This is a genomic window from Pseudomonas salomonii, from assembly GCF_900107155.1.
Taxonomy (GTDB): domain Bacteria; phylum Pseudomonadota; class Gammaproteobacteria; order Pseudomonadales; family Pseudomonadaceae; genus Aquipseudomonas; species Aquipseudomonas salomonii.
In genome coordinates this window covers 320,415-435,757 of the sequence record NZ_FNOX01000006.1, presented here as the reverse complement: position 1 = coordinate 435,757, position 115,343 = coordinate 320,415, and the positions used below count along the sequence as shown (strand labels likewise).

Annotated in this window: 98 protein-coding genes and 2 pseudogenes (1 of these 100 only partly in view); 43 read left to right on the top strand and 57 right to left on the bottom strand. The window is 61.7% G+C overall.

Going from position 1 to position 115,343, the window contains the following annotated elements; all coding sequences use genetic code 11:
• The coding region annotated (locus BLV67_RS16480; RefSeq protein WP_244160723.1) for a non-ribosomal peptide synthetase crosses the window boundary (this coding region is incomplete at its 3' end): on the bottom strand, positions 1–4,689 show 4,689 of its 9,269 nt. The annotated region extends 4,580 nt beyond the left edge of the window.
• 209 nt (positions 4,690–4,898) lie between these two features.
• Here BLV67_RS16480 and BLV67_RS16475 point away from each other — a divergent pair.
• Positions 4,899–5,150 (top strand): type II toxin-antitoxin system HicA family toxin, encoded by a 252-nt coding sequence (locus BLV67_RS16475; protein WP_069787199.1) that lies wholly within the window; start codon positions 4,899–4,901, stop codon positions 5,148–5,150.
• Positions 5,147–5,512, top strand: coding sequence for a type II toxin-antitoxin system HicB family antitoxin (locus BLV67_RS16470; protein ID WP_069787200.1), 366 nt, complete (start codon positions 5,147–5,149; stop codon positions 5,510–5,512). The genes BLV67_RS16475 and BLV67_RS16470 overlap by 4 nt, the downstream gene beginning before the upstream one ends.
• On the opposite strand, the gene BLV67_RS16465 is transcribed toward BLV67_RS16470, so the two are convergent.
• Entirely contained in the window at positions 5,479–6,684 is a 1,206-nt protein-coding gene (locus tag BLV67_RS16465) for an MFS transporter (protein WP_069787201.1), read from the bottom strand. The genes BLV67_RS16470 and BLV67_RS16465 overlap by 34 nt on opposite strands.
• A 141-nt stretch (positions 6,685–6,825) precedes the next feature.
• Here BLV67_RS16465 and BLV67_RS16460 point away from each other — a divergent pair, with 141 nt between their 5' ends.
• Positions 6,826–7,419: a TetR/AcrR family transcriptional regulator gene (locus BLV67_RS16460; protein WP_069787202.1), complete on the top strand. Its 594-nt coding sequence runs from the start codon at positions 6,826–6,828 to the stop codon at positions 7,417–7,419.
• On the opposite strand, the gene BLV67_RS16455 is transcribed toward BLV67_RS16460, so the two are convergent.
• From BLV67_RS16455 to BLV67_RS16445, 3 genes are all read right to left on the bottom strand, one after another.
• Positions 7,403–8,758: an MATE family efflux transporter gene (locus tag BLV67_RS16455; RefSeq protein WP_017139597.1), complete on the bottom strand. Its 1,356-nt coding sequence runs from the start codon at positions 8,756–8,758 to the stop codon at positions 7,403–7,405. The genes BLV67_RS16460 and BLV67_RS16455 overlap by 17 nt on opposite strands.
• 25 nt (positions 8,759–8,783) lie before the next feature.
• Complete coding sequence (locus BLV67_RS16450) at positions 8,784–9,356, bottom strand: DUF2239 family protein (protein WP_069787203.1); 573 nt, start codon at positions 9,354–9,356, stop codon at positions 8,784–8,786.
• 160 nt (positions 9,357–9,516) lie between these two features.
• Complete coding sequence (locus tag BLV67_RS16445; RefSeq protein ID WP_065932092.1) at positions 9,517–10,347, bottom strand: IclR family transcriptional regulator; 831 nt, start codon at positions 10,345–10,347, stop codon at positions 9,517–9,519.
• A 242-nt stretch (positions 10,348–10,589) separates the two neighbouring features.
• Here BLV67_RS16445 and BLV67_RS16440 point away from each other — a divergent pair, with 242 nt between their 5' ends.
• Genes BLV67_RS16440 through BLV67_RS16410 form a run of 7 tightly spaced genes read left to right on the top strand, consistent with a single transcriptional unit; the run spans position 10,590 to position 17,029 of the window.
• Positions 10,590–11,618, top strand: a complete 1,029-nt coding sequence (locus BLV67_RS16440) for an ABC transporter ATP-binding protein (protein WP_069787204.1) — start codon at positions 10,590–10,592, stop codon at positions 11,616–11,618.
• Entirely contained in the window at positions 11,615–12,460 is an 846-nt protein-coding gene (locus BLV67_RS16435; protein ID WP_069787205.1) for an ABC transporter permease, read from the top strand. Before BLV67_RS16440 ends, BLV67_RS16435 begins: the two co-directional genes overlap by 4 nt.
• A gap of 4 nt (positions 12,461–12,464) precedes the next feature.
• The gene (locus tag BLV67_RS16430; protein WP_065932095.1) at positions 12,465–13,259 is read left to right on the top strand and encodes an ABC transporter permease; all 795 of its coding nucleotides are present in this window, start codon (positions 12,465–12,467) and stop codon (positions 13,257–13,259) included.
• A complete protein-coding gene (locus BLV67_RS16425) occupies positions 13,259–13,549 on the top strand; it encodes a (2Fe-2S)-binding protein (RefSeq protein ID WP_065932096.1) in 291 nt (96 codons plus the stop codon). Before BLV67_RS16430 ends, BLV67_RS16425 begins: the two co-directional genes overlap by 1 nt.
• The gene (locus tag BLV67_RS16420; protein WP_065932097.1) at positions 13,546–14,889 is read left to right on the top strand and encodes an FAD/NAD(P)-dependent oxidoreductase; all 1,344 of its coding nucleotides are present in this window, start codon (positions 13,546–13,548) and stop codon (positions 14,887–14,889) included. The genes BLV67_RS16425 and BLV67_RS16420 overlap by 4 nt, the downstream gene beginning before the upstream one ends.
• Positions 14,886–15,983, top strand: a complete 1,098-nt coding sequence (locus tag BLV67_RS16415) for an NAD(P)/FAD-dependent oxidoreductase (protein WP_069787206.1) — start codon at positions 14,886–14,888, stop codon at positions 15,981–15,983. The genes BLV67_RS16420 and BLV67_RS16415 overlap by 4 nt, the downstream gene beginning before the upstream one ends.
• A gap of 14 nt (positions 15,984–15,997) precedes the next feature.
• Entirely contained in the window at positions 15,998–17,029 is a 1,032-nt protein-coding gene (locus tag BLV67_RS16410; protein ID WP_069787207.1) for an ABC transporter substrate-binding protein, read from the top strand.
• Between the two features lie 39 nt (positions 17,030–17,068).
• Here BLV67_RS16410 and BLV67_RS16405 read toward each other — a convergent pair whose 3' ends face one another.
• From BLV67_RS16405 to BLV67_RS16390, 4 genes are all read right to left on the bottom strand, one after another.
• Positions 17,069–17,425 (bottom strand): hypothetical protein, encoded by a 357-nt coding sequence (locus tag BLV67_RS16405; protein WP_069787208.1) that lies wholly within the window; start codon positions 17,423–17,425, stop codon positions 17,069–17,071.
• A gap of 227 nt (positions 17,426–17,652) precedes the next feature.
• Positions 17,653–18,300 carry a nicotinamidase gene (locus tag BLV67_RS16400; RefSeq protein ID WP_065932100.1) on the bottom strand — a complete coding sequence of 216 codons (648 nt, stop codon included), beginning with the start codon at positions 18,298–18,300 and terminating at the stop codon, positions 17,653–17,655.
• Positions 18,301–18,535: 235 nt separating this feature from the next.
• Complete coding sequence (locus BLV67_RS16395) at positions 18,536–19,309, bottom strand: L-iditol 2-dehydrogenase (protein ID WP_069787209.1); 774 nt, start codon at positions 19,307–19,309, stop codon at positions 18,536–18,538.
• Positions 19,310–19,322: 13 nt separating this feature from the next.
• Entirely contained in the window at positions 19,323–20,582 is a 1,260-nt protein-coding gene (locus BLV67_RS16390; RefSeq protein ID WP_425272308.1) for an ABC transporter substrate-binding protein, read from the bottom strand.
• Between the two features lie 259 nt (positions 20,583–20,841).
• On the opposite strand from BLV67_RS16390, the gene BLV67_RS16385 reads away from it, so the two are divergent.
• From BLV67_RS16385 to BLV67_RS16375, 3 genes are all read left to right on the top strand, one after another.
• Complete coding sequence (locus tag BLV67_RS16385; RefSeq protein WP_065932103.1) at positions 20,842–21,780, top strand: AraC family transcriptional regulator; 939 nt, start codon at positions 20,842–20,844, stop codon at positions 21,778–21,780.
• Positions 21,781–21,935: 155 nt separating this feature from the next.
• Positions 21,936–22,898: a nucleoside-specific channel-forming protein Tsx gene (locus BLV67_RS16380; RefSeq protein ID WP_056859385.1), complete on the top strand. Its 963-nt coding sequence runs from the start codon at positions 21,936–21,938 to the stop codon at positions 22,896–22,898.
• Positions 22,899–22,912: 14 nt separating this feature from the next.
• The gene (locus BLV67_RS16375) at positions 22,913–23,941 is read left to right on the top strand and encodes a purine-nucleoside phosphorylase (protein WP_056859386.1); all 1,029 of its coding nucleotides are present in this window, start codon (positions 22,913–22,915) and stop codon (positions 23,939–23,941) included.
• Between the two features lie 140 nt (positions 23,942–24,081).
• Here the strand turns inward: BLV67_RS16375 and BLV67_RS16370 are convergent, their stop codons facing one another.
• The 9 genes and pseudogenes from BLV67_RS16370 to BLV67_RS16335 all read right to left on the bottom strand — a co-directional run bounded on the left by BLV67_RS16370 (position 24,082) and on the right by BLV67_RS16335 (position 29,046).
• Positions 24,082–24,417, bottom strand: a complete 336-nt coding sequence (locus tag BLV67_RS16370) for a DUF6124 family protein (protein ID WP_069787211.1) — start codon at positions 24,415–24,417, stop codon at positions 24,082–24,084.
• A 341-nt stretch (positions 24,418–24,758) separates the two neighbouring features.
• Positions 24,759–24,854 (bottom strand): annotated as a pseudogene (locus BLV67_RS33685) (DUF6124 family protein); the annotation flags it as partial.
• Between the two features lie 130 nt (positions 24,855–24,984).
• Complete coding sequence (locus BLV67_RS16365) at positions 24,985–25,320, bottom strand: DUF6124 family protein (protein ID WP_065932104.1); 336 nt, start codon at positions 25,318–25,320, stop codon at positions 24,985–24,987.
• Between the two features lie 433 nt (positions 25,321–25,753).
• Positions 25,754–26,713, bottom strand: coding sequence for a quinone oxidoreductase family protein (locus BLV67_RS16360; RefSeq protein WP_069787212.1), 960 nt, complete (start codon positions 26,711–26,713; stop codon positions 25,754–25,756).
• 29 nt (positions 26,714–26,742) lie between these two features.
• Positions 26,743–26,916 carry a DUF1427 family protein gene (locus tag BLV67_RS16355; RefSeq protein ID WP_074854484.1) on the bottom strand — a complete coding sequence of 58 codons (174 nt, stop codon included), beginning with the start codon at positions 26,914–26,916 and terminating at the stop codon, positions 26,743–26,745.
• Between the two features lie 89 nt (positions 26,917–27,005).
• On the bottom strand, positions 27,006–27,770 hold the full coding sequence (locus BLV67_RS16350) for an AraC family transcriptional regulator (RefSeq protein WP_069787213.1): 765 nt from the start codon (positions 27,768–27,770) through the stop codon (positions 27,006–27,008).
• 67 nt (positions 27,771–27,837) lie between these two features.
• Positions 27,838–28,008, bottom strand: a complete 171-nt coding sequence (locus BLV67_RS16345; protein ID WP_065932107.1) for a metallothionein — start codon at positions 28,006–28,008, stop codon at positions 27,838–27,840.
• Between the two features lie 89 nt (positions 28,009–28,097).
• Positions 28,098–28,553, bottom strand: coding sequence for a DMT family transporter (locus BLV67_RS16340; RefSeq protein WP_069787214.1), 456 nt, complete (start codon positions 28,551–28,553; stop codon positions 28,098–28,100).
• 4 nt (positions 28,554–28,557) lie between these two features.
• Positions 28,558–29,046 carry a DMT family transporter gene (locus BLV67_RS16335; RefSeq protein ID WP_069787215.1) on the bottom strand — a complete coding sequence of 163 codons (489 nt, stop codon included), beginning with the start codon at positions 29,044–29,046 and terminating at the stop codon, positions 28,558–28,560.
• A 117-nt stretch (positions 29,047–29,163) separates the two neighbouring features.
• Here BLV67_RS16335 and BLV67_RS16330 point away from each other — a divergent pair, with 117 nt between their 5' ends.
• Positions 29,164–30,096 carry a LysR family transcriptional regulator gene (locus BLV67_RS16330; RefSeq protein WP_056859392.1) on the top strand — a complete coding sequence of 311 codons (933 nt, stop codon included), beginning with the start codon at positions 29,164–29,166 and terminating at the stop codon, positions 30,094–30,096.
• A gap of 408 nt (positions 30,097–30,504) precedes the next feature.
• Here BLV67_RS16330 and BLV67_RS16320 read toward each other — a convergent pair whose 3' ends face one another.
• The 3 genes from BLV67_RS16320 to BLV67_RS16310 form a co-directional block, all read right to left on the bottom strand.
• Positions 30,505–31,824 carry an Nramp family divalent metal transporter gene (locus BLV67_RS16320; RefSeq protein WP_017139624.1) on the bottom strand — a complete coding sequence of 440 codons (1,320 nt, stop codon included), beginning with the start codon at positions 31,822–31,824 and terminating at the stop codon, positions 30,505–30,507.
• A gap of 41 nt (positions 31,825–31,865) precedes the next feature.
• A complete protein-coding gene (locus tag BLV67_RS16315; protein ID WP_069787217.1) occupies positions 31,866–33,419 on the bottom strand; it encodes a DUF726 domain-containing protein in 1,554 nt (517 codons plus the stop codon).
• A gap of 87 nt (positions 33,420–33,506) precedes the next feature.
• Entirely contained in the window at positions 33,507–34,289 is a 783-nt protein-coding gene (locus BLV67_RS16310; RefSeq protein ID WP_065932112.1) for an AraC family transcriptional regulator, read from the bottom strand.
• A gap of 99 nt (positions 34,290–34,388) precedes the next feature.
• Between BLV67_RS16310 and BLV67_RS16305 the strand changes: the two genes are divergently transcribed.
• Together BLV67_RS16305 and BLV67_RS16300 are read left to right on the top strand one after the other, a co-directional pair.
• Complete coding sequence (locus tag BLV67_RS16305; protein WP_069787218.1) at positions 34,389–35,261, top strand: EamA family transporter; 873 nt, start codon at positions 34,389–34,391, stop codon at positions 35,259–35,261.
• A gap of 81 nt (positions 35,262–35,342) precedes the next feature.
• On the top strand, positions 35,343–35,744 hold the full coding sequence (locus BLV67_RS16300) for a RidA family protein (RefSeq protein ID WP_069787219.1): 402 nt from the start codon (positions 35,343–35,345) through the stop codon (positions 35,742–35,744).
• On the opposite strand, the gene BLV67_RS16295 is transcribed toward BLV67_RS16300, so the two are convergent.
• The 4 genes from BLV67_RS16295 to BLV67_RS16280 form a co-directional block, all read right to left on the bottom strand.
• Positions 35,734–36,630 carry a LysR family transcriptional regulator gene (locus tag BLV67_RS16295; protein ID WP_069787220.1) on the bottom strand — a complete coding sequence of 299 codons (897 nt, stop codon included), beginning with the start codon at positions 36,628–36,630 and terminating at the stop codon, positions 35,734–35,736. The genes BLV67_RS16300 and BLV67_RS16295 overlap by 11 nt on opposite strands.
• A gap of 19 nt (positions 36,631–36,649) precedes the next feature.
• Positions 36,650–36,955 (bottom strand): XRE family transcriptional regulator, encoded by a 306-nt coding sequence (locus BLV67_RS16290; RefSeq protein ID WP_065932116.1) that lies wholly within the window; start codon positions 36,953–36,955, stop codon positions 36,650–36,652.
• On the bottom strand, positions 36,948–37,262 hold the full coding sequence (locus tag BLV67_RS16285; protein ID WP_244160722.1) for a type II toxin-antitoxin system RelE/ParE family toxin: 315 nt from the start codon (positions 37,260–37,262) through the stop codon (positions 36,948–36,950). Before BLV67_RS16285 ends, BLV67_RS16290 begins: the two co-directional genes overlap by 8 nt.
• A gap of 268 nt (positions 37,263–37,530) precedes the next feature.
• Complete coding sequence (locus BLV67_RS16280; RefSeq protein ID WP_069787255.1) at positions 37,531–48,651, bottom strand: autotransporter-associated beta strand repeat-containing protein; 11,121 nt, start codon at positions 48,649–48,651, stop codon at positions 37,531–37,533.
• Between the two features lie 302 nt (positions 48,652–48,953).
• Between BLV67_RS16280 and BLV67_RS16275 the strand changes: the two genes are divergently transcribed.
• Both BLV67_RS16275 and BLV67_RS16270 read left to right on the top strand, forming a co-directional pair.
• Positions 48,954–50,762 (top strand): monovalent cation:proton antiporter-2 (CPA2) family protein, encoded by a 1,809-nt coding sequence (locus BLV67_RS16275; RefSeq protein WP_069787221.1) that lies wholly within the window; start codon positions 48,954–48,956, stop codon positions 50,760–50,762.
• A 72-nt stretch (positions 50,763–50,834) separates the two neighbouring features.
• A complete protein-coding gene (locus BLV67_RS16270) occupies positions 50,835–51,392 on the top strand; it encodes a DcrB/PsbP domain-containing protein (RefSeq protein WP_056859400.1) in 558 nt (185 codons plus the stop codon).
• Positions 51,393–51,561: 169 nt separating this feature from the next.
• On the opposite strand, the gene BLV67_RS16265 is transcribed toward BLV67_RS16270, so the two are convergent.
• The 6 genes from BLV67_RS16265 to BLV67_RS16240 all read right to left on the bottom strand — a co-directional run bounded on the left by BLV67_RS16265 (position 51,562) and on the right by BLV67_RS16240 (position 57,838).
• A complete protein-coding gene (locus BLV67_RS16265; RefSeq protein WP_069787222.1) occupies positions 51,562–52,281 on the bottom strand; it encodes an alpha/beta hydrolase in 720 nt (239 codons plus the stop codon).
• An 11-nt stretch (positions 52,282–52,292) separates the two neighbouring features.
• Positions 52,293–53,048 carry a precorrin-6A synthase (deacetylating) gene (gene cobF, locus BLV67_RS16260; RefSeq protein ID WP_069787223.1) on the bottom strand — a complete coding sequence of 252 codons (756 nt, stop codon included), beginning with the start codon at positions 53,046–53,048 and terminating at the stop codon, positions 52,293–52,295.
• A gap of 12 nt (positions 53,049–53,060) precedes the next feature.
• Complete coding sequence (locus BLV67_RS16255) at positions 53,061–53,648, bottom strand: histidine phosphatase family protein (protein ID WP_069787224.1); 588 nt, start codon at positions 53,646–53,648, stop codon at positions 53,061–53,063.
• Between the two features lie 111 nt (positions 53,649–53,759).
• Entirely contained in the window at positions 53,760–55,082 is a 1,323-nt protein-coding gene (locus tag BLV67_RS16250) for an MFS transporter (protein WP_065932122.1), read from the bottom strand.
• A 38-nt stretch (positions 55,083–55,120) separates the two neighbouring features.
• Positions 55,121–56,656, bottom strand: a complete 1,536-nt coding sequence (locus tag BLV67_RS16245) for a class I adenylate-forming enzyme family protein (RefSeq protein ID WP_069787225.1) — start codon at positions 56,654–56,656, stop codon at positions 55,121–55,123.
• A 3-nt stretch (positions 56,657–56,659) separates the two neighbouring features.
• The gene (locus BLV67_RS16240; RefSeq protein WP_069787226.1) at positions 56,660–57,838 is read right to left on the bottom strand and encodes an acetyl-CoA acetyltransferase; all 1,179 of its coding nucleotides are present in this window, start codon (positions 57,836–57,838) and stop codon (positions 56,660–56,662) included.
• Positions 57,839–57,968: 130 nt separating this feature from the next.
• On the opposite strand from BLV67_RS16240, the gene BLV67_RS16235 reads away from it, so the two are divergent.
• From BLV67_RS16235 to BLV67_RS16220, 4 genes are all read left to right on the top strand, one after another.
• Entirely contained in the window at positions 57,969–58,541 is a 573-nt protein-coding gene (locus BLV67_RS16235) for a LuxR C-terminal-related transcriptional regulator (protein ID WP_056859407.1), read from the top strand.
• Between the two features lie 146 nt (positions 58,542–58,687).
• Positions 58,688–59,581 (top strand): VOC family protein, encoded by an 894-nt coding sequence (locus tag BLV67_RS16230; protein WP_069787227.1) that lies wholly within the window; start codon positions 58,688–58,690, stop codon positions 59,579–59,581.
• Positions 59,578–60,969: an alginate export family protein gene (locus BLV67_RS16225; protein ID WP_069787228.1), complete on the top strand. Its 1,392-nt coding sequence runs from the start codon at positions 59,578–59,580 to the stop codon at positions 60,967–60,969. The genes BLV67_RS16230 and BLV67_RS16225 overlap by 4 nt, the downstream gene beginning before the upstream one ends.
• Positions 60,970–61,056: 87 nt before the next feature.
• A complete protein-coding gene (locus tag BLV67_RS16220; RefSeq protein ID WP_069787229.1) occupies positions 61,057–61,875 on the top strand; it encodes an alpha/beta fold hydrolase in 819 nt (272 codons plus the stop codon).
• Between the two features lie 61 nt (positions 61,876–61,936).
• On the opposite strand, the gene BLV67_RS16215 is transcribed toward BLV67_RS16220, so the two are convergent.
• Complete coding sequence (locus BLV67_RS16215; RefSeq protein WP_065932127.1) at positions 61,937–62,317, bottom strand: DoxX family protein; 381 nt, start codon at positions 62,315–62,317, stop codon at positions 61,937–61,939.
• 186 nt (positions 62,318–62,503) lie between these two features.
• Here BLV67_RS16215 and BLV67_RS16210 point away from each other — a divergent pair, with 186 nt between their 5' ends.
• Positions 62,504–63,502: an NAD(P)H-quinone oxidoreductase gene (locus BLV67_RS16210; RefSeq protein ID WP_069787230.1), complete on the top strand. Its 999-nt coding sequence runs from the start codon at positions 62,504–62,506 to the stop codon at positions 63,500–63,502.
• Here BLV67_RS16210 and BLV67_RS16205 read toward each other — a convergent pair whose 3' ends face one another.
• From BLV67_RS16205 to BLV67_RS16195, 3 genes are all read right to left on the bottom strand, one after another.
• A complete protein-coding gene (locus tag BLV67_RS16205; protein WP_069787231.1) occupies positions 63,503–64,627 on the bottom strand; it encodes an alkene reductase in 1,125 nt (374 codons plus the stop codon). It abuts the gene before it with no gap.
• 79 nt (positions 64,628–64,706) lie between these two features.
• Positions 64,707–65,384, bottom strand: a complete 678-nt coding sequence (locus tag BLV67_RS16200; protein ID WP_069787232.1) for a type 1 glutamine amidotransferase domain-containing protein — start codon at positions 65,382–65,384, stop codon at positions 64,707–64,709.
• Positions 65,381–65,989, bottom strand: a complete 609-nt coding sequence (locus BLV67_RS16195) for a TetR/AcrR family transcriptional regulator (protein WP_069787233.1) — start codon at positions 65,987–65,989, stop codon at positions 65,381–65,383. The genes BLV67_RS16200 and BLV67_RS16195 overlap by 4 nt, the downstream gene beginning before the upstream one ends.
• 187 nt (positions 65,990–66,176) lie before the next feature.
• On the opposite strand from BLV67_RS16195, the gene BLV67_RS16190 reads away from it, so the two are divergent.
• The gene (locus BLV67_RS16190) at positions 66,177–67,121 is read left to right on the top strand and encodes a GlxA family transcriptional regulator (RefSeq protein WP_069787234.1); all 945 of its coding nucleotides are present in this window, start codon (positions 66,177–66,179) and stop codon (positions 67,119–67,121) included.
• On the opposite strand, the gene BLV67_RS16185 is transcribed toward BLV67_RS16190, so the two are convergent.
• On the bottom strand, positions 67,099–67,605 hold the full coding sequence (locus tag BLV67_RS16185) for a GNAT family N-acetyltransferase (RefSeq protein WP_065932197.1): 507 nt from the start codon (positions 67,603–67,605) through the stop codon (positions 67,099–67,101). The genes BLV67_RS16190 and BLV67_RS16185 overlap by 23 nt on opposite strands.
• 179 nt (positions 67,606–67,784) lie before the next feature.
• Between BLV67_RS16185 and BLV67_RS16180 the strand changes: the two genes are divergently transcribed.
• Positions 67,785–68,657: an undecaprenyl-diphosphate phosphatase gene (locus BLV67_RS16180; protein ID WP_065932133.1), complete on the top strand. Its 873-nt coding sequence runs from the start codon at positions 67,785–67,787 to the stop codon at positions 68,655–68,657.
• On the opposite strand, the gene BLV67_RS16175 is transcribed toward BLV67_RS16180, so the two are convergent.
• Genes BLV67_RS16175 through BLV67_RS16155 form a run of 5 tightly spaced genes read right to left on the bottom strand, consistent with a single transcriptional unit; the run spans position 68,654 to position 73,134 of the window.
• On the bottom strand, positions 68,654–69,616 hold the full coding sequence (locus tag BLV67_RS16175; RefSeq protein ID WP_069787235.1) for a Dyp-type peroxidase: 963 nt from the start codon (positions 69,614–69,616) through the stop codon (positions 68,654–68,656). The two genes, BLV67_RS16180 and BLV67_RS16175, sit on opposite strands and share 4 nt — an antisense overlap.
• Positions 69,617–69,669: 53 nt before the next feature.
• Positions 69,670–70,485, bottom strand: a complete 816-nt coding sequence (locus tag BLV67_RS16170; RefSeq protein WP_069787236.1) for a sugar phosphate isomerase/epimerase family protein — start codon at positions 70,483–70,485, stop codon at positions 69,670–69,672.
• Position 70,486: 1 nt separating this feature from the next.
• Positions 70,487–71,686: an NAD(P)/FAD-dependent oxidoreductase gene (locus BLV67_RS16165; protein ID WP_069787237.1), complete on the bottom strand. Its 1,200-nt coding sequence runs from the start codon at positions 71,684–71,686 to the stop codon at positions 70,487–70,489.
• A 2-nt stretch (positions 71,687–71,688) separates the two neighbouring features.
• Positions 71,689–72,009, bottom strand: a complete 321-nt coding sequence (locus BLV67_RS16160; protein WP_069787238.1) for a MocE family 2Fe-2S type ferredoxin — start codon at positions 72,007–72,009, stop codon at positions 71,689–71,691.
• A gap of 30 nt (positions 72,010–72,039) precedes the next feature.
• Positions 72,040–73,134, bottom strand: a complete 1,095-nt coding sequence (locus tag BLV67_RS16155; protein ID WP_069787239.1) for a fatty acid desaturase family protein — start codon at positions 73,132–73,134, stop codon at positions 72,040–72,042.
• 161 nt (positions 73,135–73,295) lie between these two features.
• On the opposite strand from BLV67_RS16155, the gene BLV67_RS16150 reads away from it, so the two are divergent.
• A complete protein-coding gene (locus tag BLV67_RS16150) occupies positions 73,296–74,345 on the top strand; it encodes a LacI family DNA-binding transcriptional regulator (protein WP_069787240.1) in 1,050 nt (349 codons plus the stop codon).
• Positions 74,346–74,465: 120 nt separating this feature from the next.
• On the opposite strand, the gene yghU is transcribed toward BLV67_RS16150, so the two are convergent.
• The 4 genes from yghU to BLV67_RS16130 are packed head-to-tail and all read right to left on the bottom strand — an operon-like array spanning position 74,466 to position 81,093.
• Complete coding sequence (gene yghU, locus BLV67_RS16145; RefSeq protein WP_065932139.1) at positions 74,466–75,302, bottom strand: glutathione-dependent disulfide-bond oxidoreductase; 837 nt, start codon at positions 75,300–75,302, stop codon at positions 74,466–74,468.
• A gap of 2 nt (positions 75,303–75,304) precedes the next feature.
• Positions 75,305–76,750, bottom strand: coding sequence for an efflux transporter outer membrane subunit (locus BLV67_RS16140; protein ID WP_069787241.1), 1,446 nt, complete (start codon positions 76,748–76,750; stop codon positions 75,305–75,307).
• Positions 76,743–77,912 carry an efflux RND transporter periplasmic adaptor subunit gene (locus BLV67_RS16135; RefSeq protein ID WP_065932141.1) on the bottom strand — a complete coding sequence of 390 codons (1,170 nt, stop codon included), beginning with the start codon at positions 77,910–77,912 and terminating at the stop codon, positions 76,743–76,745. Before BLV67_RS16135 ends, BLV67_RS16140 begins: the two co-directional genes overlap by 8 nt.
• A gap of 1 nt (position 77,913) precedes the next feature.
• Positions 77,914–81,093 carry an efflux RND transporter permease subunit gene (locus tag BLV67_RS16130; RefSeq protein WP_069787242.1) on the bottom strand — a complete coding sequence of 1,060 codons (3,180 nt, stop codon included), beginning with the start codon at positions 81,091–81,093 and terminating at the stop codon, positions 77,914–77,916.
• 275 nt (positions 81,094–81,368) lie between these two features.
• Here BLV67_RS16130 and BLV67_RS16125 point away from each other — a divergent pair, with 275 nt between their 5' ends.
• The 3 genes from BLV67_RS16125 (at position 81,369) to BLV67_RS16115 (ending at position 83,102) form a co-directional block, all read left to right on the top strand.
• Positions 81,369–81,839: a MarR family winged helix-turn-helix transcriptional regulator gene (locus tag BLV67_RS16125; RefSeq protein WP_239694334.1), complete on the top strand. Its 471-nt coding sequence runs from the start codon at positions 81,369–81,371 to the stop codon at positions 81,837–81,839.
• A gap of 83 nt (positions 81,840–81,922) precedes the next feature.
• The gene (gene mug / locus BLV67_RS16120; RefSeq protein ID WP_069787243.1) at positions 81,923–82,456 is read left to right on the top strand and encodes a G/U mismatch-specific DNA glycosylase; all 534 of its coding nucleotides are present in this window, start codon (positions 81,923–81,925) and stop codon (positions 82,454–82,456) included.
• Positions 82,457–82,499: 43 nt separating this feature from the next.
• Positions 82,500–83,102 carry a glutathione S-transferase family protein gene (locus BLV67_RS16115; protein ID WP_069787244.1) on the top strand — a complete coding sequence of 201 codons (603 nt, stop codon included), beginning with the start codon at positions 82,500–82,502 and terminating at the stop codon, positions 83,100–83,102.
• Between the two features lie 5 nt (positions 83,103–83,107).
• Here the strand turns inward: BLV67_RS16115 and BLV67_RS16110 are convergent, their stop codons facing one another.
• Complete coding sequence (locus tag BLV67_RS16110) at positions 83,108–83,875, bottom strand: SDR family NAD(P)-dependent oxidoreductase (RefSeq protein WP_069787245.1); 768 nt, start codon at positions 83,873–83,875, stop codon at positions 83,108–83,110.
• 138 nt (positions 83,876–84,013) lie between these two features.
• On the opposite strand from BLV67_RS16110, the gene BLV67_RS16105 reads away from it, so the two are divergent.
• Positions 84,014–85,162, top strand: a complete 1,149-nt coding sequence (locus BLV67_RS16105; protein WP_065932146.1) for an aldose epimerase family protein — start codon at positions 84,014–84,016, stop codon at positions 85,160–85,162.
• Positions 85,163–85,716: 554 nt separating this feature from the next.
• Here BLV67_RS16105 and BLV67_RS16095 read toward each other — a convergent pair.
• Genes BLV67_RS16095 through BLV67_RS16075 form a run of 5 tightly spaced genes read right to left on the bottom strand, consistent with a single transcriptional unit; the run spans position 85,717 to position 91,555 of the window.
• Entirely contained in the window at positions 85,717–86,721 is a 1,005-nt protein-coding gene (locus BLV67_RS16095) for a substrate-binding domain-containing protein (protein WP_017136516.1), read from the bottom strand.
• A gap of 37 nt (positions 86,722–86,758) precedes the next feature.
• Positions 86,759–87,622, bottom strand: a complete 864-nt coding sequence (locus BLV67_RS16090; protein WP_069787246.1) for an SMP-30/gluconolactonase/LRE family protein — start codon at positions 87,620–87,622, stop codon at positions 86,759–86,761.
• Positions 87,623–87,636: 14 nt separating this feature from the next.
• A complete protein-coding gene (locus BLV67_RS16085) occupies positions 87,637–89,217 on the bottom strand; it encodes an aldehyde dehydrogenase (NADP(+)) (RefSeq protein WP_069787247.1) in 1,581 nt (526 codons plus the stop codon).
• Positions 89,218–89,227: 10 nt separating this feature from the next.
• Entirely contained in the window at positions 89,228–90,217 is a 990-nt protein-coding gene (gene araD1 / locus BLV67_RS16080; RefSeq protein ID WP_065932149.1) for an AraD1 family protein, read from the bottom strand.
• A gap of 15 nt (positions 90,218–90,232) precedes the next feature.
• On the bottom strand, positions 90,233–91,555 hold the full coding sequence (locus BLV67_RS16075) for an MFS transporter (protein ID WP_065932150.1): 1,323 nt from the start codon (positions 91,553–91,555) through the stop codon (positions 90,233–90,235).
• Positions 91,556–91,747: 192 nt separating this feature from the next.
• Between BLV67_RS16075 and BLV67_RS16070 the strand changes: the two genes are divergently transcribed.
• Together BLV67_RS16070 and BLV67_RS16065 are read left to right on the top strand one after the other, a co-directional pair.
• Positions 91,748–93,484, top strand: coding sequence for an IlvD/Edd family dehydratase (locus BLV67_RS16070; protein ID WP_065932151.1), 1,737 nt, complete (start codon positions 91,748–91,750; stop codon positions 93,482–93,484).
• Between the two features lie 48 nt (positions 93,485–93,532).
• Entirely contained in the window at positions 93,533–94,255 is a 723-nt protein-coding gene (locus tag BLV67_RS16065; protein WP_065932152.1) for a FadR/GntR family transcriptional regulator, read from the top strand.
• A gap of 53 nt (positions 94,256–94,308) precedes the next feature.
• On the opposite strand, the gene BLV67_RS16060 is transcribed toward BLV67_RS16065, so the two are convergent.
• Both BLV67_RS16060 and BLV67_RS16055 read right to left on the bottom strand, forming a co-directional pair.
• Entirely contained in the window at positions 94,309–95,349 is a 1,041-nt protein-coding gene (locus BLV67_RS16060; RefSeq protein ID WP_065932153.1) for a GGDEF domain-containing protein, read from the bottom strand.
• A complete protein-coding gene (locus BLV67_RS16055; protein ID WP_065932154.1) occupies positions 95,339–96,229 on the bottom strand; it encodes a hypothetical protein in 891 nt (296 codons plus the stop codon). Before BLV67_RS16055 ends, BLV67_RS16060 begins: the two co-directional genes overlap by 11 nt.
• 323 nt (positions 96,230–96,552) lie before the next feature.
• Between BLV67_RS16055 and BLV67_RS16050 the strand changes: the two genes are divergently transcribed.
• From BLV67_RS16050 to BLV67_RS16035, 4 genes are all read left to right on the top strand, one after another.
• On the top strand, positions 96,553–97,428 hold the full coding sequence (locus BLV67_RS16050; protein ID WP_017136525.1) for a bestrophin family protein: 876 nt from the start codon (positions 96,553–96,555) through the stop codon (positions 97,426–97,428).
• A gap of 101 nt (positions 97,429–97,529) precedes the next feature.
• A complete protein-coding gene (locus tag BLV67_RS16045; RefSeq protein WP_069787248.1) occupies positions 97,530–98,420 on the top strand; it encodes a proline iminopeptidase-family hydrolase in 891 nt (296 codons plus the stop codon).
• Positions 98,421–98,714: 294 nt separating this feature from the next.
• Entirely contained in the window at positions 98,715–101,123 is a 2,409-nt protein-coding gene (locus tag BLV67_RS16040) for a glucose/quinate/shikimate family membrane-bound PQQ-dependent dehydrogenase (protein ID WP_069787249.1), read from the top strand.
• 69 nt (positions 101,124–101,192) lie between these two features.
• Positions 101,193–102,458, top strand: a complete 1,266-nt coding sequence (locus tag BLV67_RS16035; RefSeq protein ID WP_069787250.1) for a carbohydrate porin — start codon at positions 101,193–101,195, stop codon at positions 102,456–102,458.
• Positions 102,459–102,611: 153 nt separating this feature from the next.
• Here the strand turns inward: BLV67_RS16035 and BLV67_RS16030 are convergent, their stop codons facing one another.
• A complete protein-coding gene (locus BLV67_RS16030) occupies positions 102,612–103,793 on the bottom strand; it encodes a XylR family transcriptional regulator (protein WP_069787251.1) in 1,182 nt (393 codons plus the stop codon).
• Between the two features lie 139 nt (positions 103,794–103,932).
• On the opposite strand from BLV67_RS16030, the gene xylA reads away from it, so the two are divergent.
• The 4 genes from xylA (at position 103,933) to BLV67_RS16010 (ending at position 109,163) form a co-directional block, all read left to right on the top strand.
• A complete protein-coding gene (gene xylA / locus BLV67_RS16025; protein WP_069787252.1) occupies positions 103,933–105,249 on the top strand; it encodes a xylose isomerase in 1,317 nt (438 codons plus the stop codon).
• A gap of 225 nt (positions 105,250–105,474) precedes the next feature.
• The gene (gene xylF, locus BLV67_RS16020) at positions 105,475–106,476 is read left to right on the top strand and encodes a D-xylose ABC transporter substrate-binding protein (protein WP_056861846.1); all 1,002 of its coding nucleotides are present in this window, start codon (positions 105,475–105,477) and stop codon (positions 106,474–106,476) included.
• Between the two features lie 5 nt (positions 106,477–106,481).
• Entirely contained in the window at positions 106,482–108,026 is a 1,545-nt protein-coding gene (gene xylG / locus BLV67_RS16015; protein ID WP_069787256.1) for a D-xylose ABC transporter ATP-binding protein, read from the top strand.
• A complete protein-coding gene (locus BLV67_RS16010) occupies positions 108,027–109,163 on the top strand; it encodes a sugar ABC transporter permease (protein ID WP_056861844.1) in 1,137 nt (378 codons plus the stop codon).
• Between the two features lie 53 nt (positions 109,164–109,216).
• Here the strand turns inward: BLV67_RS16010 and BLV67_RS16005 are convergent, their stop codons facing one another.
• The 3 genes from BLV67_RS16005 to BLV67_RS15995 form a co-directional block, all read right to left on the bottom strand.
• Positions 109,217–110,464, bottom strand: a complete 1,248-nt coding sequence (locus BLV67_RS16005) for a glycoside hydrolase family 68 protein (RefSeq protein WP_069787253.1) — start codon at positions 110,462–110,464, stop codon at positions 109,217–109,219.
• A 251-nt stretch (positions 110,465–110,715) separates the two neighbouring features.
• Positions 110,716–111,654 (bottom strand): pectate lyase family protein, encoded by a 939-nt coding sequence (locus BLV67_RS16000; RefSeq protein WP_065932163.1) that lies wholly within the window; start codon positions 111,652–111,654, stop codon positions 110,716–110,718.
• A gap of 307 nt (positions 111,655–111,961) precedes the next feature.
• On the bottom strand, positions 111,962–113,461 hold the full coding sequence (locus BLV67_RS15995) for a CoA-acylating methylmalonate-semialdehyde dehydrogenase (protein ID WP_056861841.1): 1,500 nt from the start codon (positions 113,459–113,461) through the stop codon (positions 111,962–111,964).
• Positions 113,462–113,570: 109 nt separating this feature from the next.
• On the opposite strand from BLV67_RS15995, the gene BLV67_RS15990 reads away from it, so the two are divergent.
• The 3 genes and pseudogenes from BLV67_RS15990 to BLV67_RS33680 form a co-directional block, all read left to right on the top strand.
• Positions 113,571–114,509, top strand: coding sequence for a LysR family transcriptional regulator (locus BLV67_RS15990; RefSeq protein WP_056861840.1), 939 nt, complete (start codon positions 113,571–113,573; stop codon positions 114,507–114,509).
• Positions 114,510–114,661: 152 nt separating this feature from the next.
• Complete coding sequence (locus tag BLV67_RS15985) at positions 114,662–114,928, top strand: acyl-CoA-binding protein (RefSeq protein ID WP_074854482.1); 267 nt, start codon at positions 114,662–114,664, stop codon at positions 114,926–114,928.
• Positions 114,929–114,931: 3 nt separating this feature from the next.
• Positions 114,932–115,075 (top strand): annotated as a pseudogene (locus tag BLV67_RS33680) (DUF6124 family protein); the annotation flags it as partial.
• Positions 115,076–115,343: the final 268 nt, after the last annotated feature.

The following is a 115,343-nucleotide window of genomic DNA, read 5'->3' as shown; positions in this document are numbered from 1 at the left end:
GTAGAGGCTGTGAAACAACATGCCTTGCTGCATCGGCGACAGCGGGTACAGGTCCTGCACGTCCCTTGCCGGCAGTGCCAGTTCGTCAAGCTGGGTTTGGGTCAAGTGCGCCAGGGTCACGTCGGCCGGTGTCAGGCCGCCCTGTTTCGGATCGACGCAATGGGCAATCAGTGCCAGCAGTTCCTGCTGGAAATCATCCGCCAGCCGCTGGACAGTCGCGACCTCGAACATCTCGCGGCTGAACCCCCACTGCAGGGCCAATTCACCGCCGTACACCTGGCCCTCCACCGTCAGCCAGTTGGCCAGCGGCGCCTGCGGGTCCTGAGCCTGCCCACTGCCCTGGGCGGCAGGCACAAACAACGCCGACTCGTTGAACTGGCGGTCGAACTGCCCCAGGTAGTTGAACGTGATGCGTGGCGCGGTCAGGTTCGAGAGGGCTTCACGGGCGTCAGGCGTACCGAGGTAACGCAGCAGGCCGTAGCCAATGCCTTTGTGCGGCACGGCGCGCAGTTGCTCCTTGACCGACTTGATGGCGGCCGACAGCTCGCCATCGGCTTGCAGGCGCACCGGGAACAGGCTGGTGAACCAGCCGACGGTGCGGCTAAGGTCGAGCGTGTCGAACAGGTCTTCACGGCCATGCCCTTCCAGTTGGATCAGTGCGGCAGGCTGCTCGCTCCAGCGGCTGACGACGCGCGCCAGCGCGGTGAGCAGCAGGTCATTGACCTGGGTGCGGTAGGCCGCCGGGGCGTCTTGCAGCAGTTGACGGGTGTGTTCGGCGCTCAAGCGGATTTCGAGCTTGCTGCCCAGGCGATTCTGCAGGCCGCCCTGGGGGTTGTCGCAGGGCAGGTCGGCGCTCGCGGTCTGGGCCTGCCAGTACGGCAGTTGGTTGCCCAGCGTCAGCGCATGGGCCTGCAACTGCTGCGCCCAGTCTTGGTAGGCACTGGTCTTGGCCGGCAACGCCGTGCTGCGGTAAGCCTGTTGCAGGTCTTCGAGCAGAATGCGCCACGACACGCCATCGACCACCAGGTGATGCACCACCAGCAGCAGGCGCTGGGCGCCGTCTGCCATCCAAACCAGTACCGCGCGCAGCAGCGGACCCTGTTCAAGGTCGAGGCTGCGGTGTGCCTCGTCGCAAAGTGCGGCCAGCTCAGCCTCGTCAGCGACCTGCGCCTGCCACACTGAAGCGCTTGCCACCGGCTCGGCGTGGGCCTGTTGCCAACCGTCTGCCTGTTGCACAAAACGCAGGCGCAGGGCGTCATGGTGGTTGATCAAGCGGGTCAAGGCCGCGTCCAGGCGCGCGGGCTCCAGGGCTTCACGCGGGGCCAACAACAGCGACTGGTTCCAATGCTGGCGCGCCGGGATCATCTGCTCGAAAAAGCTGTGTTGCACGGGCGTGAGGATCACCTCGCCGCTGACCGGGCCTTGATCGATCACCGTCGCCTGTTCAAAGCTCGCCACCAGCGCCAGGCTGCGCACGCTCTGGTACTGGAACAGGTCACGCGGGCTGAGGCGAATCCCCGCCTGGCGGGCGCGGCTGACCACTTGGATAGAGATAATCGAATCGCCACCCAGCTCAAAGAAGTTGTCGTCCAGACCGACCTGCGGAGCGCCGAGCACATCGCTCCAGATCGCTGCCAGGGCCTTTTGCAGTTCGCTTTCGGGCGCGACAAAGGCTTGTTGCGGTGCAGCATCCGGCAACGGCAGCGCCTTGCGGTCGAGCTTGCCGTTGGCGGTGACCGGCAGTTTGGCCAGGGTGACGAAATGCGTGGGCACCATGTATTCCGGCAGGCTGCTGAGCAGCCAGGCCTTGAGGTCGGTCGGCTCTTCACCTTCGTTAACCAGATAGGCAACCAGCTGTTTGCCGCCCTGCACCAGTACCACGGCTTCGCGCACCTGCGGGTGTTGCATCAGCCGGGTTTCGATTTCGCCCAGCTCGATACGCAAACCGCGCAGCTTGACCTGATGGTCGAGGCGGCCGAGGTACTCGATCACGCCATTGGTACGCTGGCGCACGCGGTCGCCGGTGCGGTAGAGGCGCTCGCCGCCAATAAACGGGCTGGGCACAAAGCGCTCGGCGGTCAAGCCGGGACGGCGGTGATAACTGCGCGCAAGGCCGACACCGCCCAGGTACAACTCGCCAGAGACACCGGCGGGCACCGGGTTGAGCTGGGCGTCGAGCACATAGGTGGCCAGGTTGGCAATTGGGCGACCGATGGGCACGCTGTCGGCGCCTTCGTCCACGCATGTCCAGTGGGTAACGTCGATGGCGGCTTCGGTGGGGCCGTAGAGGTTGAACAAACCCGCCGCTGGCAGTTTGGCGAACACCTGCAACTGCGCATCCAATGGCAAGGCTTCGCCGCTGCACACAATGCGTTTTAGGTTCGTGCAGGCACCCACGCCCGGCTCATGGATAAACGCCTGGAGCATCGACGGCACGAAGTGCAAGGTGGTGATGGCGTGGAGGCCGATGGTCTCGATCAGCCGCGCCGGCTCGCGATGTTCGCCAGGGGCGGCGACCACCAGCCGAGCGCCGGTCATCAATGGCCAGAAAAACTCCCACACCGACACGTCGAAGCTGAACGGGGTTTTCTGCAAGACCGCATCGCTGGCGTCCAGGCCGTAAGCCTGCTGCATCCAGCACAAGCGGTTGACCAACGCCCGATGGCTGTTGCCGGCGCCCTTGGGTTTGCCGGTGGAACCGGAGGTGTAGATCACATAAGCCAGGTTGAGCGCCTGGATGGCCACGGCCGGTGATTCGCTGCTATAGCCATCCAGCCAAACCGGCGCCTGGTCGAGAACGATCACTTGCACGCCATGAATCGGCAGCAAAGCCTGCAGGCTTTGCTGGCTGAGCAACAGCTTGATGCCGCTGTCTTCGATCATGTAGGCGAGGCGTTCCTGGGGGTATTCCGGGTCCAACGGCACGTAGGCGCCGCCGGCCTTGAGGATCGCCAGCAAACCCACCACCATTTCCACCGAGCGCTCCACACAGATACCCACCAGCACGTCGGGGCCAACGCCCTGCTCGCGCAAGGCATGGGCCAACTGGTTGGCGCGGGCGTCTAGCTGGGCATAGCTCAAGGTGGTCGCACCAAACACCAGCGCCGGAGCATCCGGGGTGCGCCGCACGTGCTCCTCAATGAGCCGATGCACACCTTGCTCGGTCGGGTACGCCTGGGCCGTCTGGTTCCATGCCTGGACCAGCACCTGCTGCTCATCGGCGGCCAGCATCGGCAACTCACCGATGCGGTGTTCGTCGCCGGCCACCATCGCGTGCAACAGGCTGACCCAGTGCTGGGCCATGCGCGTTATAGAGGGCGCGTCAAACAGGTCGTTGGCGTAGGTCAACGCGGCATGCAAGGTGCCGGACTTTTCATAGGTGTCCAGGGTCAGGTCGAACTGGGTGGTACGGCCTTGCCATTCCACCAGCGCCAATTCCAGGCCGGAAGCGGTGCTCACCGAGGCAATGTCCGCCACCACCGGCTGGTGGTTGTACATCACCTGAAACAGCGGTGTATGGCTCACGCTGCGCTCGACCTTGAGGGCTTCCACCAGGCGTTCGAACGGCAGTTCCTGATGGGCCTGGGCGCCCAACGCATGCTCCTTGATGCCTTGCAGCAACTCGGCGACACGGGTTTGCCCGGTCAACTCGGTGCGTAGCACCTGGGTGTTGACGAAGAAACCAATCAACCCTTCGACTTCGCCGCGATTGCGATTGGCGATCGGCACACCGACGCGGATATCGCCCTGCCCCGTGTAGCGATGCAACAACACGTTGAAAGCGCCCAGCAGCAACATGAACAGGGTGACGTTGTGCTTTTGCGCACAACTGCGCAGTTGCGTGGCGAGGCCTGAATCGATGGCGAAATTATGCCGGGTGCCCTGGTAGCTGGGCATGGCCGGACGCGGGCGATCGGTGGGCAACTCCAACACCGGATGCTCATCACCCAGACGTGCCTGCCAGTATTCAAGCTGGCGTGCCTGCTCCCCCGCTTCCAGCCAACGCCGCTGCCACAGGGCGTAGTCGCTGTACTGGATCGGCAGCGCCGGCAATTGCGGCGTTTCGTGGCGTTCGTGGGCGTCGTAGCAGCGGATGAACTCGTCGATCAGCACATTCATCGACCAGCCATCGGAAACGATGTGGTGCAGGGTCAGCAGCAGCACATGCTCCTGCACGTCCAGCTTGAGCAATTGCACGCGCAGCAGCGGGCCGCTTTCCAGATCGAATGGCAGCAATGATTGCCGGGTCGCCGCTTGGTTGACGGCCTGCTCGCGTGCGTCAAAGGCCAACGCACTGAAGTCCAGATGCTCGACGACAACCGAAGGCTCGATGGCAACTTGCAGCAAGCGATCGTCGGCCTGGCGCTGGAAGACCGTGCGCAGTGTTTCATGACGTGCCACCAGGCTTGCGAATGCCTGCTCCAGTGCGCGCAGGCTGAGGGCGCCTTTTAACCTAACGGCGCCGGGCAAGTTGTAGGCGCCACTGGCCGGGTCCAGTTGCCACAGAAACCACATGCGTTGCTGTGCGTAGGACAGCGCCTGGCGATCCTCCACGTCCACGCCTGCCGGAATCGGAAACCGGGAAAAATCCACGCCTTCTTTCTGCAGGGCTTGCAGGAAAACCTGGCGTTTTTCCAGGGGCAACCCGATAAACCGGCGAGCAAGTTTCAAGGAGTCTTCAGCATTCATTTCTTGGAGTCCGGAACAATAGGCAGGAAGCACAAAGGCACGTCGTCCCTATAAAACGAACCGGACAAGGAAAAATTAGCGGGGCGTAAGCGGCGTGAAGCGCGGTGTCATCAAGGGTTACATCAATCTCAGCCAAGCCTCGCCAACTCGGGCTAGCATTGACGAACACCACTTTTTGCAACTACATTTAGTTACACGCAGGGAACGCCGTGTCCAAAAATGAAAAGCTGCTCGCCAAACTGCTCAATGAGCACATGGCTTTTACCTGGCCTGAGCTGGTAACGCTGCTGCACCAGTTTGGCTACAGACAGATTGAAGGGGCTGGAAGCCGCGTAAAATTCGATATCGGCAACCCCAGTGCAATGATCACCTTGCACAGGCCTCACCCCGGCAACGAACTGAAACACTACATTCGGCGCCAGATCATCGAACAATTGAAATCAGGAGAACTGATTCAGTGAACAACCAACTGAAACACCAGGGCTACATCGGCTCTATCGAAGCCAGCCTCGAAGACAACTGCCTGTTCGGCAAGGTGCTGTTCATCAAGGCACTGGTGAGCTACGAAGGCAAAACCGTCGCCGAGCTGGACGCGGCGTTCCGCGAGGCGGTGGATGACTACCTCGTGACCTGCCAGGCACTGGGGCAAACCCCGGAGAAACCTTGCAAGGGTTCATTCAACGTACGCGTCGGCCACGACCTGCATTTGGCGGCGGCCCTGGCGGCGACGCGCAAGAAAGTCACGCTCAATGACCTGACGCGGCAGGCGTTGAATGAGTTTTTGCAGCATCACTGCGCAGAACCTGTACCAACGCTCGGCTGAGCGCCCAAGCGCCGATACCCAAACACCGCCGAGCCCAACACCACCGCGCCCGCCACCAATGCCACCCAGAACCCGCTGGCAGCACCGAAGTGGTCGATCATCCAACCGGAGCTGGCCGCGCCAATGGCCACACCGATACTCAGGCCGGTGATCAGCCAGGTCATGCCTTCGGTCAGGCGGCTGGGCGGCACCACCTGCTCCACCAGGGCCATGGATACGATCAGGGTTGGGGCAAAGAACAGCCCGGAGATAAAGATCGCCGCCGCCAGACCAGGGATATTGGTCACCAGCAGTAGCGGTAATGTGGTCAGCGCCGTGGCCACGCCGCAGAACAGAAATTGCCGAGGCAACGGCGCCTTGAGCTTGAGCATGCCAAAGGCCAAACCCGCCAGGCACGACCCGATGGCATACACCGACAGCACGATACTGGCCGCCGCCGGTTGGCCCTGGTGTTGGGCGAAGGCCACGCTGACCACATCCACCACACCCACGATCACGCCCATGGCAAGCAGCAGGATCATCAGGATCAATACCGACGGTGAAGCGATCAACCAGCGGCCGTGGTGGTCTTGCTGCGCATGCACCGGCGGCTCTGTCGCACGCTGCAGCACAAAGGTGGTGACGCCAACCGCCAACAGCACCGCCGCCACCAAAGGCCCCGCTTCCGGGAACAGCACCACGCTCAGGCCTACCGAGATCGGCGGGCCGATAATGAAACACACCTCATCAAGCACCGACTCCAAAGCGAATGCGGTTTGCAGCCTGGGCTGGCCACGGTACAGCTCAGTCCAGCGCGCCCGCACCATGGCCGACATGTTCGGCATGCAACCGGCCAGTGCGGCGCACACAAACAGTGTCCAGGCTGGCGCCTGCAAACGAGTGCACAGCAACAACAGCACCAACGCTCCGCCGCCGATCAGCGCCGCAATCGGCAGCACCCGGCCTTGGCCATAGCGGTCCACCAGGCGGGACACCTGCGGCGCGCAGAATGCCGTCGCCAGGGCAAACACCGCCGCCACCGAGCCTGCCAGGCCATAACCGCCATGCACTTGCGAGAGCATGGTGATCAGGCCGATACCGGTCATCGAAATCGGCATGCGCGCAAGCATGCCCGCCAGTACGAACGCCCGGCTGCCTGGGGCCTGGAATAACTCTGCGTAGGGATTTGCCATCCTGCTTAACCTCTTCCTCAACCCTTGAAACTTGCGATTTGCAGGTATCAAGGCAAAATACATACGGTGCGTATGTGACAAATCATGCGTAACATACGCAGCGTATGTCAATCACTCACTGAGCTAATGCGAGCCTTACCCATGAGCCGAGCCCGTACCGAAATGATCGATGCCACCCGCGCCCGGCTGATCGCCAGCGCTCGCCAAGCCTTCGCCACACAGGGCTACGCCAACACCTCGATGGATGATTTTACCGCCCGCGCCGGCCTCACCCGCGGTGCGTTGTACCACCACTTCGGCGACAAGAAAGGTTTACTGGCGGCGGTGGTCGCCGAGCTCGACGCGGAGATGGACGCCCACCTGCAAGGCATCAGCGACCAGGCGCAGGAGCCCTGGAGCGGCTTTTGTGAACGCTGCCGCGCCTATTTGCGCATGGCCCAGGATGGCGAGATCCAACGCATCGTATTGCAGGATGCGCCTGCCGTACTCGGTGATACGGACTCTGAGCAACAGTGCGTGGAATCCCTGCGCCAGCTGCTGGAGGCGATGATGCAGGCCGGTGTCATCCAGCAAGCCCCCAGCGTCGCGCTGGCCCAGTTGATCAATGGCAGCCTGGTCAACGCGGCCCTGTGGATCGCCCGTGACGAGCAACCAAACCTGCGCCTGCAAGAAGGTTTGCAGGCGCTGGAACTGTTACTGCAAGGCTTGAAGCAACCCGTCATACCAGCCGTTTGATCTGCTTGTGGCGCCACACCAACCGGTAATAGGCGGTCTGCAGCACCAGCATCGCCAGGTAGGTCACCGGAAACGCCATCCACACGCCTTCCAGGCCGAAGTGCGCGTTGAACAGGTACGCCATCGGCAGCTCAACGCACAGCACACAGAAGATCGAAATCGCCACCGGCATCAACACCACGCCGCTGGCGCGCATGATCCCGCCGATCACCGCCTGGAACCCGAACACCAGGATGCTCCACAGCATGATATGCAGCAGGTGCTCGGCATTGAGCCGTGCCGCGTCGTCGGTGATAAACAAGCCCAGCAACCAGTGGGACAACAGGTAACCCAACAGGATCAAGCCACCGGTCAGGCACAGGTTGATCACAAGCCCGGTGCGCAGGATCGGCCCGATACGCTCCAGGCGCCCGGCCCCGATCGCCTGGGCACCGAGGATCGAGGCCGTGATCGCAATCGACAGCGCCGGGAACTGCACGTAATTGACGATCTGCGTCACCGCGCCATAGGCCGCCGTAGCTTGTGAGCCATGCCCGTTGACCAGCGCCAGAATCACCAACTCCGACAGCGACAACACCACCATCTGCAAACCGGTTGGCAAGCCGATACGCAGGACCTTGCCGAGGATCGCCCGGTCCAGGCGCAAGGCCGCGAGCAGTTCACGGTCCGGCGCCATCACATGGTTTTTATGGCGCAGGCGCAAAATCAGAAACAGCATGGCCGCCGCGTTGCCCACCAAGCCCGCATACACCGCACTCTGAATGCCCATGGGCGGCAAGCCGATCCAGCCACGAATCAGCGCCGGGGTCAGCAGCAGGCCGACCAGCGTCGAGACCATCAACGCCAGCAACGGCGAAACCGTATCGCTGACGCCTCGCAATAGTTGGGTGTAGAGGATGAACACCAACAGCAGCGGCATGATCAGCATCATCATTTGGGCATAACCCACCGCGTCGTCGAGTACATCGATTGGGGTACCCAACGCCTGCAACGCCGGGCGCGCGAACAGGCTGCCCAGCACTGCCGCGATCAAGCCCACCAGCGCGCCAAGCGTCAGGGTCGCGCCGGTAATCACCTTGACCATCGCGGTTTCCTGCGCGCCCCAGGCTTGCCCGATCAACACCGAAGCGCCCGCCCCCAGGCCGATCACCAACGCAATAAAGAAAAACACGATGGGGAACATCCCCGACACCGCCGCCAGCGCCTGGGTGCCGAGCATCTGCCCGACATAGATGCCGTTAAGGGTGCCGGAAAAGCTTTGCAGGAAGTTGGACAGCACCATGGGTGCCAGAAACATCAGGTAGATCTGCCACAACGGCCGCTTTGGGGTGACGTCCATACTGGTTTGAATCTCTGGATTATTGTTATGCGGTGAAGGCATTGCGTGACAGCCAGGCCAGGTACGTCTGTACGTCCACCGGCCAATGCGCGATTTTTAGGGAAAAGTCGGCAGCGTCCTGGGCAAACAGCGCCCGTGACGCGTCTTCAAACCCTGGCAGGTCGCCGCCGAGGGCGCTCATGAAACGATAGCTGGCTTCTTTGGCCTGGCGCATTTGATCACGGGCAGCATGAACATTGCGCGCTTCATCCACCAACCGACGTAATGCCGCCGACGCGCCGCCACGTTGTTGGGCCAGCCATTCCCAGTGGCGCGGCAGCAGGGTGACTTCCCGCGCAACCACGCCCAGCTTGGGGCGCCCGACCGCAGGCGCTGCGGGTGGATCTTCATCGAGCTTGATCGGCACCGGTTGATCCGGCGCGTAGCCGGCAGGCCAAGGGTAGTCGACCTGGGTGCCGGTGACATCGTCGAAGACCAGGAAGCTGCCGGTGGGCAGGTCAAGGCTCGCCAGCGCTTCGGCCACCTGGGAATAGGAGCCGGCTGCCACGCGCTGGTGACGGACAAAGGCAGTGCAAACTGCTGTATTTTGAATACGCATCGGTTATTACCCGGATGTTATTTATTTTACCCGGATCATATTAATTGTATTTTGATAATCCGCAAGCCGATGCGGCAAAAACCGTCGGCGCGGCCACGCACCTGTCGCGTTAGCTGCAACCTGACCTGTGGGAGCTGGCTTGCATCGTGGCTGAGACCGGCTAACCACCAAAAGTCTGCGACGGCCGACGCAACGTCGGATCAAACGGATTGATCCGAGGCCCGATCGCTGCCGCTTCGCGCTTGAGCAACTCCACCACCATCGGCAACCGGCTTGGCCCCAAGCGGTCACTGATGGTCGCCACACTCAACGCCGCCACCGCATGCCCATCCCGATTCAGAATCGGCACCGCCAACCCGGCCATGCCTTCGAGCACACCGGTATTGCGCGCCGCATAACCCAGGCGCCGCACATTCTCGACCTCGGAACGCAGCAGCACTTCGTCATACAGGTGAAAATCCTTGAGGCGTGGCAGGTTGTAGCGGATTACCGTCTCACGCTCTTCCTCCGGCAAAAACGCCAGGATGGCCAGACTGCCCTGCCCCACGCCGAGCGCCACACGCCCGCCAATATCGCCAGTGAAGGTGCGAATCGGATACGGCCCTTCGCTGCGGTCCAGGCAGATCGCATCAAAGCCGCTGCGCGCCAGCAGAAACAGCGAATCGCCCAATGACGCACTCAGGCGCAACATGCTCGGGCGCACCAGGTCGCGCAGGTTGCCGGTCTTGCCGGCGTTGGCCGCCAGGGCGAAGAACTCCAGGCTCAGGCGGTAGCGCTTGCTGCGCCCATCCTGCTCAACCATGCCTTCGTCCATCAGGCTGCGCAGCAGGCGGTGCGTAGTGGGCTGCGACAGGCCGACCTGCTGCGCGAGCTGGGTCACGCGCTCGCCGCCTTCGGGTACTTCGCCCAAGGTGCGCAGCAACGCGAACAATCGAGACACGCTCCCCGCACCGACTTCCTTAGCGCCTTCATTCCGCTCAGTGGAATCCATAACACGTAATCTCGATATAAATTCTGGTGAGTGAATAAAACTGAAAATAATAGTCCGTTCAGTGAAATTCCATCTTCCGCCCATCCTAGTCTTCGTCCTAATCTGCGTCCACAGGGGCGAAATGAACAACAACCGGCAGCCGACTTGAGATCGAGCGCCAACGCACCCGCAACACTCTTTTCGCATCTGCCCAAAACAAAAAAGCGCGTTTCGACGCGACTCAAAAAAGGTGGAACGCAGACATGGCTTTTCTCCAACTCAACGCCTTGAGCAAACGCTACGGCGCCGTCGACGCAGTGGTCGCCACCGACCTTGCGGTGGAAAAGGGCGAGTTCGTTTCCCTGCTCGGCCCTTCGGGCTGCGGCAAGACCACCACCCTGCAAATGATCGCAGGCTTTGTCGACGTGAGCGGCGGGCAGATCCTGCTCGACGGCCGCGACATCACCCACGCCAAACCCGCCAGCCGTGGCTTGGGCGTGGTGTTCCAGAGTTACGCGCTGTTCCCGCACATGAGCGTGCGCGACAACGTGGCCTTCGGCCTGAAGATGCGCAAAGTGCCGGCCGCCGAGATCGCCAGCAAAGTCAAAACCGTGTTGGAACTGGTGCGCCTGGCCTCACACGCCGAACGCTATCCGCGTGAATTGTCCGGCGGCCAGCGCCAGCGTGTGGCCCTGGCGCGTGCGCTGGTGATCGAGCCGCCGGTGCTGCTGCTGGATGAGCCGCTGTCCAACCTCGATGCCAACCTGCGCGAAGAAATGCAGTTTGAAATCCGCCGTATTCAGTGCGCCGTGGGCATCACCACCTTGATGGTCACCCACGATCAGGCCGAAGCCCTGTCGATCAGCGACCGCGTCGTGGTGATGCAGGCCGGGCGCGTGACCCAGATCGACGCGCCCTACAAGCTCTACGAACACCCACGTACGCGGTTTATCTCGGACTTTGTCGGCAAGGCCAACTTGCTGGCCGGTGACTACGACGAATTCGGCACCCCCCAAGTGCGTCATACCGGCGGCGACGGCCCACTGGTACTGAGCCTGCGCCCGGAAAAAATCCAGCTGGTGGATGCAGGTGCAGGCCGCCTGCAAGGCAAGGTCCTCGACCGTTATTTCTTCGGCAGCCAATGGCTCTACCGCGTCCAAACGGCTCTGGGCGAAATCACCGTGGTACGCAGCAACGACGGCAGCGCACCGCTCGGTTGCGGCGCGGCGGTGGGCCTGGACTGGCACGCCGAGTTACTGCGCGTGCTGACGGCGGATGAGGTGCACCCATGAGCCGTGGTTATCTGTTGTCGCTGCCGGCGCTGCTGCTGTTTAGCGGCCTGCTGATCCTGCCGCTGTTCATGACCCTGGTGCTGTCGTTCAACGTGTTCGACTACCAGGTGGGCGTGAAGGCCGATGAGTGGACCTTTGCCCATTACCTGTCGCTGTTCAGCGATGCGTACTTCTACGAAATCTTCTGGCGCACCTTCTGGATCAGCGCGCTGGTGACTCTGCTGTGTGTAGTGATCGGCGTACCGGAAGCCTACATCCTCAGCCGCATGGGCACCCCGTGGCGCTCGATCTTTTTGATTTTGATCCTCACGCCGCTGCTGATTTCGGTGGTGGTGCGCGCCTTCGGCTGGAGCTTGTTGCTGGGTGCCGACGGGCTGGTCAACCAGGTGATTCAGTTCCTCGGCGGGCGCCCGGTGAAACTGTTGTACACGCCGTTCGCGGTGGTGATCGCACTGGTGCACGTGATGCTGCCGTTCATGATCATCCCGGTGTGGACCTCGCTGCAAAAGCTCGACCCGTCGGCGGAACAGGCGGCGCTGTCACTGGGCGCCAGCCAGGCCACGGTGATGCGCAAGATCGTGTTGCCGCAAGTGATGCCCGGCGTGCTGTCCGGCACCTTGATCGTGTTCGGCCTGGCCGCCAGTTCGTTTGCGATACCCGGCCTGCTCGGCGGGCGCCGCCTGAAAATGGTCGCCACCGTGGTCTACGACCAGTACCTCTCGGAACTCAACTGGCCCATGGGCGCGACCATTGCGGTGGTGCTGCTGTTGGTCAATTTGCTGATCATGCTGAGCTGGAACCGCATGGTCGAAGGCCGCTACAAAAAGTCCCTGGGGGTTTAAGCGCATGTCCAGAAACGGTCCTTTGGCCCTCGGTTTCCATGGTTTGGTGGTGCTGTTCATGATGGCGCCGCTGGTGGTGGTGTGCCTGGTGGCCTTCACGCCGGAAAACACGCTGAGCCTGCCCACCTCGGGCTTCTCGCTGCGCTGGTTTCGTGCAGTGTTCGAGCGTGCCGACTTTATCCAGGCGTTCTACAACAGCCTGATCCTGGCGTTTACCGCCGCCACCCTGGCGACCCTGATTGCAGTGCCCGCCGCCCTGGCGATCAGCCGCTATCAGTTCCCGGGGCGCAACTTTTTCAGCGCGTTGTTCCTGTCGCCCATCATCATTCCGCACCTGGTGCTGGGCGTCGCGATGCTGCGTCTGTTTGCGCTGATGGGCGTCAATGGCAGCTTCACCTGGCTGATGCTGGCGCACGTGGTGATCATCACACCGTATGTGCTGCGCCTGGTGTTGGCGGCGGCCATTGGTATTGATCGCAGTGCCGAGCAAGCCGCCGAATCCCTCGGTGCCGGGCGCTTCACGCTGTTCCGTCAAATCACCTTACCGATGATTTTGCCGGGTGTGGCCGGCGGCTGGTTGCTGGCGTTCATCAACAGTTTCGATGAAGTGACACTGTCTATTTTTGTCAGCTCGCCAGCCACGCAAACCCTGCCGGTGCGCATGTATGTGTACGCCACCGAGTCCATCGACCCGATGATGGCGGCGGTGTCGGCGCTGGTCATTGCACTCACCGCAGCCACCATGATCCTGCTCGACCGGGTGTATGGCCTGGACCGCGTACTGGTGGGGAAACATTGATGGCCTTGTTCAAACGTTTGGCCGAAACCCGCCGCCCTGCCCTGGCCTTTACCCTTGATGGTCAACCGGCCAGCGGCTTGCTGGGCGACACGTTGCTCACCGCCATATTGACCTGCGCCGAACACCTGCGCGGCAGCGATTTCAGCGCCGAACGCCGTGCCGGTTTCTGCCTGATGGGCGCGTGCCAGGACTGCTGGGTGCGGCTGGAAGATGGCCGCCGTGTGCGGGCTTGCTCAACGCTGTTGGAAGAGGGCCAGGCGATCAGCCGCGATCCGGGGCGTCAGGCATGAAACCGATCGTGATTGTCGGCGCAGGCCCGGCGGGCATCAGCGCGGCGCGCACCTTGCTCGACCATGGCATCAAGCCTTGCCTGGTGGATGAAAGCCTGCGCGGCGGCGGGCAGATCTATCGGCGTCAACCGGCCAATTTTCAGCGCTCGCCCAGGCAGCTGTATGGCTTTGAGGCGGGCAAGGCGACGGCCGTGCACCGCACACTGGATGAGTTGGCGCCGCTGATCGACTACCGGCCCGAAACCCTGGTGTGGAATGCCGAGGACGGTCGCCTGGACATGTTGAATAACGGCCACGCCGAAAGCGTGGAGTACGCCCGGATTATCGTCGCCACCGGCGCCACCGACCGCATTCTGCCGGTGCCGGGCTGGACCTTGCCCGGCGTCTACAGCCTTGGCGCTGCACAAATCGCGTTGAAATATCAGGGCTGTGCCATCGGTGAGCGCGTGGCGTTGTGTGGCAGTGGGCCGTTGCTGTATCTGGTCGCCTACCAATATGCCAAGGCCGGGGCCAAGGTGGTGGCGGTGCTCGACAGCGCGCCATTGAGTGCCCAGTGCCGTGCTTTGCCGGCGCTGCTGGGGCAACCGGCGACCCTGGCCAAAGGCATTTATTACCGTGCCTGGCTCACCGCCCATGGGGTTCCCGTGCACCAGGGTGCGACGCTCCAGCAGATCGACGGCGAGCAACGGGTGCGTGGCATTCGCTGGGGCAAGCGGGTGCTGGAATGCGATGCCGTGGCGTTCGCCCATGCGCTGCGCAGCGAGACCCAACTGGCGGATTTGCTCGGCTGTGAGTTTGCCTGGAACCCTTTGAACCGCGCATGGCTGCCACAACGCGACAGTGCCGGGCGCAGCAGCGTCAGCGGCGTGTACCTGGCGGGCGACGGGGCCGGGATCATGGGCGCCGATGCCGCGCAAATGGCCGGTGAACGGGCGGCGTTAGCGGTCCTGGAAGATTCAGGCGTCGCCATCGATCCGCTTCGCCCAGCGCTGCTTGAGCAACAACTGGCGGGTATCCAGCGCTTTCGCCATGGCCTGGAAACCGCGTTCCCTTTCCCTGAGCAATGGGCCGCACAGGCGCCGGATGCGTTAATCCTGTGCCGCTGCGAAGAAGTCAGCGTCGGCGATGTACGCGCCGTCGTCGATGAGGGCCACTGGGAAATCAACCGGGTCAAAGCCCATTGCCGGGTCGGCATGGGCCGCTGCCAGGGCCGCATGTGTGGGCTGGCGGCAGCAGAGGTTGTGGCCGAGCGCAGCGGTCGCGCCATACACGAGGTTGGCCGTTTGCGTGGCCAGGCGCCGATCAAGCCGCTGCCGTTTGGTGTAGAGGTGCAGCCATGATCGACGTGATCGTGTTGGGCGGCGGTATCGTCGGCGCGTCGGCGGCCTTGATGCTCGCGCACCAAGGCCAGCGTGTGGCCCTGGTGGAGCGGGACTTTTGTGGCTCGCACTCCAGCGGCGTGAATTACGGCGGCGTGCGCCGCCAAGGCCGCCCCTTGCACCAACTGCCACTCTCACAACGGGCTCATGAACTGTGGGCCGACTTGCCGGGGTTGATCGGCATCGACGGCGAGTACGTGCGCTCCGGGCATTTGAAACTGGCGCGCAGCCATGGGGATTTCGCCGCGCTGCAAGCCTATGCCGAACAGACCCGTGGGTTTGGCCTGGGCTTGCAATTGCTGGACTACACCGAGCTGCGCGCACGCTTCCCGTGGGTGGGCGACATCGCGGTGGGCGCCTCGCTGTGCCCCGAAGACGGGCATGCCAACCCGCGTTTGGTGTCGCCTGCTTTCGCCCGTGCGGCGCAGCGTCTTGGCGCGGCGGTGCACGAGCAGGCCGAAGTGACTCAGATCGAACATGACGGCCAGTGCTTCCGGGTGCGCTGCGCCAATGGCCTGCACCTGCAAGCGCCGTGGTTGCTGAACTGCGCGGGGGCCTGGGCCGGGACGCTCGCCGCGCAATTTGGCGAGCCGGTGCCGATCACTTCGGCGCACCCGGCGATGCTGGTCACCGAGCCGCTGCCGGTGGTGATGAACGTGAGCACCGGCGTTGAAGGCGGCGGGATTTATGCGCGCCAAGTCGCCCGTGGCAATTGCATCCTCGGCGGCGGCCGTGGTTTTGCCCTTGGCCCGCTGACGGCGCGCCCTGGGCAAGCGGCGGTATTGGAGATTCTGCGCAATGCCGGTGAGCTGTACCCGTTTCTCAAGGGTGCCCAGGCGATTCGTACCTGGAGCGGCACCGAAGGTTACTTACCCGATCATGAACCGGTGATCGGCCCCAGCAGCACCCAACCTGGCCTGCTCCACGGTTTCGGCTTTGCCGGCGCCGGGTTCCAGCTCGGCCCCGCCGTCGGTGAAGCCCTGGCAGAGATCGTCTGCACAGGCGCCAGCCGCCAACCCATCGAAGCGTTTTCCATTCGTCGTTTCCAAGCCTGAGAGGAAAAACCCCCATGAACCTACGTATCGCGCTGTCCTGCTTGCCCCTCGCCTTGCTCACCGCCACCGCCCATGCCGCCCCGACGCTGTACCTGGGCATGAACGGCGGCACTATGGAACGGGTGTACGCCGACAAGGTGCTGCCCGCGTTCGAGAAGGCCAATAACGTCAAGGTGGTGATCGTGCCCGGCACCTCGTCGGACATCCTCGCCAAGGTCCAGGCCAACAAAGACAACCCGCAGATGCACGTGATGTTCCTCGACGACGGCATTATGTACCGCGCCATTTCCATGGGCCTGTGCGACAAGCTCACCCCCAACCCGACCCTGGACCAGATCCCGGCCAAGGCTAAAATCAAGGAAGAAGCGGTCGCCGTGACCCTGGGCGTCACGGGCCTGGGCTACAACGCCAAGATGTTCAAGGAAAAAGGCTGGGCAGCGCCCACCTCGTGGATGGACCTCGCCGATCCTCGATTCAAAGACAAGGTGGTGTTCCAGTCCCTGGCCTCCTCCACCTTCGGCCTGCACGGCTTCTTGATGTTCAACCGCATCCAGGGCGGCTCCGAGACCAACGTGGAGCCGGGCTTCAAGGCCTGGCCAAAAACCATCGGCCCCAACGTGCTGGAATACATCGCCAGTTCCGCGAAAATTTCCGAGATGGTGCAGACCGACGAAGCCGCGATCTTCCCCCTCACACCCACCCAGGTCACCACCCAGCAATTGCTCGGCATCCCGATGGAATACGCCCAGCCCAAGGAAGGCGCAGTGGTGCTCAACGTGGCCGAGTGTGTCATTGCGCGGAATGACCAGCCGGAGCTGGCGCAGAAACTCGCGGCCTTCTTGCTGACGGCAGAGGCCCAGGCGCCGGCGCTGGAAGAAGGTGACCAGATCCCGTCAAACCCGACCACGCCGACCACCGACAAAACCCGCGCACGGGTGGAGGCCATGCAAGGCTATTTGCAGACAGCGATTTCGATTGATTGGGACCAGGTCAACCAGGCGCGGCCGGAGTGGAATGCGCGGTGGAGCCGCTCGATCGAGCGGTAGCGGGCAGGCGTGGCGTGCTCCCGCGCGACTGCGCGGGAGCTACGGGCAGCGAATGTTTGCCAGTTTCAGTCGCATGTCGTGATAGCGGTAAGTGTTTAGCAGAAGTATTCCCAGCAGTGGAAACGCAACCCCCAACAGGTAAGCCAGCGCGTGCGGCCGGTATTGAATGGTCGGGGTCACCACTATCAAGCAAAGGACAAAATAGCCCGTCTGCCATCCAGTGGAAGCAACGCGCCCGCGTGCCAGCATCCAATGGCCAAGGCCGGACAAAATCATCAAGCCCAACCAGAGCGCAACGCCACATCCGGTTTGCATCGCCGGGCCAAGGCGGCGCAAATAGGTGGTGCTCGCCAGGAAACCAGCGGCGCCGCCTGAAAGCAGGCTTACAACGACCATAAGCAGAAATTCAGGCAGGCACCGGGCAAGACGGTTTGCAGTTGACTCCCTCACGCTACAGCGCTCCCCGGCCAGTCAAGGCCGCTCGTGCAAAAGCGTGAGGGTAATCAGTAACCCCCAATGAGTGATGTAGGACGCTTCTCGTTTTTTTGCGCGCAACGTTACCGGTCTAGCCGCACATCATCGGCTCCCACAGGCAAGCAGATATGGGGTGATAGCTATGCGCCTTAACGCGACGCCATCGCGGCGAGTTCTTCGCGGCTACGGCTGATCGCTGCACCGGCATTACGCAAGTCCGTTACCGCCGCCGCACCGCCCGCCTCGCTGATGCCTCGGCACGCCGGCAGGTGCAGCACCACTTCCAGGCCGGCCCTGAGCAATTGCATGGCCGTGGTCTTGACGCAAAAGTCCAGGGCCAGGCCCCCCACGATCACGCGGCGCACGCCCTGGGCCTTGAGGTACTCGATAACCCCGGTGGACAGCTTGTCGTGCAGGTCGTGGTAACAGGCGCCATAAGGATGCAGGTCGGGCTCGACGCCCTTCCAGATGAAGTAGTCGTAGTCATACGGCGTGGGCAATTCGTCGAGCAACGTGAAGCCTTCAGTGCCCGGCACACAATGACTGAGCCAGGTGAGGTCGGCATGCTCAAGACCGGTGGGTTTCAACATGTCGCCGGGCTGCGTGACCACCCACGGGGCGTGCGGGGTATGGGCGTCTTTGCTGCCGACACGATAACCGGCAAGACCGGCCATGAAGTTGAGTTCGGCACCGATCTGATCGCCGCCGGCCACCGGCAGTTCATTGGGGCACAACGGCGTGAAACTCTTTTGGGGGTCGACGTCGAATGAGGCAATGGCGGTTTTCAAAAGGGTCATGGCGGCACTCCTGTGAGGTGCAGGTAAAAGTAGACATGAGGTACGGCTACCTCCACAAACACTTTGTTTACTTTTTTGAACACGGCGTTGCCAACTGACCTCACATTCAAGCCTTATGGAGATCCAATGTGGGAGCGGGCTTGCTCGCGAATGCGGTGTGTCAGTTGCTGAATGCATTGACTGACACGCCGCTTTCGCGAGCAAGCCCGCTCCCACATTTTGCTCAGTGCCTGGCTCAATTCATCCAGTTGCCGCCGTCGACGTTGTAGGTCTGGGCCACCACGTAATCGGCATCCTTAGAGGCCAGGAAGATCGCCATGCCGGTCAGATCCTCAGCCGTGCCCATGCGCCCGAACGGCACCTCGGCGCCAACCCGCTGCTTCTTCTCGCCAGGCACCAGCCCTTCATGCCTGGCAAACAGCGCATCCACGCCATCCCAATGCTCGCCGTCGACCACGCCCGGCGCGATTGCGTTAACGTTGATGCCCTGCTTGATCAGGTTCAAACCCGCCGACTGCGTGAGGCTGATCACCGCCGCCTTGGTCGCGCAATACACCGCCACCAATGGCTCGCCCCGCCGCCCGGCCTGGCTGGCCATGTTGATGATCTTGCCACCGTGGCCCTGGCTGATCATCTGGCGGGCCGCGGCCTGCAAGGTAAACAACGTGCCGGCGACGTTGATCGAGAACAGCCGCTCAAAGCTGTCGCGGGTGATGTCGACGATGGGTGCCAAGTCGAACAGTGCAGCGTTGTTGATCAGGATATCGAGCTTGCCGGCATGGGCCACCACGGCCGTAATCGCGGCGTCGATAGAGGCTTGATCCGTGACATCCATCGCAACTGCGTAAGCCTGTGGCCCCAGTTCGGCGGCGGTGGCCTGGGCGCGTTGCAGGTTGATATCGGCAATGGCGACCGTTGCGCCTTCAGCGATATAGGCCTGGGCAAAGGCGCGGCCGATACCGCGCGCCGATCCGGTGATCAGCGCGCTTTTACCTTCGAGTCGGTTCATAAAGAAGTCCTGTTTACTTAGGGTAACCGGCACGTTTCATTTCGCGCTCGGTGGTGGACTGAGCCGCAAGCAGCGCCTGGTCGACCGTCATGCCGCCGGTAAGCGCCGCCGAGAACAGCTTGCCCACCGAGGTGCCGATGGCCTGGAATTCCGGGATGGTCACGTACTGGATGCCCACGTACGGCACCGGCTGGGCCGACGGGTGCGCAGGGTCGGCGTGCTTCATCATCTCCAGTGTCACCTGGGCAAACGGCGCGGCCTTCAGGTATGCCTCGCTGTAGGTGGACTGGCGAGTGCCCGGCGGTACGTTGGTGATGCCTTCTTTGTCGGCGACCAGTTGGATGTAGTCTTTGGAGGTAGCCCAGGCAATAAAGGCCTTGGCGGCGTCTTTGTGCTTGGACGTCGCCGGGATCGCCAGGGACCAGGCGTACAGCCAGGAGGAGCCTTTGTCGGTGACTTCGGTCGGTGCAGCGGCAAACCCTACACTGTCGGCCACTTTGCTCTGGGTTTTGTCGGTGGTGAACGAGCCGGCGACGCTGGCATCTACCCAGATTGCGCACTTGCCGGTGTTGAACAGCGCCAGGGTTTCGTTGAAGCCATTGCTGGACACACCCGGCGGGCCGTAGTTTTTCAGGGTGTTGACGTAATAGTTGGCGGCGGCTGTCCACTCGGGGCTGGTCAACTGCGGTTTCCACTGTGGGTCGAACCAGCGTGCGCCAAACGCGTTGGCCATGGTGCTCAGCAAGGCGATGTTCTCGCCCCAACCGGCTTTGCCACGCAGGCACATGCCATATTGATCTTTGTCTTTTACCGTGAGCTTGGCTGCGAACTCGCCGAGCTGAGTCCAGGTCGGGTGGGCGGGCATGCTCAGGCCGGCTTGCTTGAACAGGTCGGTGCGGTAGTAGGTGACAGTACTTTCACCATAAAACGGCAGCGCATACAGGGTGTTGTTAACTGACAAACCCTGGCGCACGGAGGGGAAAATATCCTCGGCGTCATAGTCGGCCGGCAATTGGGTCAGCGGCTCCAGCCAGTGTTTGGCGCCCCACAATGGGGTTTCGTAGGTGCCGATGGTCAGCACGTCGAACTGCCCGCCCTGGGTGGCGATATCCGTAGTAAGGCGTTGGCGCAGCACGTTTTCTTCGAGCACCACCCAATTGAGCTTGATGTCCGGGCGCTGCTGCTCGAACACCTTGGACAGGCGTTGCATGCGGATCATGTCACTGTTGTTGACCGTGGCGATGGTCACGGTGTCGGCGGCGTAGCCGGGCATGGCCAGCGCCAGGCCAGTCAGCAGGAACAGCGCGTGTGGGAGCTTGAGCATGGCGGTATCCACCTGTTGTTTTTGTTGTTGAGCAGCGATTACAGCAGCTTGGTCAAGGCCTCACAAACGAATGACGAATGCACGGCTGGTACTTTTTTAACCCATGCATGAAAGTCAAAAAAGTATCAGTGCCAGGCGAAACCGGGGGTAGCGCACTGATTGCCGGTGCGCGTATTTTGGCGTTATCCAACGCATAAGAGGCATCACCATGCCCGTCAGCCGCGCCCAATTGTTCGAACACCGCCCCGCCGAACTCGAAGTGATCCTGCCCGAGCCGGACCACTGCTTTCGCTGGTTCGAACATGACTACCCCTATGATCTGGCGCGCTGGAACCACCATCCGGAATTTGAGATTCACCTGATCCGCCAAGGCAGCGGCAAGTTGGTGGCGGGCGACTATATCGGTGCGTTCAGCGCCGGGCATGTGGCGCTGATCGGACCGGACCTGCCCCACGACTGGATCGGCGACCTCGCCCCCGGCGAATATTTGAACGGCCGCGATGTGGTACTGCAATTCGATGGCGCCGCCCTGCTCGCCCTGCGCAAAACCCTGCCGGAACTCGGCGACTTGCAGCCGCTGTTCGAACAGGCCCGACGCGGCCTGGAATTTACCGGCGAGACCGCCGCGCAGGCAGCCGGGTTGATGCAAGCCATCGGCAACGCCCGTGGCCTGCAGCGGTTGATCCTGTTTCTGCAACTGCTCGACACGCTTAACAATGCACCGCAAGCCCAGGTAAAGGCGCTGGCCAGCCCCTGCTATGCGCCCACCCTGGATGCGCGCAGCGCCGAACGCATCAACAAAGCCTTCGATTACCTGATGCGCGAGCTGACCGGCGACTTGCGCCTGTCGGTCATCGCCCAGCAACTGCAGATGAGCGAGCCAGGCTTCTCACGCTTCTTCAAGCGCAACACCGGCCACGGTTTTATCGACCTGATGCGCAAGTTCCGCGTGCAACGCGCCTGCCGCTTGTTGCTGCAAAGCGACATGTCGGTGGCAGACATTTGCTTTGAAGTGGGCTACGCCAACCTGTCCAACTTCAATCGGCACTTTCGCATCGAAATGCACCAGACGCCGAGCGAGTATCGCCGCGAAACCGCGATGCATTTATTCAACCGCAGCGAGAAATTGACACCCAGCCAATTTTGACCAAAAGGTCGATTAATCCCTGTTTTTTCCATACCGCTCAACCCTTTGAGCAAAGTTGGTACGCCACGTGCAAACGTTTGCGGAACGAACTTGGCCACCAGGTTCATCACGACCCGCAGAAACGGGTTCCAACCGCGTAAGAATAGGGATTTTCAATGCACCTCACCTCAAGGCGTCCCGCTTGTTTTGGTGTTTCCTTGCTACTGGCCGCCGTTACGGGAGTACTCAGCGCGCCCATTTTGGCGCAGCAAAAACCCGCGGATGACTCAGCACAGGGCGAAACCCTCAGCCCTGAAACCAAAAGCCCCGAAGCCAGCCCGACCAAAAAAGGCGTGTACATGTCGGACTGGTTCAACCAGGACCTGACCCTGATCGGCAGCAAAGACATCAGCTTCGGCCCCAAGCCGCAGGACGATGTGTACCTGGAGTACGAGTACTTCGGCCGCAAAGGCCCGTTCGAGCTGTATGGCTACATAGACGTGCCGAAAATCCTCGGCATCGGTAACAGTAATGACAAAGGCGCGTGGGACCATGGCTCGCCGGTATTTATGGAGCATGAGCCGCGTATCTCCATCGACTACCTGGCCGGCCGCAGTTTGGCCATCGGCCCGTTCAAGGAATGGTATGTCGCCTTTGACTGGATCTACGACCACGGCAGCAACAAGTCCAACCGTGCCAACACGCTGTACAGCGGCCTGGGCACCGACATCGACACCCATTCGCGGGTCAACCTGTCGGCCAACTTCTATGGGCGCTACCAGTGGGAAAACTACGGCGCGAGCAATGAGTATTCGTGGGACGGCTACCGTGCACAAATGAAGTACATCGTGCCCATCAGCAGTTTCGATAACGGCGCATCGCTGACCTATATCGGCTTTACCAACTACGATTTCGGCTCGGATTTGCACAAGGACAACCCCGCGCGCACCGCCAACTCATTAGTGGCGACCAACGTGTTGCTGTACTCGTTTACCCACTTGCGCTTCACCCTGGTCGGCCGTTACTTCCACAACGGCGGCAACTGGGAGGATGGCAGCGAGCTGAATTTTGGCGAGGGTAACTTCCGCGCCCGCTCGGATGGCTGGGGCTACTACGCCGGTGTCGGTTACCAATTCTGATCAAGGAGCTTTAGATGAACATGCTTACCCGTCTCTCGATGGCCATCGGCCTGGCCTTTTTGCCCCAGGTGGTGCTGGCGGATGCTCCGGCGCCGATCAAACCCAAAGTGATGCTGATCACCATGTTCGCCCCCGAGGCGCAAACCTGGATCGACCGCCTGGAACTCAAGCAGGAAGTGCGCGTGCCAGGCCTGTCGGCCGAATACCCGGTGATCCGCTGCAACACGCAGGACGTGTGCCTGTTGGTAACCGGCATGGGCCAGACCAACGCCGCCGCGTCCACACTGGCCCTGGCGTTGTCGCCCAAGTTTGACCTGCGCCAAAGCTACTTCCTGATTGCCGGGATCGCCGGCATCAGCCCTAAACACGGGACCATCGGCACCGCAGCCTGGGCGCATTACCTGGTGGAGTTCGGCACCCAGTGGGAGCTGGATTCGCGCGATGCGCCTAAAGACTGGCCAACCGGTTACATCGGCATCAACACCAAAGGCCCCAACGAAAAACCACCGTTGGACTACAAGACCGAAGTATTCGAGCTGAACCCCAAGTTGCAGGCCAAGGCGTTTGCCCTGTCGCAAAAGGTTGAGCTGAGCGAAAGCAAGGAATCCAGCGCCTGGCGCAAACACTACCCGGCCGCGCCGGCCAACCAGCCGCCGCAAGTCACCCGTTGCGACACACTGGCGGGCAACACCTGGTTCTCCGGCACACGCCTGAGCGAACGCGCCGAAGTCTGGACCAAATTGCTCACCGATAACAAAGGCGAGTACTGCACCACCCAGCAGGAAGACAACTCCACTTATGAAGCCTTGCTGCGCGCCAGCCGTGAAGGGTTGGTGGACATTCAGCGCTTGGCGGTGGTGCGGGCCGGGTCCGATTTCGACCGTCCGTATCCGGGTTACAGCGAGGTGGACAACTTGCTGAAGTATGCGGACCAGGGCGGGTTTGTACCGGCGCTGGAGAACCTGTACCGCACGGGTAATCCGCTGGTACAGGCAATTCTGAAGAACTGGTCGGCCTGGGAAAAAGGCGTCCCTGAAGCCTAGTGCAGATAGATCGTTCCCACGCTCCGCGTGGGAATGCCGCCCCGGACGCTCCGCGTCCCGCCTTAGAGGATGCAAGGTGACGCGGAGCGTCAAAGGATGCATTCCCACGCAGAGCGTGGGAACGATCTTAGCTCCTACATTCAGGCTACGGGGTGGGCTACATTCAGCGCCTTGTCGACCAGCAGCTGCACCCCTTCCAGCATTCGGCAGATACCCAGCGCGACATTGCGTTGCGAACCCTCGATTTCAAATGCCAGGTGGTTGGCAATGTCGCTGATCGACGCCAGATACTGGGAAGCATTGACCAGCAAGGTTTCCGTACCCAAGTCTGCGCGCACGGTGAAGATGCCTTCGCCGGGGTCAGGAATGGGTTTGCCGGGGTTGAGACAGTGGTTGATCGCGCGGTAGGCGACTTCGTGCAGGGTGCTGGTGTCGTAGTTTTGATGGATTGGGGGGTCGGGGGTGTCTTTGATCATGGTGGAACTCCGTCGACAAGTGAAGCTGCCAACGCTCGCGGTCAAGCGAGGATAAGGTGGCAGCTGTACGCGGGTTGACCGACCGGTTGTCAACGAACCCGGCATACCCAAAGGTATCCCGCGCACAACTGCCGCGACACAATACCTCAGGCATAAAAAAAACGCCTGAAGTTGGTACAGGGCGTAGCGATTCGTTAACAAGTCGGACGGTCAAATCCGGCCGCTGAATTGGCAGCGACGGCAGTGAGGTTAGTCAGCCGACTTCCGAGCGACAACCTGAAACCTTTGTGGGAAACGTCCGATCGAAAACAGCCCTCAAACCTAGTGAAGCTCCCACACTTTTAAGTCACGGGGTGGGCTACATTCAGCGCCTTGTCGACCAGCAGTTGCAAACCTTCCAGCATCCGACAGATACCCAGCGCGACCTTGTGTTGAGATCATTCCCACGCTCCGCGTGGGAATGCCGCCCCGGACGCTCCGCGTCCCGCCTTAGAGGATGCAAGGTGACGCGGAGCGTCAAAGGATGCATTCCCACGCAGAGCGTGGGAACGATCTTAGCTCCTACATTCAGGCTACGGGGTGGGCTACATTCAGCGCCTTGTCGACCAGCAGCTGCACCCCTTCCAGCATTCGGCAGATACCCAGCGCGACATTGCGTTGCGAACCCTCGATTTCAAATGCCAGGTGGTTGGCAATGTCGCTGATCGACGCCAGATCCTGGGAAGCATTGACCAGCAAGGTTTCCGTACCCAAGTCTGCGCGCACGGTGAAGATGCCTTCGCTGGGTTCAGGAATGGGTTTGCCGGGGTTGAGACAGTGGTTGATCGCGCGGTAGGCGACTTCGTGCAGAGTGCTGGTGTCGTAGTCTTGGTGGACTGGGGGGTTGGGGGTGTCTTTGATCATGGTGGAACTGCGTCGACAAGTGAAGCTGCCAACGCTCGCGGTCAAGCAAGGATAAGGTGGCAGCTGTACGCGGGTTGACCGACCGGTCCCAAAGTAGCCCGGCATACCCGAAGGTATCCCGCGTACAGCTGCCGCGACACGATACAGCAGACGTAAAAAAAACGCCTGATTCGATGCGGCACATACATTTGGGGGCGGACGGTCAAATCCGATCGCTGAATTGGCAGCGACGGCAGTGAGGTTAGTCAGCCGACTTCCGAGCGACAGCCTGAAACCTTTGTGGGAAACGTCCGATCAACCGAGAAGCCTGAAACCTTGTGGAGATCCAAATGTGGGAGCGGGCTTGCTCGCGAAAGCAGTGGATCAGCCAATACATCTGGCGACTGACACACCGCATTCGCGAGCAAGCCCGCTCCCACAGTTTTTAACCGAGTTAAGGCAGGAAGATGATCTTGTCCGCACTGCCCTTGTTCACTTCCTCGTAACACTGCACCCCATCCGCCAACGCAACCTCACGCAAGCCTGTCGGCAACGGCAGCGAACCCTCATCAAAAAACCGCCCAAACTGCTCCAGCATCACCGCGCACTGCTCGCAGTTGTAGAGCAATGAATTGATGCCCACCACCGAACCGCCCTTGCGGTACAACGCCAGGGCCGGCAGTTGCACATGCCCATCGGCCGGCGCGGCGATGATCGCGATGCGGCCGAACGGGGCCAACCCTGCGACAGCCGCCGGCAGCCAGAAACCGGTGGTGTCGAAGATCACATCGGCGCCGCCCTTGAACACCGCATTCACCTGCCCGCCCAAAGCGTCCGGCTGGTCCAGGGCAATCGCGTCGAAGCCCTGCCCCTGCAACGCCTCGACCTGATCCGCCTTGCGCACCGCCGCCAACACCTGCGCACCGCGAATTTTCGCCAGCGCCAACGCCGCACTGCCTACCGCACCATTGGCGCCAATCACCAGCAGCCGCGTGCCTTTGCCGACACCGCTACGCTCCAGCGCATCCCAGGCGGTGGTGTATGGCACGCCGAGGCTGGCGGCCTGGGCAAAGCTCAAGTGCGTCGGTTTATGGGCCACGCCCTTCGCCGACACCGTGAGGTATTGCGCATGTGAACCGTCGGCAAAAAAGCCCAAGTCACGGCCAGTGCCCCACACTTCTTGGCCAACCCATTCCTGCGGGCCTTGCACCACCACACCGGCAAAGTCCCGGCCGGGAATACGCGGCAACGTTGTGTAGGGAAACCGCCCAAGTACGTTTTTAACGTCGCTGGGGTTCAAACCCGCTGCTTTAACCTGGACCAACACTTCACCGGCAGCCGGCAGCGGTTTGGCGACGTCGACAACACTCAGGGCGGCAAGGTCGCCGGTGGCGGAAAATTGCAGTGCTTTCATAACCAACATCCCTTCAACTAAAAGAAAAATCAGGACAACCAACCGCTGACCAGCTCACGCCCCATGGGCCAGAGCTTTTCACCGAGCAACATGCCCATCAGCCCCACGAGGGCAATGGCAGGCGGCGCGGGCGAGCGAAAGTCCAGGGCGCCGTAGATCACGCCGACAAACAGGCCGATGGCGAGGGAAATGAGGTAGTTCATGGGGTTTACGCCGGTTGGGTTGATGCGCCCAGTTTAGTGAGCCCAATCCCGAAGCATCGGCCAAGTGCTTCAGGATTTCGGCCAAAGCCTCAACCGACGTATTGCGACGGCGCCACACCGAGTTCACGGCGGAACATGTCGCTGAAGCTGCTGGGCGAATAACCCAACGAGCGGGCAATGCCACTCACCGACTGGCCCTGGATCAGCTCCGCCACCGCCGTGGCGAGCTGCACCTGACGGCGCCACTCGGCAAAGCCCATGCCGAGGTGGTTCTGGAACAACCGCGCCAGGGTGCGCACGCTGGCACCGGCCGCTTCGGCGTGTTGCTCAAAAGGGATTTGCAGCGAAGGCGCCGCCATCACCGCCTGGCAGGCATTAATCAACCGACGATCGGCCTCCAGCGGCATGGCAATGCGGATCTGCGAGCGGCTCGCGCGTTGCAGCTCCAACAACGCCAGGCCGACCACGGCGTCGTAATAGGCTGTATCACCGTTATCGCCCTGATCAACCAGGGCGACGATGAGCTCACGCAGCAGCCCACCCACTTCAATCACTTGCACCTGGCTGTCCAGCGTCGCCGCCAACGCCGGGCGCAGGTAGATATTGCGCATCTGCAGGTCCGAGACCACACGAATGCCGTGTTCCACACCTGGTGGCAGCCACACGGCGCGTTGCGGCGGCACCACTAACGCTTCGCGCGGTGTTTCAACCCACATCACCCCGCTCATGGCGTAGAGCAACTGGCCCCAGTCGTGGCTATGGGGCTCCACATACAACCCACGCGGGTAGGTGCGCGCCAGCGGTTGCACGGGGACGGCATGATCAGTGAGGTCGGGAGGCGCGGCCAGGGCCATGAAGAGCACATCAATCAAGGGTGAGCGGCCATGGTAATGACCGCCACCCGATAAGCCGAGGGGATTTTTAGCCTTTTGCGGACTTGGCGCACTCGCAACCGGTCGGCGAGGCACACGGCTCGCCATGCGCATGGTGCTCAGCGCAGCCCTGGCAGCAATAACCCTTGCCGTCTTTCATCACCGCATTAGTGCCCAGTACGCAGTTGCAGTGTGGGCAGGCACAGTTTTCATCAGCCATGTTCAGACTCCTTTTGCATGGTCGTCCAAGTGCTGCGGGCGCAACACCTTAAGCAGTGACTCCAGGCACGGTTTGAAGGTTCACCGCCGTTAATCGGCCAGGCGGCTGTTGCTGCGGTACATGAACACCAGCGCCAGCGCCAACAGCAGCATCGCCAGGATACGGCTGCCCGACAGCTCGATGGCCGGGTTGCCCAACCAGCCAAAGTTGTCGATCAGCATGCCCATGCCCAACTGCCCAACGATCACCGCCACCGTGGCCACCGCCGTACCCACCACGGGCACCGCGCCGACCATGACCATCATGTACACCACGCCGAACAGGGCGCCGGTCAACTGCCATTTCGGCACGTCCAGCAAGCTCACGGCCTGTGCGGGCTCGAAGAAGAAAATCAACAGTGCCGTGGTGATTGCGCCCACCGCAAAGGTCAGCAAACTGCTGCGCAACACGCCTACCGTCTGGCCCAGGCGGCCGTTGATCGCGGCTTGCACACTCAGCACCGCACCGGCGGCAATTACCAGTACCAATAACAGAATCAGATTCATCGCTTTAACCTCGTGCAATCAGAACAAGTGCCGCCACGATCAACGCCAGGGCAATCCAGCGTTCGCCATTGACCCGTTTACGCGCGGTGCCGAACCAGCCGAAATGGTCGATCAGCACGCTCTTGCCGACCTGGCCCGACAAAATCGCGATCATGGTCATGGCGATGCCGATATGCGGCGTGGCCAGGGTCAGCACCACCACATACATCGGCCCCAAAAAGCCGCCGATCAACTGCCAGCGCGGCAGGTCGGTGAGTGCCGGGCCTTTTTGCGGGCCGCTGAACAGCAGCAGCAAAAACAGGATTGCCGTGCCTACGCCAAAGATGCTCAAGGTCGCCCACAAATGCCCGACTTGCGCGCCCAATGGCCCGAGCAAGCCGGCCTCAACCGACAGGCCCATGCCCGCCAGAATCACCAGTGGCAGCAAGAGCAAGCGCAAAATATTTTTTTTCGGCCTGGCCTGCGCCACGCCCTCAATGGAACTTGCCTGCATACATCACCTGCGTATCAAAAAAGGAAACATGGCGCGCATTATCCGGTGGCCGTCTTGTGCGATAAATGGGAGCATGCACACAACACCTTTGCGCATTTCGCACAGCACGAGGCCACGATGCAGGGTTTAAATGAACTGAGTTTCAAGGCATTGCGCCTGTTTGTAGCCGTGCTGGATCACGGCAGCTTTTCTGAAGTGGCACGCCGTGAAGGGCTGGCGCCCTCCTCCATCTCACGGCAAATCCAATTGATGGAACAGGCGCTCGGCCAGCAGTTGCTCTACCGCCACACGCGTGCGGTCAGCCCCACCGAAGCCGGGCGCCTGCTCGGGCGCCACGCACGCTTGATGCTGGAACAGTTGGAAGCCGCCGGCCAGGCCTTGCAGGAGCAGGAAAGCGAACCCAGCGGGCTGGTGCGTATCAACGCGCCGATGGTGTTTGGCCAGCGTCACCTGTCACCGTGGCTGGGCGAGTTGTGCCGCCGCTACCCCAAGTTGCAGTTGGATATCCAGCAAACCGACACCTACGTCGACCCGTTGCAAGACGGCACAGACCTGCTGTTTCGCATCGGCGTGCTTAACGACTCCAGCATGCAGGCCCGCATCTTCGCGCCCCAGCGTTTTCGCCTCGCCGCCAGCCCGGCGTACCTGGCCCGATATGGCACGCCGCGTCATCCCGATGAGCTGGCCAACCATCAATGCCTGGCCTACAAAGGCATCACCGGCCAGCAACGCTGGTTCTTCCGTCGCGGCCAGGGCGACTGGACGCCGTACAGCGTCAAAGGCCCCATCACCGGCAACCACGCCGACACCCTCACCCACGCGGCGGAGCAAGGCCTGGGGCTGGTGGTGTTTCCCTCCTGGCTGATCGGCGAAGGCTTGCGCGCCGGCACTTTGCAGGCGGTACTTACGGAGTACGACGTGGCCACCACGCTGGAGCCACAGCAGATTGCCGCGCTATGGCCGGGCAGCCGGCGGCTGTCGCTGAAGGTACGCACGGTGATTGATTATTTTGTGGAGTGTTTTGGGGCGGTGCCGTATTGGGATCGGTGAGGCCCGTCCCTCTCACTGGAAAAGCCTTGGAAGGTAAAAATTCCTGGTAGGAAAAGTAGGCTCGTTCTGAATTTTCGGGCCACTATTTCCAGCCACCGTATGCCAGGCCAGACTCAGGCTACTTCCCCACAGGAGAGACGCCATGCATGCACAGCGACACGTCATAACGGATCCATTAGACCCAACGAAAGCTCACGTCTCCAAGCGGGCTCATCAGGCCAGTACCGGCCAAATAACCATTATCACCAAGAACGGATGTGCGCTTGCCCAGCCCGGGACGGCTGGGCAACACCGGGGGCAAAGAATTGGCGTAATGAAAGGAAAACTGACTGTCCCGGAGGACTTTGATGCGCCATTGCCTGACGAGGTGCTCGATACGTTTCAGAAGGCTTTGATCTAAAACTCCGATCAAAACAACCACTGCCCAATCAACCACGCATTCGCCCCACTGATCAGCGCAAACAGAAACCACGCCAGTAGCCGCGTGGGCAGGCGGTTAACGAAGGGCCCCATCAGTTGCTTGTCGTCAGTCATGCGGATCAGCGGGTACAACGCGAAAGGCAGCTGCAGGCTGAGCACCACCTGGCTCAGAATCAGCAGTTTGCCGATGGCGTCGTCGCCCATCAGCCACACCCCCAGGAACGCCGGGATCAGCGCCAGCCCGCGCGTGATCAGGCGCCGCTGCCAGCACGGGATGCGCAGGTTGAGGTAACCCTCCATGATCACTTGCCCGGCGATGGTGCCGGTAAAGGTCGAACTCTGCCCCGAGGCCAACAAGGCGATGCCGAACAGGATGCTGGCGAAGGCGCCACCCACCAAGGGGTCGAGCAGGTGATAGGCGTCCTGGATTTCAACCACCTCGGTGTGGCCGGTCTTGTAGAACGCGGCGGCGGCCAGCACCAGGATCGCGGCGTTGACCAGCAACGCCAGCGCCAGGGAACCGATGGTGTCGATACGCGCCAGCTTGACCGCGTCCTGTTTGCTGGCGAGGTCTTTGCCAATCAGGCGGGTCTGCACAATGGAGGTGTGCAGGTAGAGGTTATGCGGCATCACCGTGGCGCCAAGGATGCCGATGGCCAGGTACAACGGCGCTGCATCACTGATGGCCGCCAGCGACGGCGTAAAACCACTGAGTACGTCCGGCCAGTAAGGTTTGATCAGCACCAGTTCGATAAAGAAACACACGCCAATGGTTGCCACCAGCGCCAGCATGATCGCTTCCAGGCGGCGGAAACCGCGGTTTTGCAGGGCCAGGATCAATAGTGTGTCGAAGGCGGTAATGACGATGCCGGTAGTCAGCGACACACCTAGAAGCAAGTGAAAGGCCAGAGCGCAGCCCAGTACCTCAGCAAGGTCGGTAGCGATAATGGAGATTTCCGCCAACACCCATTGCGTGCGCGCGGAGCGTTTGCTGTAGCGCTCACGGCACAGTTGCGCGAGGTCTTTGCCGGTGGCGATGCCCAGGCGCGAACACAGGCACTGCACCGCCATCCCGGCCAGGCTGGCCAGCAGCACCACGAATAACAGGCTGTAGCCGTAACGTGAACCGGCCTCGATGGCCGTGGCCCAATTGCCGGGGTCCATGTAGCCGATGGAGATCAGCAGGCCGGGGCCGGCGAACATCAGCGCCCGTTTGAAAAACGAGGCCTTGGGGTCGACGATAACGGAGCCGGCCACTTCCGGCGGGCAGAATGGGGCAGTGGCGATTTTCGGCAGGCTGAATTTCACGCGGTATCCCAGGCAAACACACAAGTCAGAGCCGCAGCTTATCAGTCCGACGCGACCGTGCGCATCACCGTTTCCCGGGGCAAGTCGAACGCTTCGACGACTTGCACCACCAGGTCCATCTCCTGGTTCAGTGCCTCGCGCTCCATGCGCTGGCGAATCACGCCAATCACCAACACCGCCAAGGTGGTGATCGAATAGGCCGGGCCGGAAAACGCACGCACGCCTGTTACCAGCAACATCGCCGCCGCCAGCGCCTGGCCCACCACCGGAATCGCCGTGGCCGCGCCGCGCCGCAGCATAAACCCGGTAAGCCCCGCCAACGCCGTGCCGCTCAGGGCAGTGGTGGCCGAACGGCCGATATCGATGCGATTGAACAGGCCCTGCTCTTTTTGCGCGGCCGCCTTCAGCTCAGCGTCGAAGGCCTGGCGGTCGGCGCGACTGAGTTTGTCCTTGTACTGCTCAATGAGTTTTTCCGCGACCTGTGCCTCGATGTCCGCCAGCACCACGGTTTCAAGCGGCCCATCGAACTTGATGCCCAGCCGCTGTGCGACATCTTCGGCGATCTGGCGATAACTCACGCCATGGCCACGGGCGAGGTTCATGAAGCTGTCACCGCCCATGCGTTGCAGTTCGATGGCCAGTTTCAGCGGTTCACGCACGTCGGCGTCGATCGAGGCACTGCGTTTTTGTGCCATCAACTCAGCCAGAAACTTAAGCTCCTCCGGGCGTGCCTGCACCAAGGCCGGAAACAGTTCTACGTCCTCCTCGGCAAAACACACTTCGCTGCTACGCAGGTCGGCACGAATCAGGCCACGCCGTTCCTGCAGCAGGTCGGTGTACTGCACCACCGTTTTCAGCTGCGGCCAGTAGGCGGCGTGGTCGAAGGTGGCCAGGTGCACGTTGGTGACCTTGGCCTTGAGCGCGGGGGTGACGTCGATCGCATACCGGCCGATACAGCGCTCGGTGTCCGGCTTGATCGCAAGCGCCCAGTCCTTGCCGGAGTAGCAGTTGATCACGCGACCCTTGAGCGGTGCCGTCACTTGATCCCAGGGGCTGGACGTACTGATGGCGCCACCCATCAGCAACACATTATTGAGCGGCAATTGGCGGGCGACCTCGGGGCTGGCCAGCAGGCTCTTGACCAGGATACGCGCGCCGAGGGAGTGCCCGATCAGGTTGATGCGCCGCACGGGCAACGCTTCGCCGTGCAGGTAATGGGCAAGCTCAGGCAATAACGTCTTGGCCACTTCATCAACACGCGCCTCGACACTTTTGTAATGGTCGAGAAAGTAGGCAATCGCACGGCCCACACCCACGGTTGCCGCGCCCAGGCCGCCACCGCCCAGCAGCGCGGTGATCACATCCTTGACCGGAGCAAACAGGTTTTCCAGAAAATGCCCCGCCGGCCAGAACAGCATCAGGTTGGTCGAGCCTTCGATGCTTGCCAGTTGTTGCGTGAAGTTGCCCAGTTGCTGGCGGTTGAAGAAGGCCGAGTAACCGTGAACATAGAGATTGAGCACATCCCCTTGAGGCTCGCCGCACAACAGGAACGTGGGCTTGCGGGTGCGGTGCATTTCATCCCACTGGTGCTGCATGGGCCGGTGACTCCTGGTGACGGTGGGCGGCGATAGTAACAAAGCAGGGCCGCCTGCAAGGTGAATCCTGACCAGCGTGTGAGTTTTTCAGAACAACGACACGGCCCTGGACTTGGCCAGGTAGCGCCCCGGGGAATCGCCCAGGTGCCGGCGAAACACCGCGGTGAAGGCGCTGGGGCTGCTGAAGCCCAATGCGAACGCGACCTCGGTGATCGAGGCGCCATGGCTGAGCTGCGCAGTCGCCTCCAGCAGGCAGACTTGCTGGCGCCAGGCCACGAAGGTCATACCGGTGCTGTCCTGGAAATGCCGGGTAAAGGTCCGCCGACTCATGCTCGACCAATCCGCCATTTGATCCAGAGACACGGTTTGCGCAGGCGCGTCCAGAAAGCGCTGGCAAGCCCGTGCCAGGCGCGGTTCGGAGGGCAACGGCGCACTGAGGGGCAAGGCCGGCAGCGTACCGATTTCGTCGATCAACAACGTCAATACGCAGTGCCGCCGCACCTCGGACGTTGCCGATGCCCCGCACGTCAACGCCGCTTCCAAAAGATGCCTGAGCAACGGCGATACCTCGAACACCTGGCAGTGCCCCTGCAACCCTGCGCGCTCGGCCGCTTGCGCATCGAGGTAGGTATTGAGCATCACCACATCGCCGCGCATGTGCATCTCATGGGCAATGCCACCGGGCACCCAGACGGCCCGCTGCGGCGGCACCACCCAATTGCCCAGGTCGGTGAACATTCTTAACGCGCCAGTGGAAGCATAGGCAAACTGGCCGCGCGGGTGCGTATGCCGGGCAAACACGCTGCCGGACGGGTATTCACGCAAGGTCACAAGCGCTTCGGGGTCGTTGTCGTCAAAGGTCGGAATCATGGCCCGATCTTGTCAAAGTATGACCTGACATAGCAAGCGGGCCATCAGCCCGCACTCTAGCATCCACCCCTTTGAAGCATCCGGTTCGAAGGAACGTCCATGCACAAGAAACACCTGGCACTCGCCCTGTTGGTCACGCTGGCCTGGGGGCTGAATTTTCCCATCACCAAACTGGGCATGCGGGCCATCGACCCGTTTGTACTCACCGGCCTGCGCTTTGCCCTCGCCGCCTTGCCGTGGGTGTTCTTCATCAAGCGCCCGGCCGTGCCATTCGGTTATGTGGCGGCCTATGGCGTGATCTTCGGCTTGGGCATGTGGGGTGTGATCAACTATGGCATCCAGCTTGGGGTGAGCCCGGGGATTGCCTCCTTGCTCATCCAGCTCAGCGTGTTTTTCACCCTGGGTTGGGGCTGTGTGTTGTTCAAGGAGAACATTCGCAGCGCGCAGTGGGCCGGGGCTTTTCTGGCCTTGATTGGATTAGCCGGGATCATCGCCAACCAGCAAGGCGAACACGCCGTGCTCGGCGTGCTGATGATTGTGTTCAGCGCACTGGCGTGGAGCATCGGCAATGTCATCATCAAGACGTCCGGGGTTAAGGAAATCTTTTCTTTCATGGTGTGGGCCAGCCTGTTCCCACCAATCCCGCTGTTGCTGATGGCCTGGTGGGTGCACGGCAATGCGGCGTTCGTAAACCTCCCCACCCAGCTCGACCGCACGGCCTTGGGGTCGCTGCTGTTTCAGGTTTACCTGGCCACGCACTTCGCCTACTGGGGCTGGAATTCATTGCTCAAGGCATACCCGGTGTCCACCGTCGCGCCGCTGTCGCTGCTGATTCCGGTGTTCGGCCTTGCCAGTTCGATGTTGATACTGGGCGAGCGCGTTAGCACCGCGAATCTGGTCTTTATCGCAGTGATTATCAGCGGCCTGGCAGTCGGGCTCTATCGCAAACCGATTGTGCATACCGGTAGATAGTCATGGCAAGAACTCGGGGTTTTGTTCGTGTATTCGCTCTATTAGCCTCCGTCGGGTCCTGTACTCAACCGAGGAAATACCATGAGCACGCCCGAATTTTTTGTCACCCCAGGCTATGGCGATACCCTGCGCGAACACCTGCACTACTCCCAAGCAGTGAAAATCGGTAAACGCGTAGAAACGTCAGGCCAGGGCGGCTGGGACGATGAGTTGCACATCCCCGCCGACCTCAGCGCAGAAATCGCCCAGGCCTTTCACAACCTGGAACGCACCCTGGCCACCGCCGGCGCGGGTTGGGAGCATGTGATTCACGTCAACTCCTACCATGTGGGCGGGTTTGCACCTGAGGTCAACGCAGCAATGGTCGAGCAATACCGGCGCTACATGCCCAACCATGCACCGATCTGGACCCAAGTCGGCGTCGAGTCCCTGGGACTGCCAACCATGCGTGTGGAGATACGCGTGACCGCGATTATTCCCTGACCCCAAACGTGCGGATCACCCACTCGGTAAACACCTTGAGCCGCGCACTCTGATGGCGGTTGGGTGGGTAGAGAATATGCAAGGGCGTGGCCGGGCGTGACCAGCCCGGCAGCACCTCAACCAACTGGCCGGTGTCGAGGTAGTACTGCACGATCGACTTGAAGTGCTGCCCCACACCAAGGCCCGCGACTAGCATTTCCTTGAGGCCGTTGCCTTCGTTAGTCGAAAAGGCGCAGTCGTTGACCTCGATACGTTGCTGGCCCTGCTCAAAAATCAGCGGCTCCGGCTTGCCCGACCCGGCAAAAAAATAGCCGGCCTTGAGGTGGTTGTTTGCGAGGTCTTCGGGCGAGTCCGGCAAACCCCGGCGCGCCACGTAACTGGGTGCAGCACAGGTCAGGTATTCAAGGTCGGCTACCTTGCGCCCGATCATCCCCATGTCTTCCAGCTTGCCAGCACGAATCACGCAATCGGCGCCCTCCCCAACGATATTCACCGCACGGTCGCTGATGCCCAAGGCGATGGTGATATCGGGGTACTCGCGATGAAAGTCCACAAGCGCCGGAATCAGCAGGCAGTTGGCAAACGAGGCCGGTGCATCCACGCGCAGGTGCCCGCCGGGCCTTAGGATCTGCCCGCGTGCGGCGCTGTCCACTTCATCCAGCTCAGCCACCAGCCGTCGCGCATGGCGGTAATACTCCAGCCCTTCAAGCGTGGGCGCCAGGGCGCGGGTGGTTCGGTGCATCAGTTGGGTGCCCAGGTGTCTTTCCAGGTCAGTGATGAGTTTGCTGGCGGTGGAGCGTGGCAGCGCCAACTGGTCGGATGCGCGGCTGAATGAACCGGTATCGACAACACGGACAAAGGCGCGCATGGCCAGGAGCTGATTCATCGGGGTGGTCCACTGTGACTTAGTGAGCGAAGTTGTCGATCTTGACCTGGCCATCCGGGAACGTCGCGATGATTTCCAGCTCGCCGCCCATCGCCCGGATGTAGTCACGCAGCGTGCTGATGTACATGTCGGTGCGCCGCTCCATCTTGGAAACCGCCGCCTGATTGATATTCAACGCCTTGGCCAGGCTTTCCTGGCTCAACTGTTGGGCTTTACGCAGCTCATGCAAAGGCATTTCCTGGAGGTGCTGGCGGAACAGTTGCTCGGCCTCCGCACGCGACTCAGGGGTCATGCGCGCTTGAAGTTCAGCGAATTTTTTAGCCATGTTTACGGGCCTCTTTACGCAATGTTTGCAAATGGATGTCGTACACATTTTCCGCCAAGGGCACATGCACCTCGTACCACCTGGAGTCGGAGGCTTTATCGCCGCCGATCAACAGGACAGCGCAGCGCCTGGGATCGAATGCATACAGCACTCGATAGGGCCGGCCGGCATGCCGAACCCGCAGTTCCCGCAGGTTGCCATGCCGAGAGCCCTTGATATCACTGGTGTGGGGGAAGCCCAGGCCCGGCCCGAAAAGCCCCAGCAGATCGACGCTGGCAGATACAGAGACTTGCTCCTTTGCGCCCAGCTAATCCCACCACTCTGCGAATTCATCCGTGTATTCAATGTCCCAGTCCATGCGAATATGCCACCTAAGGAATATAAACTCAAGGGCATACTTTAGATTCAGAAAAGGCTGTATTGCCAGCCGGGTTCCAGTCGAAATTGTTTGTACATCCTTCTGACCAGACGCCGGGCAACAACCCCGCCACCTGCGCAAAAAATCGAATAGGGTTAAGAAATTTTTCCCAAAAAAAAAACCGCCCTTTCGGGCGGTTAAAAGTACTCGGCTTTGATCAGAAACCGAGGGAGAAGCTGATCGTCATCGCATGGTCCTTATCGTTGCGCGACAGTTGGCCGGAATAGCCCAGGCCCAACTTGCCGTTCTGACTGATCTGGTAATCCAGGCCTGCTTCCACCACCGCGCTGTCCTTGGCAATCGGCACACCTTGGGTGCTGAACGATGCTCCACCGTTGACAAAGCTCAGGTCGGCATCCGGCTGAGTGTCGCCAAAGGCATGACGCCAGCCGATGCTCCCCCGTGGGGTGATTTTCGAGCCGTTGCCCAGGGTGATGGTCTGGCCGATGCGCACGCCCAGGGTCGAGAAGGTCACGTCCTGATCGGCATCGCCGCGCAGGGCCGCCGAGCCACCTTTTTCCTTGAGGGTGTCGCTGTCGTAGTTGACGTAAGCCAGGCCGGCGAACGGTTCTACCACCACTTTGCCGGTTTCAATGGTGTAACCCACTTCACCGAACACTTGTGCGCTGCGCGCCTTGTAGTCGGCTTTGAGGCGTTGCCCCACGCCGCCTACGGCCACATCGCGTTTGCTTTCGATGTCGTGCCAGCTGTATGCCACGCCCAGGCGAGCGGCGAAGGCTTCCTGCTGGTACGCGGTGTAGGCCATCAAGTGGTAGCTGTCGACGTCGGCGCTGGAGCTGCGGCGCTTGGCGTCCAGGTCGCTGCGGGTGTAGCCGGCGGCCACACCGACGCGCCAGGCGTCATCCACTTGCTTGTCGGTGCCGAGCAGGAAGCCGCCGAGGTTGCGGTCCAGCTTGGCGGTGTTGCTGTCGCCGCCCATGTGGCCCCAGGTGCCCAACACACGCATCCAGCCGACCATTTCGCCGTGGCAACCGGCGCTGCTCAGGCGGTTTTCGCTTGGCGCGAGGCTGTTGCGTGGGTCGTCTTCGCGGTAGCAGCCGGGCTGACGCAGGCGCTCGTTGACCGCGTCACGCACGTGACGCGAATCTTCGAGCATGGCGCTGGCGGTGCTGGCGTGAATCTCCCCGGACAAGCTGTCGAAGGCGGCACGCGCCCCGGCGGCATCGGCGTTGAGCAGCGCGTTCTGCACCGTTGCGCCACCCACCGCAGCACCGCTGTCCAGCGCGGCGGCCACGCCACGTTGGTTACCAGTGGCTGCCACGCTGGCGTAGCTGACGTTGTTGCGGCTGACCGCCAGCGCCACCTGAGTAGGGCTGTAGTTCAACGCGGTATTGAGGAATGCCAGGTTCTCCAGGTTGGTGGTGCCGAAGGTGCCGTTCACTGCACCCGCCGTGAGCAGCGTGTAGGTGGCCGGGCCGGCGTACGGCGCCAGGTTGACCACATTCAACGTGCCGCCCAGGTTCGCCGTCCCCCCAACGGCCAGGGAGCCGGTCGACGATGGGGTGATGAGCAGGTTCAACGCGCCGGTGTTGCCATTAGTGAAGTTACCAGCCACCGTCAGCTTGCCGTTATCCGGTGTGACGCTGCCGTTGTTGACCAACGCACCGACGCTGCCGTTGCCGGTCAAGCCTGCACCGTGGGCGACGCTCACCTGCCCACCGAACACCGCGCCTGGGTTGGCCGCGTTGCCGACTTGCAGCACGCCTTCGTCCACGGCCACGGTGCCGCTGAACGGCTGGTTGCCCGTGAGCAACAACGCCCCTGCGCCTTGTTTGGTAATGTTGCCGGTTCCGCTCAACACGCCATTAAAGGTGCCGCTAGTGCGTTGGACAAACAGCAGCCGCGCGTTGTTGAAGATGCGGCCTTGCAAGCTCAGCGCGTTACCGGCCAGCGTACCGCCACTGACGGTGGTGCCGCCGGTGTAGGTGTTGGCGCCGGTCAACAGCAAGGTGCCGGCGTCAAATTTGTTGATCGCCCCGGCACCCACGATTGGCGCGGCCACTTCGGTAGTGACGCCCGAATTGACACGCACCACTGCGGTACCGGTTGGCGACAAGGTCCCACCCGCACCTGCCGTCAACGTGTAGCCGGGGTCAAGGAATTGCAGGCCAGTGAAGCCCTGATTGCCGACCACCGTGACAGTACCGCCCTGCCCGCCGAACACGGCAAACTGGTTGTTCGACACCTGGCCCTGGGTGCCGGTTGGATCGGTCCAGTTGGTGCCTGGGCCCCAGGTGCCGCTACCGCCGGTGATGGTGCCATCCGGGTTGGTGGTGCCGCCGTTCCAGAACTGGATTTGCCCCGGCGTGGTCTGCACCAGCAGGTTCAGTTGGTTGGCCAGCGACGTTTGCAGGCTCAGGTTGCCAAGGCCGACCGGCAGCGAGCCAAGGGTCAGGCCGTTGTCGGTCAAGGCGCCGCCGTAGCGGAACAGTTGATAAACGCCAAGGCCAAAGCCACCGGCATCGGTGACGTTAAGGGTGCCGTCGAGGGTAAGATTGCCCGCCACATTCACCGCGGTGGTGGATGCGCCAGGCGCGCCGAGGGTGAAGTCCAGGGCGGTACCCGACGATAACGCCAGCGAACCCACCGACAGTGGCGTCGCCGCGCCGGCCTTGAGGGTCGAGCCATCAGCCATTGTCACAGCACCGCCCAGGCTACCGCTGCCGCCAAGGGTCGCGCCGCTGGCCACCTGCACCGCTGCGCTGTTCAAGCTGCCGTTGACCAGCAAGCTGCCGGCGTTGACGTTGGTGTTGCCGGTGAAGGTGTTGTCGCCGGTCAACAGCAACGCGCCGCTGCCGGTTTTATTCAGCACGCCTGCGCCGGTGAGGTTACCGGTGTAGGTGCCATCGGTACCCTGCTCGAAGGTCAGGGCCGCGTTGTTGGCAATCGCGCCTTGCAAGCTGTTGGTGTTGCCGGTGGTGGTGCCGCCATTAAGGGTGGTGCCGCCGCTGTAGGTGTTGGCGCCTTTGAGGGTCAGGGTTGCCGCGCCTTTTTTCAGCAGGCTGCCATTGCCGCTGAGACTACCGTTAAGCGTCAGCGCATTGCTGCCGCCGATGGCCAGTGAGCCATTAAGTACCGCAGCGTTGCCGAGTGTGACGGCCGCGTTGCTGTCCAGGGTGGTGCCGTCGGCCGCCGTCAGCGCTGCGCTGCCCAGTGCGCTGTTATTGCCGACCACCAGCGTACCGCCATTGAGCGCGGTGCCGCCGGTGTAGGTGTTGGTGCCGTTAAGCACCAAGGTGCCCGTGTCGAGTTTGGCCAGGGTGCCGGCGCCACCGAGGGTGACGTCCAAGGTTGCGGTGGCGTTCGGGTCGACACGGATCGCCGTGTTGCCGGTGCCGCCATTCACCAGGTTGAGCACGCCCGCCGCACCGGAGGCCAGGTTGTAGCCATCGGTGACGAACTGCAGGCCGGTGAGGTTTTGCGTGCCCTCCACGGTCACGTTACCCGCCGGGCCCTGGAACACTGCGAAGCTGTTGTTCCAGTTCTGGTTGAGGGTGCCATCAAGGTTGGTCCAGTTGGTGGTGCCAGCGCCCCAGGTGCCGTTGCCGCCGTCGATGGCGCCGTTGCCGATCAGGTTGGCGCCGTCCCAGAACTGCACGGTGGTGTTGGGCGCGGTGACCAGCAGGTTGACCTTGTTGCTGATGGCCGTCTGCACTTGCACATCGCCCGGAATCACACTGCCCGGCAAGGTGCCGAGGGCCAGGCCGTTATTGGTGAGTGCGCCACCATAGTTGATGATGTTGTAGACGCCGCTGCCAAAGCCGCCGATATCAGTGACATTGAGGTTACCGCCCAAGGTCAGATCGCCGCCGACATTCAGCAGCCCGCTGCCACCGCCCACCACCGGCACACCCAGGCCGACGTCCAGATTGGCGTCATTGCCCAGCACCAACGAGCCCACCGACAGCGTGCTGCCGGAGGTCAGGCCGATATGCCCGCCATCGGCCACGGTTACCGCGCCCGCCAGCGAGCCGGGGCCGGTCAGCGTCGCGCCGGTATTGACCGCCACCGTGCCGCTGGCCAGTGAGCCGCTGACATTCAAGGTGCCGCCATTCACGTTGGCCGCGCCGCTGATGCCATTGGTGCCGCTCAGGTTGAGCACACCGCTGCCGTTTTTATCCAGGTTACCGGCACCGCTGAGCGTGCCTGCGAAGGTGTTGTCGAGATTACTGCCACCCACCGCCAGCGTGCTGCCGCCCGCCACCTGAATCGCGCCGGTACCGGCCAAGGTAGTGAGGCTGGCGTTGCCGCCCAGATTGAGGCTGGCACCGCCGCCGACATTGACGCCGGAGGTGTTGCCCAAGGCCGCGTTACCTGCGGTGGTCACACTGCCGCCAAGTACATTGAGAGGGCCGCTGAAGGTGTTATTGCCGCTGAGCAGCAGGTCCGCCGCGCCATTTTTGATCAGTGCCGCATTGCCCGCCAGCACGCCGGCCAGGGTCAAGTTGTTGTTACCCGCCACATTGAGGTCGGCATTCAGGTTGATGGCGTTGGCCAGTACCAGCGGCACGCTGTTATCCAACGTGCTTGCGCCAGTGACGGTCAAGGCGCCCGAACCCAAGCCTGTGGCATTGCCGACAGTCAGCGTACCGGCCGCAAGCGTGGTGCCGCCGCTGTAGGTATTGGCGCCGTTGAGGGTCAGGTTGGCGTTGCCGTTCTTGATCAGCGTTGCGCTGCCATCGACCACACCGCCAAGCGCCAGGTCGTTGCTGCCAACCACGGTCAGCGCAGCATTGAGCGTGGTGTTATTGGCCAGCGCCACTGCGGCACTGGTATCCAGCGTCGCTGCGCCATTGACGGCCAGGCCGCCGCTGCCCAGTGCCGAACCATTGCCCAGTACCAAGCCACCCGCGTTCAACTGCGTACCACCGAGGTAGGCATTGTTGCCGTTGAGCGTCAGGGCGCCCGCCCCGCTTTTAGTCAGGTCACCGACGCCGCTGACCAGCCCATTGAGGGTCAGGTCAGCGCTGCCGAGAATGCCCAGGTTGCCCGCCAGGTTCACGGCATTGGCCAGGCTGACTGCACTGCTGGTATCCAGCGTGGTGCCGGCCGCCGCATTCAACGCACCGGTGCCCAGCGCCGTGTTGGAAGCCAGGATCAGCCCACCCACGTTCAGTGCAGTCGGCCCTGCATAGGTGTTGTTGCCACTCAAGGTCAGGCTGGCGATGCCGTTCTTGATCAGGCTGCCGGTACCGGCCACGGTGCCGGCCAAAGTCAGTGCGTTGCTGCCGCCGACGGTCAGCGTGCCGTTGACGTTCACATCATTGGCCAGGCTGACAGCGGCATTGCTGTCCAATGTGGTGCCATTGGCGGTGGTCAATACACCGCTGCCCAACGCGCTGTTATTGCCGACCACCAACGTACCGCCATTGAGCGCGGTGCCGCCGGTGTAGGTGTTGGCGCCATTGAGTACCAGGGTACCGGCGTCCAGCTTGGCCAGGGTGCCGCCGCCGTTGAGGGTGACGCCCAGGGTGGCGGTGGCATTCGGGTCAACGCGCACGGCGGTGTTGCCGCCGGTGCCGTTGAACAAGGTCAAGGCCCCCGCCGTGCCGCCGACCACGTTGTAGCCGTCGTTGACGAATTGCAGGCCGGTAATCGCTTGGGCGCCGTCCACGGTGACGGTACCCGCCGCGCCCTGGAAGACCGCAAAGCTGTTTGGCGCCCAGGCGGTGTTGAACGAACCGTTGACGCCTGTCCAGTTGGTGGCGGCGGTTGTCCAGGTACCGCTGCCGCCCTCGATGCTGCCGTTACCGGTAGTCTGGCTACCGTCCCAGAACTGCACAGTGGTATTGCCGTTGACCAGCAGGTTGATCTGGTTGCCGATCACTGTTTGCAGGTCCAGGTCGCTGGCCGGGATATTCACCGGCAGGCTGCCCAGTTGCAGGCCGTTATTGGTCAGGCCGCCGGTGTAGTCGATCAACCGGTAAATGCCGGGGCCGAAGCCACCGATATCGCTGACATTCAGCGTGCCGTCCAGGGTCAGGTTACCGCCCACATGAATCAGCGCCGTGCCGCCGGTAGACGGGGCGCCGAGCCCGGCATCGAGGTTGGAGTTGGTATTGAGTACCAGCGAGCCGAGCGTCAGGGTGTTGCCCGAGTTGACCGCCAGGTGGCCGCCATCGGCAATGTTGACTGCGCCCACCAGGGTGCCGGTGCCGCCGAGGGTGGCGCCATTAGCCACATTCACATTGGTACTGGCCAGCGCGCCGTTGACCAGCAGGCTGCCAGCGCTGACCTGGGTGTCACCGGTCAACACGCTGAGGCCGCCGAGGGTCAAGGCACCGCTGCCGATTTTGTTGAGACCGCCCAACCCGGCGAGTACGCCACCGAACGTGCTGTCGAGGTTATTGCTGCCGACACTCAAGGTGCTGCCGGTGCCGACAACGGCCACGCCGTTGCCGGTGAGTTCACCCAGGCTGGCCGAGCCACCCATGTTCAATTGTGTACTGCTGCCCAGGTTGACCCCGGCGCCTGCGCCCAGCGCGTCGTTACCGAGCGTGCTAAGGCTGCCCGATTGCACGTCGAACAGGCCGGAGAAGGTGTTGTTGCCAGTCAGGGCCAGGTCGCCAGTGCCGGTTTTGATCAGATTGGCGCTCCCCCCCACCCCACCCGCCAGCGTCAGGTTGTTATTCAGGCTGCCCACCGTCAGGTTGGCGTTGACGTTGACCGCATTGGCCAGCACCAGTGGCGTGCCATTGTTTAGGTTGGCCGCGCCGCCCACCGTCAAGGCACCCGTCCCGAGGGCTGTCGCAGTGCCCAGGGTCAAGGTACCCGCATTGAGCGTCGTGCCGCCGCTGTAGGCATTGAGGCCATTGAGGGTCAGGTTGGCCGTGCCATCCTTGACCAGCGCGCCGGTGCCCGTGAGCAGGCCGCCCAGGGTCAGGTCATTGTTGCCAGCCACCGTCAAGCCAGCGTTCAGTACAGCACTATTGCCGATGCTCAGCGCGCCGCTGTTATCGAGCGTCGATGCGCCACCGACCGTCAGGTTGCCCAGGCCCAGCGCGAGGTTGTTGCCCAGGGTCAAGGTGCCCGCGTTCAGCGTCATGCCGCCGAGGTAGGTATTGGCGCCATTGAGGATCAGGTTGGCTGCGCCATTTTTGCTCAGGCTGCCGGCACCATTGATTGCACCGCCCAAGGTCAGGTCAGCCGTGCCGCCGATACCCAGGTTGCCTGCCAGGTTGATCGCGTTATTGGCAGTGACCGCCGCACTGGCATCCAGTGTCGTGCCGCCCGCCGCATTCAACGCGCCAGCGCCCAAGGCATTGTTGGCGGCCAGGATCAGCCCACCCGCGTTCAAGGCCACAGGCCCGAGGAAAGTGTTACTTGCGCCCAGGGTCAAAGTGGCCGCGCCGTTTTTGATCAGGCCACCAACGCCGCTGATCCCGCCATTAAGAGTCAGCGCGTTGCTGCCCGCGACGTTGGTGTCGCCGTTCAAGAGCAGCGTGTTGCCCAGGGTGATAGCCGCATTGCTGTCCAGTGTCGTCCCGGCCGCCGTGGTCAACAGGCCGCCGCCCAGTGCGGTGTTGCTGCCGACGATAAGCCTGCCGCCATTGAGCAAGGTGCCACCGGTATAGGTGTTGGCGCCGTTGAGCACCAGGGTGCCGGTGTCGAGTTTGTTCAGGGTGCCGGCGCCATCGATATTGACCCCGACGGTCGCGGTTGCGCCCGGATCTACACGCATCGAGACATTGCCACTGCCGCCATTGATGGCCGTCAATTGCCCGCCTGCACCGCTGACCAGGTTGTAGCCGTCGCTGACAAACTGCAGGCCGGTAAAGGCTTGCGGTCCTTGCACGGCGACCGTACCGGCAGCCCCGGTGAACACCGCGAAGCCACTGGCCCAAGGTGAGTTGGTCAGGCCATCGGCGGACGTCCAGTTAGTGCCGCCGGCGGTCCAGGTGCCAGTGCCGCCATCCACCACGCCGTTGGCGACAGCTTGGCTGCCGTCCCAGAAGCGGATATTGGGCGCCGCCACCACCAGGTTGACCTGGTTGCCGACCGAGGTTTGTACCAGCAGATCGCCGAGGCCATAACCCACGGGAACACCGGCTACCGTCAGGCCGCCGGTCAGGCCGCCGGTGTAGTTGATCAGGCGATATGTGCCCGCACCAAAACCACCGGCATCGGTGACTTTCAGGTTGCCGGCGAGCGCCACGTTACCGCCGACATTGAGCAAGGAAGTGAGGGATGGCGCACCGAGGGCAACATCCAGGTTGCCACCCGCGACCATGTTCAGTGCACCGGCCGACAAGGTATTGCCGCTGCTCAACGCCAGATGGCCGCCGTTGTTGACATTCAACGCGCCCAGCAGCGAGCCGGTACCGCTCAGCGTACCGCCGTTGTTGACGTTGACCTGGGCACTGGCCAGGGAACCACTGAGGTTCAAGGTGCCTGCATTGATCGCCGTGTTGCCAGTGACGCCATTGATGCCGGTAAGGTTGAGGGTGCCGGTGCCGACCTTGATCAGCCCGCCAGTACCACTCACATCACCATCAAAGGTGCTGGTGGTGTTGACCCCACCGACGGTCAAGGTGTTGGCGCCGCTCAGTTGCACGCCGCCGCTGCCGCTCAAGCCGGCCAGGCTGACGTCGGTGGCCAGGTTGACCCCGGCGCCCGCACTCACGTTCACCCCGGCAGTGCTGCCCAAGGCATTGGCATTGACCAGCGTCAGGCTACCGGAGAGCACATCCACGGCACCGGTGAAAGTGTTGTTGCCGGCCAGGGTCAGGTCGGACAAGCCATTTTTGATCAGGTTGCCAGCGCCGCTGACCACGCCGTTCAGGCTCAGGTCGTTGTTGCCGGCGACTGTGAGGTCGGCGTTCAGCGCAATCGCGTTGCCGATACCAAAGGACGCGCTGTTGTCCAGGGTCGCCGCGCCGCCGACGGTCAAGGCACCGTTGCCCAGGCCATTGGCGTTGCCCAGGGTCAAGGTCCCGGCATTGAGGGTGGTGCCGCCGCTGAAGGTGTTGTTGCCGTTGAGGGTCAGGTTGGCCAGGCCATTTTTGGTCAGTGGCCCTGCCCCACTGAGCACACCCGCCAGGGTCAGGTTATTGGTACCGCCTAGGGTCAACCCGGCGTTGAGCACAACGTTGTTGCCCAGGCTGAATGCCCCGTTGCTGTCGAGCGTCGACGCGCCGCCAACGGTCAAGTTACCCAGGCCCAGGGCCGCATTGGAGCCCAACGTCAGGGTGCCTGCATTGAGCGTGGTGCCGCCCAGGAAGTTGTTGGGGCCGTTGAGCAGCAGATTGGCGGCGCCGCTTTTAGTCAGGCTGCCGGCGCCATTGATGGTACCGGCCAGCGTCAGGTCGGCGGTGCCGCCGATGCCCAGGTTGCCGGCCAGGTTGACCGCGTTGGCGAGGTTGACTGCGGTGGTTGCATCCAACGACGTCCCCGCCGCCGTATTCAGCGCGCCCGTCCCCAGGGCGGTGTTGGAACTGAGCAACAAGCCGCCGGCATCGAGCGACGTAATGCCGGTGCGGGTGTTGTTACCGGCCAGGGTCAGCAGGCCCGCGCCGGTTTTGGTCAAGCCACCAACGCCGGACATTACACCGCTCAGGGTCAGCGGGTTGGCGTTGACCAGGCTGAGATCGCCGGTCAAGACGACGTTGTTGTTCAGTAATGAGGCGCCGCTGGTGTTCAGGTTGGCAGTGCCCGTCACATTCAGGTTGCCGCTGCCCAGGGCATTGTTATTACCCAGCACCAAAGTGCCTGCGCCCAGGCTGGTGGCGCCGCTGTAGCCGGTGTTGACGCCATTGAGCGTCAGGCTGCCCGCGCCGCTCTGAGTGAGGCCACTGGTGCCGGTAATAGCGCCGTCCAGGCTCAACGAACCTGCTGCATCGGTAATCAGGTTGCCGTTAAGGGTGAGCGCGTTGGCAAGGCTGATCGTACCGGGCGCCTGCAAGGTTGTTGCGGCCGTGACGGTCACAGCGCCGCTGCTCAGCGCCAGGTCATTGCCCAACTGAACCGAACCGCCGGACAGCGTGGTGGCGCCGGTGTAAGTGTTGGCGGTATTGAGGATCAGTTGACCGGTGCCCGCCTTGGTCAAACCGCCGGTGCCCGAGAGCACGCCACCCAGGGTCAGCCCGGTATTGGCGCCCTGGACGGTCAACCCGCCGGTGCCCAGCGTGAGCAAGTTAGCCAGCGTCAGGTTATTGGCCGTTGCTTCGATAATCCCGCCATTGGCGGTGATTGCCCCAGTACCGAACGTCGCACTGTTATCGAACTGCGAAATGCCGCCATTGAGCGTGGTGCTGCCGCTGACCAATGGCCCCAGCAGCGTCCAGGTGCCACCATTGATGGTCAGGTTGTTGAAGTTGATATAAGTGGCGCTGGACGCCGTACCGGTGCCGCTGCTACCCACGCCGCCGGGGTTTTTCAGGATCAAGGTGTTACTGCCATTTGCGCCGCCATCCACCTGGCCGGTGGGGGCAAACGTCAGGTTCACGCCCACCAGGCCGCCGAGGCTCAGGCCGATACCGCCGCCCGAGGACACGCTCGACCCGGTCACCGCCGTAAAGGTGTTGGCGCTGCTTGCCCCCATCGACACGCCGCCGGAAATGATCCCGCTGTTGACGAAGGTGTTACCCAAAGTGGACGCCTCGAAGGCAACCCGGCCGGTGAGCGTGCCACTGTTGGTCATATTGACCTGGCCGCCACCTTGCACGGCGACCACTGGCGTGTCAGAGGCAAACAACGAAAGCCCCAGCAAGGGGTTGGAGCCGAGGGCGCCGGCGTTGGTGAGGGTGGTGGTGCCACCGACGCCATTGGTGACGTTCAGCGCCGCGCCCGCCAATGAAGTCAGGTTGAGCCCCAGCAATGCGCCGGTACCGCGGATTATCCCGGTGGCCGTGTTGGTGATATTCACCGCACTGGCCGCGGTATTGCCCACCACCACACCACCGCTGAGCACGGATACAAGCCCGAGCACCGCCGGGTCGATGGTGCCGGAGTTGTTCAGTGTGGTGTTGTTACCGGTCAGGTTCAACGCAATGCCGCCCAACGTCGCATTGAGCTGCGCGCCCGGGTTGACGTTGACCGTCAGGTTATTCACCGCACTCGAAAAGGTGTTCAGTAACAGCGGTAACGACGGCACCCCCGTGCACGTCACCGTGGCACCTGTCGTGGGGCTTGCGGGCGAGCAGGCCGCCATCGCTGCGGGGCTTGCAAGCCCCATCACCAGCCCCGCTACGCCGAGGCGAATCGCAAGAGAAAGCGCAGAAATACGAGGTGCAACAGCAGTAGCAAGTCTTCTATCCACGCTCAACTCCTTGTGGTTCAAGCCTTTCATCCATGAGTGCGTAGAAGCTCAACGTTATTGGCCCACACGCATCGAATTCGAAATACCTGACCGTGGCGACAACTGATCCAATTTGTCGAAACGGTAGTAGACCTACAGAAAAGTCATTGAATTAAATGGTATTAATACTTTCGTAAGCGCCCCGTAAGAACAGGATTACAGCCAGCATCCATTGACGGTTGCGACATAAATACAAGTTTCTAAATGTAAAAAACGCTCTAATAGCGCCCTGTAGATTCGCTTAAAAGATCTGGGAGATCTCAATGCCCCATGAAGGCAACCTGTTACAAGCAGCCGTGGTGTTCCTGCTCGCCGCTGTGTTGACCGTGCCTTTGGCCAAGCGCCTGCAACTGGGCGCCGTGCTGGGCTATTTGTTTGCCGGCGTGATCATCGGCCCGTCGGTGCTGGGCCTGATAGGCAACCCGCAAAGCGTGGCGCAGTTTTCTGAATTGGGCGTGGTGTTGCTGCTGTTTATCATTGGCCTGGAGCTGTCGCCCAAACGTTTATGGGTGATGCGCAAGGCGGTGTTCGGCGTCGGCCTGGCCCAGGTGGTGCTCACCGGCGTGGTGATGGGCGTGGTGGCGTTGTGGCTGTTTGGCCAACCCTGGAACAGCGCAATCGTGCTGGGCCTGGGCCTGGCGCTGTCCTCCACTGCGTTTGGCCTGCAAAGCCTGGCCGAACGCAAGGAGCTCAACCAACCCCACGGGCGCCTGGCCTTTGCCATCCTGCTGTTCCAGGACATCGCGGCGATCCCGCTGATCGCCATGGTGCCGCTGCTGGCCGGCAGTGATCACCCGACGACCGAAGCCCAGGGCGTGCAACATGTGCTGCAGATTCTGGGCAGCATCGCCGTGGTGATCATCGGCGGGCGTTACCTGTTGCGCCCGGTGTTTCGTATCGTCGCCAAGACCGGCCTGCGCGAAGTGTCCACCGCCACCGCGCTGCTGGTGGTGATCGGCACCGCCTGGTTGATGGAATTGGTGGGCGTGTCCATGGCCCTCGGTGCGTTCCTCGCCGGGCTGTTGCTGGCCGATTCGGAGTACCGCCACGAACTGGAATCCCAGATCGAGCCGTTCAAGGGCCTGCTGCTGGGCCTGTTTTTTATCAGCGTGGGCATGGGCGCCAACCTCAGCCTGCTGCTCAGCACGCCGCTGATAGTGATCGGCCTGACCCTGCTGCTGATTGGCCTGAAACTGCCGCTGCTGTACGCCGTGGGCCGGTGGGTGGGTGACCTCAACCGCGAAAGCGCTTTGCGCCTCGGTGTGGTACTGGCCGCAGGCGGTGAGTTCGCCTTTGTGGTGTTCAAGATCGGCCGCGACCAGGGCCTGTTCGAGCCGCACCTTTACGATGTGCTGGTGCTGACCATCACCCTGTCCATGGCCGTGACGCCGCTGCTGTTGTTGGTGTGCCCCAAGCTGTTCAAGCCCAAGGCCAAGTCGGTGGAAGTGCCGGAGGAATACCGCACCATCGAAAGTGACGCGCCCCGCGTGGTGATCGCCGGTATGGGCCGTATGGGCCAGATCGTCGCGCGGATTCTGCGCGCGCAGAACATTTCGTTTATTGCTCTCGACACCTCGGTGGAAACCATCGAGCTGACCCGCAGTTTCGGTGGCATGCCGGTGTTCTACGGCGACCCGCAGCGCCCGGAAATCCTGCATGCGGCCAAGGTCGACCAGGCCGAGTTTTTCGTGATCGCCATGGATGACCCGGAGATCAACATCAAGACCGCCGCCCTGGTGCGCAGCCTCTACCCACACATGAAAATCATCGCCCGCGCGCGCAACCGCCAGCACGTTCATCGCCTGGTCGACCTGGACGCCTCGCCGGTACGCGAGACCTTCTACTCCAGCCTGGAAATGAGCCGGCGCACCCTGGTCGGCCTGGGCTTGAGCCAGGCCCAGGCTGACGCGCGCATCGATCGATTCAAAAACCACGACCATCAGCTACTCGCCGCTCAGCACGCGGTGTATGACGACGCGGCCAAAGTACTGCAATCGGCCCAGGAAGCCCGCACGGAACTGGCGCGCCTGTTTGAGATGGACCGGCTTGAGGAGGAGTCCGATAAGGTGTGAGCTTACGGATGAACGACATTGCGAAATTTCTGACAGAATACGCCGCAATTTCGTTCATCCTTGGAGCGCTTCATGGCCACTTTCACCAAGACCGCCGTCCTGCTGGCCCTTGCGCTTACCGCCGGTAGCGTGTTCGCCGCCAGCAAGTCCCCTGCCACCCAGACCATCTCGACCTTGGGCGGCAAATTCACCTTCAACTTGCCCAAGGCGTTCGTCGCTGACACGCTGCCAACCGGCAAGGTCGAGGATGGCACCGCCGACACTCAAGGCACGCTGTACGCCAACGCGACCACGAAAAGTGTAGTGATCGTCGCCGAAACCGTGCGTAACGACGGGGCAAGTATCAAGGACAATGACCCGCAGTTCCTTGATGGCGCCGTGGCGGACTTCGTCAAGGATCAGAGCGCTGCCCTGCCCGACTTCAAGAAGCAAAACGAGAAGAAGCTGACGTTCAAAGGCCTGGGCCTGCGCCAGGTGGACAGCACGGCGACCCAGGGCGGTGGCAAGACGTTGAACTCCACGTTCCTCGGCGGTTCGGGCAACCATCTGCTGGTGATCCAGGCGATTTCGCGGGCCGATGATGTGAAAGGGCATGCCGAGTTGGTGAAGCAGATTACCGGCGGCAAGTAGTACAACGATCGTTCCCACGCTCTGCGTGGGAATGCCTCCTGTGACGCTTCGCGTCATGACCTTCAAAAGCAGACGCGGAGCGTCCAGGGCTGCATTCCCACGCAGAGCGTGGGAACGATCATATCTAATGTGGGAGCGAGCAAGCCCGCTCCCACATTTTGATCTTCATTTACTTCAAACTATTTTCCAGCCAAGCCTTGAGGTCCTGTATTTCAGCCTCGCTCACGGTATGCGGCATGCCCACATACCCATGAAACTCAGGCTTCAACCCCAGCCCCAGCAACACCTCATTGGCGCGGGTGGCCGACGCATACGGCAGCGCCTGATCCAAGGTGCCATGGCCGATAAAAATCGCCAGCCTATTCAATGACTCATCAGGCTTGAGCTCAGCCTTGAGCACCGGCAACACGCTGCCACTCAACGCCGCAATCCCGCGTACCCTGGCAGGCTGTCGCAAGCCCACTTCATAGGCCATGATCGCGCCCTGGCTGAACCCCACCAGGAACACCCGATCACTGTGGGTGTGGTACTTGGCCGTGGCCTTGCTGACAAAATCCTCAATCAGCTTGGCGCTGCGTTGCAAATCCGCAGTCTCGCCGTCGTAGTCGCCTTCACCGGATTTCCTGGCAAACCAGCGATAACCGCTGGGGTCCACCGGCATCGGCGCGCGGGCCGACACATAGGTCCAGGTGGACGGCAACGCGTCCTTGATGCCAAACAAGTCTTGCTCGTTACTGCCAAACCCGTGCAGAAAGATCACCAGCGGCTGGTTGCGCGCATCACTCTGCGTCTGCTCCAGGTACGCCAAGGGCAAGTCGGTGTGCAAGGAATCATCGGCGTGGGCGGCACCGGCGACCAACGCCAGCGCCAGGGCGAACTGTTTGAACATGGGCATCAACCTCAGGGTTTGCGCAACAGATACGTGTCCATGATCCAGCCATTTTCCAGGCGCGCGGCCTTGCGCACCCGTTGGATTTCGTCGGTCACTTCGCTGACTTTGCCGCTGATCAGTATTTCATCCGGCGTGCCCAGGTAGGCGCCCCAATAAATATCCATATCCTGATCGGCCACAGTGCGGTAGGAGTCCTCGGCATCGAGCATCACCACCAAGGTATCGGCATCACTCGCCTGCCCCGCCGCCAGCCGGCGCCCGGTGGTGATCTCGATGGAGCGGCCGATGCGGTTGAGCGCCACCTTATGCTGGGCCGCCAGGGCCTGCACACTGGTGATGCCGGGGATTACTTCGAACTCGAACGCACAACGGCCGCTGGCCAGAATCGCCTGCAGGATGCGGATGGTGCTGTCGTACAGCGCCGGGTCGCCCCAGGCCAGGAAAGCGCCCACTTCACCGTCGGCCATGTGCTCGTTGATCATGCGCTCGAACGTGTGCTGTTTGTCGCGGTTCAGGTCCTGCACGGCGGTGGTGTAGTCGATATCACCGCGCACGCGCTCGGGGCAATCGGCCTCGACGAAACGGTAACCGGGCTCGGTGATGTAGGTCTCGCAGATCTCGCGGCGCAGGTCGATCAACTTGTCTTTGCTCTGGCCCTTGTCCATCAGGAAAAACACGTCGGTGCGGTTCAGCGCCTTTACGGCCTGCATCGTGATGTAGTCAGGGTTGCCGGCGCCAATGCCGATGATCAGGATGCGTTTCATGGGGTGCTCTCATTACGGGGCGTGGATTTTGCCACGTTCATGGCACTCGGCGTGAGTTTCCAGGCGCAGGCGCCACACCGAGTTGAAACGCAGCTCGGTGGCGGACAGCGGCTCGACGTCGATCAAGTAGAACTTCGAGAGGGGAAACTGCATGACGTACAGCAGGGCGGCGCGGATCACAAAGGGGTGCGTGACGGCCACGACATGGCCGGGGTGGCTTTCGAGGGATTTGAGCCAGTGCCCAACCCGCGTGCAGAGCTGCTCTACCGATTCACCGCCATGGGGTGCGGCGGTGCTGTCGGTCATCGAGGCCGCCAACGCGTCGGGGGCCAACTGATCAATGGCCTGGCCTTTCCAGGCGCCGAAATCAGCGTCACGCAAAGCATTTTCGATCTGCGCCTCGGCACCGAACAGGCCCGCGGTCTGACGGGTTCTGGCCTCGGGCGCGCTGACTAACCGCAGGGTTTTCTTGAAACGCCCGGCCAGGGATAGCGCCGCACCTTGCCAATCCATCGCCACAGACTCGTCATCGGGAAAACGCCCGTACTTTTGCAGCGGCGTGACGGCATGGCAAATCAAGGTCAAGCGGGTGGCCTGCATCACAATTCACTCTGTTTCGTGGCGCAGTCAGCGGAGACTGGCGGGGTTGTCTCAATATATTACAACACACACGAAACAGGACGTCGGTCAAACCCCAACGCCCCTGAGCGATCAGGCCAGTGCCGCAGCCGCAGGCGGCGCGACCACCGGGCCAGCGCTGGCAACAAAGTCCTCTTTGCGCAACACCACCAGGGCAATCAGCGACACCACACCGGTGGCCACGTAGAAGTACCACGGTGAAGTGATGTCGCCCGTCACCTTGATCAGCCAGGTGGAGATCAACGGCGCGCTGCCACCAAACACCGCGACTGGCACGTTATAGGCCACGGCAATCCCGGTGGAGCGGATGCGCGTCGGCAGCAGTTCACTCATCAGCGCGTAGGTGGATGAGGCGTACAGCCCGAACAGGATCGCCACGGCCATCAACGGCGCGAAGAACGACGCGGGCGTGGCGGTGGGTGCCGATTTGAACAGCCAGAACATCGCCAGCGTGGCCAAAGTGCCGATCACCATCAGAAACGGCTTGCGCCCGTATTTGTCGGTGAAGGCGCCACCAAACGGCATCACGAATGCCGCCGAGAAGCTGGCGACAAACACATAGAGCAAGGTGGTGCCGCTGTCGAACTTGAGGATCTTGGCCATGTAGGTCGAGGCGAAGGTCAGTACCAGGTAAAAGATCGAGCTGTGCAAGGTGATGATGAAGAACACCAGGGCGATGGCGCGTTTCCACTGCCAGACCTCGCGCAGCGGCGCGCGGGAGGTTTGCCCGGCGCGTTGCAGGGCCAGAAACTCCGGGCTGTCTTCGAGCTTGAGGCGGATATACATGGAGATAAACCCCAGCGGCGCCGCGATCAGGAACGGCACGCGCCAGGCCCATTCCTGCATCGTGTCGGCGCCCAGAATCCAGGTCATGCCGTTCGCCACGGCGCCACCCAGCAGCAGGCCGAGCACGGCGGTGACCATCAACCAGCACGTGGCAAAACCACGGCGGCCGGGGCCGGCGTATTCGGAGATAAAACTGGTGACGGTGCCGATTTCGCCGCCCGCCGAAAAGCCCTGCACGCAGCGCACCAGAATCAGCAGGATCGGCGCGGCGATGCCCAGGGTCGCGTAAGTGGGCAACAGGCCCAGCATTACGGTGGAGCCGGTCATCATCACCAGCGCCATGATCAGGGTTTTGCGCCGGCCGATCTTGTCCGCCAGCGGGCCGAAGAACAGCCCGCCCAGCGGCCGGATAAAGAAGCTCAGGGCGAACGCCGCGAAACTGGCGAGCAGGCTGGTGGTGGGGTCATCGGAGACGAAAAACGCCTGGCCGATGTACACGGCGAGAAAGCCGTAGACGCCATAGTCATACCACTCGATCAGGTGGCCCGAGGTGGCACCGAGAAATGCACGGCGGCGCTTGCGCTGCGTGTCTTGCGCTGTATTGCCCATCGAAGGGACTCCTTGTCGGTTGTTCTGTCCATGAAAAGCTAGGAAAGCGCGGCGATACTCGCTGCTTTCAACCACTGCCGCAAGTCGGTCTTGAGGGTTTTGCCGTAGCTGTTCTTCGGCAAATCGGCTCTGAACACATACTTTTTGGGTTTCTTGAATGACGCCATGCGCTCCAGAAACCACGCGGTGAGTTCGGCCTCATCCAATGCCTGCCCGCTGCGTGTGACCACAAAGGCCACCACTGACTCGCCCCATTGCGCGTCCGGCTCGCCCACCACACACACCTCGGACACCTCGGGATGCTGCACCAGCACTTCCTCGACTTCACGCGGGTACACATTGCTGCCGCCGCTGATGATCACGTCTTTGGAACGATCGGTGAGGGTCAGGTAGCCGGCCGGGTCGAGAAAGCCGATGTCGCCGGTGAGCAGCCAGCCATCGACCAGGGTTTGCGCGGAGGCCTGCGGGTTGCGCCAATAACCTTGCATCACCGTGGCGCCGCGCACGGCAATCTCACCGCGCTCGCCGGTCGGCAGCGGCTGGTGCCGGGCATCCAGAATACGGATTTCCACACAGGCTTGCGCATGGCCAACGGAGGCCGCCAGGGTTGACCAGCCTGGGCGCTGGCGGTCCGCGATCAGGGTGCGGGGCAATACGCTGATGGTCATCGGGCTTTCACCCTGGCCGTAGATCTGCACCAAGCGCGGGCCGAAGGTGTCGAGCGCCTCGCACAGGTCGGCCAGGTACATCGGCCCGCCCCCGTAGACGATGGTCTTGATGCCGTCGCCGCCATAACCCTGGCGCCGCGCCTGTTCGACCATGCGCTTGACCATGGTCGGCGCGGCAAACAGCGATACATTGCCCAGCTCCGTAGCCAGGCCAAACAGTTCGCCGGCATCAAAACCGCCGGAAGCCGGCACCACATGCCGTGCACCGCAGCGCACATGGATAAAGTTATACAGCCCCGCCCCGTGGGACATCGGCGCGGCATACACGGCTGCGTCGTCGGCACGCACCGGGTCGACATCCGTGGGGTAACACAGCGACATGGCGACCAGGTTGCCGTGGGACAGCATCACGCCCTTGGAGCGCCCGGTGGTGCCGGAGGTGTAGAACAGCCAGGCCAGGTCCTGATCCTGGCGCGGCACCGGCTGCTCCAGGGTCGGCCAGCCACGGGTCGGCGGCAGCGTGTGAGCGTCCAGTTCCTTGCAGCGCGCAGGCAAGTCGCGGGATGACGCGAAGACCCGGCCGCCGTCGGTAAAAATCAAGCGAGCCTCGGCATGGGTGGCAATCCACGCGGCTTCTGCCGGGTGCAGTTTGGCGTTGATCGGCACCACCACGCCGCCCAGCCACCAGACGGCGTAGAGCACTTCCAGGTAGTCGCAGCTGTTTTTCATCAACAGCGCCACCGCATCGCCCGGCACCAGGCCATATTGATCGACCAGTTGCGCGGCGCGTTGGCGGACATGGGCGGCGAAGGTTGCGTAGTCGGCGACGTGCCGCGTGCCTTCAAACAACGCCGGGCGTTGCGGGTCGCGGCGCTGGGTGTCGTGCAGCCAGTTGGCAATGTTCATGGCTCAGCTCCGACGCGCGTGCAGCACCGAGGCATAGTTGGCCACGGCCATCCCGCCCATGTTGAACACCAAACCGAACTCGGGGTTAGGCACTGCCAGGCCGATCGGCTCGCCGGTCAATTGGCGAAACGCCAGGGCATGCATCGACACGCCGGTGGCGCCCACCGGATGCCCCTTGGCCTTGAGCCCGCCGGACAGGTTCACCGGCAACCGCCCGCCCGCGCGCACCACGCCGCTGTCAAGCACACGGTGCCCCTCGCCTTTGGGCGCCAGGCCCATGGCTTCGTAGATCAGCAGCTCGGCGATGGTGAAGCAATCATGTACCTCGGCAAAACTCAGGTCGGCCAGGGTGATGTTCGCCCCGCGCAACGCCGTATGGATCGCGCGTTGCGGGCCTTCAAAGGCGAGGATGTCGCGCTGGGCAATCGGCAGGCAATCGTTGACCTGGGTCAGTGTGCGAATCTGTACATCACGGCGAAACGCGCGCGCACGTTTCGGCGAAGCCAGGATGATCGCGGCGGCGCCGTCGCTGATCAGCGAGCAATCGGTCAGGCGCAGCGAATCGGCCACAAACGGGTTGCTCTGGGACACGTTGTTGCAGTGTTCGAAATCCATCACCCGGTGCATCTGCGCCAGCGGGTTGGCCATGGCGTTGGAATGGTTCTTGGTGGCGATGGCCGCCATCGAGCCCAACGGGCAGTGGTAGCGCTCGGCATACTGACGCGCCGCACGGCCGAACAACTGCGGGAAACTCAAGCCTGCTTCGGCCGGGTCGTTCTGATAGCCGGCACCGGCCAGGGCCTGGGTCACCTCGGCGGTGGTGGTGTGGGTCATCTTTTCGGCGCCCACCACCAGTACCAGCTCGGCGCTGCCGGACAGGATCGCCTGAACCCCGGCCAGGATCGCCGCCGACCCGGACGCGCAGGCGTTTTCACAGCGGGTCGCCGGTTTGAAGCGCAGCCCAGGGTCGGCCTGCAGCAGCAGCGAGGCCGGGAACCCATCGGGCACCAACCCCGAATTGAAGTGGCCAAGTAATAACGCGTCGATCTCGCTCGCGTCAATTGCCGCGTCCTTCAGGGCTTCGCGGGTGACCTGTACGATCAGATCCTCCAGGCGGGTGCCTTCAAGGCGACCGAAACGTGAATGACCGGCAGCAACAATGGAGACGCAATCAGCTGGCATAATCAATTTCTTCTATTTTTGGTGCGGACATTTACCTACAATGACCCACCGTTGGCCGCGCGCCAATTCGTGCAACTACTTACATGGCTAAGTAGCCCCAGTTGAGAAAAGCGACGAGGCAGGATGCCCAATGAACGCGTTTGCACAGCAGTTCCATGACATAGAACGCCTGGCGTTCCAACTCTCCCCCGCGCCGCAACTGGTCACCCGCAACCGCGTAATGGTCGACTGTAATGAAGCCTTCCTGCAATTGTTCGGCTATTCGCGCGACGCATTGGTCAACCAACTGACGCTGCTGATCTACCCTTCCCAGGCGGACTACCACGCCATTGGCAAGCGCAGCCATGAATGGCTGCTGGAAAGCGAAAACGGTTTCTACTCCGACGAGCGTTTCATGCAGCACCACAACGGCGAAGTGTTCTGGGCCAAGTCCCACGGTTACACCCTCACGCCCAAAGACCCATTCAAACTGATGATCTGGCACTTCGAGCGCCTGGACCGCACGCACCAGGGCACCGGCGATCTCACGCCACGGGAGCGGGAAATCGCCATGCACATCGTCAATGGCCTCAAGTCCAAGGAAATCGCCTTGCGCCTGGCGATCTCCCACCGCACGGTGGAGGTGCACCGCGCGCGCTTGATGAGAAAGTTGCAGGCCAAGACGGTGGTGGAGTTGGTGTCGAAGATTATTAAGGTGGCGTGATAATAAAGAGGGTGCGCGCTGAAAAACCCAGCGGTCATGCCCTGTGACTTTCCTGCCTCAAGTGCGCCATCAAGCACGCCCATACAATTCGCATCCAGGCAGGCCGCCTAAGCTTCTGACTTTCCAAAATCGGCTGGAGAGCAGGCATGGGTAGAAAAGCGAATCGGGTAAGCCTGGCATTGACGCTGTTGGCCGGGGCCATGATGAACAGCGCGTTTGCGGCAACGCCGAGCGTGGCAGTGGCGCCGCAGTACGACACCAGCCACGTCTACGTGGCACCGGCTGATGTGGACCGCTTTGCCACAAGCTTCCTGGCGACCTTCGGTGGCAAAAGTACCCCACAGGTGGTGGTGAACGTACTGCCAGTGCCAAGCAGTACCACCTCGCAACTGCTGCAGACGCCGGTCGGTACGGTGTCACTGTTTGGCTTCAGCACCCCCATACCGCATCCGTTTGGCCAGGAGCGCAACGGTTACCTGGTCAAGGACATGGACGTGGCCCTCAAGGCCGCGCGGGAAAATGGTGCAGCCGTGATTGTCAGTGACTTTCCCGACCCCATCGGCCGCGATGCCGTGGTGCAGTGGCCAGGCGGTGTGAACATGCAGCTCTACTGGCACACCCAGGCCCCGAACTACGCAGGGTTCCAGACGGTGCCGGAAAACCGCGTCTACCTGCCTGCCGAACGGGCCGATGCGTTTATCAAAGCGTTCCTCGGCTTTTCCCATGGCAAAGTCCTGACTGACGACAAACACGCGCCGGGTATCGATATCGGCCAGGGCGGCCTCTACCGGCGTGTCGACCTGCAATCGCCGTTCGGACGCATGGCCGTACTGGTGACCAATGGCCAACTGCCCTACCCGTTCGGCCATGAGACCACCGGTTACCAGGTCGACGACCTGACGGCCACCCTGGCCAAAGCCACAGGCTCTGGGGCCACTGTGCTGGTACCGGCGTTCGCAAGCAAAGGGCGGCGCAGCGCAATGGTCGAATTTCCCGGTGGATACGTCGCGGAAATTCACCAGCTCAGCGCGGCAAAATGAATCGTCGTACCCCCTGGGGCCTGGCCGTGCTGTGGCCGCTGCTCACCGCCGGCGCCCACGCCGAGGAGCAAGCCACCCGTCCGGTGCTCAAAACCAATCGCTGGCAGGAAAACTGGTCGGTGCTGCAAGACCCGTTGCTGCGCACAGAACCGTTGGACAATTTGAAGTACATCCCGCTATCAAGCGCCAACCCGATGACGTACCTGTCGTTGGGCGCGAGCTTGCGCGAACGTTTCGAGATGAACGATGCCAGCGGGTTCGGCGTGCGCGATGTGCAGCGTGATCGCTACCTGATCCAGCGCTTTGAGGTCCACGCGGATCTGCACCTGGACGAACACTGGCGGGTGTTCACCCAACTCGAAGATGCTCGGGCGTACGACAAAACCACAGTGGGTGGTGCCGATCAGAACCGTGTCGACTTGCGGCTGGCGTTTGCAGAGTACGTAAACACCTTCAGCAGCGGGACGTTCAAAAGCCGTATCGGCCGCCAGGACTTCGCCTTCGACTTGCAGCGGTTTATCTCGTCGCGGGATGGGCCGAATGTGCGCCAGTCGTTCGATGCACTCTGGGCCGACTGGGAAACCACCCATTGGCGTTTTATCGCGATCGCCAGCCAACCGGTGCAGTATCAGGACCAGAGACATTTCGACGACCGCTCCAACAGCGACGCACGCTTCCACCTGCTGCGGGTCGAGCGATTGGTGGGCGGCAGCAATGAGTTGTCGGCCTACTACGGCGTATATGAACGCAGCGCTGCGCATTACCTGGACGCCGACGGCGAGGAAACCCGCCAGTTTGTCGACGCCCGCCTGGGCGGCGCGGCCCAGGGCTTCGACTGGGACATCGAGGCGATGCTGCAAAGGGGGTCGGTGGGGAGCAAGTCGATCCGGGCGTGGGCCGCCGGCAGCCGTACGGGCTATACGCTTGAGAGCCTGGCGTGGCAACCACGGCTCGGCGTGCAACTGGATATCGCCTCCGGCGACCGCAAAGCGGGTGACGCTACCGTCGGCACGTTCAACCCGCTGTTTCCCAACGGCTACTATTTTTCACTGGCCGGCTATACGGGCTACAGCAACCTGATCCACGTCAAACCGTCGATCACCGTCAAACCCCTTCCCAAACTAAGCGTACAGTCTGCCATTGGTCTGCTCTGGCGACAGACCACCGACGATGCGGTCTATACCCAACCGAACTTGCCCGTTGCCGGCACTGCAGGCCAAGGCGAACGCTGGACCGGCGCCTACGCTCAGTTGCGCACCGACTACGCCTTCACGCCGAACCTTGCCGGCGCGGTCGAAGCCGTGCATTACGCGGTGGGCCGCACCCTGCGCGAGGCCGGTGGCGACGACAGCAATTACCTGGGAGTCGAACTCAAATTCAGTTGGTAAACCCAAGCAAGCACACGCGTACAAGCCCTTCGACGGGTACAGGGCAATAGTAACGCGCAGTCATCCCCCTCAATCAAGGAGTTATGCATGAGCACATTCGTTGCCAAAGACGGTACCCAGATCTACTTCAAGGACTGGGGCAGCGGTAAACCGGTATTGTTCAGCCACGGCTGGCCGCTGGATGCGGATATGTGGGAATACCAGATGGAATACCTGAGCAGCCGCGGCTTTCGCACCATCGCTTTCGACCGCCGTGGTTTTGGCCGGTCCGACCAACCCTGGACCGGCAATGACTACGACACCTTCGCCGACGATATTGCCCAGTTGATTGAACACCTGGACCTCACCGACGTGACCCTGGTGGGCTTCTCCATGGGCGGCGGCGACGTTGCTCGCTACATCGCCCGCCATGGCAACGCACGCGTAGCCGGCCTGGTATTGCTGGGTGCCGTGACGCCGATCTTTGGTCAGAAAGCGGACTACCCGCAAGGTGTGCCCACCGATGTATTCGACGGTATCAAAGCCGGGCTGCTGAAGGACCGCGCGCAATTTATCAGCGATTTCAATACCCCGTTCTTTGGCATCAACCAGGGGCAGAAGGTCTCGCCGGGCGTGCTCACCCAGACCTTGCAGATTGCCTTGCTGGCATCGCTCAAATCGACGGTTGATTGCGTCACGGCATTCTCCGAAACCGACTTTCGCCCGGACATGGCCAAGGTCGATGTGCCGACCCTGGTGATCCACGGTGACGGCGACCAGATCGTGCCGTTCGAGACCACCGGGAAGGTGGCGGCGCAGATGATCAAAGGCGCGCAATTGAAGGTGTACAAGGATGCGCCCCTTGGTTTTGCCGCCACTCACACCCAGCAGTTAAACGAAGACCTGTTGGCCTTCCTCAACCGCTGAAGCAACGGCGTCACCCTCTCCTTTCTTTGGCCGGGCTTGCCCGGTCTTTTTTCGTTCAGACTCAACCGCGATCAAGTGCCAGGCGGCCGGGCCCTGCGATCAGAATGCTGGAAAACAGGATCAACAGCAGCCATCCAAACTGCCCTTCAAACAGCGACCACTCCGGGTGCACTACCAGCAACGCCACCAGCAGCACAGCGAGGATCGGCAAACAGGCCAGGCGCACCCAGAACCCGGCGATAATCAACAACGGGCAGACGACTTCAGCGCCAATCGCCAGGCACAACGTGACATGGGCGCCCAGGTGGAACGGGTCTTCGATCAGCGTCAATTGCTGGCTGTAGTGGAGCAGTTTGGGCAACCCATGCACCCACAGCAAGAACAGCGATGCGCTCACTCGCAGAAACAGCAGCCCAAGCGCCTGGTTTTTAGATTCATTCATCTGCAACGTCCATAAAAGAAACCGACGTCGATTGTGTTCCCAGAACCGAGCCCGAGCTTGCAAGCCTGTGCTGACCTTATGGCAACGAGCCGGCTATGCTGGGCGCCACACAGACCACCCCGGTTGAATCAACCACCACCGGCTGCGGTCCTACTTCATACGCTCATCGCTACAGGTATCCAGAACATGACTCTGCCCCACGACATGACCCAGATTGAAATCACCACCTTCGGCGGCCCTGAGGTGCTTCAGCCCCGTCAGGTTGCAGTGCCCTCACCGGCCTCCGGCGAGATTCTGATTCAAGTGCACGCCGCCGGGGTCAATCGTCCCGATGCCCTGCAACGCGCTGGCAAGTACCCAATGAAACCCGGCATGAGCCCGATACCGGGCCTGGAAGTGGCCGGCGAAGTGGTGGCGCTGGGCGACGGCGTCAGTGAATACAGCCTGGGCGACAGGGTCTGTGCCCTGACCAATGGCGGCGGCTATGCACAGTTCTGCGCCGTACCCGCCAGCCAGGCACTGCCGGTGCCTGAAGGCATGGATTGGATTCAAGCCGCTGCCGTGCCGGAAACCTTTTTTACTGTCTGGGCCAACTTGTTCGGCCTGGGTGGCGCGCACAAAGGCCAACGCGCCTTGATCCACGGCGGCACCAGTGGCATCGGCACCACCGCGCTGATGCTCTGCCAGGAATTCGGCATCCAGGCGTTCGCCACCGCCGGCAGTGCCGACAAATGCGCGGCGATTGCCAAACTGGGCGCCGAGCCGATCAATTACCGCGAGCAGGACTTTGCCGAGGTCATCGCCAAGAAGACCGGCGACAAAGGCGTCGATGTGATCCTCGACATCATGGGAGCCTCCTACCTGAACAACAACCTCAAGGCCCTGGCCATGGACGGGCACTTGGTGATGCTGGGCTTCCTCGGCGGCGGCAAAGCCAATGACGTCGACCTGCTGACTATCCTCGGTAAACGCGCAGTCATCACCGGCTCCTTGTTGCGCGCTCGCACCAAGGACGAGAAAGCCGCAATCGCTGAGCAGCTGCACGAATACATATGGCCGGTGCTGTCCGCCGGGCGCTGCCTGCCGATCATCGACAAAGTGTACGCATACACCGACGCCGCCCAGGCCCATGCGCGAATGGAAGGTGGCGACCATATCGGCAAGATTGTGCTGCGGGTGGCGTGATTACTCAGCGTACACCGGGTAGTCGGTATAGCCCTGCGCCGAGCCGCCGTACATCCCTTCTGCCCGCAGCGGGTTCAATGGCCAGCCGTTGAAAAGCCGCTGTGGCAGGTCCGGGTTGGCAATGAACGGGCGACCGAAGGCGATCAAGTCCGCCAGCCCCGACTCCAGCAGCTTTGCACCACGCTCAGCGGTGTAGCGCCCGGCGTAAATGATCCGCCCGCTGAAAGTGCTGCGCACCGCCTGGCGGAAGGTTTCAGGCAGGTCAGGCGCGTTGTCCCAGTCGGCTTCGGCGATGGACACATAGGCAATGCCGGACGCCTCCAGCACCTTGATCGCCTCGATATAGGTGTGATGCGGGTCTTCCTCCACCAGGCCGATATACACGCGGTCCTGGTCAGTGCCGCTGAACAACGGCGAAAAACGCACGCCAAGGCGCTCAGGCCCGACCACGGCCGTCACGGCTTCAACAATTTCGCGCAAAAAGCGCAGGCGATTGTGCAACGAGCCGCCGTATTCGTCGTCGCGCTGGTTGGCATGGGCCGAGATGAACTGGTTGACCAGGTAGCCATTGGCGGCATGGATTTCCACGCCATCGAACCCGGCGTCCAAGGCATTGCGTGCCGCCTGGGCGTAGTGCCCAACCAGTTCCTCAATCTCCAGCACGCTCAATGCACGCGGCACCGGCGGCTGTTTCAACTCACCGACGCCAGGGCCGGTTTCAATGAACGCCTTCGCTTGCAGCGCCGCAAGCGCAGACGGTGCGACGGGTGCTGCGCCATCCGGCTGCAACGCGTTATGGGACACACGGCCAACATGCCAGAGCTGCGCGAAAATCACCCCGCCATCGGCATGCACCGCCTCGGTAACTTTACGCCAGCCGTGGATCTGCGCAGGTGTGTAGATACCCGGCGTCCACGCATAGCCCTGGCCACGCGGTTCGATCTGCGTGCCTTCACTGACCATGAAACCGGCAGTGGCACGTTGACGGTAATACTCGGCCATCAGGTCGGTAGCTATGTCGCCCGGTTGCGCACTGCGTTGACGGGTCAAGGGCGGCAGCACAACCCGGTTATTCAGCGTGTGATGCCCCAGTTTTACCGGGGTATTTAAAACATGCATCGTCATGAGTCACTGTCCAAATTCAGGGCGAACAAAAGCGTTGGCGGCTCTTCAGAGCCGCCAATGCCTGCAACGGTTAGTTAATTTACGCGGTGAGTTTCAGCAGGGCCTTGGCCACATCGCTGGAGCTGGCAGGGTTCTGGCCCGTCACCAGCAAGCCATCTTCAAGCACAAAGGATTGCCAGTCGGCGCCCTTCTCATACAGGCCACCGAGGGCCTTGAAATCATCTTCGATCAAAAACGGCACCACATCGGTCAGGCCAACCGCAGCTTCTTCAGAGTTGGAGAAGCCCGTCACACGACGGCCCTTCACCAATGGCTCGCCGTTGACCGCCTTGACGTGACGCAGCGCACCCGGTGCATGGCAGACAAAACCGATCGGCTTGCCGGCGCGCTCAAACGCTTCGATCAACGCGACCGAGGTTTTCGATTCGGCCAGGTCCCACAGTGGCCCGTGACCGCCTGGGTAAAACACCGTGTCGAAATCGGCAGCGTTCACCGAGTCCAGCTTGACCGTGTTGGCCAGGGCCTGCTGCGCGGCCGAGTCGGCGGCAAACCGGCGGGTGTCGTCGGTTTGTGCATCCGGCTGGTCACTGACCGGGTCCAGCGGTGGCTGGCCACCGGCCGGGGATGCCAGCACCAGTTCGGCACCGGCGTCCTTGAAGGTGTAATACGGAGCGGCAAACTCTTCGAGCCAGAAGCCGGTTTTACGACCGGTATTGCCCAGCTGGTCGTGAGAGGTCAGTACCATTAATACTTTCATTTTCCAGTGCCTCGATCGATGGGTTGCAGTAGGTGTTGTGTGAGTAGCAGCGCCTCATCAAACGGCGCGGATGTTCGGGTGATCTTGCTCATGACGCTGGTCCCCAGCCACAACGCATACAGGCGCCGGGCCAGGCTTTCGGGGTGTGACTGTGCCGGCAGCGAGCCGTCTTCAACGCCGCGCTGCAAGGCTTCTGCCAGCAACGCGATGGTGCGTGCAGTGCCACGCTGGAGGGCCAGACGCATCGGCTCTGAAAGGTCTGACACCTCGGCACCGAGTTTGACGGCAAGGCATTTGCCCGTGTCGGTGCAGCCGGTCTGGTTGTCGACCCAGGAGTGCCAATAGCGCATCAACTTGGCGAAACCTGAAAGCTCAGGCTGACTGAACAATTGCTGCATGCCTTTGATGTAGTGGTCAAAGTAGCTGTCGAGCAACACCACGCCGAAGGCATCCTTGGAATTGAAGTAGTGATAGAACGAGCCTTTGGGTACCTCGGCGGCTTGCAGTATTTCGTTCAAGCCCACCGCAGAAAATCCTTTGCGGCCGACAATCACTTGCGCCGTGTCCAGAATCACCTGCCGAGTATTTTTAGCTTCGCTGTTCATCACGCTTCCCGTCCGATTAGACCAGTCGTCTAGTTCGTTGAGGGGATGTTAGGCGCCACGCAGACCTTCAACAATGTCATATGCGCAAGGATTCCGGACATGCCACAAAGCCGGTTGCCGTTTACCCGGCACGCGCCGACAATCGCCACTCCCGCGCCCTTGGCCCGCGTTTTTTAGGAGAACAATGATGCACAGCGTTGCGCTGATGGTTTACCCGAACTTCCAATCCCTGAGCCTTAGCCTGGGCTCGGTATTTGAATGCGCGAACCTGTTGCGCGGCGAGCCGGCCTATGAGTTTCACCTGGTGTCGGAGAGCGGCGGCGCCGTGATGACCTCCCAAGGCTTTTCGGTGAACACCACGCCGATCCGCGCGCAGGGTTATGACACGCTGATCGTCAGCGGCTATCTGGAATTTCGCTTGCCGGAAGCCAACCTGCTCGAACTGGTCAAGGCCGCCTCCGCCCAGTCACGGCGTGTAGCCTCATTGTGCATGGGCATTTTCGTGCTGGCCGAAGCCGGCCTGCTCGACGGCAAGCGCACCACCACCCACTGGATTCACGCGCCCGCCTTTCGCAAGCGCTACCCGCACATCCAGCTGGAGGAAGATAAACTGTTTGTGGTCGACGGCCAGATCTGGACCGGCGCGGGCATGAGCGCCGGTGTCGACCTGGCACTGGCCATGGTCGAGGCCGACCTGGGCAGCGACCTGGCCCGGCGCATCGCGCGCAAACTGGTGATTGCGCAACGCCGTGGCAGTGAGCAGTCGCAGTTGTCGGCCCTGCTGGAACTGGACCCCAAATCCGACCGCGTGCAGCTGGCCCTGGCCTATGCCCGCGAAAACCTGACCCACGACCTGTCGGTCGAAGCCCTGGCCGAGGTCGCCCGCCTGAGCCCGCGCCAGTTCAGCCGGGTATTTCGCGAAGAAACCGGGCAAACCCCGGCCAAGGCCATCGAATCACTGCGCGTGGAAGCGGCCCGGGCGATGATGGAAACCAGCCGCCACCCGGTCGAAGTGGTGGCCCGCGAAACCGGCTTTGGTGATCGCGAACGCATGCGCCAGGCGTTTCTGCGTGCCTTCGGGCAGCCGCCGCAAGCTATGCAGCAGGCTTTTAATGCAGGACCGCTCGGGTGATCAGGTAACTCACCAACTGCGGGTCATCCTCCAGCTCCAGGGTCTGCACCGGGCGCGGCAAATCATCCAGCACGGCGCGCCAGAACGCCTGGGACACTTCATCCTGGTCATAGAAACGCACCAACCAATCGGCCTGGCCGCTGCTCAACACCTGGGTGGCGATGGCACGGCCGATGCCTTTGCGGCGGTAGCGCTTGAGGATAAACAGGTCGGCCAGTTCCAGGGCGTCGATGCCCGGCAGTTCGCTGCCTTCGATCAGCAGGAAGCCGGCGATATAGCCGTCCACCAGCAGCAGGTTGGCGCTCCATTGCGGGTCTTGCCAGTAGCGGGTCAGGTGCTCATCGTGGATGTAGAAGCGGCCATCGGCCTCGACATCTTCCTGCTCCCAGTCCGACGACTCATAGGCGTAATACTGGTAAAGATTGCGGATCAATTCGGCCTCTTCGGGGCCGGTCTGGATCAGTTCAACGGTGGTTTCAGGCATGGGGCTCTCGGTGACAAAACGCAGGGCGCCATTGTTCACAAAACACGCGCGCAGGCCAATACATTGCCTAACCTTTCTGTTTGCTGAACCGATTGCGGATTTGCCCCGTCCAACCGAAACTCCTGAAACATTTAGAATAAACTTCGTCAGCTTCGACCTTTTCCTCAAGGACCTCTATTTTGACCAACGTCTGTTCCGCCGGCCTGGATGTAGGCTTTGCCTCCCTGGATTACCTGCAGATTTTTATCCTGGGGGTGATCCAGGGCATTACCGAGTTGCTGCCGGTGTCGTCCACCGCCCACATGCGTGTGGTGCCGGCTCTGCTCGGCTGGCAAGACCCCGGCTCGGCGTTTTCGGCGGCGATGCAGTTGGCGGCGCTGGCGGCGGTGGTCAGTTATTTCTGGCGCGATGTGCGCCAGGTCACCACGGGCAGCATCGGTGCGGTACGCCGGGGCGACTACAACGACCCGTGGTTCAAGCTGGCGGTGGCGATTGTGCTGGCGACCATCCCTATCTGCATTGCCGGTTTGGCCTTGTCCTCGACCCTCAACAGCTGCAACTCGCCGTTGCGCGGCCTGATGGTCATCGGTATTTCCTGTGTGGTGATGGCGGTATTGCTGGCGGTGGCCGAAGTGCGTGCACGCCACACCCGAGACATGGGCCAAATGCGCCTGCGCGATGCGCTGATTGTCGGGGTTGCACAGATTGGCGCGTTGATTCCCGGCGTCTCGCGTTCAGGCTCGACACTGACCGCTGCGCTGTTCCTCAACTTCAAGCGTGAAGAGGCCGCGCGCTTTTCGTTCCTGCTGGGCCTGCCGGCGATCGCGCTGGCCGGTTTGAAAGAACTGTGGGTGCTGCTGCACGCCGACATGCCGGCCCACGCCTGGCCACATTTGCTCTTTGGCCTGGTGGTAGCAAGTATCTCGGCGTTCTTCGCGATCTGGGGCCTGATGAAGTTCCTGGAGCGGTTCTCCACCTGGCCGTTTGTGATTTATCGCGCGCTGCTGGGGATCTTCCTGATTGTGGCGGTCAGCACCGGGTTGCTCAGTTAAGATCCCGGTTGACGCTCGGCCAGCTCTTCAAGCAAATCGGCCGAGGGCACAAAAAACAGGCCGCCGGTCACGGCGGTACTGAAGTCCAGCAAGCGGTCGTAGTTGCCGACCGGGCGGCCGACGAACATGTTTTCCAGCATCAATTCCAGGGGCTGCGGCGAGCGCGCGTAGCCGATAAAGTAGGTGCCGAATTCGCCGGCGCCCGGGCGGCCAAAGGGCATGTTGTCGCGCAGGATTTTCACTTCTTCGCCATCGGCGTCGGTGATCACGGTCAAGGCGCTGTGGGAGTTGCTCGGCTTGGTCTCTTCATCCAGTTCGATATCGGCCAGTTTGGTACGCCCGATCACCTTCTCCTGCGCTTCCACCGTCAGCTCGTTCCAGGCGCTCATGTTGTGCAGGTACTTCTGCACCAACACGTAGCTGCCACCTTCAAATTCCGCGTCTTCATCGCCGACGATGGTAAAGCCGACAGCCTTGCGCCCTACCGGGTTCTCGGTGCCGTCGACAAACCCGATGATGCTGCGCATATCGAAGTAACGGAAACCCTGGACCTCATCCACCACCTTGACGCTGTCGCCCAGGGCCACCATCAACTGCGTGGCCAGCTCAAAGCACAGGTCCATCTGCTCGGCGCGGATATGCAGCAGGATATCGCCGGGCGTCGACGGCGCCATGCGCCCTGGCACGCCGAACTCGCGAAACGGGTGCAAGGCCGCCGGGCGTGGCCCGCCGAACAGCCGGCTCCAGGCATCCGAGCCGAACCCGCAGACACACGTCAGGTTGCCCGCCGGCACGCGCTTGCCCACCGAACGCACCAGCCCGGCGATGTCGCCGCACCAGGCGCGCACCTGGTCTTCACTGCCGGGTGCGACGGTTGCCACCATGAAGATCGCGCTGCTGGTGATGGGATGGCAGACGGACTGCGGCTCAAGAGGTGGCTGAACAGGGCAAGTCTTCATGATGAAAGTCCACAGGCTAAGGGCGGTTTTAACCCGCGCAGATTAGCAGATCATCACTGGCAGCTCTCCCACACCTGGCGAATCAGGGTTTTCAACTTCAGCGCCTCGGCCCAGCGGTCACTGATTTCACCGCCGTTTGCATCGGTGATTGCATAGGGCGGCGGGCCCAGTTCACAGGTGAATGACAGGCTATCAGGCGTGTCAGGCCGGGCCAGCCAGTCTTGGATACCGTAGCGCCACCAGCCGGTAAAGCGCTCGACCCAGGCCTGGTGCTGAGGGAAATCCACAGAGACCTGCACCTGCTCACTGCTGGCCACCCGGCCATGAAAGCCCCAGCTGTGGCGCAATATCGTACGTATCTGTTCGTCGTCCTCAGCCGCGCCAGGCTCCGGCAACTCCCGGCCGACGACGTAATGGGACAGGTCGGCCAGCAGTTTCAGGTCGGGCATTTGTGCGAGCAGGTCGAGGGTGAACAGCAGGTCGCTGGTAAGGCGGTAGCGATGGGTTTCCAGCAGGATCGGAAAGTCCACCTGTTCGGCCAGACGCTGCCAGCCTTCGACCAACCCGGCCGCCTCGCCCAGTGTGCGCGGGCGCACATCGGCCTGCAGGGTGAGGTGGTGGCAGCCATAGCGGCTGATCACATCCAGCGCGGCGGCCAGGTCATCCACCGATTGCGGGAACAATTGACCTTCGATCTGCAAGCCCCTGGCGCTGGCGGCAGCGTGCAGGCGCGCGGCCTTGGCGGGTTTCCAGTAATGGTCGGTGATGCCGTCGAAGCCGGCGGCGGCGATGCGCTCGAGCTGGGCTTCCAGCGGCCCGGGCTCGGTCTGCATGGCCCAGAGGGATTGGAACACCAGAAATTCGCGCATATCAGCCTCGCAGCACGTGTTTTAGGGAAACGTCCGGGTTGGCCAGGTCGGCCGTATTGAGTGCAATGCGCGCGTTGATCAAGCGTTCGCACAGCTTGATGTCCTTGGCCACGCCATTGCCCAGCGCCCAGCCGCAAGCGCCTTGCAAATGCCCGTCGGTATCCAGGTGGAACAACAGCAAACCGCCGCCCGGCAGTGCCCGGCTGACCGTCAGCGGGGTCATCACGCCGACGGTCTGCAAGCCCCAGTCGTACTGATCGGACCAGAAGCCCGGCAGCGCCTCGAACGGCAACTCACGCCCGAGCATATTCAGCGCGGCGTGGCGGCCTTGGGCTTCGGCATTGCGCCAGGTCTCCTGACGTTGATACAGGCCACCCAGGCGAAACTCACACACATCGCCGGCCGCATAAATGTTCGGCGCACTGGTGCGCAGGTGCGCATCGACGCGAATGCCCTGCCCTACTTCCAGCCCTGCGGCTGAGGCCAGTTCCAGATTGGGTTGCATGCCAATGCCGACCACCACCCGATCGCACGGCAAGCGTTGCCCATCGACCAGTTGCACCGCGTCGGCGTCGATGGATTCCAGCGCCACGTTCAGATGAACCGCGACGCCTTGCTGGCGATGCACATCCAGCAGGGCTTGGCTGATCACCGCCGGCAACACTCGGCCCGCCAAGCGTGGGCCTGCTTCAAGCACCGTTACCTGGCAGCCCAGGCCGCGCGCGGTCGCCGCCACTTCCAGGCCGATAAAACCACCGCCGACCACCACCAGCCGCGTGCCGGGGCGTAAGGCGTCGCGCAGGGCCAGCGCCTCGTCATGGGTGCGCAGGTAAAGCACGTTCGCCTGCTCCACAGGCCAGCGTCGCGCCCGGCCGCCGGTGGCCAGCAGCAAACCGGCAAAATCCAGCCATTGGCCGTCGGCCAGTTGCAGCCGCTGCTGATGCGGCTCCAGGCGCGTGACCGGGTTGCCGGCAATATGTTCGATGCCCAGCGCGGCCATGCGCTGGCTGTCACACAGGCTGCAACCTGCCAGGTCCGTGCTGCCTTGCAGCAAGCCCTTGGACAACGGCGGGCGCTCGTAGGGCAAGTGCGCTTCATCGCCGATCAGGATCAGGCGCCCGGTGTAGCCTTCTTCGCGCAAGGTCAGCGCCGCACGGCCACCGGCATGGCCGGCGCCGACGATGATCAGGGGTGCGTTCATGCTCACGCCGTCACGGCGAGTAAAACCCGCCCCGCTTCGACCCGCACCGGGTAGGTTTTGAGGTTGGCGCACACCGGCGCGCCGAGGGCCTTGCCGGAGCGGTAATCAAAGCGCCCGTTGTGCTTGGGGCACTCGATCACGTGGTCCATCACCAGGCCGTCGGCCAAGTGGATTTTCTCGTGGGTACACAGCCCGGCAGTGGCAAAAAATTCATTCTCGGCCGAGCGGTACACCGCGTAAGTGTGCGGCCCATGGTCGAAGCGCAGCACGTCTTCTTCGTCAATTTCGCCCACGGCGCAGACGTCGATCCATTGATCGTTCATGGCGTTTTCTCTTATTGGGTGGGGTGAAACTCAGCCAGCAGTGGCTTCGGCATTGACCGGGGCATGGGCAGTGGGGTCTGTGCGATGGCGCACGGGGCGCTGCACGAAATAGCTCGGGTCGCTGCGCTGCTTCCAGATCGTCGGCAGGATTTCCTTGTACGCCTCAAGAATATTCGCGTACGGCGGCGGGCAGTCGCTGCGGATCTCTTCGTGCAATTGCGCCAACGCGTGGTACGGCACCATCGGGTACATGTGGTGTTCGAGGTGGTAGTTCATGTCCATGTAGATAAAGCGCAGCACGCGATTCATGTAGATGGTGCGGCAGTTGCTGCGGTGGTCCAGCACATCTTCGGCCAGGCCCACATGTTGGGTGAGGCCGAACAGGTAGCCGAGCCAGGCGCCATACAGGCTCGGCAGGCCGACCAGCATCAGTGGCAGCCAGCTGTGCAGGTACAACGCGGTGCCGACCACCAGCGCATAAATGCCGACCCAGATCCGCGCAGCACGGAACACCTTGGGCCATTCGGACTCGGGGATGAAGTCCTGCTCCTGGGCGCTCATCCTGCCGAGCGCATGGCGCGCTACGCCGCTGAAAGTTTTCCAGGCCAGCGGCAGGTTGAACAGGCTCAGGCCCATCATCAACAGGCTTGGCGGGCGCGGCTCGACGATTTCCGGGTCACGCCCGACCACGATGGTGTCGGTGTGGTGCCGCGCATGGCTCCAGCGCCACACATGCGGCTCGAAGATGCACATGAAACTTGCCACCTGGTACAGCCCATCATTCATCCAGCGGGTTTTGAAGGCAGTGCCGTGGCCGGTCTCATGCCAGCGCGGGTTGGACGCGGTGCCGTAGAGCACGCCGTAAGCCATAAAGAACGGCACGCACGCCCACGAGTCCCAGAACCAGTAGCCGCCAAACCCCGTGACCAGCAGCGCCGACACCCACAGGGCCGTGTCGAGCAACGCCGGGCCGTCGCGGCGCTGCATCAGTTCTTTCATGCGTTTACGCGAGATCGGCGATTGATACCAACTGGCCGAGACCAGGCCCTTCTCTGCGGCGCGGGCAGCTTCCGGACCGGTGAGACTGTAGTCGCGCCGGGCGCGGTGAGGCGTGTGTTCAGGCATTGTTATTGTTCTCCGCAAGCGTTGGGTAACAGGTGCTTTGCGAACAAACCATAGAGCGCAGATAAATCCGCCTCAAGGCCTTGAATCCATTCCCTATCAAGCTATCATCCAGGCCCAGCGGGGCTTGATAGTTTTCTATCAAGACGCTTGAGAGGCCTGTCATGAACAATAATAAACGCCCGACCATCGCCACCGTGGCCGCCCAGGCGGGCTTGAGTGTGGCCACCGTCGACCGCGTACTCAACGCCCGAGCGCCGGTGAATCCGCAGACCGCCGAGCAGGTGTTCCAGGCCGCCGAAGCCGTGGGTTATTTTGCTGCACGGCTGATTGGCCAGCGCATTCGCGAACGGCGCCCCACTTATCGCTTCGGCATCCTGCTGCTGGGCACCGCCCAAGCGTTTTACGCCAACCTGGCGCAGTCGATCAGCGCGGCCGCGCAGCATCACGCTACAGCCAACCTGACCTGCCAGTTCGACTACATTCTCGACCGCACGCCCAGCGCCATCGCCGCACAGATCGAGCAATTGGCCGTGCAATGCGACGCCCTTGCGGTGGTCAGCTTTGCCCATCCGTTGATCAACGCCACACTGGCGCAAGTGCGCGAAGCCGGCGTGCCGGTGGTTGCGCTGCTCTCGGATATCCACGAACACGCCTTGGAGCCTTATGTGGGCCAGGACAACCCTGTGGTCGGGCGCACCATGGGCTGGCTGCTGGCGCGCACCTGCGGCGCACGCAAAGGCAGCGTCGGCATTCTGTTGGGCGGCCATCGTTTTCTCGGCCACCAGGCACGGGTTGAAGGCTTGCACAGTTACCTGGCCGAACATGCGCCGGGGCTCAAGCCGCTGGAACCGCTGATCAACCTGGACAACAGCGACATCACTGAAGAAGCCACCCTCGACCTGCTCACGCGCCACACCGACTTGCGCGGCCTGTGCGTGGTGGGCGGCGGCGGTGACGGCGTGATCAATGCCCTGGCGCAACTGCCCAAGCGGCCGGCGCTGTGCTGCATTTTGCAGGAGTCCACCGCGTTGTCGCGTGAGGCGCTGAGCCGGGGTTTGATTGATGTGGTGATGGACTCGCAGCCACGGCAGACGGCGACCGCGCTGATAGAACTACTGGTGGAGTTGCAGGCCACCGAGGCCTTCGACCCACTGCGGCACAGAGTGCACATCCCACCGCATATCGTGACTTCAGAGAACCTGTCCGTCTAATACACACAAATCAAAACTGTGGGAGCTGGCTTGCCTGCGATTGCGGTGGGTCAGTCACACATTTATCGACTGATACTCCGCCATCGCAGGCAACCCAGCTCCCACATTTTTGACCGGGTTTCAGTCCAGATCGGTGGCGTCGTGGCGCTCAGCCAGTTGCTCTTCAGGTGCGCCGGACACCCGGTTCACCCGCCGCCCACGCTGCACCGCCGGCCGTGCTTCAATCGCCTCGGCCCAGCGCAGCACGTGTTTGTACTCGTGCACCGACAAGAACTCGGCTGAGGCCCCATACAAACGGCCTTTGACCAAGCCGCCATACCAGGGCCAGATCGCGATATCGGCAATGGTGTACTCATCGCCGGCAATGTACTCACTCACCGCCAGGCGCTGGTCGAGTACGTCCAGTTGACGCTTGGTTTCCATCGCGAAGCGGTTGATCGGGTATTCCATCTTGCTCGGCGCGTAGGCGTAAAAATGCCCGAAGCCGCCGCCCAGGTACGGTGCGCTGCCCATCTGCCAGAACAGCCACGACAAACACTCGGCACGCGCAGCAGGCTCGGTGGGGAAGAACGCGCCGAACTTCTCGGCCAGGTATTGCAGGATCGCCCCGGACTCGAACACGCGAATCGGTGTGTCGCCACTGTGGTCCATCAACGCCGGAATTTTGGAGTTCGGGTTGACCGCCACAAAGCCGCTGCCAAATTGGTCGCCATCGCCGATCTTGATCAGCCAGGCGTCATATTCCGCGCCGGTGTGCCCCAGGGCCAGCAGTTCTTCGAGCAGGATGGTGACCTTCTGCCCATTCGGTGTGGCCAGGGAATACAGCTGCAATGGGTGCTTGCCGACCGGCAGTGCTTTCTCATGGGTCGCACCGGCAATGGGCCGGTTGATGCTGGCGAAAGTGCCGCCACTTTCGGTGTCCCAGGTCCACACCTTCGGGGGTAGGTAGTCGGTCATGCTCACTTCTCCTTGATTTGAGTACTGTTCGATGCAGCCAGTTGGGCCACGTTCCATCCGCCGCCCAGCGCCTTGATCAGGCCCACATTAGCGCTTAATTGCTGGGTTTGCAGTTGCAGCACACTGCGCTTGGCTTCCAGCGCCGCCACTTGGGCGGTCACCACATCCAGATAGGCCACGGCGCCCTGGCGATAACGCGAGGTCGACAGGTCTTCGGCGTATTGCGCGGCGGCGGCCGCGTCACGCTGGTCATCCAGGGCACTGCCCAGGCCCGCGATCTGCGACAGGTTGTCTTCCACTTGCTCGAAAGCGCCCAGCACCACGCCGCGGTATTTGGCGGCGGCTTCGTCGGTGGCGGCCTTGGCAATATCCACCTGGGCCTGGCGCGCGCCGCCATCAAAGAGCGTGCCGACCAGCGACGGGCCGATGGCCCAGAACAGGTTCGGTGCGCTGAGCAAACGCGCAAACTCATCACTCTGATAACCGCCCTGGGCGCTCAAGGTGATCTGCGGAAACCACGCGGCCCTGGCCACGCCGATACGCGCATTGGCCGACGCGATGCGACGCTCGGCAGCGGCAATATCCGGGCGGCGTTGCAGCAGGCTCGACGGCACGCCGGGGGGCACGTTGGGCAAGGCAATCGGCGTCACATTGACGGCGACGGTGTAGGTTGATGCCGACTCACCCAGCATCGCCGCAATCGAATGCTCCAGCACCGCCCGTTGTACCAGGCTCTGTTTGAGTTGCGACTTGACCGTCGACAACTGCGTGCGCGCCCGCGCCACGTCCAGCCCGGAGACAATGCCGCCGCCATGCAAACCTTCGGTCAGGCTCAGGGCTTTGGTGTAGGCGTCGCGGGTCTGTTCCAGCAGTTGGTTCTGCCAGTCGATACCACGCAAGCGCATGTAGCTGTCAGCCAATTGCGCTTGCAGGCTCAGGCGTACCGACGCCAGGTCGGCCCTGGCCGCCTGGGAATCGCTGGTGCCCGCCGCAACCGTGTCGCGCACGCGGCCCCACAGGTCGACTTCATAGTCCACCTCAAGTCCCAGGGTGGCGGAGTTGTAGACGTCCGGCGAGGTGGCCGAGCGCAGCGGTCTGGTGTCCGACTGGCGAATACGCTGGCCGCTGCCGATGGCCGAGAGCTTGGGGAACAACCCCGAACGGTCCTGGGCCAGGAAGCCCTGGGCCTGCTGATAATGCGCGAGTGCCGCGCTCAGGTCCGGGTTGTTGTTGAGCAACTGCTGCTGCATCGCGTCCAGCTGCGGGTCGTTGTAGATGCGCCACCAGCCGTCACGGTTGGCCTGGTCGTCGGGCGCGCCGACGGTCCACGGGCCTTGGGTGTGAAACTGCGCGGCAATGGGGGTTTGCGGCACTTCAAGCGGCGGCGCCAACGAGCAGGCGCTCAGGCTCAAGGTGACGAACAGGCCCGGCAGGGTGCGCTTAGCCATGGGGTTTGGCCTCGGCGGAAGCGGCTGCCAACTGCACCGAGTCATCATCGGCCAGGCCATCCGGCGGCGTATCGATCACGCGGTCGGCCGCTTGCAGGCCGCTGGCGATCTCCACGCTGTCGCCAAAGTCACGGGCGATGGTGACGGTCTTGAAGTGCACATGGTCCTGGCTGTCGAGGGTGGCGACGCGCATGCCTTTGTCATCGAACACCAGGGCACTGGACGGTACGCGCAGCACGTCGGCCTGCACCGGCAAATCAAACTGCACGCTGGTGTAGCCACCGGGCAGCAGGCGGCCGCCGGGGTTGTCCACCAGCAGTTGCACCAAGGTGCTGCCGGACGCGGCGTTGACCGCATCGGCAGTGGCGATCACCTTGCCGGTAAAGGTTTCGCCGCGATACTCCGGCACGCTCAGGCGCGCCGTGGTGCCTTCGCGAATCTGTGGCGAGAAGGTCTGCGGCACCTGCACATACACGCGCAGGCGGCTGACGTCGGCCACCGCAAACAGCTCTTTGCCGGCGGTCCCCCCGGCGCTGATCAACGCGCCCACGTCGGTGCTGCGCGCGGTGACCACACCGGCAAACGGTGCGACCAGATGCTGGAAGCCCTTGGTCGCCACCAACTGCTCGACATTGGCTTTGGCCGCCGTCACCTTGGCCTGCTTGGCGGTCAAGTCGCCGGTGCGCTCGTCGACGTCCTGACGCGACACCGAGTCGGTCGCCAGCATCGCCTGCCAGCGCTTGGCGGTGGTTGCGGCCAGGTGCTCATCGGCCTGGGCCGATGCCAAAGTGGCGCGGGCCTGCAGCAGTTGCTGGTCGAGTTCCGGGGTGTCGATTTCGGCCAATACCTGGCCAGCTTTGACACGGGTGCCGATGTCGACATTCCAGGATTTCAGGTAGCCATTGACCCGCGCAAAAATCGACGCCCGCGAATAAGCCTCCATGCGCCCCGGCAAGTTGAGGACCGGGCCTTGCGCTTGCACCACCGGCTTGACCAGGTTGACGCTGGGCAGTGCCTGGGCATCGGTCCAGGTCTTGAGATCACGGGATTCACTGGCGCGCACACTCAGGCCGACACCGACGATGACCACCACCGTCACCCCGCCTACGATCAGCCACAGCAGGCCACGGGACGGCTTTTTTTGAGAACTGGAAACGGACATGTCAAACCCCTTGGGAAACGGTAGTCGCCAGCGTGGCGTGTTGGCGACGCCCGTGGACCAGACTGAAAATCAACGGCACCAGAATCAATGTGGCGATGGTGGCAAACGCCAGCCCGCCGATCACCGCACGGCCGAGCGGCGCGTTCTGCTCGCCGCCCTCGCCCAGGCCCAGCGCCATGGGCGCCATGCCGATGATCATCGAGATGGCGGTCATCAACACCGGCCGCAGCCGCGTGAAACCGGCCTCCAACGCGGCCTGCACAGCATCGCCATGCACGGCCAGACGCTCACGGCAGAAGCTCACCACCAGGATGGCGTTGGCGGTGGCCACGCCCATGCACATGATCGCTCCCGTCAAGGCGGGCACCGACAGCGGCGTATGCGTAACAAACAGCATCCACACAATGCCCGCCAATGCCGCCGGCAATGCGGTGATGATCACAAACGGGTCGGCCCAGGACTGGAAGTTGACCACGATCAGCAAATAGATCAGCACCACCGCGCCCAACAGGCCGAACAGCAAGCCACTGAAGGCCGCGTTCATGGTCTGCACCTGGCCCTGCAAAATCACCTTGGAGCCGGTCGGCACTTCACCGGCGTGGGCCGCGATGATCTTCTGGATATCGGCGGCGACGCCACCCAGGTCACGGTCCTGGATCGCGGTCAGCACCTCAACCACCGGCTGGATATCCGACTGGCTGAACACCGAACTGCTGTGGCTGCGCTGGATATTCGCCAGGCCGCCCAAGGTCTGGTCGGTGGCCGCGCCATTGCTGCCGCTCAGCGGCAAGTTGTGCAGTGCGGCCAGGCTTTCCAGATTGTATTGCGGGGTTTGCATCACGATCGGGTAGGAAATGCCGTTGGCCGGGTTCAACCAGAACGTCGGCGCCACCTGGCTGGAGCCCGCCAAGTTGACCACCAGGCTGTTGGTGACATCCCGTTCGGTGAGGCCGACCAACTGCGCACGGGTGCGGTCCACGTCGATATTGAACGTCGGCAATTGCCGCGACTGCTGGATGCGCGCATCCACCACCCCCGGCACCCGGCGAATATCACGCAGCAGCGCGCTGGCATAGGTGAAGTTAGCCGCCAGGTTATTGCCGGTGATTTGCAGGTCGATCGGTGCCGAAGAACCGAAGTTGAGGATCTGCCCGACAATGTCCGAGGCCGGGAACGAGAACACCGCGCTCGGGAATTCCCGTGGCAGGGTTTCGCGCAATTGGCGCATGTACTCGGCGGTCGGGCGATGGCCTTCGTTAAGGCTGATCTGGATATCGGCGTCCTGGGAACCCACGGTGCCGGTGTTGTTGTACACCACGTTGATACCGCTGATGGACAGGCCGATGTTGTCGACCAAGGCTTTGAGTTCCTCGGCCGGGACGTTGCGGCGGATCGCGTTTTCGATGTCGGCGATCAGGTGCGCATTACTCTCCACCCGTGTGCCCACCGGAGCGCGGACGTGCAACAGGATCAGCCCGGAATCGACCTCGGGGAAGAAGTTGCGGCCCAGGAACGGCACCAGTGCAAACGACACGGCGACAAACGCCAGCAGGCCGATCACCACCGCGCGACGATGGTGCAAGGCGCCGTGCAACACGCTGCGGTAACGCTCGCGAAAGGCCTCAAAACGCTTCTCGAAACCGCGCTGAAAAGTCACCAGCGGGTTGCGCGACGGTGCATACCCGTCGTCGCCGTGTACATGCGGCTTGAGCAGGTAGTTGGCCAGTGTCGGCACCAGCGTGCGCGACAGCAGGAACGAGGCGATCATGGCAAAGATCACCGCTTCGGCCATCGGCACGAACAGGAAACGCGCCACACCATCAAGGAAGAACATCGGCACAAACACGATGCAGATACACAGCAGCGAGACAAACGCCGGCGTCACGATCTGCGCCGCCCCGTCGAGGATCGCCGTCTGCACCGGCTTGCCCTGCTCCAGGTGCCAGTTGATGTTCTCGATGGTCACCGTGGCATCGTCCACCAGAATGCCCACGGCCAGCGCCAGGCCGCCGAGGGTCATGATATTCAGGGTTTCACCCAGGGCCGACAGCGTGGCAATCGAGGCCAGGATCGCCAGCGGAATCGAGGTGGCGATGATCACCGTCGAACGCCAACTGCCGAGGAACAGCAGGATCATCAGACTGGTCAGCGCCGCCGCGATCAAGCCTTCACGGGCCACGCCGCTGATGGCCGAGCGCACGAACAGCGACTGGTCACCGATCAGGTCGATATTCAGATTGGGCGGCAACGCAGCCTTATTGTCGGCAAGTTTTTCCTTGATCCCGGCGATCACGCCCAAGGTCGATGCCGAACCGGTCTTGAGCACCGGCAGCAGCACCGAGCGGTTGCCGTTCACATGCACGATATTGGTTTGCGGCGGGTTGCCGTCGCGCACGGTGGCCACGTCACGGATCAGCACGGTGGTGCCGTCGGCGGTCTTGATCGGCAGGTTTTCCAGGTCATGGAAGTCCGACGGTGAGTTGTTCAGTTGCAGGTTGAATTCGTAGCTGCCGATTTTCTGGGTGCCCACCGGCGTAATCAGGTTCTGCGTGGCCAGGGCGGTGGCGACGTCCTGCGCCGACAGGCCACGGGCTTGCATGCGCGCCGAATCGAGGTCGATCTGCACCTGCCGGCTCTTGCCGCCAAACGGGTATGGCAGGGCCGCGCCGGGCACGCTGGTGAGCATCAGGCGCACCTGGTTCAGGCCGATATCGCCCAGGCGCTGTTCGCTCAGGCCCGGCCCGGATAAAGCCAGCTGCACGATCGGCACGGTGGAGGCGCTGTAGTTGAGCACCAGCGGCGGCACGGTGCTGGGCGGCAATTGCCGCAGGATCGCCTGGGACACCGACGTCACCTGGGCGTTGGCGGTACTGATGTTGACGCCGGGCTGGAAGAAGATCTTCACAATCCCGTAGCCGTTCATCGACTGCGCTTCGATATGGCGAATGTCGTTCACGGTGGTGGTCAGCACCCGCTCGAATGGCGAGGTGATGCGCCCCGCCATCTGGTCCGGCGGCAAACCGGTGTACTGCCAGATCACCGCAATCACCGGAATGCGGATTTCCGGGAAGATGTCGGTCGGCGTGCGCCAGGCCGCCAGCGGCCCGACGATCAGGATGAAAATAGCCAATACCACAAAGGTATAGGGGCGCAGCAAGGCGATGCGCACGAGGTTGAGCATAGGAAGTGATCCAGACAGGAGATTGGTCGGTCAAGCAGGCTTCGCCATGCCGTTTTCCCGCCTCGCCCCACGCACGTCCTGGGGGTTTTGTAACGACATCCAGGTCACAAAGAGGCATATGCCACGATATCGAACTTAGTGGCATACGCAACTAATTTGTTTCAAGCTGTCTCAGTTTTCATCTGGAGCGTCAGTTCGGTCCGAAAGACCTTGTCCTGACAGGTCGCGCAGGCATAATCAGCCGCGTCGTGTTTTGTATCAGAGAGTATCTGCCCTTGAAATCTGCCCCGCCTTGCTCCGAGAGCCCCAGCACCTGCGTCAACGGTGCCGTGCGCCGCACCTCGCGCCGCCTGGGCCAGATCTATGACGAGGCGTTCGCGCCCTGCGGGCTCAAAGCCACGCAATACGCGCTGCTCAACCGCATCGCCAAGGCCGGCACGCCGAAGATGGGCGAACTGGCACAAACCCTGGTGATGGACTTGTCCGCGCTCGGCCACACGCTCAAACCACTGGTACGTGACGGCCTGGTGGAGCTGCGCGTGGACGAACTCGACCGGCGTACCCGGCGCGTATTGCTGACCGAACACGGCAAGCGCACCCACCAGGCGGCCAAGCGTATTTCCACGCAAATGGCCGAACGTTTCGATCAGGCATTCGGCCGTGAAGCCGCGGCGCAACTGCGCCAGACCCTGGACTTTATCGCCTCCGACGAATTTGCCCGCACCCTGTTGGCCAAGGACGCCTAAGCGACCCACCGTGACAGTGAAAGTGCGCCATTGGCCCGCAGCTTTACCCAATGGTTGCTGATGCGTTTGCAGGTAGACCCGACATGAGCGACAGCCTCGAAGACATCCTCACCGAGCACTTGAATGTGGTGTTCTGCGGCATTAACCCCGGCAAAGGCTCCGCCGCCCTCGGGCTGCACTTCGCCAACCGCAGCAACCGCTTCTGGCGTACGTTGCACCTGGCCGGTTTTACGCCCCATGAAATCCGCCCCGAAGCGGGGCGCAGCTTGCTCGACCACCACTGCGGCCTGACCACCCTGGTGGAGCGCCCGACGGCGAGCGCGGGGGAATTGGCGCGGCATGAATTCAACGACGCAGCCGTAGCGTTCGAGCAGAAAATCCGCCGCTGCCAGCCACGCTTCGTAGCCTTTCTGGGCAAGGTCGGTTATAGCGCGGTGTCCGGCCAACGCGAGGTTGCCTGGGGGTTGCAGCCGCCGTTATTGGGCGGCGCAGCGGTATGGGTGCTGCCCAACCCCAGCGGGCGCAATTTGGCGTTCAACCTGGAGCAGTTGGTGCAGGCCTATCAGCAACTGCGCGAAGCCATTGCACAGAGCGATCCAGTGCCCTTAATCTCCTGATCGAATCACTTGAAAGCAATCACCTGAAAGCAACGGAGGCTTCATGAAACTGGTCGGCATGCTGGACTCGCCTTACGTACGCCGCGTGGCAATTTCCCTGGACCTGTACGGCGTGGCGTTTGAACATCAGTCGGTGTCGGTGTTCAGCACCTTTGAGCAGTTCCACGCGATCAACCCGGTGGTCAAGGCACCGACCCTGGTGCTGGACGACGGCACCGTGCTGATGGACTCCAGCCTGATCCTGGACTATTTCGAAGCCCAGGCCCCCATCGACAAGAAGCTGCTGGCGCAAGCGCCTGGCGCCCGCGCCCACGAACTGCACCTGCTTGGGCTGGCCCTGGCGGCCTGCGAGAAAACCGTGCAGATCGTGTATGAGGACAATCTGCGCCCGGCAGAAAAACGCCATGAGCCGTGGGTAGACCGCGTGACCGGGCAACTGTTGGCCGCCTATTCGCTGCTGGAAAAGCACCTTGCCCAATCCACCGACGCGCCGCTGACCCAGGCGGCGCTGACCGCGGCAGTCGCGTGGTCGTTCACCCAACTCAAACTGCCGTCGGTGCTCGACCCCAAGGCATTCCCTAACCTGCAACGTCACGCCGACCGGCTGGAACAGCATCCGGCGTTCAAGCGCTACCCCGTCGAATAGCAGGCCTAGACCCAGCCGCCATCCACAATAAAGTTCTGCGCCGAACACATCGCCGAGGCATCGGAGGCGAGAAACAACGCCATATTGGCGATGTGTTCCGGCAGCACGCTGCCGGGCAGGCACTGGCTGCGGCTGATCAGCTCCTTGGCCGCATCATCGACCCACATTGCCAGTTGTTTGTCGGTCATGACCCAGCCGGGCACCAGGGTGTTCACGCGGATATGGCTGGGCCCCAACTCACGTGCCAGTGCGCGGGTCATGCCATGGGCCGCCGCCTTGCTGGCGGCGTACACCGGGTAGCCGGCAGACGCCATCATCCACCCCACCGAGCCCAGGTTGATGATCGCCCCGCCACCGGCGCGTTTCATCATCGGCACCACGGCCTTGGCAGCAAAGAATGCGTGCTTGAGGTTGACCGCGATCAGCCTGTCGAACATCGCCGAATCGACTTCTTCCAGGGTATGACGCACGTCGTTGGCCGCGTTATTGACCAATACGGTGATCGGCCCCAGCGAGTGCTCAAAGCGCTCGATCGCCGCCTTGTAGGCGATTTCATCGGTGATGTCGCAGCACACGAACTCAACGTTGTAGCCCTGGGAATGCAGCAGCGCGGCCAGCCGCTCGCCCTGGCTTTGCGCCCGGTCCACAAAACCCACCTTGGCGCCCTGCGCGGCGAACGCGCGTACCAGGAATTCGCCGATGCCTGAGGCACCACCGGAAACCAGAACGGTCTTACCCTCAAGGTCGGGGTAAACAGCCTGCTGAGTGGTCATATAAAGGTTGCCTCACTTAATTAGTCTTATTTTATTTTGCAAACAGGCCGTAAAAGGCTATAAATCTGCTGCTGCAACGACAAAATATCGCACATTAGTAGAACTATTCCACTGAAAACAACAAAAGGAAGTTCGACCATGAAGCACCCTCGTCACCTGCTTTCCGGCCTCGCCTTGTCCATGCTGATCGCCAGCGGCGGCGCCCAGGCTGCGGGCCTAACCAGCGAGCATAAACCCTTCGGTAAAACCAACGACGGCACCGCCGTCGAGCAGTACATCTTGCGCAACAGCCACGGCATGCAAGCCACGGTGATCACCTACGGCGGCGTGTTGCAGTCACTCAAAGTGCCGGATAAAAACGGCAAGATCGATGACGTGGTACTGGGTTTTGATGACGTGCAGGGCTATCAGAGCGGCACGGCGTTTTTTGGCGCGACCATCGGGCGCTTCGGCAACCGCCTGGCGGGCGGTGCGTTTGAACTTGATGGCCAACGCTATCAGGTACCGCTCAACGACGGCCCCAATTCGCTGCACGGCGGTGCCCAGGGGTTCGACAAACACGTTTGGCAAGCCGAACCCGTCAAGGGCAAGGACTCGGTCGGCGTCAAGCTCAGCTACCTGTCCAAGGACGGTGAAATGGGTTTTCCCGGCAACCTGAAGACCGAGGTCACCTACAGCCTCAACGATCACAACGAACTGCATATCGACTACAAGGCCAGCACCGACAAACCCACGGTGCTCAACCTCACCAACCACAGCTATTTCAACCTGGCCGGCGCGGGCAACGGCGACATTCTCAAGCAGGTCGCGACCTTGCATGCCAGCCATTACACCCCGGTGAATGCCACCCTGATTCCGACCGGCGAGCTGGCACCGGTCAAGGGCACGCCGATGGACTTTCTCAAGCCCACGCCAATCGGCCAGCACCTCAAGGACGAGCATCCGCAGCTCAAATTTGCCGAGCCGAAACAAGGTGGGTTTGACTTCAACTGGGCGCTCGACACCCAGGGCGATATCAAGCAACTCGCCGCCGAAGTACACGACCCTGCGTCTGGCCGGCGTTTGAAGCTCTACACCAGCGAGCCTGGGGTGCAGTTCTACACCAGCAACTTCCTCGACGGCACGGTCAAGGGCAAAGGTGGCAAGACGTATCAGCACTGGAGTGCCTTTACCCTCGAAACTCAGCACTTTCCCGATGCGCCCAACCAGCCCAAGTTTGCTTCGACTCGGTTGAATCCGGGGCAGACCTATAGCCAGAACACTGTGTTCAAGTTCTCTGCTGACTGAGTGTTGGCGCCGGGCTTGCCCTCGCTACAGGCACCTCGGTTTTTCCTTGTGACCGGGGGGATGCCGAGGTCTTGGGTTGTGGCGGGGTTGCTGAGTACATATCCGTTGCTGCGGTAACGGCTTCTATTGGTTCCGCTCTTACAGCCAGGTAGATAGGCTTTGGATTTGCACTTGATCTGGCTTTTGCTTCAACCACTCAGGTCGGCTTTCAGGCCCCCGTGCTGTAGATCTTGATTTTGATCTGAGGCGCCCCGTCAACCACGCTGGCCGAACGCAGGCTTGAATCCGTGGGTAACCCGGCAGGACGCCGGGTTAGCCGCGCTGGGCCAAGGATGGCCCATCGCGGCGGCCCACGGACTCAAGCCTTCGTTCTGGCACACCGAGCCTAGGCGAGGTGCCGAGTGGTGGGGCGAAGACCTTTTGGTTACTTTTGGCTGGGCCGGCATTCCGGGCGTTTGCCAAAAGCGACCCGCCGTAAGGGCGGAACCATAGGTAGCCATTACCGCAGCAACGGATATGTACTCCGTCTGATCCACCCCCCTGCCAAGCCTACCTCACTGCCACAACCCAATCTTCGTCAGCTCTTGCTTGAAGTTCTCCCGCGTAATCAGCGTCACCTCGTCCATCGCCGTGTACTTGGGCGGCTCCGTACCTTTGGTGACCCACTCATACATCATCAGCGCAGTGTTGTAGCCCTCGATATGCGGGCTAGGCAGCATCGAACCGAAAAAGCCACTGTCAGCCTTTTTCAGTTCGCCAATGGCATCCGTACCATTGATGCCGATACCAATCACATTGGCCGCAGCAAAACCGGCCGTTTCGGTAGCGCGCACGCCACCAAGCACCGTGTTGTCGTTCATACCGCCGATAATCAGGTTCTTGGCACCGCTGGGCAGCTTGACCAGCGCCGAGTTGGTGGCGTCCATACTGCCTGGTACATCGAGGGTCTTGGCAGCGGTGAACAGGATGTGGTCTTTGGGAAAGCCAGCGTCTTCCAGGGATTTGACCGAACCGTCAGTGCGCTTTTTACCCGTGTCGAGTTCGTTAAAGGTGTTGATCACCGCATAGGTATCCTTCCAGTCCCAACCGCGTTTTTTCGCCTCAGCCGCCATCGCAGCGCCCTGCTTCTGGCCGACTTCAAACGCGGCCATGCCCAGGTACGGCACGTCCTCCATGAAGTTGCCCTTGGCATCAACGAAGCGATCATCCACCGCAATCACTTTCAGGCCGTTGGCCTTGGCCTTGGCAACGATGGCCGGGCCCAGCGACACGTCCGGCGGGCAGATCACAAAGCCCTTGGCGCCGTTGGCCGCCAGGCTGTCGATGGCCGAGAGGGTTTTCTCGCCATCGGGCACGGCGATCTTGATCACGGTAAAGCCATGCTCCTTGCCGGCTTTTTCGGCAAACGCCCATTCGGTCTGGAACCACGGTTCTTCAGCCTGCTTGACCAAAAAACCAATCTTCACTGCTTCAGCGGCCTGCAACAGACCGCCCAAGCTCAGGGCCGACACCGCCACAGCGGCGCAGCACAGGGAACGCATACCTCGACGACGATTCATACGGGTGACTCCTTGTTATTGTTTTCAGGTCTTGGGTTTATCCGGCAAAGCGGTGACAGGGGGTGCCCGGCACATCGACCTCGATGGCCAGCACTGCGCCATCCAGCGGGTGATCGAGTGGGCTGGCGGCGCTGGTGATGTAGAGCGTGGTGAGGTGGGGGCCACCAAACACGCAACTGGTGGGGCGGCTGACGGGCAACTCAATAACGCGGTCGACCTCACCCGCCGGCGTCAGGCGCAGCAGGCAACTGCCATCCCAACGGGCGTTCCAGATATAACCCTGGCTGTCCATCGCCGAGCCATCCGGGCCGCCAAGCTCATGCGGGCCGAACCAGACCCGGGCAGGGTCGAGCTGACCGTCCGGCTTGACCGAATGCCGGTACAAAGTGCCGTCCAGGCTGTCGCCAAAATGCACGTGCGCGCCGTCATCGCTCCACACCAAGGTGTTGGGAATGCCCAGCCCTTGCAGCAGCGGCGTGACGTGTGCGTTGGCATCGATCCGAAACAGGCCGCCGGAACGCCGCGTAATCGGCAGGTCTTCACCCTGCTCACCAATATTGTTCTGCATGGTGCCCAACCACAGGCGGCCCTGGGCATCGCAGCGCGCTTCATTGCCACGGTTACCCGGTTGCGGGTCGGCCACGCACAGCAGCGTGAGGGCTTCGGTTTCCAGGTTCAGCCGGTACACGCCGCTGCTCAGCGTGACCAGCGCACCGCCACCTTCACAGGGGATAAAGGCCGAGACATGCTCGGGCAACTGCCAGATCTGCAACTGCCCGCCCATCAGGCGCAGCGCCTGTTTGCCGGCGATATTCACCCAATACAGCGCCTGGGTCGGCACGTCCCAGAACGGGCCCTCCCCCAACTGCGCACGGTGCGCAGTGACTGCGGTACACGACATAAAACCTCCTGGTGTTACAGCGGGTCGCGCGATGGCGTGCCATCCACCAGCCGCTGGATGCGCAACGGGTTGGCGTTTTTCAACGCGTCGGGCAGCAGGCTATCAGGGTAATTCTGCAAGCACACCGGGCGCAGGAAACGGTCGATGGCCAGGGTGCCGACCGAGGTGCCACGGGCATCGGAAGTGGCCGGGTACGGGCCGCCGTGGACCATCGAATCACAGACCTCCACGCCGGTCGGGTAGCCGTTGAGCAGGATGCGCCCGACTTTCTGCTCCAGCAGCGGCGTCAGTTCAGTGAACTGCTGCAGGTCGGCCGGTTCAGCAATGAGCGTCGCAGTGAGCTGACCGTGCAGGCCGTGCAAGGCGTCGCTGAGCTGGGCCTGATCGGCGACCTCGACAAACACCGTGGCAGGGCCGAACACCTCTTCCTGCAACACCTCATCACCGTCGATCAGCAAGCGCACGTCGGCCTTGAACAGCTGCGGCTGCGCCTGACTGCCCACTTGAGCGCTGCCCGCCAGGTGTTGGATGCCAGGGTGCGCCAAGAGTTTTTCCAAGCCTTTGCCATAACTGCCCAGCGTGCCGGTATTAAGCATGGTTTGCGGAGGCTGTTCACCGATCAGTTGCGCCACCTGTTGGGTAAACGCGCTGAACTGTGGCGAGGCAATACCGATCACCAGGCCAGGGTTGGTGCAGAACTGGCCACAGCCCTGCACCACCGAGGCGGTGAGGTCGCGGGCGATGGTCTCGGCCCGGGCGTTCAAGGCCTGGGGCAGCACAATCACCGGGTTGATGCTCGACATCTCGGCAAACACCGGGATCGGCTGCGGGCGTGCCGCCGCCATATCACACAGGGCACGGCCGCCCTTGAGCGAGCCGGTAAAACCCACGGCCTGGATCGCCGGGTGCTTGACCAGCGCCTCACCGACGCCGCCACCGAAGATCATGTTGAACACACCCGCCGGCATCTCGGTGGCCTCGGCCGCCCGAATGATTGCATCGGCCACCCGCTCGGCCGTCGCCATATGCCCGCTGTGGGCCTTGAACACCACCGGGCAGCCGGCCGCCAGCGCGGCGGCGGTGTCGCCGCCGGCGGTGGAAAATGCCAACGGGAAGTTGCTCGCGCCAAACACCGCCACCGGGCCGAGACCGATGCGGTATTGGCGCAGGTCCGGGCGCGGCAGGGGTTGGCGGTCGGGCAAGGCTCTGTCGATGCGCGCACCGTAAAAGTCACCGCGACGCAGCACCGTGGCGAACAGGCGCATCTGGCCGCTGGTGCGCCCGCGCTCGCCTTTGATGCGCGCTGCAGGCAATGCGGTTTCGCGGCAAACCAACTCGATAAAATCATCCCCCAGCGCGTCCAGCTCATCGGCTACCGCTTCAAGGAACTGCGCGCGACGCGAGGCACTCAATGCCCGATACGCGGGATACGCGGCAGCGGCGGCCTTGGCGGCGGCATCCACCTCGGCGGGCGTGGCCTGATAGAAATCCTGAGGCAAAGCCTCGCCGGTGCCGGCATCGACGCTTTTCAGGGTGATGCTGCCCTGGGCGCTGCGCTGGCCGCCGATGTAATTGTGGCCGAGTAACGGATTCATGCTGATCTCCTTAAAGGCTGATGACAGTGCCAGGTTCGAACGCCGCTTCGGCGCTGCCGACCCGATTGACCAGCGGTGCGCCGAACTCGGCCTGGCTGATCTCGAACACATCCCCCGGCTGGGTACGTATACCGTCGGCGAATGACAGGGTGGCGGTGCCGAAGAAATGAATGTGCACGTCGCCCGGGGTCAGGAACTGGCTGTATTTGAAATGGTGATACTCGAGGTTTTCCAGGCTGTGGCACATGTTCGCCTCGCCACTGAGAAATTCGCTTGCCCATAGCTCCTGGCCGTCTCGAAGAATGCGGCTGGTGCCGGCCAGGTGCTGGGGCAACTCACCCACGCGCAACTCCGGGCCATAGCTGCAACTGCGCAACTTGGAATGGGCCAGGTACAGGTAATTCTTGCGTTCCATGATGTGGTCGGAGAACTCGTTGCCCACCGCATAACCCAGGCGATAGGGTTTGCTGTCTCGGCCGATCACGTACAGCCCGCCGATTTCCGGCTCTTCACCGGCGTCTTCGGCAAAGGCCGGCACCGGGAATGCCTGGCCTGGGCGCACGACAATACGGCCATCGCCCTTATAGAACCATTCCGGTTGCACGCCGGCTTGGCCGGCCGCTGGCTTGCCGCCCTCCACGCCCCATTTGAAAATACGCATGGTGTCGGTCAAGGCGCTGTCGTCACCGGCCTGATGCATTTTATCGCGGGCCGAGGCGCTGCCCAGGTGCGTCAGGCCAGTGCCGCTGATCAGCATGTGCGCAGGGTCCGGATGGTCCAGCGGCGGCAGGACTTTGAGGTCCGCCAACAGCGCAGCGTAGTCATGACTGTCGCCCAGCCCCAGGCTGTCGACCTGTTGCGCCAGGCCCACACCGGCATCGATGGCGGCCAGCGCCAATTCGCGCACGCTGCGTGCGGTGTGCACTTCGCGCAGTGTGTTGCCTTGCACCACGCCGACACGACGCTCACCGTTACGCAATTCGAACTGAACTAAACGCATCAAACTTCTCCAGGATTAAGTACGTGTGGCGCCTCGGGCGCTGGCGGCAAACTGGTCGGCGGGCAGCACATGCTTGCGTTCCAGCACGCGGTACACCACAGCGGTCAAGAACAGCCCGAACACCATGACGCCGGCCAAAAAATACAGGCCCGAAGCCAGGTTGCCGGTGTATTCCTTGAGCGCGCCGATCACGAACGGGCCGATATAGCCGCCCAGGTTGCCCACCGAGTTAATCAAGGCAATGCCCGCCGCCGCACTGGCACCGGCAAAAAACCGCCCCGGCAAGGTCCAGAACACCGCCGTGCAGGAAAACAAGGCAAACGCCGCCAGGCACAGCGCCGCCATTTGCAGCACCGGCACGCTCAGCCAGGCACTGCAAAACAAGCCGATGGCGCCGAGCACATAGAGCACGGCAAGGTGGCCATACCGATCGTTCAAGCGGTCGGAACTGCGCGGGATGATCAGCAGCCCGATGATGCCGAAAATGTAGGGCACGGCCGAGATAAAACCGGTCACCAGGTCAGTGCCGCCGAACTGTTTGATCAGGGTCGGCAACCACAGGCCCAGGCCATAGATGCTCAAGGTCACCGGCAGGTAGAACAGCGCCAGCAGCAACACGCGCTTGTCCTTGAGGGCATGCAGCGGGTTGCCGTGGCGGGTCTGACCGTAGGCTTGCAGGTCTTTGGCCAGCTCAGCGGTCAGCCAGGTTTTCTCGTCTTCGCTCATCCAGTTGACCTGCCTGGGGCCGTCCGGCAGAAAGCGCAGCACCGGCCAGGTCAGCAACAACGCCGGTGTGCCGATCACGATAAACAGCCATTGCCAGCCGTGCAGCCCGAGGATGCCGTCCATGCCCAGCAGGCCGCCGGACACGGGCCCGGTGATCATCATGGCAATCGGCTGGGAGAGAATGAACAGCCCCAGGATCTTGCCGCGATGGCGCACCGGGAACCACTGGGTGATGTAGTACAGCACGCCCGGAAAGAACCCGGCTTCGGCCGCGCCGAGCAAAAAGCGCATCACATAAAAGCTGTGCGGCCCCTGCACGAAGGCCATGCCAATGGTGATGGCGCCCCAGGTGAGCATGATCCGTGCAAACCAGCGCCGCGCGCCGAAGCGGTCGAGCATCAGGTTGCTGGGGATTTCAAACAGGAAGTAGCCAATAAAGAACAACCCCGCCCCCAAGCCATAGGCAGCGTCGCCGATGCCGACGTCGGCGCCCATGTGCAGCTTGGCAAACCCAACCGCCGAGCGGTCCACGTAGGCGATCAGGTACAGCAGGATCAGGAAGGGAATCAGTTTCAGCGTGATACGCCGAACAAGCCGCAATTCCTGGCTCATGGGGTCGATCTCCGATTGTTGTTTTTATAGAAGCTCGGGGGCTGCCTCTCGCGAACATCCGCCAGGGTCACACCTCAATTAAGCAGGACTATATAGTATGACTATTTGCAAAACAACACTTCCAAAGCTGCGATTTTGCGCTTATGTTTAAGCGCATATAGAACATATAGTCATACAATAAGAGAGTCGATCATGCCTGATAAAAAGCCCGCCCTCCGCTCCGCCCAGTGGTTTGGTACCGCCGACAAGAACGGTTTCATGTACCGCAGCTGGATGAAGAACCAGGGCATTGCCGACCATCAGTTCCATGGCAAACCGATCATCGGCATCTGCAACACCTGGTCGGAACTGACCCCGTGCAACGCGCACTTCCGCCAGATCGCCGAGCACGTCAAACGCGGTGTGATCGAAGCCGGTGGTTTCCCGGTGGAATTCCCGGTGTTCTCCAATGGCGAATCCAACCTGCGCCCCACCGCCATGCTCACCCGCAACCTGGCGAGCATGGATGTCGAGGAAGCCATTCGCGGCAACCCCATCGACGGTGTGGTGCTGCTCACCGGCTGCGACAAAACCACCCCGGCGCTGCTGATGGGCGCGGCCAGTTGTGACGTGCCGGCCATCGTGGTCACCGGCGGGCCGATGCTCAACGGCAAGCACAAGGGCCAGGACATCGGCTCGGGCACGGTGGTGTGGCAACTGAGCGAACAGGTCAAGGCCGGCACCATCACCCTTGACGATTTCCTTGCAGCCGAAGGCGGCATGTCGCGCTCGGCGGGCACCTGCAACACCATGGGCACTGCATCGACCATGGCCTGCATGGCCGAAGCACTCGGCACTTCCCTGCCCCACAACGCAGCGATTCCGGCGGTGGATGCGCGGCGCTATGTGCTGGCGCATATGTCCGGCATGCGCGCGGTCGAGATGGTGCGTGAAGATTTGAAACTGTCGAAAATCCTTACCAAGGAGGCGTTCGAAAACGCGATCCGGGTGAATGCGGCCATCGGCGGTTCGACCAACGCGGTGATCCACCTTAAAGCCATCGCCGGGCGTATTGGTGTCGAGCTTGACCTGGACGATTGGACCCGCATGGGCCGTGGTGTGCCGACCATCGTCGACCTGCAGCCGTCGGGGCGTTTCCTGATGGAAGAGTTCTACTACGCCGGCGGCCTGCCGGCTGTGCTGCGCCGTCTGGGCGAAGCCAACCTGATCCCGCACCCGAATGCCCTGACGGTGAATGGCAAGTCGTTGGGCGAAAATACCCAGGACTCGCCGATCTATGGCCAGGACGAAGTGATCCGTACCCTCGACAACCCGATCCGTGCCGACGGCGGTATTTGCGTATTGCGCGGCAACCTGGCGCCGCTCGGCGCTGTGCTCAAGCCGTCCGCCGCCAGCCCCGAGTTGATGCAGCACCGTGGCCGCGCGGTGGTGTTCGAGAACTTCGACATGTACAAGGCACGCATCAATGACCCGGCGCTGGACGTGGATGCCAACTCGATTCTGGTCATGAAAAACTGTGGGCCCAAGGGTTACCCGGGCATGGCCGAAGTCGGCAACATGGGCCTGCCCGCCAAGCTGCTGGCCCAGGGCGTGACCGACATGGTGCGCATTTCCGATGCACGCATGAGCGGCACCGCCTACGGCACGGTGGTGCTGCACGTGGCGCCGGAAGCCGCCGCCGGTGGGCCGCTGGCCACGGTGCAGGAAGGTGACTGGATCGAGCTCGACTGCGCCAACGGCCGGTTGCACCTGGATATCCCCGACGCCGAACTGGCGGCGCGCATGGCTGACCTGGCGCCACCGCAAAACCTGATCGTCGGCGGCTACCGCCAGCTGTATATCGATCACGTGCTGCAGGCCGATCAAGGCTGCGACTTCGACTTCCTGGTGGGCTGCCGTGGCGCTGAAGTCCCCCGGCATTCCCACTAATTGGGATGCTATGATGCCGCGAACCTAAGCCAGAGCCTCCCCGTCGTTATGGATCACCAGCCGCCCAAGCCGCGCAAGAGCCAGCATGCCCAGATCGTTCAGGACTTGGGCATGCACATCGTTTCCGGGCGCTTCAAGCCCGAAGAACGCCTGCCCATGGAAGCCACGCTGTGCGAGGAATACCAGGTCAGCCGCTCGGTGTTGCGTGAGGCGACCCGCGTACTCAGTGCCAAGGGCCTGGTGTATTCCAAGCCACGGGTGGGCGCGGTGGTGCGTCCACGGGTGAAATGGCATTTGCTTGACCCGGATGTGCTGTCCTGGCTGATGCAGTCCACGCCCCACAGCGAATTTTTCAACACCCTGGCCGGCGTGCGACGCATCCTCGAACCGGAAATCGCCGCCATGGCCGCGACCACGGCCACAGCTGAAGACATCGCCACCATCGAACACGCTTACCTGGGCATGGAAACCGCCAAGACCCACGACGACCTGCTGCAGGCCGACCTGGACTTCCACCGTGCCATCGCCGATGCGACCCGCAACGATTTGCTCGCCTACATGTGCAACATGCTGTCGTTGCCGCTGCGCGAATCGATCAACATCACCAACCGCCGCCCCGACATCCAGGGCCTGAGCCTGCCCCGCCACAAAGCGATCCTCACCGCCATCCAGAACCGTGACGCCCTCGGCGCCCGGCACGCCTCGCTGGTGCAACTGGATGACACGCGGGTGGCGCTGGACACGGTGATGAACGTGCTCACGCCGCTGTAAATTGATCGTCTACGCTCAGAGGGTCAGTTCGAGGAACCGGCCACGCTGAGCACTCATTGGGCGACTGCACACCCGTGCGGGTTAATCGGCCTGCCCTCCAGATAGGCCCGATCCTTGCCATTTTGCTTGGCGCCATACAGGTTGCGATCAGCGTCCTTAAGCACCGCCGACATCTCGTCCCCCGCCGAAAAACGCGCCATTCCCGCGCTGCACGTGTAGTTGTGCGGCGCCGCTACACTGCGTCGGATCGCCTGCAACAAATCCCGTGCGAACTGACTGGCGACAGCCGGGTCGTCGCCCAACAACAGCACACCGAACTCTTCGCCGCCGATCCTGCCGAAACTGTGGCTGCCCTTGGCGGTTTTCAGGCAGGTGGCCATGGCGCAAAGAATGCTGTCGCCCACATCGTGGCCATACCGGTCATTCTTGAGTTTGAAACTGTCGATATCCAACATCATGAAATAGCCGCTCTGGCCACTGGCGATCAGCGCGTCAAAGCCCTGCATGAAGGCGCGCCGGTTGAGAATGGAGGTCAGGTAGTCCGTCTCTGCCAGCTCGCGAAACTCGCTTTCTACCAGCAACACCGAGCGCAAGTTCTTCAAATAGGAAAAACTCAGAATAAAGCCGATGGCCACCGACGCGACGCAAAAAATATACAGATAGACCTGGGCATCGCCGTAAATGTCCGCCTGGATGCACGGCCATAAAATCAACCAGACCAACGTGGCGCAGGCCAGGTAATCCTGCACACTGATAAACAGGATGGCGCTGCTGATCACCAGGATAACCGCCAGCGGCAAGCCAAACAGGCGCAACTCCCCATGCGCGCTGATGACATAGGCAAACCCCACGGACAGCAGCACCACGTATACAACCCCGAGCGCACGCCACAGGTAAAAGTGCGGAGTCATGTGGTGCAGTCGACACACCGCCAACAGGCACAGGCTGATCGCCACCAAATATACATCCAGCTGCATATCCGGATGAATCAACAACACCCCGAGCCAGGCAATAATCCCGATTAACTCGGCCTGAGTGACCGCTGGCGACAGTAACCGACGCATCCGTGGCCTTAACTTCAAGTTAGCAGGCATCCCTTTCCCCTCTTTCAACCGCGTGCAGGCCCACCGCAAATGAAAACGCCATAAACCGTCTTACCAGGCGAACAAAAGCCGGCAGCACTTCCAGCTGTTTTTTTGCATGCACTTTGAAATAGCCCTTCTCGACGCCCTCGCGGACCATTCGAATAATATGGGTTTTCGATACCGACAGCTGCTGGGCGAGCGCAAGATAAGATGACGACTTGAAGGTCATGCGCTCGTTTTCCGGTGAAAAGGCATCGTTATAAATCGCCAGCATCAACAAATGCCCTGCATCTTTCTTCACCAGCCAATAACAGTCGGGCAGCAACACATCAACGGTCATTTCGTCGGCCAGGATCTGCGCGAAGCCTTTGAAGTAAAGGGCCAGAAAACGGCGGTCATCCATCTCGCGCATTGTGCGAAACAGGTCTTTTTCAGGGCACATCAACGCCAGCGAGTCGGTAATTGACGTCAGCATCAGCCGCACTTCCCGACAGGCTTCGTCCGAGGGCGCATACACCCTGAAACGGCTGTCCTCCGGGTGCGCGTCGACCTCCATGAAGCCCAGCGCCCGAAACAGCAGGAAGATCGATTCCAGGCTGTTTCTTGAGCAATACCCGCGCGCCACACAGAAGGCTTTCACCTCGCAAAGCAAGGCTGTCGGTTTGGAAAAGTACTCGCTGAAAAGTGCAAAAGAGACCATCAAACGGCTGTATTTCATTGCACTTTTGTAGAAAAACGGGCGTTTCGAGTAAGGGCCTAGAAGCACCTGATAATGCGCCCGAATACAAGATTCAAAGTCCTCATGACGTTCAAGCGCTTGTGCAGTATTACCAATATCCAACTTTAACGAACTGACGTGCATGAAAGAGCCCTGATCAACCAACTTCATCCCACTGATCTAGACTACGAAGTTCACGTAGTCAGGTCCCAAAACAAATCACGTCGTAAAACGGTCCTTGATGGCGCTTTGCCTTTGAGGCCAATGTACAGTGATTGCCGTGCGGCACAGCATCATTACCAAAGTTGTTCCAACTGCACTTCCTGGGCTATTTGCTAACGCGCAAGCGTTGCACTTGCTTGAAATAGCAGTGCAAAGATTGCAGGTGAAGCAGCGCCAATAAATGGCGTCAGAAATATGACCGCGAACCTTCACCGCCTGCGGGCGTCCGAGCTAGGGTGTTTATTGCCCATCGCTCGCTGTGAGGTCCTCGTTTGAAAGCCGCCATCATCAAAAAGTACCGCCTGATTATCAAAACCATGGGCTATGTGGGTTGGGCCTTGTTCTGGCTGTTGTTGTGGGATGTGGCCGTCACGGTCGATTTCATGTTGTTCCTGACCACCAAGATCAACTTGCCGCTGATGCCGCTGACCCTGCTGGGTTCGGCGCTGGTGGTGTTGATCAGCTTTCGTAACAGCAGCGCCTATAACCGCTGGTGGGAAGCACGCACGTTGTGGGGCGCGATGGTGAATAACTCGCGCAGTTTCGCCCGCCAGGTGCTGACACTGCTGGATGACCCCGAGGGCGAGGTAAACCCGGTCAAGGCCACCCTGTTGCGCCGCCATGTGGCTTATGTGAACTGCCTGGCGGCGCACCTCAAGGGCCGGCCGTGCCCGGATGAAGTGCGTGCGTTTATCCCCGCCGAAGAGTTTGCGCGCAATGGCGCCACCAACAACTTTGCCAATGACATCCTCACCGGTTCAGCGACGTTGTTGGCCCGCGAATACAAGGCCGGGCACCTGGACAGTATTCGCCTGGCGCGGCTGGAGTCGACACTGGTGGACCTGTCCAACGCCCAAGGCGGCATGGAGCGTATCGCCAATACGCCACTGCCCTACCCTTACGTGTATTTCCCGCGGCTGTTTATCTCGCTGTTCTGCCTGATCGTGCCGGTGGGCCTGGTGGAATCCCTGGGCTGGTTCACGCCGTTGGCCTCGACCGTGGTGGGCTTTATGCTGCTGGCGATCGAACGCATCGGCACCGACCTGCAAAGCCCGTTTCATTCCAGCGAACACCAGATCCAGATGGAAACCATCTGCGAAACCATCGAGAAGAACCTGCAGTCGATGCAGCGTGATGCGCTGGCTTAAGCTCAAGGTGCTTTTAATTCAAGAACCTATCATTTTTACCAGTGCCCCTGACGCGCGGTTTTGACTAGCCTGTAGCGCATCTATCCAAGGAGGTACACCGCATGCAGGTTCACGAAGGTTATGCCGATTTCCGTGGCTACCGGACATGGTTCCGGGTCACCGGCGACTTGAAGTCCGGGCGCCTGCCCTTGATCATCGCCCACGGCGGCCCCGGCTGCACCCATGACTACGTCGACAGCTTCAAGGACCTGGCCGATACGGGGCGCGCGGTGGTGCACTATGACCAACTCGGTAATGGCCGCTCCACCCATCTGCGCGACGCACCCGCTGACTTCTGGAACGTGGAGCTGTTCCTGGCCGAGTTGAACAACCTGATCGAGCATTTGCACGTCAGCGAGTACGCGCTGCTGGGCCAGTCCTGGGGCGGCATGCTCGGTGCTGAACACGCGGTGCGCCAGCCCGCCGGTTTAAAGGCATTGATCATCGCCAATTCGCCGGCCTCCATGGACCTGTGGCGCGCCGCCGCGAATGAGCTGCGTCAGGCACTGCCGGCCGAGGTGCAGGCTACCCTGCTGCGCCATGAGGCGGCCGGCACCACCGACAGCGCCGAGTATCACGCGGCCTCGCAGGTGTATTACGCCCGCCACGTCTGCCGCCTCCAGCCGGAACCCGCCGAAGTGCTGCGCACCAATGCCGCCATCGAAGACGACCCGACCGTGTATCACACCATGAATGGGCCCACCGAATTCCATGTGATCGGCAGCCTGCGCCACTGGAGCATCATCGAGCACCTGCCACGCATCCAGGTGCCGACGTTGTTGATCTCCGGCCGTTTTGATGAAGCCACACCCGCCACGGTGCAGCCGTTTGCCGATGGCATCCGCGACGTGCGCTGGCAGATTTTTGAGCAGTCGAGCCATATGCCCCATGTTGAGGAGCGTGAGGCGTGCATGGCGTGTGTGGAGGGGTTTCTGGCACACGTGGAGTCATAGTCAAATTGAGCTTTGTCGCTGGCGCTCTACGCTAAAGCCAATGTGGAATGGGATTTCTGTGGGAGCGCATTGCATCAGGTAGACAGGCTTTGGCTTTGCACTTGATCTGGCTTTTGCTTCAACCACTCGATTTTTGACGCTGGGGACATCTGTGTTCGCATCGATGCCCCTGCGAACCGGGTTTTGCTGTTGTGCCCGCATTTGTAAAAGACTATTACGCCGCATAATGTACTAACTGGTTACTTATATTGCTAAAATCGCGTCTTTGCCCTCTCACCTTCGAGTCCTGTCGACATGAAAAGAGCATCGCGCGCCGCTGGCGCCTCTAGATTTCTCCTGCTGGGCCTGGGCGTGGTTATCGCCCTGCTCGGCGTAGCGCTGGCTGTGGGCGGCGCCAAGCTGGTCAGCCTGGGCGGTTCCTGGTACTTCCTGGTCGGTGGCGTGGCCATGGCCGTTTCCGGCTTGTTGATCGCACGGCGCAAGCCTGCGGGTGCCTGGCTGTTCGCCGCGTTCCTGGTCGGCACGGCCGTATGGGCGATTGCGGATGTGGGCCTGGTGTACTGGCCGTTGTTCTCGCGGCTGTTCATGTTTGCGGTGATCGGCCTGGTGGTGGCGCTGGTGTATCCGCTGCTGGTCGGCCGACCGGCGCGCGGCGCCTATGGCGTTGCCGCCGTGCTGGCAGTCGGCGTGGCGGTGGCGGCGGGCAATATGTTCGTGGCGCACCCAAGCGTTGCGCCTACCGGCAAAGGCCCAGGCATCACGCCAGTGGCCGCTGCCGATGCGCAGAAAGATTGGGCGCATTACGGCAACACCGAAGGTGGCAGCCGTTTTGCGGCGCTGGACCAGATCAACCGCGACACCGTCAATAAGCTCAAAGTGGCGTGGACCTACCACACCGGCGACGTGGCCATCAGCGACGGCAACGGCGCCGAAGACCAACTGACGCCCCTGCAGATCGGCAACAAGGTGTTTATCTGCACGCCGCACAACAATCTGATTGCCCTGGATGCCGACACCGGCAAAGAGCTGTGGAAGAACGAAGTCAACGCCAAATCGGCGGTCTGGCAGCGTTGCCGTGGCATGGCGTATTTCGATGCCACTGCGCCGATTGCCCAGCCCACCCAGCCAAACAGCTCGCCGATCATTGCTGCCAGCGTACCAGCCGGCGCGCAATGCCAGCGCCGCTTGCTGACCAACACCATTGATGCGCGCCTGATCGCGGTGGATGCCGACACCGGCAAGTTCTGCGAAGACTTCGGTACCCACGGCCAGGTGGACCTCAAAGCCGGCCTGGGCAATGTACCCGACAGCTACTACCAACTGTCCTCGGCACCCTTGATCGCCGGCACCACCGTGGTGGTTGGCGGCCGCGTGGCGGATAACGTGCAAACCGATATGCCCGGCGGTGTGATCCGCGGCTTCGACGTGATCAGCGGCCAGATGCGCTGGGCCTTCGACCCGGGCAACCCGGAAGACAAGCAAGCCCCGGCAGCCGGCAGCACCTACGTGCGCAGCACGCCGAACAGCTGGGCACCGATGTCTTATGACCCGCTGATGAACACGGTCTTCCTGCCGATGGGCAGCTCGTCCACCGACATCTACGGCGTTGAACGGACCCAACTGAACCACAAATACGGCGCTTCGGTGCTGGCGCTGGACGCCTCCACCGGCGCAGAAAAGTGGGTGTACCAGACCGTCCACAATGACCTGTGGGACTTCGACCTGCCGATGCAGCCGAGCCTGATCGACTTCACCCCGCCGGGCAGCGACAAGGCCGTACCGGCGGTGGTGATCGGCACCAAGGCCGGGCAGATCTATGTGCTCGACCGCGCCACCGGCGAGCCGCTGACCGACGTGAAGGAAGTACCGGTCAAGGCCGCCAACATCCCCAACGAGCCTTACTCGCTGACCCAGCCGAAATCGGTGGGCATGCCGCAGATCGGTGCGCAGACGCTGACCGAATCGGACATGTGGGGCGCCACACCATTTGACCAATTGCTGTGCCGTATCGACTTCAAGGGCATGCGCTACGAAGGCCTGTACACCGCGCCAGGCACCGACAAGTCGCTGAGCTTCCCGGGCTCTTTGGGCGGCATGAACTGGGGCAGTATCTCCACCGACCCGGTGCACGGTTTCATCTTCGTCAATGACATGCGCCTGGGCCTGTGGATCCAGATGGTGCCGTCACAGAACAAGGCCCTGGCCGCCTCCGGTGGCGAAGCGCTGAACACCGGCATGGGCGCCGTGCCGCTCAAGGGCACGCCGTATGCAGTGAACAAAAACCGCTTCCTGTCGGTGGCCGGCATTCCGTGCCAGGCGCCGCCGTTCGGCACCCTGACCGCCATCGACATGAAGACCCAACAGATCGCCTGGCAAGTGCCGGTCGGCACTGTTGAGGACACCGGCCCGCTGGGCATCCGCATGCACCTGCCGATCAAGGTCGGCCTGCCGACGCTGGGCGGCACCTTGTCGACCCAGGGCGGGCTGATCTTTATCGCCGGCACCCAGGACTTCTACCTGCGCGCCTTCAACAGCGGCAACGGCGATGAAGTCTGGAAAGCCCGCCTGCCAGTAGGCAGCCAGGGCGGCCCGATGACCTATGTGTCGCCCAAAACCGGCAAGCAATACATCGTCATCACCGCCGGCGGTGCGCGTCAGTCCACTGACCGTGGCGACTACGTCATCGCCTACGCCCTGCCGTAACGCCCCTCTGTTCGCGCGGTGCTCCCCGCACCGCGCGCTTTTCTCTACATGCAGTTTGGAAGTCCACGCATGCCCCTCACTTCTCCTATGCCCTTGGGCCGCCTGGTGCTGGGCCTGGCCTTTGCTGCCGCCCTGCCCGTGCAAGCCGACGACACCACCCTCACCGGCGACTGGGGCGGCCTGCGCCGTGAACTCGACGAGCAAGGCATCCGCTTCACCGGCGACTACAGCGGCGAGACCGCCTACAACGCCGACGGCGGCCAACACCGCTCGGCGCGCTACTCGCAGAACATCAAGCTCGGTGTGCAGTTCGACCTCGGCAAGCTCTACGGCTTGACCAACGGCGAGCGCATTCAACTGACCATCAACGACCGGCGCGGCAACAGCGCCTCCGAAGACCTGGTGGGCAACCGCCTGCCGATCCAGGAAAACTACGGCGGCCTCTACACCCGTCTCACCGAGCTGAGCTACGAGCGCACGCTGTTCACGCCCGCGCTGAACATCAAGCTCGGTTACATGGCAATGGGCAACGACCTCGGCGGCCTCGACAGCGGCATCCTGTGCAACTTCATGAACGCCGGTTTCTGCGGGCACCCGCTGAACATGTCTGGTGGCAGCGGCTGGACCAACTACCCGAATGCACGCCTGGGGGCGCGGGTGAAATACGACTTTTCGCCAAACTGGCAGCTGCGCGTGGCGGCCTTCAATGTCGACCCCGACAGCAACGGCAACTCCAGCCGTGCCTGGCGCCTTACCCCCAAGCACACCACTGGCACCGTGGTGCCGATCGAGCTGGTGTACAAGCACGCGGGCACGCTGCCGGGTGAGTACAAGCTGGGCTATTACTACGACAGCTCCAATGTGAAGCGCATCGGCAGCAACAAAGACGTCAACGGGCGCGGCGGCCATTACCTGCTGATCGACCAGGCCATCTGGGCTTCCGGCACATCCGCAGGCCGTGTGCTGCACGCGTTCGGCCAGTATTCGGCGGCCAGTGAAGCCGCCTCGCCGTTCAGCAAGTGGTACGGCGCGGGCGTGGTGCTGTACAAACCGTTTGAAGGTCGCCCACGCGACACCGTCGCCCTGGGTTATGGCCGCGCGGTGCCGAACCCACGTAGCCGTGAGGTGCAAGAGTTGGCGGCGTTCAATGCCGGTGCGGACTACCCCAGCCTGAACAACGCCGAGCAATTGATCGAACTCAGTTATGGCTATCAGGCCACGCCGTGGCTGACGCTGCGCCCGGATGTGCAATACATTATCGAGCCGGGGGCGTTTTCCGGTGAGGACATCGATAACGCGCTGGTGCTGGGTTTGCAGGTCAAAGCCGTCTTCTAAAAGCCTGAAATGAGGATCGTTCCCACGCTCCGCGTGGGAATGCCTCATGGGACGCTCCGCGTCCCGCCCCCTGCGCATGTGTGACGCGGAGCGTCACGGGATGCATTCCCACGTGGAACGTGGGAACTATCTTAGCCAGCTCCCTCCGTTGTTCTACGGTGTACTTGCGCCATGCTGGTACTCGCGCGGCGTACAGCCAAACTCTCGCCGAAACACCGTGTGCAGGTACTGCGCCGATTTAAAGCCGCAATTGTGGGCAACGTCGGCGATCGCCAATGCATGGTCTTCCAGGCCCTTGGCCGCCGCCGCAAGTTTGAAGCGCAGAATCTCGTCATGCACGCTGCACCCACGCACCTTGCGAAAGTGCGACTCCAGGGATGAGCGCGATACACCCACATACGCCGCCACCTGCGCGGTCTTGATGCCCTGGCAGGCGTACTGGCGGATAAACAGCAGTGCCTGCATCACATACGGGTTGCCCAAGGGTTGATGCAAACTGGAGGCCTGCACATTGATCGCATCCGGCGGCACCAGGATCTGCGTGCCCGCGCAGGGTTTGCCGTGCAGCATCTGGTGCAACAGCGCGGCGGCCGTGCGGCCCATGGTCTCGGTGCCCTGGATCACCGAGCTGAGCGGCACGCGCGTGAGGGTACGGGTCAGCGGGTCGTTGTCGATGCCGATCAACGCCACTTCTTCCGGCACCGCGATGCCGGCGGTCAGGCAGGCTTGCAGCAATTGCCGGGCGCGGGCGTCGGTGACGGCGATGATGCCGATGGGCTTGGGCAAGGCTTGCAGCCAGGCAATCTGCTGCTCCACCGCGCTGTCCCACAGCGGCGCACTGGTGCCCAGCCCACGGTAAATCTCAACCTGCAAACCATCGCGTTGCATCAGGCGGCGAAAGGCTTTCTCGCGCTCCTGCGCCCAGCGGTTGGCCTGGGCTTCGGGCAGGCTGAAACAGGCAAAGCGGGTCAGGCCAGCCTCGATCAAGTGTTCGTACGCCAACTTGATCAGCGCATGGTTATCGGTGGCCACATAGGGAATGCCCTTGGGGTAGGCGCGTGCATCCTGATAGGAGCCGCCCACCGCCACCACCGGCAAATGAATATCGGCGAGCGCCTCGCCGATCAGCGGGTCATCGAAGTCGGCAATGATGCCGTCGCCCTGCCAGCGCTCGATGCCTCTCAAGCGGCACAAAAAGTCTTCCTCCAGGAACAAGTCCCAGGACACACGCGTGCTGCTCAGGTAATTGCCGATGCCAGTGATGATGCCGCGATCGTAGATTTTGCTGCCATTGAACAACAGGGCAATGCGGTGCACGGGCGGTAGGGTTTTCATTGTTTTTATCCTGGGGCCGGTCCCTACAGACTAGCCCCGGCTGGTCAAAATCGCACTACGTCCTGGTGATTTTCATAATCGGCAGTCCCAATGCCGTTGCTAGTATCGGGGCACCGCCAAGAACAATAAGGAAAACGCCATGCCGTACTTCCCAGGTGTCGAGAAGGTTCGCTTCGAAGGCCCCAGCAGCGACGCCCCCCTCGCCTTTCGCCATTACGATGCCAACAAACTGATCCTCGGCAAGCCCATGCGTGAACACCTGCGCATGGCCGCCTGCTACTGGCACACCTTTGTGTGGCCGGGGGCGGACATGTTCGGCATGGGCACCTTCAAGCGCCCGTGGCAGCGCAGCGGTGAGCCGATGGACGTGGCCATCGGCAAGGCTGAAGCGGCGTTCGAGTTTTTCTCCAAACTGGGCATTGATTACTACAGCTTTCACGACACCGATGTGGCGCCCGAAGGCAGCTCGCTCAAGGAATACCGCAACCACTTTGCCCAGATGGTCGACCACCTTGAGCGCCATCAGGAACAGACCGGCATTCAGTTGCTGTGGGGCACCGCCAACTGCTTCAGCCACCCGCGTTTTGCCGCCGGCGCCGCCAGCAACCCGGACCCGGAGGTGTTCGCCTACGCGGCCGCCCAAGTGTTCAGCGCGATGAACGCCACCCAACGCCTCAAGGGCGCCAACTATGTGCTGTGGGGCGGTCGCGAAGGCTACGAGACCCTGCTCAACACCGACCTCAAGCGCGAGCGCGAACAGCTCGGGCGCTTTATGCGCATGGTGGTGGAGCACAAGTACAAGATCGGTTTTAAAGGTGATTTGCTGATCGAACCCAAGCCCCAGGAGCCGACCAAGCACCAGTACGATTACGACAGCGCCACGGTGTTCGGTTTCCTGCATGAGTTCGGCCTGGAACACGAGATAAAAGTGAACATCGAGGCCAACCACGCGACCCTGGCCGGGCACAGTTTTCACCATGAAATTGCCACCGCCGTGTCCCTCGGAATTTTCGGCAGCATCGACGCCAACCGTGGCGACCCGCAGAACGGCTGGGACACCGACCAGTTCCCCAACAGTGTCGAGGAAATGACCCTGGCCACCTATGAAATCCTCAAGGCCGGGGGTTTCAAGAACGGCGGCTACAATTTTGATTCCAAGGTGCGTCGCCAGAGCCTGGATGAGGTTGACCTGTTCCACGGGCATGTCGCGGCCATGGATGTGCTGGCCCTGTCCCTGGAACGCGCTGCTGCCATGGTGCAGAACGACCGCTTGCAGCAGTTCAAGGACCAGCGTTATGCCGGGTGGCAGCAGCCCTTGGGCCAGGCGGTGTTGACCGGTGAATTCAGCCTGGAATCGTTGGCGGAGCACGCGTTTGCCCATGAGCTGAACCCGCAGGCCGTGAGTGGCCGTCAGGAGATGCTCGAAGGCCTGGTCAACCGGTTTATCTACACCTGACCGCCCGCTGCTTTTGTGGCGAGCGGACCTCTGTGGCGAGCGGGCTTGCCCCGCGTTGGGGCGCGAAGCGGCCCCTGTTACTGGCAACTCGGTTTTAACAGATACACCGCATCGCCTGGTTTCAGGGCCGCTTCGCAGCCCAACGCGGGGCAAGCCCGCTCGCCACAGGTACGGTACATTCATCAAGTAAGTGTCTTTCCAACAACAATAAAAGGACGCACCACCATGAAAGCATTCAAACGCACCCTGCTTGCTTCTGCCCTGGCCCTGCTCGCCCTGCCGGTGATGGCCGACTCCGCCCACCCGAAAATCGGCTTTTCCATTGACGACCTGCGCCTGGAGCGCTGGTCCCGCGACCGCGACTACTTCGTCGCCGCCGCCGAAAAGCTCGATGCCAAGGTATTTGTGCAGTCGGCCGATGCCAACGAGCAGAAGCAAATCTCCCAGATCGAAAACCTCATCTCCCGTGGAGTCGACGTGATCGTCATCGTGCCGTTCAACGCCACCGTGCTGACCAACGCCGTCGCCGAGGCCAAGAAGGCCGGGATCAAAGTGGTGTCCTATGACCGCCTGATCCTCAACGCCGACATTGACGCCTACATCTCCTTCGATAACGAAAAAGTCGGCGAGATGCAGGCCAACGGCGTGCTGCAAGCGGCGCCCAAGGGCAACTACTTTTTGCTCGGCGGCGCCCCCACCGACAACAACGCCAAGGTACTTCGCGAAGGCCAGATGAAGGTGCTGCAGCCGGCCATCGACAAGGGCGATATCAAGATTGTCGGCCAACAGTGGGTCAAGGAATGGAACCCCACCGAGGCCCTGAGCATCGTTGAAAACGCCCTGACCCGAAACGACAACAAGATTGACGCCATTGTGGCCTCCAACGACGCCACCGCCGGCGGCGCGATCCAGGCCCTGGCCGCGCAGAAGCTCGCGGGCAAGGTGCCAATCTCCGGCCAGGACGCCGACCTCGCCGCCGTCAAGCGCGTGATCGACGGCACCCAGACCATGACCGTGTACAAGCCGCTCAAGCTGATCGCCACCGAAGCCGCGAAACTCTCGGTGCAACTGGCGCGGAATGAAAAACCCACCTACAGCTCGCAATACGACAATGGCAGCAAAAAAGTCGACACCATCCTGCTCACGCCGACCCCACTGACCAAGGCCAATATCGACCTGTTGGAGAAGGACGGTTTCTATACCAAAGAGCAGATTGCCGGGCAGTGAACGCCATGGCCGACTACTTGCTGCAAATGAACGGCATCGTCAAAACGTTTGGCGGTGTCAACGCCCTGAACGGCATCGATATCAAGGTACGGCCGGGGGAATGCGTCGGCCTGTGCGGTGAAAACGGCGCCGGTAAATCCACCTTGATGAAGGTGCTGTCGGCGGTCTACCCGTATGGCACCTGGGAGGGCGAAATCCTCTGGGACGGGCAGCCGCTTAAAGCCCATTCCATCAGCGAAACCGAGGCCGCCGGCATCGTCATTATTCACCAGGAGCTGACCCTGGTGCCGGACTTGTCGGTGGCCGAAAACATCTTCATGGGCCACGAACTGACCTTGCCCGGTGGGCGCATGAACTACCCGGCCATGCTGCAGCGCGCCGAAACGCTGATGCGCGAACTCAAGGTGCCGGACATGAATGTGGCGCTGCCGGTGTCGCAATACGGCGGCGGTTACCAGCAACTGGTGGAAATCGCCAAGGCGCTGAACAAACAGGCGCGCCTGTTGATCCTCGACGAGCCCTCCTCGGCCCTGACCCGTTCGGAAATCGAAGTGCTGCTCGACATTATCCGAGGCCTCAAGGCCAAGGGCGTGGCCTGCGTGTACATCTCCCACAAGCTCGATGAGGTGGCGGCCGTGTGCGACACCATCGCAGTGATTCGCGATGGCAAGCACATCGCGACCACGGCCATGGCCGACATGGATATCGCGCAGATCATCACGCAGATGGTCGGCCGCGAGATGAGCAACCTTTACCCCACCGAGCCCCATGCCGTCGGCGAGGTGATTTTCGAGGCACGCAACGTCACCTGCTATGACGTCGACAACCCCAAACGCAAACGGGTGGACGATGTTTCTTTCGTGCTCAAGCGCGGGGAAATCCTCGGCATTGCCGGGCTGGTGGGTGCCGGGCGCACGGAACTGGTGTCGGCCTTGTTCGGCGCCTACCCCGGCCGCTACAGCGCCGAGGTGTGGCTGGACGGGCAACTGATCGACACGCGCACGCCGCTCAAATCGATCCGCGCCGGGCTGTGCATGGTGCCCGAAGACCGCAAGCGCCAGGGCATCATCCCCGACTTCGGCGTGGGCCAGAACATCACCCTGGCGGTGCTCGACCGCTACGCCCATATGACCCGCATCGACGCCGAAGCCGAACTGGGCAGCATCGACCAGCAAATCGCGCGCCTGCACCTCAAGACCGCCAGCCCGTTTTTGCCGATCACCAGCCTGTCCGGCGGCAACCAGCAAAAGGCCGTGCTGGCGAAAATGCTCATGGCCAAGCCCCGCGTGCTGATCCTCGACGAGCCCACGCGCGGCGTGGATGTGGGCGCCAAGTACGAGATCTACAAACTGATGGGCGCGCTGGCCGCCGAAGGCGTGTCGATCATCATGGTCTCTTCGGAACTGGCCGAAGTGCTGGGGGTTTCCAACCGCGTGCTGGTGATTGGCGACGGCCAGTTGCGCGGCGATTTCATCAATGAAGGGCTCACCCAGGAACAGGTGCTCGCCGCCGCGCTCAGCCATAACAATAACCACCGGAAAACCGCGTAGATGAATCAGGTCAAACTGCTTTTTACCCGCTACAAAATGCTCGCCCTGGTGATTGCGGTGGCGATCATCTGGGTGTTTTTCAGCTGGCAGACCGAGGGCGGCTTTCTCACGCCGCGCAACCTGTCCAACCTGCTGCGGCAGATGTCGATCACCGGGATCCTGGCGTGCGGCATGGTGCTGGTGATCATCAGCGGCGAGATCGATTTGTCGGTGGGTTCACTGCTGGGGTTATTGGGCGGGCTGGCGGCGATTCTGGACGTGGTCTACCACATTCCGCTGCTCGCCAACCTGAGCCTGGTGGCGCTGTGCGGCTTGATGATCGGCCTGGCCAACGGCTACATGACCGCCTACCTGCGCATCCCCTCGTTCATTGTCGGCCTGGGCGGCATGTTGGCGTTTCGCGGGATTCTGCTGGGGATTACCGGCGGCACCACCATTGCGCCGGTGTCGCCGTCGCTGGTGTATGTGGGCCAGGGGTATTTGCCGCATGCCGTCGGCGTAGGGCTGGGCGTGTTGCTGTTTGCCTTGACCCTGTTCCTGACCTGGAAGCAACGGCGCAACCGCGCCCTGCATGGCCTGGCGGCGCATTCGTTGGTGCGTGACCTGTTGCGCGTGGCTGTGATCGGCGCAGTGCTGGCCGGGTTCGTCACCACTCTCAACAGCTACGACGGCATCCCCGTGCCGGTGCTGCTGTTGCTGGTGCTGCTCGGCGTGTTCAGCTACGTCACCAGCCAGACCGTGTTCGGCCGCCGCGTGTACGCGGTGGGCAGCAATATGGAAGCCACACGCCTGTCGGGCATTAACGTGCAGGCGGTAAAACTGTGGATCTTCGGCATCATGGGCGTGATGTGCGCCCTCGCCGGCCTGGTCAACACCGCACGCCTGGCTGCGGGCTCACCGTCGGCGGGCAATATGGGCGAACTGGATGCGATTGCCGCGTGTTTTATCGGCGGCACCTCCATGCGCGGCGGCTCCGGCACGGTGTATGGCGCATTACTCGGGGCGCTGGTGATTACCAGCCTGGATAACGGCATGTCGATGCTGGACGTGGACAGTTACTGGCAGATGATTGTGAAGGGCAGCATTCTGGTGCTGGCGGTGTGGGTGGATGTGAGTACCCGGGCCGGGCGGCGCTGACTCACAGCCATAAAAAAGCCACTCGAATGAGTGGCTTCTTATTGGTAGGTCGATTAACTCAGCACAACATCACGCATTGGCGGGATGTAACCGTAGTCGTAGGCCTCCTGCACAAACGAGCGGTCACCCTTCAATACAATCCTCACCGTGGGCGCCTCGGTGCCGCCGATGCGATAGTCGTCGCCGGTGGTGGGCACGCTGTCGATAAACGACGTCACCAGGCCATTGGGCATCACGCAATGGGAATACGTCTGGAACGGCTGCGACGGTGGGTTGCCAAGTACCAACCCCGAGCCATTCATCGGCGTATAGGGGCCAAACAGCTGCTCGCTCACAAAACCGTAGACACCATCCGGCCCCGTCACGCCGTCCGCGTAGGTGAACTTGTGACTGATGGTAAACAGGTAGTACTGGTTGTCCTGGAACACGTAATGCGGGCGTTCGGTTTGATCGTTCACGCCAACCGCCGTCACCAGTGGCGGCAGGATTTCCCATTCTTCACCGCTGAGGTCCTTGGCCACGGCGATGCCAATGCAACCGACCTGATACCGCGCACCGCCGACATCTTCATGCCCTGGCGGCACCAGACCGAGTTCATCCGGGCCCACCGCGTGAGTGCCGCGTTCACCCGCGACATTGCCTTCAAACACCATGTACAACTTGCCGTCGTTGGGGTCGATAAACGGGCTGGGGTCGCGAAAGTTCCACGTCGCGTTCTGCGCTTCGGTCTGGTAATACGTGCCGTCGGCATCGAACAGCGGTTTGACTTCAGTAAAGCCCTCAAGGGTAACGCCGCTGTCGGAGGTGACCACCCGGCCCCTGACCTTGGCAATGGTGGCCCCCGGGGTTACGCAGGTGTAATACAGGTCGATATCGCCGTGGTTGTTGATCAGGATCGGCGTGCCTGCCCATTCACGAGTGGTCGGCGAAACCCCTTCGGCCATCACGCGGCCGCCGAAGACCCAGTCCTTGCCGGTGCGTGAGTACCAGTAGCAAATACGCGCATGGCCGTGGCGGTCTTCCCAATCACGCTTGATGTCGTAACGGCCATCGGCGTTGATAAATTGCGGATCATGCGGGCGACGGTCTGCAGTCAAGGTGAAGATAACCGACCAACCATCGACCGATACCACCGTGCCATCCAGTTCACGCAATGGCATGGTGTCCCAAATAAACAGGGTGTCACTCATGACAGGAAAGTCAGGACTCACTAACGGCTGTGTGGTCGTCGGGTCATTTTCATTAACTTTAAGCGCATCGGCCCGAGTCCAACGAGTGGGTGTGTGATTCGCATGTTTCATGATGATGTCCTTTTACTGACGCTTTAGTGACAAGCGAAGATTAAATAACACTCACAGCCAGCAACTTGATGCCGACTGAAAAGAGCGAGCCATTATTAGCCCTATAAGTGCGAAACAAGGTTTAACATGCAACCTATCGATCACAACATGAAGAATTATTTAAGCCACAAGTGCCATCACTGTATTGATATCCTTGATATAAAAACAGTGGCACTGCGTATGAATAACCTGATCAATAGAAAGCTAGCTACTCAACTACCGAACACCAGCGCCACTGCCTGAGCACCCGCGTTCTTTTGCGTGAATTCCCTGGCCTGAGCGGCAGTTTTCAATGTGTAGTTATAGTTGGAACGCGCTGTCCACTTGGCATTGGGCGACTTCTGGCGGGTGATGGCGGGCACACTGTTGGTGTCGGTGAACGTGCCAGTGCCTTTATCGTCCAACATGCCGTTATTCTGGCTGCCCTCGCCGAAGTAATTGCTTTCAGAAAGGATATTGGCGTTCTGTGCCAGGGTAAAACCCAGATGGAAGTTATTCACGTAGTTGTTATACACGTGGAAATAACCGTAGCGCATCAAACCCGGCGCGCGCACTTCCATGTTGTCAAAGCGGTTATGGCACAGGGTAAGACGCGGGTAGCCATTAAACTCCGATTTGTTGTCATCGGCCGGGTGACCGAAGATCAAACCGTATTTGTGGTTGCCGAAAAAGCAGTTGCTGATGGTCGCGTAGTCGGCCTTTTCACCGATATACACCAGTTTATCTTCACTGCCGTCCGTGGTAGACCAGTTGTGGCCGACAAAAGAGCAATGGTCGATCCAGTATTGACTGCCATAGTTCAGGTACACCTGGATATCGTCATTGGCCTTAATACTTGCCGAATGCTTGAAGATAATGTTTTGCAGAATAATATTCTGCGACTGCGCCGTGGCACGCAGGTGGATGTTCTCCAGCGTGCGGTTCTGGAAGGAGCCGATCAGGGTCTTGTTAGCCCCCATGTTCACCTTGGTCAGGCTTGCCGCCGAGATATTGCTGTTGATCACCAGCACCCGCGGGGTGGTGTCGCCAATATTGGCTTTGAGTTGGTCCAGCGTGGTGATACTGACCACCTGGCCCGCCCAGCCACCGGTGACTTTTGCCGCAAGGGCGAAACCGGTCAAGCCGGTGAGCTTGCTTTCTGGATACGACATGAGATCCCTCTCTTTCATAAAAAGCGGCTCGACAGTGCGAGCCCGCGCATTCAAGTTAATCCGTTAACTTGCACACAGTGTTTGGCGTGGCTGGTAATGCCGAGGTTGGCTGATCAGCGCTTAAACACTGTGTTTATATACAGTATTGGATATTGAGTACGCCGTCAACACGCTGCTGGAAATGGCCAAGACCACGGTGGATTGCTCCATCGAATGCCTGAAGCCCGCCAGGGCTATGGCTTAAACGCGGTAAAAAAAGTGGGAGCTGGCAAGCCAGCTCCCACCATTGACCTGCGGTGTATTTAAGTTACTTGGACACCGGCATCGCAAACTCCGCGCCCTGCTCGATGCTCTCCGACCAGCGCTGCATGATCGACTTCTGCTTGGTGTAAAAACGCACACCTTCCGTGCCGTAGGCATGCATGTCGCCAAACAGGCTCTTCTTCCAGCCACCAAAGCCGTGCCAGGCCATCGGCACCGGAATCGGCACGTTGATGCCGACCATGCCCACTTCGATGCGCCGGGCGAATTCGCGGGCGATGTTGCCGTCGCGGGTAAAGCAGCTGACGCCGTTGCCGAACTCGTGGTCGTTGACCAGCTTGATTGCCTCGGCAAAGTCATTCACGCGCACGCAGGCCAGCACCGGGCCGAAGATTTCTTCGCGGTAGATGCTCATATCTTTTGTCACGTGGTCGAACAGGGTCGCGCCGAGCCAGAAGCCGTTTTCCAAGCCGGCCTCGGTTGGCACGTAATCACGCCCGTCGAGCAGCAATTGCGCGCCGGCTTGCACGCCTTGTTCGATGTAGCCGCTGATGCGTTCCAGCGCAGCACGCGACACGATCGGGCCCATTTCAGCCTTCAGATCGCGGCCGTCGGTGATGCGCAGGTGCTTGGCGCGCTCGGTCAACGAAGCGATGACTTTGTCACCCACATCGCCTACCAGCACGGCCACGGAGATCGCCATGCAGCGCTCGCCGGCACTGCCGTAGGCGGCGCCCATCAGCGCATCCACGGTTTTTTCGATATCGGCGTCGGGCATCACCACCATGTGGTTTTTCGCGCCGCCCAGGCCTTGTACACGCTTGCCGTTGCGTGCGCCGGTCTCGTAGATGTATTGGGCAATCGGCGTGGAGCCGACGAAGCTCATGGCCTTGACGTCCGGGTGTTCGAGCAGGGCATCCACCGATTCCTTGTCGCCCTGCACCACGTTGAACACGCCTTTGGGCAGGCCGGCTTCACGCAGCAGCTCGGCCATGAACAGCGAGGCGCTCGGGTCGGTCGGGCTGGGCTTGAGGATGAAGGTGTTGCCCGCCGCGATGGCGATCGGGTACATCCACATCGGTACCATCACCGGGAAGTTGAACGGCGTGACGCCCGCCACCACACCCAAGGGCTGGCGCATCGTCCAGTTGTCCATGCCACGGGAAACCTGGTCGGAATGCTCGCCCTTGAGCAGGTTGGGAATGCCGCAGGCAAATTCCAGAATATCAATGCCACGGTCGACTTCACCCTGGGCATCGGTGAAGACTTTGCCGTGCTCGGCGACGATGATGCGCGCCAGGTCGTCCTTGCGTTCACGCAGCAGGTGCAGGTACTCGAACAACACACGAGCGCGGCGGATTGGCGGTGTGTCGGCCCAACCGGCGAACGCGGCCTGGGCAGCGGCGACGGCTTCACCGACGGTCTGGCGGCTGGCCAGGGCGACCCGACCGGTGATTTCGCCGGTGGCTGGGTTGTAGACGTCTTGATAGCGATCATCGCGGCTCACGCGTTGGTCGTTGATGTAGTGCTCAATCGTGCTGGTCATGGCAGGTGATCCCTGGTGGGTAGCGTTGAGGCACACGATAGGCTTTCAGTTTGTTCCAAACCAGAGCAGAATCCTGAACTTATTGTCCTTGTGAGCGAACAATAGCACCATGGAAAAATCCGAGATCGAAGGGCTGTGGACCCATATTCACTGGTTGTCGGTGCTCGAAGAACAAGGCACCTACACCGCCGCCGCAGCGCGCCTGGGGGTGAGCAAGTCGGCGGTCAGCCAGCGCATCTCGGACCTGGAAAAGGCCACCGGCACCCGCCTGGTCACCCGCACCACGCGCAGTGTGCGCCTCACTGATGCGGGGCTGTCGTTGACCCGCGAAGTGCGCAGTGCTTACGAACACATCGCCCGCAGCTTCTCGTCGGTGCGCGACTCGGCCGGGGAGATTCGCGGGCTGGTGCGCCTCACCGCGCCGGTGGCATTTGCGCGGCAGCAATTGGTGCCGCATCTGTCGGAGTTTTTACAGCTATACCCGCAAGTGCGCATACAGCTGGACGTGTCGGATGCCCTGAGTTCACTGGCAGCCGAAGGTTACGACCTGGCGGTGCGCCATGGCTTCCAGGTGCCGGAGACCCATGTGGCGTGGAAGTTATGCGACACCGGCTCGGTGCTGGTCGCCACCCAGGACTACCTGCAACGCCACGGCGAACCCCGCGAGCCTGCCGACCTCAGCGCCCACAACTGCCTCTACTACCCACGCGGCGCCGACCAGCCGGCCTGGACATTCGAGCGCGGCGGCAAAAAAGTCGAACGCACCACCGTGCCCATCGCCGGCAGCTTTTCCACCAACAACAGCGAAGCCCTGCGCGACTCGGCGCTCAACCACCTGGGCATCGCCCTGCTCCCGGATTTCAGCGCCCAGGCGGCCCTGGCCAGCGGCAAGTTGGTACACGTGCTCAAGGGCTGGACACTCAAGGGCGCATTTGCCGATGAGATCTACTTGATCCGCCCGTACTCACCCCATGTGCCGAAGTCGGTGAGTGCGTTGGTGGGGTATCTGAAGGAGAAACTGTCGGGTGGGTTTCGGTTTGTGGGATGAGGCGAGGTTGCGCGAATAAATCAGCGCCATTAAGCGTGGCGCTTATAGCCAACAGGTATTGATAACTGTCATTTATACCAGGCGTATCGTCTACGCCTGCCACTTACTATTTGAAGCGCACACCTAACCCGGTTAAATACCTTGGAGGCACCATGAGCAGTGCAGATTTCGACTCAGCAGTGGAAGCGGTCACACGGTTATTAAAACGACCAGCCGATGATGAACTTGTTGAACTGTATGGGTTATACAAACAATCCACACAGGGTGACAATAACTCTGCAAGGCCTGGCTTCACTGATTCTGCAGGAAAAGCTAAATGGGATGCTTGGAACAAACTAAAAGGTACGCCACAACATGAGGCCCAAGAAAAGTATATCGAATTAGCGAATAGCCTGATCAACCGAGAGAGCACCTCATAAGGGTCGGCCACCACACTCAATTGCAGTGAAATGCTCGCCAGCCCCGAACGCGCGAAGATCCTGGGGGTGTGGCATTTGCTGGAGCTGGCCCGCACCACGGTGGATCGCTCTATCGAGTGCCTGAAACCCGCAAAAGCAATGGCTTAAACACGGTCAAAAATGTGGGAGCTGGCTTGTCGGGTCGCCGCATCGCTGCGATGGCGGTGTATCAGTTAGAAAATCGGGTGCAGATATACCGTTATCGCAGGCAAGCCAGCTCCCACATTAGATCTGTGGCTGCTGCTCCATGTGGCTGATCAGTCAGTGGCCTTTCGACATGGTTTGTAAAGGGCCAGCAAGGCGTGTCCCTTTTAATTGCAGGACGTTTCCTAGACAATCCCTGCCGCCTTGTGCCTGTTGGAATCGATGGCTAGTC

Bases quoted from the DNA above. Each gene is read 5' to 3' on its own strand.
- BLV67_RS16465 (WP_069787201.1), bottom strand. From the start codon at position 6,684: ATGGCAAATCCCTACGCAGAGTTATTCCAGGCCCCAGGCAGCCGGGCG.
- BLV67_RS16460 (WP_069787202.1), top strand. From the start codon at position 6,826: ATGAGCCGAGCCCGTACCGAAATGATCGATGCCACCCGCGCCCGGCTG.
- BLV67_RS16455 (WP_017139597.1), bottom strand. From the start codon at position 8,758: ATGGACGTCACCCCAAAGCGGCCGTTGTGGCAGATCTACCTGATGTTT.
- BLV67_RS16450 (WP_069787203.1), bottom strand. From the start codon at position 9,356: ATGCGTATTCAAAATACAGCAGTTTGCACTGCCTTTGTCCGTCACCAG.
- BLV67_RS16445 (WP_065932092.1), bottom strand. From the start codon at position 10,347: ATGGATTCCACTGAGCGGAATGAAGGCGCTAAGGAAGTCGGTGCGGGG.
- BLV67_RS16440 (WP_069787204.1), top strand. From the start codon at position 10,590: ATGGCTTTTCTCCAACTCAACGCCTTGAGCAAACGCTACGGCGCCGTC.
- BLV67_RS16435 (WP_069787205.1), top strand. From the start codon at position 11,615: ATGAGCCGTGGTTATCTGTTGTCGCTGCCGGCGCTGCTGCTGTTTAGC.
- BLV67_RS16430 (WP_065932095.1), top strand. From the start codon at position 12,465: ATGTCCAGAAACGGTCCTTTGGCCCTCGGTTTCCATGGTTTGGTGGTG.
- BLV67_RS16425 (WP_065932096.1), top strand. From the start codon at position 13,259: ATGGCCTTGTTCAAACGTTTGGCCGAAACCCGCCGCCCTGCCCTGGCC.
- BLV67_RS16420 (WP_065932097.1), top strand. From the start codon at position 13,546: ATGAAACCGATCGTGATTGTCGGCGCAGGCCCGGCGGGCATCAGCGCG.
- BLV67_RS16415 (WP_069787206.1), top strand. From the start codon at position 14,886: ATGATCGACGTGATCGTGTTGGGCGGCGGTATCGTCGGCGCGTCGGCG.
- BLV67_RS16410 (WP_069787207.1), top strand. From the start codon at position 15,998: ATGAACCTACGTATCGCGCTGTCCTGCTTGCCCCTCGCCTTGCTCACC.
- BLV67_RS16405 (WP_069787208.1), bottom strand. From the start codon at position 17,425: ATGGTCGTTGTAAGCCTGCTTTCAGGCGGCGCCGCTGGTTTCCTGGCG.
- BLV67_RS16400 (WP_065932100.1), bottom strand. From the start codon at position 18,300: ATGACCCTTTTGAAAACCGCCATTGCCTCATTCGACGTCGACCCCCAA.
- BLV67_RS16395 (WP_069787209.1), bottom strand. From the start codon at position 19,309: ATGAACCGACTCGAAGGTAAAAGCGCGCTGATCACCGGATCGGCGCGC.
- BLV67_RS16390 (WP_425272308.1), bottom strand. From the start codon at position 20,582: ATGCCCGGCTACGCCGCCGACACCGTGACCATCGCCACGGTCAACAAC.
- BLV67_RS16385 (WP_065932103.1), top strand. From the start codon at position 20,842: ATGCCCGTCAGCCGCGCCCAATTGTTCGAACACCGCCCCGCCGAACTC.
- BLV67_RS16380 (WP_056859385.1), top strand. From the start codon at position 21,936: ATGCACCTCACCTCAAGGCGTCCCGCTTGTTTTGGTGTTTCCTTGCTA.
- BLV67_RS16375 (WP_056859386.1), top strand. From the start codon at position 22,913: ATGAACATGCTTACCCGTCTCTCGATGGCCATCGGCCTGGCCTTTTTG.
- BLV67_RS16370 (WP_069787211.1), bottom strand. From the start codon at position 24,417: ATGATCAAAGACACCCCCGACCCCCCAATCCATCAAAACTACGACACC.
- BLV67_RS16365 (WP_065932104.1), bottom strand. From the start codon at position 25,320: ATGATCAAAGACACCCCCAACCCCCCAGTCCACCAAGACTACGACACC.
- BLV67_RS16360 (WP_069787212.1), bottom strand. From the start codon at position 26,713: ATGAAAGCACTGCAATTTTCCGCCACCGGCGACCTTGCCGCCCTGAGT.
- BLV67_RS16355 (WP_074854484.1), bottom strand. From the start codon at position 26,916: ATGAACTACCTCATTTCCCTCGCCATCGGCCTGTTTGTCGGCGTGATC.
- BLV67_RS16350 (WP_069787213.1), bottom strand. From the start codon at position 27,770: ATGGCCCTGGCCGCGCCTCCCGACCTCACTGATCATGCCGTCCCCGTG.
- BLV67_RS16345 (WP_065932107.1), bottom strand. From the start codon at position 28,008: ATGGCTGATGAAAACTGTGCCTGCCCACACTGCAACTGCGTACTGGGC.
- BLV67_RS16340 (WP_069787214.1), bottom strand. From the start codon at position 28,553: ATGAATCTGATTCTGTTATTGGTACTGGTAATTGCCGCCGGTGCGGTG.
- BLV67_RS16335 (WP_069787215.1), bottom strand. From the start codon at position 29,046: ATGCAGGCAAGTTCCATTGAGGGCGTGGCGCAGGCCAGGCCGAAAAAA.
- BLV67_RS16330 (WP_056859392.1), top strand. From the start codon at position 29,164: ATGCAGGGTTTAAATGAACTGAGTTTCAAGGCATTGCGCCTGTTTGTA.
- BLV67_RS16315 (WP_069787217.1), bottom strand. From the start codon at position 33,419: ATGCAGCACCAGTGGGATGAAATGCACCGCACCCGCAAGCCCACGTTC.
- BLV67_RS16310 (WP_065932112.1), bottom strand. From the start codon at position 34,289: ATGATTCCGACCTTTGACGACAACGACCCCGAAGCGCTTGTGACCTTG.
- BLV67_RS16305 (WP_069787218.1), top strand. From the start codon at position 34,389: ATGCACAAGAAACACCTGGCACTCGCCCTGTTGGTCACGCTGGCCTGG.
- BLV67_RS16300 (WP_069787219.1), top strand. From the start codon at position 35,343: ATGAGCACGCCCGAATTTTTTGTCACCCCAGGCTATGGCGATACCCTG.
- BLV67_RS16295 (WP_069787220.1), bottom strand. From the start codon at position 36,630: ATGAATCAGCTCCTGGCCATGCGCGCCTTTGTCCGTGTTGTCGATACC.
- BLV67_RS16290 (WP_065932116.1), bottom strand. From the start codon at position 36,955: ATGGCTAAAAAATTCGCTGAACTTCAAGCGCGCATGACCCCTGAGTCG.
- BLV67_RS16275 (WP_069787221.1), top strand. From the start codon at position 48,954: ATGCCCCATGAAGGCAACCTGTTACAAGCAGCCGTGGTGTTCCTGCTC.
- BLV67_RS16270 (WP_056859400.1), top strand. From the start codon at position 50,835: ATGGCCACTTTCACCAAGACCGCCGTCCTGCTGGCCCTTGCGCTTACC.
- BLV67_RS16265 (WP_069787222.1), bottom strand. From the start codon at position 52,281: ATGTTCAAACAGTTCGCCCTGGCGCTGGCGTTGGTCGCCGGTGCCGCC.
- cobF (WP_069787223.1), bottom strand. From the start codon at position 53,048: ATGAAACGCATCCTGATCATCGGCATTGGCGCCGGCAACCCTGACTAC.
- BLV67_RS16255 (WP_069787224.1), bottom strand. From the start codon at position 53,648: ATGCAGGCCACCCGCTTGACCTTGATTTGCCATGCCGTCACGCCGCTG.
- BLV67_RS16250 (WP_065932122.1), bottom strand. From the start codon at position 55,082: ATGGGCAATACAGCGCAAGACACGCAGCGCAAGCGCCGCCGTGCATTT.
- BLV67_RS16245 (WP_069787225.1), bottom strand. From the start codon at position 56,656: ATGAACATTGCCAACTGGCTGCACGACACCCAGCGCCGCGACCCGCAA.
- BLV67_RS16240 (WP_069787226.1), bottom strand. From the start codon at position 57,838: ATGCCAGCTGATTGCGTCTCCATTGTTGCTGCCGGTCATTCACGTTTC.
- BLV67_RS16235 (WP_056859407.1), top strand. From the start codon at position 57,969: ATGAACGCGTTTGCACAGCAGTTCCATGACATAGAACGCCTGGCGTTC.
- BLV67_RS16230 (WP_069787227.1), top strand. From the start codon at position 58,688: ATGGGTAGAAAAGCGAATCGGGTAAGCCTGGCATTGACGCTGTTGGCC.
- BLV67_RS16225 (WP_069787228.1), top strand. From the start codon at position 59,578: ATGAATCGTCGTACCCCCTGGGGCCTGGCCGTGCTGTGGCCGCTGCTC.
- BLV67_RS16220 (WP_069787229.1), top strand. From the start codon at position 61,057: ATGAGCACATTCGTTGCCAAAGACGGTACCCAGATCTACTTCAAGGAC.
- BLV67_RS16215 (WP_065932127.1), bottom strand. From the start codon at position 62,317: ATGAATGAATCTAAAAACCAGGCGCTTGGGCTGCTGTTTCTGCGAGTG.
- BLV67_RS16210 (WP_069787230.1), top strand. From the start codon at position 62,504: ATGACTCTGCCCCACGACATGACCCAGATTGAAATCACCACCTTCGGC.
- BLV67_RS16205 (WP_069787231.1), bottom strand. From the start codon at position 64,627: ATGACGATGCATGTTTTAAATACCCCGGTAAAACTGGGGCATCACACG.
- BLV67_RS16200 (WP_069787232.1), bottom strand. From the start codon at position 65,384: ATGAAAGTATTAATGGTACTGACCTCTCACGACCAGCTGGGCAATACC.
- BLV67_RS16195 (WP_069787233.1), bottom strand. From the start codon at position 65,989: ATGAACAGCGAAGCTAAAAATACTCGGCAGGTGATTCTGGACACGGCG.
- BLV67_RS16190 (WP_069787234.1), top strand. From the start codon at position 66,177: ATGCACAGCGTTGCGCTGATGGTTTACCCGAACTTCCAATCCCTGAGC.
- BLV67_RS16185 (WP_065932197.1), bottom strand. From the start codon at position 67,605: ATGCCTGAAACCACCGTTGAACTGATCCAGACCGGCCCCGAAGAGGCC.
- BLV67_RS16175 (WP_069787235.1), bottom strand. From the start codon at position 69,616: ATGAAGACTTGCCCTGTTCAGCCACCTCTTGAGCCGCAGTCCGTCTGC.
- BLV67_RS16170 (WP_069787236.1), bottom strand. From the start codon at position 70,485: ATGCGCGAATTTCTGGTGTTCCAATCCCTCTGGGCCATGCAGACCGAG.
- BLV67_RS16165 (WP_069787237.1), bottom strand. From the start codon at position 71,686: ATGAACGCACCCCTGATCATCGTCGGCGCCGGCCATGCCGGTGGCCGT.
- BLV67_RS16160 (WP_069787238.1), bottom strand. From the start codon at position 72,009: ATGAACGATCAATGGATCGACGTCTGCGCCGTGGGCGAAATTGACGAA.
- BLV67_RS16155 (WP_069787239.1), bottom strand. From the start codon at position 73,134: ATGCCTGAACACACGCCTCACCGCGCCCGGCGCGACTACAGTCTCACC.
- BLV67_RS16150 (WP_069787240.1), top strand. From the start codon at position 73,296: ATGAACAATAATAAACGCCCGACCATCGCCACCGTGGCCGCCCAGGCG.
- yghU (WP_065932139.1), bottom strand. From the start codon at position 75,302: ATGACCGACTACCTACCCCCGAAGGTGTGGACCTGGGACACCGAAAGT.
- BLV67_RS16140 (WP_069787241.1), bottom strand. From the start codon at position 76,750: ATGGCTAAGCGCACCCTGCCGGGCCTGTTCGTCACCTTGAGCCTGAGC.
- BLV67_RS16135 (WP_065932141.1), bottom strand. From the start codon at position 77,912: ATGTCCGTTTCCAGTTCTCAAAAAAAGCCGTCCCGTGGCCTGCTGTGG.
- BLV67_RS16130 (WP_069787242.1), bottom strand. From the start codon at position 81,093: ATGCTCAACCTCGTGCGCATCGCCTTGCTGCGCCCCTATACCTTTGTG.
- mug (WP_069787243.1), top strand. From the start codon at position 81,923: ATGAGCGACAGCCTCGAAGACATCCTCACCGAGCACTTGAATGTGGTG.
- BLV67_RS16115 (WP_069787244.1), top strand. From the start codon at position 82,500: ATGAAACTGGTCGGCATGCTGGACTCGCCTTACGTACGCCGCGTGGCA.
- BLV67_RS16110 (WP_069787245.1), bottom strand. From the start codon at position 83,875: ATGACCACTCAGCAGGCTGTTTACCCCGACCTTGAGGGTAAGACCGTT.
- BLV67_RS16105 (WP_065932146.1), top strand. From the start codon at position 84,014: ATGAAGCACCCTCGTCACCTGCTTTCCGGCCTCGCCTTGTCCATGCTG.
- BLV67_RS16095 (WP_017136516.1), bottom strand. From the start codon at position 86,721: ATGAATCGTCGTCGAGGTATGCGTTCCCTGTGCTGCGCCGCTGTGGCG.
- BLV67_RS16090 (WP_069787246.1), bottom strand. From the start codon at position 87,622: ATGTCGTGTACCGCAGTCACTGCGCACCGTGCGCAGTTGGGGGAGGGC.
- BLV67_RS16085 (WP_069787247.1), bottom strand. From the start codon at position 89,217: ATGAATCCGTTACTCGGCCACAATTACATCGGCGGCCAGCGCAGCGCC.
- araD1 (WP_065932149.1), bottom strand. From the start codon at position 90,217: ATGCGTTTAGTTCAGTTCGAATTGCGTAACGGTGAGCGTCGTGTCGGC.
- BLV67_RS16075 (WP_065932150.1), bottom strand. From the start codon at position 91,555: ATGAGCCAGGAATTGCGGCTTGTTCGGCGTATCACGCTGAAACTGATT.
- BLV67_RS16070 (WP_065932151.1), top strand. From the start codon at position 91,748: ATGCCTGATAAAAAGCCCGCCCTCCGCTCCGCCCAGTGGTTTGGTACC.
- BLV67_RS16065 (WP_065932152.1), top strand. From the start codon at position 93,533: ATGGATCACCAGCCGCCCAAGCCGCGCAAGAGCCAGCATGCCCAGATC.
- BLV67_RS16060 (WP_065932153.1), bottom strand. From the start codon at position 95,349: ATGCCTGCTAACTTGAAGTTAAGGCCACGGATGCGTCGGTTACTGTCG.
- BLV67_RS16055 (WP_065932154.1), bottom strand. From the start codon at position 96,229: ATGAAGTTGGTTGATCAGGGCTCTTTCATGCACGTCAGTTCGTTAAAG.
- BLV67_RS16045 (WP_069787248.1), top strand. From the start codon at position 97,530: ATGCAGGTTCACGAAGGTTATGCCGATTTCCGTGGCTACCGGACATGG.
- BLV67_RS16040 (WP_069787249.1), top strand. From the start codon at position 98,715: ATGAAAAGAGCATCGCGCGCCGCTGGCGCCTCTAGATTTCTCCTGCTG.
- BLV67_RS16035 (WP_069787250.1), top strand. From the start codon at position 101,193: ATGCCCCTCACTTCTCCTATGCCCTTGGGCCGCCTGGTGCTGGGCCTG.
- BLV67_RS16030 (WP_069787251.1), bottom strand. From the start codon at position 103,793: ATGAAAACCCTACCGCCCGTGCACCGCATTGCCCTGTTGTTCAATGGC.
- xylA (WP_069787252.1), top strand. From the start codon at position 103,933: ATGCCGTACTTCCCAGGTGTCGAGAAGGTTCGCTTCGAAGGCCCCAGC.
- xylF (WP_056861846.1), top strand. From the start codon at position 105,475: ATGAAAGCATTCAAACGCACCCTGCTTGCTTCTGCCCTGGCCCTGCTC.
- xylG (WP_069787256.1), top strand. From the start codon at position 106,482: ATGGCCGACTACTTGCTGCAAATGAACGGCATCGTCAAAACGTTTGGC.
- BLV67_RS16010 (WP_056861844.1), top strand. From the start codon at position 108,027: ATGAATCAGGTCAAACTGCTTTTTACCCGCTACAAAATGCTCGCCCTG.
- BLV67_RS16005 (WP_069787253.1), bottom strand. From the start codon at position 110,464: ATGAAACATGCGAATCACACACCCACTCGTTGGACTCGGGCCGATGCG.
- BLV67_RS16000 (WP_065932163.1), bottom strand. From the start codon at position 111,654: ATGTCGTATCCAGAAAGCAAGCTCACCGGCTTGACCGGTTTCGCCCTT.
- BLV67_RS15995 (WP_056861841.1), bottom strand. From the start codon at position 113,461: ATGACCAGCACGATTGAGCACTACATCAACGACCAACGCGTGAGCCGC.
- BLV67_RS15990 (WP_056861840.1), top strand. From the start codon at position 113,571: ATGGAAAAATCCGAGATCGAAGGGCTGTGGACCCATATTCACTGGTTG.
- BLV67_RS15985 (WP_074854482.1), top strand. From the start codon at position 114,662: ATGAGCAGTGCAGATTTCGACTCAGCAGTGGAAGCGGTCACACGGTTA.